This window comes from Rhodocaloribacter litoris (assembly GCF_011682235.2).
GTDB lineage: Bacteria > Bacteroidota > Rhodothermia > Rhodothermales > ISCAR-4553 > Rhodocaloribacter > Rhodocaloribacter litoris.
Genome location: NZ_CP076718.1, coordinates 1,575,141 through 1,690,483 on the forward strand (window position 1 = coordinate 1,575,141; position 115,343 = coordinate 1,690,483).

Below are 115,343 nucleotides of genomic sequence, written 5' to 3' on the forward strand. Positions count from 1 at the left end.
GACGCCGGCTGCGCTTCGCCTGCCGCCGCTCCACCTTCTGGCGCCGGCGCTCCACCTCCTCCCTGAACCCCTCCAGTTCGGCCCGGGCGGCGCGGGTGGCTTCGCGGGCGGCCTCGGCCTCCTTGATCTCACGGATGGTGCGTTCGATGCGGGCGTTGGCCTCCTGCAGTAGCCGCTCGGCCTCCACGGCCGCCTGCCGCCGGATGTTGTCCGCCTCGGCTCGCAGCCGCTCCCGCAGCGCCTCGTACTGCTCCTTCTCCGCCCGTGCCCGGGCCAGCTCCGCCTCGGCCTCGGCCAGCCGCTCGGCCAGCGCCCGGCTGCGCGCCTCGAACGTGGCGATGAGCTCTTCCATCGACACTTTCTGCTCGCCCACCAGGGCCCGCGCCCGCGCCAGCACGTCGGCGTCGAGGCCGATGCGCTCGGCGATCTCGAAGGCATAGGACGAGCCCGGCACGCCGAGCTGGAAGCGGTAGGTGGGGCTGAGCGTGGCCCGGTCGAACGCCATCGACCCGTTCTCGACGCCCTCGGTGGCGTGGGCGAACGCTTTGAGCGTGCCGTGGTGCGTGGTGGCGATGGTGCGCGCGCCGATCTCCGTGAGGCGTTCGAGGACGGCCTGGGCCAGCGCCCCCCCTTCGGCCGGGTCGGTGCCGGTGCCCGCCTCGTCGATCAGGATGAGCGTGCGGTCGTCGGCATGGCGGAGCATGTACTTGAGGTTGGCTACGTGCGAGGTGAACGTGGAGAGGTCCTCCTCGATAGACTGCTCGTCCCCGATGTCGACGATCAACCGGCCGAAGAGGCCGAAGCGCGAGGCCGGGTCGAGCGGCAGCGGCAGGCCGCAGGCCAGCATCAGCGCGAACAGGCCCACGGTCTTCATCGCCACGGACTTGCCCCCGGCGTTGGGGCCGGTGATGATGAGCGTGCGGAAATCGCCGCCGAGGCGCAGGTCCAGCGGGACCACCTCACGCGCCGGGCCGCCCTCGGCCCGCTGCCGGGCGAAGTGGAGCTGGAGCACGGGATTGCGCCCGCCCCGGATGTCGATGACGCCGTCGTCGTTGAGCGTGGGCACCACGGCGTCGAGCTCGTTGGCCAGGCGGGCCTTGGCCTGCAGGAGGTCGAAGGTCGCCAGGACCCGCTGCCCCGCGTGGAGGGCGTCGAGGTGGGTGCGGACGGCGTCGGCGGCGGCCCGCAGGATACGCTCGATCTCGCGGCGCTCCTCACTCTCGAGCTCGCGCACCTCGTTGTTCAAATCCAGCGTGGCCGCCGGCTCGATGTAGACCGTCTGCCCGGTGGCCGACGTGTCGTGCACGAAGCCCTGCACCTTGCGCTTGGCCTCGGCGCGGACGGGGATGACCATGCGCCCGTTGCGGATGGTCGGCTGCTCTTCGGTGGCGTAGCCCTGCGCCACGGCGTCACGGAGGGCCTTCAGGACGGAGGCGCGGAGCTGCTCCCGCCGGCGGGCCAGCTCCCGGCGGACCCGCCGGAGCTCGGGCGAGGCGTCGTCGCGGAGCCGGCCCTCGTCGTCCACCACGGCGGCCAGGCGCTCCTCCAGGCCGGGCAACGGCACGAGCGCCGCCGCCACACGGGCCAGGTGCGGGTACTTGCCCGTGCGCCGGTCGAAGTACCCTTTCAGCCGCCGCACGGTGGTGAGCACCTGCCGCAGGGCCAGGAGGTCTTCCGGGTCGAGCGCCGCCCCTTCGAGGGCTGCCCGCCGCAGCACCTCGCCCAGATCGAGGACGTGGTCGAGCGGCACGGGGTCGTCGAAGCGGAGGGCCTGCTGGAGCTCGGCTACCCGTCCCAGTTCATCACGGACCCACGCCGGCTCGGCCGAGGGCTGCATCGCCGCCAGCCGCCGCTCGCCGAGGGTGCTGCGCACATAGGCCCCCAGCCGCGCCCGCAGCACGTCGAAGCCGAGCTTCGCTTCCACCGTGTCGGGATACACATGCATGGCGGGATGCGGGCATACCGGGGACGGAAGGCGGCTCAGCCGCGCGGCCCGACCTCCGAGTGGTCGCCGATGTTGAGCACGCGGGGCGCGTCGCGCACGACGGCGTGACGGCCCACGAGCGTGTCGGCGAGGACGGCCCCTTCCACGTGGGCCTCTCCGAAGACGATGCTCTCGCGGAGGACGCTTTGCTCCACGTGCGCGCCGGCCTCAATGGACACGTTCGGCCCGACGACCGCGTTCCGCACCACCGCCCCCGGCCCCACATAGACCGGGTCGATCACCACGCTGTTTTCGATGGTGCCCTGGCGGAGGTCGTCCCGCTCGCGGTCCAGGATGACCTTCGTCGTTTCGAGCAGCGCCGGGATGGTGCCGCAGTCGAGCCAGTCGGTGACGGTGGCCGTCTTGAAGACGCGTCCGGCCTGGAGCATACGGTCGAGGGCGTCGGTGAGCTGGTACTCGCCGTGTCCTTTGATGTCGAGGCCGATCAGCTCGGCAATGGCGGCGCGGAGGGTCGTGAGATCCTTCACGTAATAGATGCCGATGAGGGCCTCGTGCGAGATGGGCTCCTTCGGCTTCTCCACGAGCGCCTTGATGCGGTCGCCCTCGCGCACGGCCACGCCGAAGCGGCGGGGGTCTTCCACCCACTTGACCCACGCCACCACGTCGGCCTCCTCCAGGTGCTCGACGGGCTCCATGTAGAAAAGCGTGTCGGCAAAGACCACGATGCCTTCGCCGTCGAGGTGTGCCTCGGCGGCATAGACGGCATGGGCGGTGCCGAGTGCCTGCTCCTGCACGGCGAAGTGGGCCTCCATGTCGTGTCGCCGGCAGATGTCGGCGAGCTGGGCGCGCACCTCGTCGCCGAAGTCGGGGCCGAGCACAAAGACGCCGGCGTCGAGCGCGCGCGGCAGCACCTGGTTGAACGTGTCGACGATGCGCTCGACCATGCTCTTGCCCTTGACGGGAAGGAGCGGTTTCGGGGTGACGTGGGAGTGGGGCCGCACGCGCGTCCCGCGCCCGGCCATGGGGATGATCAGTTTCATGAATCGTACGGATGGGTCGGTTGATACGTGCCAGCCACCCGGAAGAGACGACGGTGACGCCGCCAAAGATAGAAAGCAGACGGCAGGAATGGAGGATGCAATGGACCCGAATTGTCCACCATCCGATACATTTCCGGGGATCTCGGCGATTTTTCAAACGGAGCGCTCCCCGGGCACCCCGGCAGGTGCTTTTCCCGCCTTTCCCGTGCTCCTCTGCGACCCGGATCCGAGCCGCTCCATGCGGCCGTACGTTCTGGCATCAAGCTTGTCGGATCGCCGGCCAGAGACGACATGGCCGGGCGACACCGCATGCACCTGCCGCCGGCCTGATCATAAAACCAACCGTCAACGACCATGAAACGCAGTTTACCATTTTCCCTTTTCGCCGCTTCCTTCGTACTCATCGTGGCCGGCGCCCTTCTCCTTTCCGGCTGCGCCGGCCTGAACAACACGGGCAAGGGCGCGGCCATCGGCGCCGGTGCCGGGGCCGTCATCGGCGGGGTCATCGGCAAGACACAGGACAAGACGGCCGAGGGCGCCATCATCGGCGCTGCCGTAGGCGGTGCAGCCGGCGCCATCATCGGGCGGCAGATGGACAAGCAGGCCGAGGAACTCGAAAAAGAGCTGGAAGGTGCCCGGGTAGAGCGCGTCGGCGAGGGCATCGAGATCACCTTCGACGCAGCCATCCTGTTCGACTTCGACTCGGCGGCCCTGCGTCCCGAGGCCCGGGCCAACCTGCGGGACCTGGCCGAGAGCCTGCTCAAGTACCCGAACACCGAGGTGAGCATCATCGGGCACACGGACGCCATCGGGTCGGAGGAGTACAACCAGCGCCTTTCCGAACGCCGGGCCAACGCCGCGGCGACGTACCTGATCGGTCTGGGCGTCCCGCCCGAGCGCATCCGCGCCTACGGCATGGGCGAGACGGCCCCGATCGCCTCGAACGACACCGAGGCCGGCCGCCAGCAGAACCGCCGCGTCGAGGTGGCCATCTACGCCTCGGAGGAATACCGCCGGCAACTCGAGGCGGAACACGGCAACTGAGCGGGGCGTCTGGTTATTTTCCGGGCCGGGCGAGACGTCGAACCGGCGTCTCGCCCGGCCCGTCGTCCTCCTCTCCTGCACACGTACCCATGTCCTTCTCCGACAAAAAGCTGAACACGGGTAACCATGCCCGCCTGCCGGCCTCCATGACCAAAGAAGAGATCGATGCCTGGCAGGAGCAGCGGATCAAGGACCTCTGGCGGGTTTTTCGCATCGTGGGTGAGTTCACCAAGGGCTTCGAGACGCTTTCGGCGCTGGGGCCCTGTGTATCGATCTATGGATCGGCCCGCACGCCGGCGGATCACCCCGACTATCACCTGGCGGAGACCGTCGCCCGCAAGCTGGTCGAGCGCGGCTTCGGGGTCATCACCGGAGGCGGGCCGGGCATCATGGAGGCCGCCAACAAAGGCGCTTTCGAAGCCGGCGGCCTCTCCGTCGGGCTCAATATCGTCATCCCCCACGAACAGCATCCCAACCCCTACGTCGCTCCCGACAAACTGCTCAACTTTGACTTCTTCTTCGTGCGCAAGGTGATGCTGCACAAGTACGCCCAGGGCTTCATCGTCCTGCCGGGCGGCTATGGCACGATGGACGAGCTGTTCGAAGCGCTGACGCTGATCCAGACCCGGAAAGCTACCCCGTTCCCCATCATCCTGATGGGCAAAGCCTACTGGCAGGGGCTGGTATCGTGGCTCCGGGACACCATGCTCGCAAGCGGCCGCGTCTCGCCCGAAGACCTGGAACTGTTCGCCCTCACGGACGACCCGGACGAGGCCGTCGACCGGATCGACACCTTTTACCGGCAGCACATGCTCTCGCCCAATTTCTGAGGCAGGCGGGCCGGGCTCCGCTTTTGCCTTTCATCATTATTCAATCTTGCGTATCTTCCTTTTTCACAGAAAAAATGAAACCTGGACACAGAAAACCGAAACCGTGCGCCTTGTGCGCTCATTAGTTATAGAGGCCCCGCAGCCTTGCGTTTGACCGTGCGGGTTGCTTCGAGAAGCCTCACGCGGTCGATGCCGTCAGCGCATGAGGGGCGACCTCCGGGCAGCCCCGTTTGACCGAAAACCCTCCCACGCAACAAGCCCATGACAGAGACCATGAAGCCGTATCATCCCAGATGGCTTGCCCGCATTTCCCGGTTGCTGGCACTGGCCCTGCTGATGGCCGCGTTCAGCGGCATCACGGCCTACGCCCAGGAATACAAGGAGGCCTTCAATGCGGGCCTGGAAGCCTTGAAAACCTACCAGAGCTCCAAAAAGGCCGCAGACCTGACCAAGGCTTACCAGCAGTTCGAAGCCTCGCGTAAGGGTGCCCAGGCCGCCAACGACCGAGAAGTGGCCGCCAAAGCCGCGCAGTACCTGGCCCGGATCGACTATACCCGCGGCGTGGCCTCCTACAAGGCCGAAAAGTTCGAAGAAGCCGTCACGTTCTTTGACCAGTCGATCAAGAACGACGCCGACTACGACAAGGCCTATTACATGAAAGGGCTGGCCCTGAAGAAACTCGACCGGCTCGACGAGGCCATGGCTTCCCTGCAGATCGCCATGGAAAAGGGCGAGGGCAAAGCAAAGCAGGCTGCCGCCGACGCCATTCGCGATCACTACATCTACCTGGCTTCCCGGGCCCTGAGCCGCGGCGGCGAACGCATCAGCGCGGCGGACGCCGAAGAAGCCCGCGGATACCTGCAAAAACTGATGGACCACGGCGTAGAACCCGACGCCGACTACTACTACTACATGGCCGTTGCCTTGAAAGCCACGGGACAGGCGCGCGAGTCGGTCGAGATGGCGGACAAGGCCCTGGAGCTGCACCGCGGCAGCCGCTCCGACAAGGCCAAGATCTACTTCGTCAAAGGGGAAGCCCTGATGGCGTTGCAGGACTACGAGGGGGCCAAGGAGGCCTTCCGTAATGCCGCCTACGGCAGCTACAAGGCCACCGCCGAACACTACCTCGAAACGATCGGCACCCGGTAAGGCCCCTGCCAGCTCCGGTATTGGACGAAGCCCGCGGTCCCGTCGACCGCGGGCTTTTTCCTGCCCGGGTGTCCCCGGCCTGTTCCCCGGCCAACCTCTTCATTCCTACCCGATGGCTTTCTCCGGTGCCCTGACCATCGACTTCTGGAACACGCTCGTCGAGGCGGGGGTGAACGGAGCGGCACGCCGGCAGCAACGGATGACCCACCTGCTGGCCACGGTGCACGCCTGCCGCCCCGGCATCCTGCCGGCTCACGTCGAGGCGGCCTTCAACGAAGCGGTACGTCGTTTCGACCAGGCGTGGAAACACCAGCACCGAACCCCGTGCACGGAAGAGCTGGTGCGTGACGTCTGGAACCTGCTCGACCTCCAGGTACCGCCCGACCGGCACGAAGACACGGTCCGCGTCTTTCAGGAAGGCGTACTCGAACACCCGCCCGCCCTCGTCGAAGGAGCGGCCGAAACACTCGACCGCCTGGCCGAACGCTACCGCCTGGCCCTGATCTCGGACACCATGTTCTCGCCGGGACGGGTCCTCCGCCGCCTGCTGGACCGGCACGGGTTGCTCCGCTACTTCGACGCCTTCGTCTTCTCCGACGAAACCAGTTTTTCCAAACCCGACGTTCGCGCCTTCCACCAGGCGGCCCGGCAATTGAACGTCTCCCCCGGAGCCCTGCTGCACATCGGCGACCTGCGTCGTACCGACGTGGCCGGAGCCCGGCAGGCAGGCGCCTGCGCCGTGCTTTTTACCGGCGTCCACACCGACGAAGAAGAAGGCCCGGAGCCACACCACATACTCACCTGCTGGCACGAGCTGCCGGACCTGCTGCGCACGCGCTTCGCTTAGTTTCGTACAACCGGGTTATCCCACCTGACCGCCTATGTCCACCTCCTACATCGCCGGCAGCGCCGTTCTGGGTGAAGGCACCACGGTCGGCCACTTCTGCGTCATCGGCGAAGGCGTCACCATCGGCGCAGGGTGCCAGATCGGGCACCACGTCGTCATTCACGACGGCACCACCATCGGCGACCACGTCCGCATCGACGACCATGCCACCCTCGGCAAACAGCCCATGCGGGCGGCCAACAGCGCCGTCACCCGGGACCGCCGGAAACCGCCGGCCCGGATCGGCAACCGGTGCCTCATCGGCGCGGGTGTGGTGCTCTACGCCGGCTGCACCCTGGGCGAGCACGTCCTCGTGGCCGACCTGGCCACGCTCCGCGAAGACGTTCGCGTCGGCGACTTCACCATCATCGGGCGCGGTGTGGCCGTCGAAAACCAGTGCACCATCGGGCGCTACTGCAAGCTGGAGACGAACGTCTACCTGACGGCCTACTCGGTCATCGAGGACCGTGCCTTCCTGGCGCCGGGGGTTCTCACGAGCAATGACAACTTCATCGGGCGCACCGAGGAACGGTTCAAGCATTTCAAGGGGATCACGGTGCGACGCGGCGGGCGCCTCGGCGTGGGTGCCGTCATCCTGCCGGGCAAGGAAGTGGGGCCGGACGCCGTCGTGGCCGCCGGCGCCGTCCTCACACGCGACGCGGAGGCCGAGATGATCTATGCCGGCCTCCCGGCCCGCCCCTTCCGCCCCGTCCCCGAGGAACAGAAGCTCGACAGGCAGGGATGGGAGGAATAAGATTGCGAATTGCAGGAGCAAGCGTGCCGGCCCCGCACAATCGACACGGCCCGGGCCACCATCCGGCAAGTGCTTCGCCCTTTCCTCGCGAAGCCGCATGCACGCTGCGTAACGCAGCCTGTTTGCATGGTTCACCGGTGTTTTTTTAGATTCGCCCCGTACCCGCCCTCCGAAACGTTTCCGGCCCCTCTCGTTCTTTTCAAACCAAGACGATGCCCACCCTTCAAGACGTAGCGCGGGAGGCCGGGGTCTCCTCGGCCACCGTCTCGCGGGTCCTGAACGACTCCGGCAAAGTGAACGTGGCCACACGCCGGCGCGTCGAAGAAGTCATTCGTCGTCTCGGCTATCATCCCAGCCGGGTGGCGCGCCGGCTCCGGGTTCAGCGGGGTCGCTCGCACATCCTCGGCCTGATGATCCCCGACCTGCAGAACCCCTTCTTTTCCGACGTAGCGCGCGGCGTTGAGGATTATGCCTACAACCACGAGTATGCCGTCATCCTGTGCAGCTCGGACGAGGACATCGACAAGCAAACCTTTTATCTCAACACCCTGTATGCCGAATCGGTGGATGGCATCATCCTGCCGCCGATCCCGGGTGAACACGGCCGGTTGGCCTGGCTGGCCCAGGAGCAGCGGCTGCCGATCGTCTGCCTGGACCGGCACCTGCCCGCGCTGACGCTCGACACGGTGGTCGTGGACAACCACCGGGGCGCGTTCGAAGCCGTCGAGTTGTTGATCCGGCTCGGACACCGTCGCATTGCCATCATCACCGGTCTGCCGGCCCTCTCGACCAGCCAGGAGCGTCTTGAAGGCTATCTGGAAGCGCTTTCTAAACACAACGTGCCGGTCCTTCCCCACCTGATTCGCCGGGGAGACTCCCGGTACGAAAGCGGGCGCCTGGAAGCGGGCCATCTGCTGGACGAACCCGTTCCTCCCACGGCCCTCTTCGTCGGCAACAACCTGATGACGCTCGGGGCCCTGGAGGCCATCCACAGCCGGGGGATCCGGGTACCCGAACAACTCTCCATCATCGGCTTCGACGACATGCTCTGGGCGGCTTCCCTGAACCCGCCCCTGACGACCGTCCGGCAGCCCGGCTACGAGATCGGCCGGCAGGCCGCCGAACTGCTGCTGCAACGCATCGCCGAACCGAGCCGCCCGCCCACCGTTGTGGTGTGCCAGCCGGAGCTTGTCCTCCGGGCCTCCTGTGGCCCGGCTCCCCTGAACCCGTGAGCCACCCTGCCCCCGACACGTCCCTCCGCCGGCCCGCGGCGACCATCCTGCCCGGCATCCGCTGCCGGAAAAGATCCATTATTTACGCCGGGCGGTGGGGGCAACCGCCCGGCTGCCCGCAAGGAGACGATTTATTCCCTTGCAAATAGTAATCGATTACATTTTCTTTAAGACTGTTGTTGACTTTGGAGAAGGGATTACGTTATTTTTTACGACGCCATATTCTCCACTGGCTTCTGGTTTTGCAAAGTGTGTAAGCGCTTTAGCAACACCAAAACCCGCTATCCTCACCCCCAAAATCACCTGGCATTTTCTGCCTCCCTCCCTTTATCCTACCCGGAAGGCCGGGTGCCCTGCGCCGGCTTTCCCTGTTTCATCCCGCCAACCTAACGCTCCAACGACATGGTCAAAAAAATACTGCTCCTGAGTACCCTGATGCTCTGCTGCGTGAGCCTGGCCTTCGCCCAGCGGACCATCACGGGTACGGTGACGGACGCCGACAGCGGTCTGCCCCTGCCGGGCGTCAACATCGCCATCAAGGGTACGATGACCGGTACGACGACCGACATCAACGGCCAGTACCGCATTCAAGCCAACCAGGGCGACGTGCTCGTCTTCTCCTTCGTCGGTTACCTGACGCAGGAAGTGCCCGTCGGTACACAGGATGTGATCGACGTGGCGCTGGCCGTCGATGAGGTGTTGCTCGACGAGGTGGTCGTCGTCGGGTACGGTACGCAGCGCCGGGCCAACGTGACGGGGTCGGCCGAACGCGTCAATGCCGACGAGGCCAACGTGGGGCTCGTCAGCGCGCCCGAACAGCTCATCCAGGGCCGTGTGGCCGGCGTCAACATCATCCAGAACGGTGGGGAGCCGGGTGCCCCGACGACCGTCCGCATCCGCGGCGGCACCTCCATCAGCGCCTCGAACGAGCCGCTCTACGTGATCGACGGCGTGCCGATCGACAACGCCGGCGGCACCCCGGGCCTGCTCAACGAAGGCGGCAACACCCCGTCCTCCGGGCGCAAGAACCCCCTCGTCTTCCTCAACCCGAACGACATCGAGTCCATCGACGTGCTCAAGGACGCCTCGGCCGCGGCCATCTACGGCAGCCGCGGCGCCAACGGCGTCATCCTGATCACCACCAAAAAGGGCCGCGCCGGGCAGGTGCAGGTGGACTACGACGGCTACGTCTCCACCTCCAACTTTGCCCGCAAGCTGGACCTGCTCACGGCCGAGGAATACTGGGCGGCGGTTCGTTTCTATGGCCTTCCGGAGGACAACCTGGGCAACGCCGACACCGACTGGCAGGAGGCCGTCACGCGCGATGCCGTCTCGCACCAGCACAACCTGGCCTTCGGGGGTGGCACCTCGGCCACGCAGTACCGCGCCTCGGTCAGCTACCTGAAGCAGGAGGGCATCATCATCGACTCCGGCCTGGAACGCGTCTCGGGCCGCATCAACGTCAACCACTCGGCCTTCGACGACCGCCTCCGGATCGACACCCGGCTGACGGGGTCGTTCTTCAACGACAACCGCGCCCCCTTCAACCAGACGGGCGGCTTCGAAGGCGGCCTGCTGACCAACGTGATGAAGTACAACCCGACGCTGCCCGTACGAAGGGCTGACGGGACGTTCTTCGAGATCCCCGGCCAGACCTCGGTCCGGAACCCGGTCGCCATGGCCGAACAGGTGGACGACATCGTCAAGACGACCCGCCTCCTCGGCAGCTTCAAGGCCGACTACGACTTCACCTTCATCACCGAGGGCCTCACCGGGACCGTCAACCTGGGGCTGGACCGCCAGCAGGCCAGCCGGCGCTATTTCATCCCCGGTGCCAACCCGCTGAAGCAGGCCGTCAACGGTGAGGCCCAGCAGTCGAACCGGGAGCAGAGCTCGCAACTGATCGAGCTCTACGGGACGTATGCCCGCCTCTTCGGCGACGCCCACAACGTCAGCCTCGTCGGCGGCTACTCCTTCCAGGAGTTCCTGCAAGAGGGGTTCCAGGCGATGGCGCAGGGCTTCGTGACGGACCTCTTCGAGTTCAACAACCTTGCGGCCGGTAACTCCGAAACGTTTAGTATCTCCTCCTTCAAGCAGAAGAACCGTCTGATCTCGTTCTTCGGCCGGCTCAACTACGACTACAGAGGCCGGTACATCCTCTCGGCCTCGCTCCGGCGGGACGGTTCTTCGCGCTTCGGGGCGGACGAAAAGTGGGGCTTCTTTCCGGCCTTCACGCTCGGCTGGCGCCTCTCGGACGAAAGCTTCCTCCAGGGCGTAGAGGCCATCAGCGACCTGAAGCTGCGCGTCGGCTGGGGGGTGACCGGCAGCCAGGAGATCGGGAACCTGCGCTCGCTGCCCATCTTCGGCTCGGCCGGCAACGCCGTCCTGGGTGAACAGGAGGTCTCGGGCGTGGCCCCGACCAACTTCCCCAACCCGGACCTGAAATGGGAAGAGACGACGCAGTTCAACGTCGGGCTCGACTTCGACCTGTGGGACAGCCGCGTCTACGGCTCGGTCGAGTACTACGTGAAGAACACCGACGACCTGTTGCTCGAGTTCGAGGTGCCGCAGCCGGCCGCCGTGCCGACGCGCCTGGCCAACGCCGGCGAGATGAAGAACACCGGTGTGGACGTGGCCCTGAACGCCGTCGTGCTCGACCGGGGCGACCTCTTCCTCGAGTTCGGTGCCACGTTCAACCGGAACAAGAACGAGATCGAGAACCTGGGTGGCCGGACCCAGATCTTCACGGGCCGCGCCAGCGGGGCCGGTCTGTCCCAGCTGAACACCCAGATCCTGACGCCCGGTGAACCGTTCGGCACGTTCTTCGGGCCCGAGTTCATCGGCTTCGACCCGCAGACAGGCATCCAGCTCTGCCGCGGAGCGCAGACCCAGTCGGCGCCCTGCTCGGACATCGGTCAGGCCGAGTGGCTCATCATCGGGAGCGCCCAGCCGGACTTCACCTACGGCCTGACGACCAACCTGACGTACAAGAACTGGGACTTCAGCTTCTTTATCCGGGGTGAGCAGGGCCGTGACGTGTTCAACAACACGGCGCTCGAATACTCCTCGAAAAACCTGCTCAACACCAACGTCAACTTCCTCCGCCAGGCCCTTGAGGATCCGACACCGCTGGCCGAGGCGCCGCAGTACAGCTCGCGCTGGATCCAGGATGCCTCGTTCCTGCGCATGGAGAACATCACGCTGGGCTATACCTTCCGGAACGTGACCTCGCTCAACGCACTCGTGGGCACGATCCGCCGGGCCCGCATCTACGTGTCGGCCAACAACCTCTTTGTGATCACGCCCTACGACGGCTTCGATCCCGAGGTGAACACGGAGGCCTCCTCCAGCGTGGGCAACATCCCGATCCTGAGCCTGGGGATCGACTACACCAACTACCCACGCCCGCGCACCTTCACGGCGGGCATCAGCCTGGGCTTCTGATGGTCACCCGGCACGCCTGAGGTACTTTACCGATAGCGTGCCCCTGCCTTCGCGAGACTTCACGTTTAACCCCAGACCGACTTTTCCCATGAAAGCCTTACATACCCCCAGAACCTGGGCGGCAATGCTCCTGGCGGTGGTGCTCCTGACCCCGCTGGCTGTCTCCCTCCAGGGTTGTACGGATCTGGACGAAGAAACCTTCGGGGTGATCACCCCGGACCAGTTCTTCCGCACCGAAGCCGAAATCGTGGCCGCGCTGGCGCCCGTCTACGCCCAGCTGCGTGCCATGATGTGGAACTACCACAACATCAGCGAGGTGACCTCGGACGAGGCCATCATCCCCACCCGCGGCACGGACTGGGACGACGGTGGCCACTGGCGCCAGCTCCACCAGCATAACTGGGACGCCCTGACGGTGGACTGGAACGGCGCCTGGGTGGACGCCTATACGGGCATCGCCCGCGCCAATGTGGTGCTGGAAAACCTGGCGGCTGCCGACGTCTCGCAGGAGACGAAGGATGCCGTCAGCGCCGAGTTGCGCTTCCTCCGGGCCTTCTACTACTACCAGCTCATGGACCTCTTCGGCGGCGTGCCGATCGTCGAAGCGGCCGCCGTGGACCCGGACAACCCACCGTCCCGAAACACCCGTGCCGAGGTCTTTCAGTTCGTCGAAAGCGAACTGAATGCCATCCGCGACGCCCTGCCGGAAACATGGGACACGGCCAACCTGGGGCGTGCCACCCGCGGCGCCGCCGACGCCCTGCTGGCCAAGATCTACCTGAACGCCCGGGAGTTCACCGGCGAAGTGACGACCGACGGCATCCAGCGCGGCCAGGCCCGCTGGCAAGACGCCATCGACGCCGCCGACCGGGTCATCAACTCGGGCGTCTACAGCCTCGCCGGCGACTACTTCGACAACTTCCGCGTCGACAACCACACCTCGCCGGAGATCATCTTCATGGTCGGCCACCTGGCCAGGCCGGGCCTCGGCCTGACCTTCATCATGCGCACGCTCCACTACAACCAGATCCCGGAGACGCCCTGGAACGGGTTCTCGACGCTGGCCGAGCGCTTCAACTCGTTCGACGACGATGACCGGCGCAAGCTGATGTTCCTCGTCGGCCTGCAACGCTCCGGCCCCAATGAGGGCTGTGTCGGGCAGGAATGCTTCTCCTCGGGCGACCCGCTCACCGACCGCGTCGGCAACCCCCTCGAATTCACGCCGGACTTCCGCCGACCCGACGGAACCCCGGTCACGGGGACCCCGATCAACGTCAATGAGACCTCGGGGGTGCGCGTCCTCAAGTGGGAGATCGACCCGAGCCGGGTCGGCGGCGACAACGGCAACAACTACGCCTTCTTCCGCCTGGCCGAGATGTACCTGATCAAGGCCGAGGCGCTCATCCGCCAGGGCGACGTCCAGGGCGGCATGGCCCTCATCAACCTGATCCGTGAACGCGTCTTCGAGCCGGACGAGCCGCTGACGGCCAGCAACCAGGCCGAAGCCCTCCAGCACGTGCTCGACGAGCGCGGCCGCGAGCTCTTCTGGGAGGCCACCCGCCGCCAGGACCTGATCCGCTTCGATCAGTTCACCCGGGCCTGGGAGTTCAAGCCGGAGAGCCAGCCGTACCGCGTCCTCGGCCCCATCCCGCAGGTGCAGATCGACGCCAACCCGAACCTGACGCAGAACCCGGGCTACTGATGAACCCCCACACGTTGCCCCTCGGGTAACGGCTACCTCAGAGCAGCCCCGCCTGTCCTCCCGAGGGCAGGCGGGGTTCGCTTTGAAGGGCCGATCCGGCAACTCCGGCACGCTGAGGCGTACTACCCCCGCCCGGTACGTATCCCGAACACCGCTTCCAGAACCCGACGAACCCATGCGCTACCCGACACGCCTCGTGCTCCTGATCGCGGCGCTCTCGCTCGCCCTCTCCGCCGGATGCGGCGGCAGCGGCGGCGCCCGCACCACGGAGCCCGCCGGCACCCTCACCGGCGACGACCTCACCCGTACCGCCCCCTCGGCCACGCGCCTGCAAGACCTCATCGAAGGCCGCATCCCGGGCCTGACCTTCACCGAAGGCGCCGGCGGCCGCGTCCTCATCCGCCTGCGCGGCATCAGCAGCTTCAGCGGGCACGACCAGCCCCTGATCGTCGTCGACGACATCCCCGTGGACCTGGCCGCCGACGGCTCCATCCCCGGCGTCGTCGTCTCCGAGATCGCCCGCATCCGCGTCCTCAAGGACCCTGCCGAGACAAGCCGCTACGGCATGCGCGGCGCCCACGGCGTCATCGTCATCACCACCAAACGAGGCACCGGCCGGTGATCGGGGGGAGATTGAAAATTGAAAATTGAAAATTGAAGATTAAAAATTGGAAGGTTGAAGATAGCTCGGCCTTCCCTTCGTGCCTTCGTGTCTTCGTGGCAAAAAAATCCATCCCGATCCTGACCTCGAAACCCGGAACCCGAACAGGTTGATGTCCCTGCGTTTCTCCCCGCTCTTTTTCCTTTCCCTGATGGTCCTGGCCGGGTGCGCGAAGGAGCGCGCCGGGGGTCCCCGCGCCGCGGCGCCGGCCGTCTCCCACCGCTTCACCCTGCTGCCGCCCGGCTTCACCCGCATCGACTTCGAGAACCGGCTCACCGACACGGACGACTTCAACGTCTTCACCTACCGCAACTACTACGACGGCGGGGGCGTCGGCCTGGGCGACTTCAACGGCGACGGCCTGCTCGACGTCTACCTCACCGCCAACCAGCTCCCCAACCGGCTCTACCTGAACCGCGGCGACTTCCTGTTCGAAGACGTCACCGACCGGGCCGGCGTGGGCGGGCGGCACCGGTGGTCCACCGGCGTGGCCGTGGCCGACGTCAACGGCGACGGATGGCTCGACCTCTACGTGCTCAACTCGGGCGACCTCGACGACCGCGCCAACGAGCTGTACCTCAACCGGGGACCGGACGCCGACGGCATCCCCCGCTTCGACGAACGCGCCGCCGAATACGGCCTCGACGACCGCGGATACGGTACCCACGCCGCCTTCTTCGACTACGACCGCGACGGCGACCTCGACGTCTACGTGATGAACAACTCGTCGCGGCCCATCTCCAGCTTCCGCGTCAAGACCGTCCGCCACGTGCGCCACGACCTCGGCGGCGACCGCCTCTACCGCAACGACGGCGGCCGCTTCACCGACGTCAGCGAGGAGGCCGGCATCCACGGCAGCGAGATCGGCTTCGGCCTGGCCGTCACCGCCGGCGACGTCGACGGCGACGGGTGGGTCGACCTCTACCTCTCGAACGACTTCTTCGAACGCGACTACCTCTACCTGAACAACCGCGACGGCACCTTCCGCGAGGTCATCAAAGACCGCATGCCCCACATCAGCCAGTCGTCGATGGGCGCGGACATGGCCGACCTCAACAACGACGGCCTGCCCGAGATCTACGTCACGGACATGCTCCCCGAGGACGACCTGCGCCTCAAGACCACCTCCACGTTCGATGACTGGCGGGCCTACGAGGGCGGCCTCGCCAGCGACTTCTACCACCAGCTCATGCGCAACATGCTCCACCGCAACAACGGCGACGGCACCTTCTCCGAGATCGGCCTCCTCGCCGGCGTCGCCGCAACCGACTGGAGCTGGAGTGCCCTCCTGCAGGACTTCGACCTCGACGGCCACAAGGACATCTTCGTCACCAACGGCGTCTACAAGGACCTGACCGACCAGGACTTCATCATGAACTTCAGCTCGGAGCAGAGCCTGCGCGACTTCGTGGCCGAGGAAGGGGTCAACTACCCGAAGCTCCTGGCGCAGATCTCCTCGTCGCGCCTGCCCAACTACCTCTTTCAGAACCGGGGCGACTGGTCGTTCGTCAACCGCGCCGACGACTGGGGCCTGGCCACACCGGGCTGGTCCAACGGCGCGGCCTACGGCGACCTCGACGGCGACGGCGACCTCGACCTCGTCGTCAACAACCTGAACATGCCGGCGTTCGTCTACCGGAACGAGACCGACTCGCTCGACGCCCACCGCTTCCTGCAGGTCGCCCTCGAGGGCGAGGGGATGAACCGCTTCGGCATCGGCGCGAAGGTGTTCGTCCGGCACGACGGGCAGACGTTCTACCTCGAGCAGATCCCGACGCGCGGCTTCCAGTCGTCCGTCGACCCCGTGCTCACCTTCGGCCTCGGGACGATCGAGACGGTGGATACGCTGCTGGTGGTCTGGCCTGACGGGCGCGGCGAGGTGCGCACGGGCATCCCCACGAACCAGCGCCTCACGCTCCGGCAGCGCGAGGCCCCCCTGCCGGCGGTGGACGACCTGCCGATCCCGCGCCCCACGCCCCGGCCGCGCTTCACCGACGTGACGGCCGCCTCCGGGCTCGACTTCGTCCACCGCGAGAACGACTTCATCGACTTCCGGCGCGAGCCGATGCTGCCGTGGAAGCTGTCCACGGAGGGGCCGGCGCTGGCCGTGGGGGACGTCGATGGCGACGGCCTCGACGACGTGTTCGTGGGCGGGGCGAAGGAGCAGGCGGGCGCGCTCTACCGGGGCCGCCCCGGCGGCACCTTTGCCCGCCTCGCCACGACGGCCTTCGACGCCGACGCCATCTCGGAGGACGTCGACGCCGCCTTCTTCGACGCCGACGGCGACGGCGACCTCGACCTCTACGTCGTCAGCGGCGGCAACGAGTACGGGCAGCGGGCCCCGGCCCTCCTCGACCGCCTCTACCTGAACGACGGGCACGGCGCCTTCACGAAGGCGTACGGCCGCCTCCCCGACCACTACGAGAGCGGCAGCGTCGTGGCCCCCGCCGACGTCGACGGCGACGGCGACCTCGACCTGTTTGTCGGCAGCCGCTCGGTGCCCTGGCGCTACGGCGAGACGCCCCGGAGCGCCCTCCTCGTCAACGACGGACGCGGCGGCTTCACCGACCGGACGGACGACCTCGCCCCGGACCTGGCCCGTGTGGGGATGGTCACGGACGCCGTCTGGGCCGACGTCGACGGCGACGGCCGCCCGGACCTCGTCGTCGCCGGTGAGTGGATGCCCGTCACCGTCTTCCGCAACACGGGCGGCCGCCTCGCGCGCCGCACCGGCGACGGCCTCGAGCGGACCCACGGCCTCTGGACGCGCCTCCTCGCCGCCGACCTCGACGGCGACGGCGACACGGACCTCGTCGCCGGCAACCACGGCCTCAACTCGAAGCTCCGTGCCACGCCGGACGCACCGCTGACGATGCACGTCCACGACTTCGACCGCAACGGCTGGGTCGAGCAGATCCTCTCCGTCTACCGGGACGGGCGGCCCCTGCCGCTGGTGCTGCGCCGCGACCTCGTCGCCCACATCCCGTTCCTGGCCGAGCGTTTCCCCACGCACCGGGACTACGCCGGCAAGACGGTCGAGGAGTTGTTCACCGAGGCGGAGCGGGCCGGGGCCCTCGTGCACACGGCCTACGAACTGCGCACGGTGGTCTTCGAGAACACCGGCGGCGCCTTCCGCCTGCATCCCCTGCCCTTCGAGGCCCAGCTCGCCCCCATGTACGGCCTGCTCGCCGGCGACTTCGACGACGACGGCCACACCGACCTCCTCCTCGGCGGCAACTTCTTCGGTTTCAAACCCGACCTCGGGCGTATGGACGCCAGCTATGGCGTCTTCCTCCGCGGCGACGGCGCCCTCCGCTTCGAGACGCGCCTGCCCCGTCAGAGCGGCTTCTTCGTGCCCGGCCAGACGCGCCGCCTCGCCCGCGCCAACGGCCGCGTCCTCGTGGCCCGAAACGACGACGCCGTGCAGGTGTTCGAGGTGCGATGAGCGTCGCTACGGCACACGGGTGGGACGGGTTGTTGCAAAAATGCTCTGCCACGAAGACACGAAGGCACAAAGATGTCGTACGAGCCGCTCTCCCCCGAAGAGGAACGGATGGCCCGGCACATCGTCGATGCCGCTTTCACGGTTCACCGGCATCTGGGTCCCGGCCTCCTGGAAAAAGTATACGAGGTATGTTTCTGCCACGAACTGGGTAAACGGGGCCTGCGCTATCTACGCCAGGTCGCCATCCCCATCGAATATGACGGCATTGTCTTCGACGAGGGATTACGGCTGGACGTGCTCGTGGAAAAGCGCATCATCTGCGAATTAAAGGCCGTGGACGAAATGCATCCGGTCTGGGAAGCCCAGATTCTGAGTCATCTCAAGCTGACCGGCCTCCGGCTGGGCTTCCTCATCAACTTCAACGTACCCCTGATCAAGCATGGCATCAAGCGCATCATCCTCTGACCTTCGTGTCTTTGTGGCCCATAGCAACGTCGCTACGGCACAGGGATGGGTCGGGTTGTTGACGGATGATCACGGATTTTTTCGTTCCAGGTGACACACAGGATCATGCTCCACGAGGATATCACGGGTCGGATAATCCGGGCTTTCTACCAGGTCTACAACACCCTCGGGTATGGATTCCTGGAGAAAGTGTATGAGAAGGCTATGGCGATCGAACTGGCCCGGAACGGCCTCGATGTGATTCGGCAGAAACCGATCGACGTGTATTATGGAGAAGAACGGGTTGGTGAATACTTTGCCGACCTGGTCGTCAACGACATGGTCATCATCGAACTGAAGGCCGTAGACCTGTTGCACCCGAACCACACCCATCAACTGGTGAACTACCTGAAGGCAACCGACATCGAAGTGGGCCTGTTGCTCAATTTTGGAGAAAAGCCCGAAGTGGTTCGGCGCATTTTCACCAACGACCGTAAGCGACACCGATCCGCGCCCCATCCGTAACCATCCGCGCCCATCCGTGTGCCCTTTCATGAAACGATTTCCTTTTCTCGCCCTGCTCCCGATCCTGTTTGCGACGGCCTGCTCCGAGCCGGAGGCGCCGGCGGCGGGGCCGCCGCTGTTTGCCCCGGTGCCGCCCGACTCGTCCGGGGTCACCTTCGCCAACGTGCTGGACGAGGACTCGACGTTCAACATCATCAACTACCTGTACTTCTACGACGGCGGCGGCGTGGCCGTGGGCGACGTCAACGGCGACGGCCTCGTCGACCTCTACTTCACCGCCAACCGCGGGCCCAACCGCCTCTACCTGAACCGGGGCGGCTTCACCTTCGAGGACGTCACCGAGGCCGCCGGGGTGGCCGGCCGGGGCACCTGGACCAAGGCCGCCACGATGGCCGACGTCAACGGCGACGGGTGGCTGGACCTCTACGTCTCGAACGTGGAGCACGGCCCCATGCACGGGCGGAACGAGCTGTACCTCAACCGGGGCCCCGGCGACGACGGCCTCCCCCGCTTCGAGGAACGCGCCGCCGAATACGGCCTCGACGTGGCCGGCCTCAACACCCAGGCCGTCTTCTTCGACTACGACCGCGACGGCGACCTGGACGTCTACCTCGTCCGCCACTCCGTCCACGACGTCGGGCAGATCGGCGGCATCGAGTTCCGCGCCAAACGTCACGAGGCCGCCGGCGACCTCCTGCTCCGCAACGACGGCGGCCGCTTCACCGACGTCACCGAGGCCGCCGGCATCTACGGCAGCGTCCTCGGCTACGGCCTCGCCGCCGCCGCCAGCGACCTGAATGCCGACGGCTGCCCGGACCTCTACGTCTCGAACGACTTCCACGAGAACGACTACCTCTACCTGAACAACTGCGACGGCACCTTCCGCGAGACCATCTACACGGCTACCGGCCATACCAGCCTGGCCTCGATGGGCAGCGACGCCGCCGACATCAACAACGACCTGCGGCCCGACGTCATCGTCACCGACATGCTGCCCTTCCGCGAGGACATCCGCCGCACCGCCGTCTCGGAGGAAGGCTACGACGTCTACCGCATCAAGCTGAACCGGGGCTACCACCACCAGTTCACCCGCAACACGCTCCTCGTCAACCTGGGGCAGGGGCGCTTCATCGACCTGGCCTTCTATGCCGGCGTGGCCGCCACCGACTGGAGCTGGGCCGCCCTCCTGGCCGACCTCGACCTCGACGCCTACAACGACCTGTTCGTCACCAACGGCGTCTATCGCCGCCCCAACGACCTGGACTACCTCCGCTTCGTCGTGCAGCCCCAGGTGCAGGCCGCCCTCCGCAACGAGGTCATCCCCCCCGCCGTGCTGGACTCGGTCCTGGCGTGGATGCCCTCCGTGCCCCTGCCCAACGCCGCCTTCCACAACCGGGGCGACCTGACCTTTGCCGAACGCGCCGCGGCCTGGGGCCTCGGCACGCCCGGCTTCTCCAACGGCGCCGCCTACGCCGACCTCGACAACGACGGCGACCTCGACCTCGTCGTCAACAACCTCAACGCGCCCGCCTCGATCTACCGCAACCGGGCCCGTGAGCACACCGGCCGCCACTACCTGACCGTAGTACTCGAAGGCGAAGGAATGAACCGCTTCGGCATCGGGGCGAAGGTGATCGTGCGGCACGGCGGCACGGCGCAGCTCCGCGAGCAGTTCCCCACACGCGGCTGGGCCTCCTCCGTCGACCTGCGCCTCCACTTCGGCCTGGGCGACGACGCCACCGTGGACACCCTCACGGTCGTCTGGCCCGACGGGCGATTCCAGACCCTCACCGGCCTCGCCGCCGACCGGACCCTCACGCTCCGGCAGGCCGATGCAGCCGGCGCGTACGCCTACCCGCCACAGGTGCCGGACAACCCGCTCTTCGCCGACGTGACGGACGAGGTGGACCTCGACGTCGTCCACCGCGAAAACGCCTTCATCGACTTCACGCGCGAGCCGCTGATGCCGCACCTGGTCTCCACCGAAGGGCCGGCGCTGGCCGTGGGCGACGTCAACGGCGACGGCCTCGACGACCTGTTCTTCGGCAACGCCAAATGGCAGCCGGCACGCCTCCTCGTACAGACCCCGGACGGCCGCTTTCGCCCGACCAACGAGGCCCTCTGGCAGGCCGACAGCCTCTACGAAGACGTCGCCGCCGCCTTCTTCGACGCCGACGGCGACGGCGACCTCGACCTCTACGTCGTCAGCGCCGGGAATGAGTTCTGGGGGCGGAACGAGGCCCTCCGCGACCGCCTCTATCGCAACGACGGCACCGGCCGCTTCACCCGCGACGCGGAGGCCCTCCCGCCGCTCTTCGAGCAGGGCAGCGTGGTGGCCCCCGCCGACGTCGACGGCGACGGCGACCTCGACCTGTTCGTCGGCAGCCGGGTGGTGGCCAAGGACTATGGCGCCCTCCCGCCCTCGTTCCTCCTGGAGAACGACGGCACCGGCCGCTTCACCGACGTGACGACCGGCCGTGCCGAAGGCCTGGCCTCCGCCGGCCTCGTCACCGGCGCCGCCTGGGCCGACGTGGACCGCGACGGCGACCCGGACCTCGTCGTCGTGGGCGAATGGATGCCGGTGCGTCTCTTCATGAACGAAGGCGGTCGCCTCGTCGAGCGGACCCGCGAAGCCGGTCTGGCGGATACGCACGGCTGGTGGTACGCCGTCCACCCCGCCGACGTGGACGGCGACGGTGACCCGGACCTTCTCCTGGGCAACCAGGGACTGAACGGCCTGCTGCGCCCGGAGCCCGGCCATCCCGTCCGCCTCTACCGCCACGACTTCGACGGCAACGGCACCATCGACCCGCTCCTGACCTTCTACCGCGACGGCGAAGAGCTCCCCTTCGCCTCGCGCGACGACCTCCTCCGCCAGATGCCGCGCCTGGCCGAGCGGCTGCCCACCTACGCCGCCTTCGCCACCGCCACGCTGGACGACCTCTTCCCCGACCGCCGCGATGCCGAGACGCTCGTGGCGACCACCTTCGCCTCGGCCTACGCCGAGAACCGGGGCGACGGCACCTTCGTGGTGCGCCCGCTCCCCCGCGAGGTCCAGTTTGCCCCGGTCCGCGCCATCGTCTCCGGCGACTTCGACGGGGACGGCCACCTGGACGCCCTCATGGCCGGCAACTCCGGCGGGGCCACTACGCGGCGCGGGCGGGAAGACGCCGCCTACGGCTGGCTCCTCCGGGGCGATGGACAGGGCGGCTTCACCGTGGTGCCCCCGGCCGAGAGCAACCTGTGGCTCGAAGGCGAGGTGCGTCGCCTGGCCCCGCTCCGCCGCGCCGACGGCACCCCCCTGATCGTGGCCGCCCGTAACAACGACCGGCCGCAGGTCATCCAACGGCTCGTGCCGGAAACCTCCCTCGCTCACGGAGAATAATCCACTGAAATGCGTATGGTTGTCCGGCCCGCCCTGTGTGCTTTCTGGGAAGGACCGGCTCCTTACCGTCCTCTCAACCCGTCGTAGCCATGCGATCCCTCGTTGTACGCCTCGCGTTTCCCCTGGCCGTCAGTCTCTTCCTCGCCGCGTGCGACTCCGGCTCCGGCATGGACGAGGACCCCAACTCGGTGGCCGGCACCTGGGTGGGCGAGGTGACGTCCGTGACGGCCCAGGGAGATACTATCGTCTTTCAGATCAACATGACGATCCAGCAGCAGGGCATCGAACTCTCGGGCGGCGGCACCGTCACCGGTCCGAACGGGCCCGATGCGTTCACCATCGTCGAGGGCGCCGCCTATTTCCACCCCATGATCAACATGGACCTGCTCTTCTCGGGCCCGCCCCTCGGTGAACTCAACGGCGTGGTGTCGGACGACCGGCGGACCATCACGGGCACCATCAGCGGCCCCGGCTTCTCGGGCCTGACGGTCCTGACCGTGGCCCTTTCCAAAACCGGCCCGCCGGTGTAGGAGGGTGACGTCCAGGGCATCGTACCTCGCGGCAGGCCCCTGCGTCTGCTCGACTATAGCGGAGGTCATGGTTCATGAGGGCATGGCGTCCCTTCGCCCGTCGAACCAACCGCTTAGCCGCGGATCTGAACGCGTTGCGCGTCCCGCTTTCCTGTGGGCCAGGGGGCGCACCCATAAAGGGTGCGGCTACATCGCGCTGCACAACGACACCTTCAATAGTATGGACCAACGCTATAGCGCGTCTCGCCACGGGCCAGTTTCTCGATGACCTCCTTCAGCTTCTGAACGTCCTTTCCCCGCTTTTTCGCACGCCTGACCTCTTTCTTGAACTGGTTCGTGCGACGGATGACTTTCATCACTGATGTTAGGCAGTAAGCGGCGAAGCCGCCACGTTTCTCCCCGTTCACTTCGTGATTGCTTCCGGCCAGGGAGAGAGCGACCCCCATCCCCCCTTCGGGGTACTTCCCCCTGCAGGGCCGCCGGGTGCGGCCAGGGGGAAGGGCTTGGCTTCACACGAAGCCGCCACCCACTTCCTCCCCATGCGAAGGGGAGGTGTCGCGAAGCGACGGAGGGGTAGCCCTGTCGCGGCACAGGTCTCAGCGGCGTAACTCCTGTTTCGTCAGATGTCCAGGTCCTCATACAGCGCCTCGGGCGACTCAAAACGCGGCAGGCGTTCGCGGTCACGCGCCTCTTCGAGTGCTTTGCGCGTCGTCTCATTCGGCAACTCGACCGGAAAAGGCAACCCCTTTCGCAGTGCCACCTGACGGTAGAAGAGCGTGATGGCCTGTGATGCCGTCAACCCGAGTTTCCTGAAAGTTTCTTCCGCCTTCCGCTTGGTTTCGGGGTCGATGCGGGCCGAGACGGTACTGGTCTTTCCCATGATGCCGGTCCGGTGATGTGACACAACGTACTACAATTGAAGTACATGGAACGGATCGCCGGGTTTCCACTTCAATCGCGCACGTCGAAGGCCAGCGAGCGCGCGACCGACTGGCCGGTGACCTCGTCGGTGACGCGGACGTGGACCTCGAAACGGCCCGGACCGCTGAGTTCGTTCAGGTCGAGGAAGACCGTCTCGCGGGCGGTGCGGTCGTCGCCGGTGTACGACGTGGTCGTGACGGTGCGGCGCTCGACGGTCTGCTTGCGGAGGCGGAGCAGCCCGCCCTCGTGCTCCTCCCGGGTCACCTCGTAGGCGACGGTGTAGTGCGTCCGGTCGTCCGGGCCATAGGCGAGGTGGTAGACCTCGAAGTAGAGGCCCAGGCGGACGTCCGGGGTGATGGCCGTATGTGGGAAGGGGTCGGCCTGGTCGAGCGGCTGCGTGTCGTCGCGCAGGCGGAGGGGCTTGAGGTCGCTCATCTCCAGGCGGCCGGGGTCGGCGTCGAGCGGCGTGAGGCCTTCGAGGCGGTAGGCGCCCGTGCGGAAGCGCGGCCCCCGGGCCACCTCCGCGCCGGCGGCGGCCCAGTAGGCGTCCCAGGCCAGGGCCACGTGCGCCGTCCCGGCGAGCCGATCTACGACGTACGTGCGTACGGGCAGCACACCGTCCGCCTCCGCACCCGGATCGTGGATCATCATCAGACTGCTGTCTCGGGCCAGGGTCCGGTAGTCGGGTGCCTGCCGGAGGGCATTCATCTGAAGGAGCACGCGGTCCGAGGGGGTGAAGCCCGCCTTCCGGAGCCGCCGGGCCGTCCCCTCCGTCGGCAGCAGGTCGGCCGTGCGGAGCGTCCAGTAGACCTCGGCGCGGGTGGTGCCGTCCGGCTCGAGGAACCGGGCCCAGCGGAGGTCGACGGGGAGCAAATCCACCCCCTCGAGCACGTTCGAGTAGGCACGCGGCACCCGCTCTTCGCGCGTGCGGATGGCATGCCGGTCCTCGGCCCGGCCCCGCGAGAGCATCGAGAAGATCGTGGCGCGCGGCGCCGGCGGGACGGCGCGGTACATGTTCGGCAGGACGCCCATCCGCCCGGCGATGGCGTAATCCTCGAGCAACCCGACGTAGTTCTCGATCTGTTCGTAGAGGGAGCCGTAATGCCCCTTCGGGTGGTAGAGGGCCAGCATCCGGTAGATGTCCATCATGGAGGTGATGTACCGGAGACTGCTGCGCTGCCCGCTGACCGAGGGCGGCACGAGGTCGGTGGGCGTGGCGAGTGCGTACGGCTTGCCGCGCTCGCGGGCGAAGAGGTACTGCGCGGCGTCGTCGATGTGGTCGTAGACCCAGAACTCCCCTTCGGGATAGAAGGGCACGAGGGGGTCGGAGAGCTGCGGCCGGAGGGGTTCGTTCTGGTCGATCTGCACACGCACCCGCCGCGTCGGCGGGCCGAGGCGGATGTAGATGCGGGCGCGGTCGTCGAAGCCCAGGGGGGCGAGGGGGTGGCGGTAGGCGTCGAGGGCGAACGTGACGCGCTCCAGGTGCTCGTAGAGGCGCTCGTTCGCGGGCGTGGCGGGCAGCAGGTCCACGCTGCGCCACCAGGCTGCGAGGCGGCTTCCGGCCCCCGGCGGCAGCCCGCGCGTGAGCACGGCGTCCAGGCTGTCGAGGCCCGTCGCGGCGCGGACGTCGTCGGGGAGGATGAAGGCAAGCGGGGCGAGGTGGCGTACCCGGACGGGGCGCAGCGCCTCGCCGGCCACGCCGTCGAGGTGGTCGAGCAGGGCGAGGTAGGCGGTGGCTGCCTCGGGGTAGTGGAGTGAGTCCCGGCGGGTAAACACGTCCCATACGAGCGCGTCGGCCAGACGCAGATCTACACGGCCTTCGGCAGCCAGCGCCTCGGCTCCCCGCCCCCACACGGCGACGGCGCTGTCCGGCCGGTCCGCATCGGCATAGGCGCGCCCGAGCCAGTAGGCCACCGTGCCCGCTTCGGCCATGCCGGCGGCCGGGTCGGCGTCAAACGCCGGGCGCAGCACCGCCAGGGCACGGACGGGGTCGCCAGCCTCCACAGCCGCCCGCCCCGCCGCCAGCGCCTCGGCGACCGGCTGCCCCTGGGCCACCGCGCCGGCCGGAGCCAGCAGCCCCAGCCCCGCCATCACCATCATAGCCCATCGAGCCGCCCGCATGACACCCTGTCCGGTTATGCTTCCATCGAACCCAGAAGGGTACCGGGCAGCCGGGCATAAGGTTCTGTGGTTCCTCGTTTTGCCCCGGCGCCCGGATCCCGCCGCCGGGCTGGCGGGTAGGAACGCTTGACGGCTTTCCTACCGGTTTCGCCCCTCCGTCCAGCTTCTCTGCACGATGCAGACGCCAGACACAACCAGCGTGAATCACGCTCGTGATGACCTGGTCCGCCAGATCGTGGCGCTGGTGCACCCGCTCCGGATCTACGTGTTTGGTTCCGCCGCCCGTGGACAGACCCACACCGGCAGCGACATCGACTTCCTGGTCGTCATGCCCGAAGGTACGCCCCGCCGCCGGACGGCCCAGTATCTGTACGAGCATCTCACCGGCCACGGCGTCCCCTTTGATGTGCTGGTCACCACGCCCGGGCACCTGCGCCGGTATGCCGACCACCCCGGGTTGATCTATCGCACCATCCTCCGCGAGGGGCACGAGGTGTATGCCGCCTGAGTCCCCCACACCCGGTAGCCCGGCCGACTGGCTTCGTCGTGCCCGGAGCGACCTGACCCTGGCCCGTCTTTCTCCCCCGGATGGCGTGCTGCGCGAAGACCTGTGCTTCCATGCTCAACAGGCGGCCGAAAAAGCCCTGAAGGCCCTGTGGGTGGCCCTGGAACAACCCGTGCCCCGCACCCACAACCTCAAGACATTGCTCGAAGGCTCAACGCCCCGCCTTGCGATACCCGACCCCGGTCCGGCGCGCTGCCTCGCTGACGGTCTATGCCGTCCTGACCCGCTATCCCGCCGACCTCGAACCCGTCACACCGGATGAGCACCGGGACGCCGTCGAGCGGGCCGAGGCGGTGGTGCGATGGGTGGAAACGACGCTGGCCTCCCCCGCATGACGCTCACTCCAGCGGCAGGCGAAAAATACGGCGAACATAGACGTGCGCCGGCCCCTCGAACGAGATGGCGAGGGCCGTGTCGCCGTTCGGGGCAGGCGTCACCGTCACGCCCTCGACCGGGCCGATGCGGTGGGGCGTACGGGCGTGGAGCGTGTACGTGCGCCCCCCGCGCCCCTCGACGACGAGCTCGAGCCGCCCCGGTGCCCCCTCCGGCTTCATGGCCCGGGACCGGAGGATCCGCAGGCCCTCGTTCCGCGCCCCCTCGGCCGGGATCGGGCGGTGGACGTACACGTCCGTGCCGGGCGTGTGGGTATAGACCACCTCCACCCGCGCCGGCGGGCTCGTCACCCGCACCCGGGCCCGCTGCACGTCGCCCGGCCCGTAGACCGCCTCATAGTTCGCCGGCCCGTCGTTCACCCGCACCTCCGCGAACGTCACGTCCATCGGGAAGGCCGGCGCCAGCTCCAGCGTCGCCGCGCCCGTCCCGGCGGTGCGCTCGACGACCAGGCGCGTCTCGCCGGCCGTACGCCGCATCGTGACCGTGTAGACGCCGTCTCCGGCGCGGACGCCCGTGAGCGTGAAGCCGTCCCAGTCCGCCGGCACCTGTGGGGCGAGGCGGAGGGTGCGCCCCGCGTCCCGGGCCTCCACGCCGAAGAGACCGCGCACGGCGGGCGTGATGACCATCGCCTCGGACCATACCTGGTGGTGCGACGACCGGCCGAACGCCGTGTTGAAGTCGCCCGAGAGCAGTTCGGTCACGTAGCCGAGGGCATCCTGGTACGTCAGCAGGGCGGTGGCCATCAGGGCCTGGTGGCCGACGTGGGGACGGTCGTACCGGTAGGCCGCCATCGAGGCCCAGCCGGTGAAGAGGGGCCAGACCGAGCCGTTGTGGTACGAGAGGGGGTCGTAGAGGTCGCTCGTGGCAGCGAGGATGCGGGTGCCCCAGTCGGTGGCCAGGGCGCCGGCCCCCAGGTGGTCGATGCTCGCCTGCGCCCGCTCGGCGTCGAGCACGCCCCACCACATCGGCACGGCGGGCAGGACGGTGTCCTCGTCGTACATGGCCTCGGCGCGCTCGGGCGTGGTGGCGCCCGGCGTGCGTGTGGCGAAGGCATAGTGGCCCGCCTCTTCGAGCCAGTAGTGTTCCTCGGTGGCCCGGCGGGTGCGCTCGGCGGCGGCGCGGGCCTCGGCGGCGATGTCCGTCTCGCCCAGCGCCTCGGCCAGCTCCGCCAGGCTCCGGGCCGCCTCGATCCACAGCCCCTGCATGTAGATCTCCTCGTGCGCCGGGTACAGCTCGCCCCCCTCCACCCAGCCGTGCCCGAACCGGGTATTCTCCACCAGCCCGTTGCCGTCCGTGTCCGTGGCGGCCGTGAAAGCGTAGGCCTTCTTCAGCGCCTCCCAGTTGGCCCGGAGGTAGTCCACATCCCCCGTGGCGCGGAAATGGTCGGCGTGGGCGATGATGAACAGGGGCGTCGCGTCGGCGCTGTTCCAGGGGTAAGAATAGTCCTCGAACCAGTCGAGCAGGGCGGCGCTCTGCGAGATCTCGTGCGGGATCTTGCCGTCGTCCCGCTGGAACTGCTTGAGGAAGTCGAGGGCGGTGCGGGCGGCCTCGACGTCGCCGTAGGCCAGCAGGGCGAAGGTGGTCCAGAGCGCGTCGCGGCCGAAGAACCAGGCGAAGCCGGGCCGTTCGCTGTTGCCGGCGGTGCGGAAGCCGGCCACGAAGCCGGTGCCCAGGTAGGGGTTCGTCGCCAGCCCCTTGTCCGTGCCGATCTTCGCCCAGGCAAAGGCCTCGTCGAGCCGGTCGTCCGGCGTGTCGATCTGCACGGTGCGGTCGAGCAGGTCGCGGTAGTAGCGGACCGTTTCGGCGTACCGCTCCGGCACGTGGTCGCGGAGGCGTTCGTAGGTGGCACGGGCCGCCTCGATCCCCTCCACGCTGCCGGCCACCACCACCGGGATCAGGTAGTCGCGGCCCATCTCCGGCGTCACCTCGAAGACCAGCCGGTTGGGCACGTCGCGCGGCTCCTCCTGGTAAGGCATGATCGACACGTCGCGGCCGACGGGCGCCCCGAGCACCCCGGCGAAGCGCCCGGTCTCCTCCACGATGCCGTAATAGCCGCCGGCCTCGTCCCAGAAGATGTTGCCCGTCATCAGCCCGGCGGGCCACATCAGGCGCAGGTCCGGGCGGAAGGAGACGGTGACGGTGAGCGGGCGGACGGTATCCACATCGAGCAGCATCACCACGCCCATCTCGTCGACCGGGGCGAAGAGGATCTGGCGGACGGTGAAGGCGGCGTGCGTGTACGTGAGGATCGTCGCCTCGGGCCTCACGTCGATGTGGGTGACGGTCTCGGTGCCGGCAAACGAGCCGGGGTAGTCTGCGATCTGGAAGAACAGCTCGACGTCTGATACGAGCTTGAGCGGGTAGGCCCACACCTCGAAGGGGCGGTTCTCGTAGCCGAAGACGGCGGCGCGGCGGCCGAGCACGTCGAAGAAGGCGCCGTTCTGGACGGGCCGTTCGAGGCGGAGGCCGCTCTCGGGCAGGGCGAAGCGGGGCACGAGGCCCGCCTGGGCACGGGCCTGCGGCGCCGCCGGGACGGCCAGGAGGAGGACGAACAGCAGGGGGGTAATCGTTTTCATACGCCGGGCACGAGGTGTCGAAGGTGAAACGAGAGGGGGCATCGCAACCACGCGCCTCCTCCGGAGAGAGGCGCCCTGCAATATGAAACGCCGAAGGGTGAGTTTCAAGGCAACGGCCGGCCCGCACGATACGGCCCCCTGCCCCTCACCGGTTTCCCACTCTGACCCTTTTGCCCGCAAAAAGAAAACGGGCGGTCCTTGCACGGGCTCGTTTTCGACCGGAGGCGCGGTGTTCCGGCTTGCATTTTTGATCTGTAAGCGCTTACCATGGCGCGATCCCAGGCCGTCTCCGGCTCCCCCGTCAACAAGCCTCGTCTGCGATGCCCGTCTTCGAACTGACCTGGATCGACCTGTTGATGGTCCTGCTCTACGTCGTCTTCATCGTGTGGGTCGGCTTTTACGTGGCCCGCAAGACCGAAACCACGGACGACTACTTCCTCGCCGGCCGCTCGCTGGTGTGGTGGCTCATCGGCTTCTCGCTCTTTGCCTCGAACGTCTCATCGAGCACGCTGGTGGGGCTTTCGTCGAGCGCGTTCAGCAGCGGCATCGCCGTCTACAACTACGAGTGGATGGCGGCGCTGGTGCTCATCTTCTTCGTCGTCTTCTTTCTGCCCTTCTACCTGAAGACGCAGGTCTACACGATGCCCGAGTTTCTGGAGCGGCGCTACGACGCCCGGTCGCGGTACTACTTCTCGGCGCTGCTCATCTTCATGAACATCGTCATCGACACGGCGGCGGCCCTGTATGCGGGGGCGCTGGTGGTGCAGATCATCTACCCTGCCATCCCGCTATGGCAATCGGTGGTCGTGCTCGGGGTGCTGGCGGGCCTCTACACGGTGGCGGGCGGCCTGAAAGCCGTCGTCTACACGGATGCCGTGCAGGCTGTGCTCCTGATCTTCGGCGCGTGCCTGGTGTCGTTCCTGGCTTTCGAGCAGGTGGGCTCCTGGGACGCCGTCACGGCCGTGGTGCCCGAGGCGGACCTGAGCGTCGTCCTCCCGGCCGACCACCCGGTGATGCCCTGGCCCGGTCTGGTCACGGGCGTCTTCCTCCTCGGCTTCTATTTCTGGGGGACGAACCAGTTCATGGTGCAGCGCACCCTCGGCGCGAAGGACCTCAACCACGGCCGATGGGGCGCCCTCTTCGCCGGCCTGCTGAAGCTGCCCATCATCTTCATCATGGTCCTCCCCGGCATCTTTGCCCGGCTCATCTATACCCCCGAGGCACGCCCCGAGATCGCCGCCCGCCTAGCCGAGAACGCCGACCTTCTTTTCCCCACCCTGATGTTCGACCTGCTGCCCGTGGGCATCCGGGGGCTGGTCATCACGGCCCTCATCGCCGCCATCATGTCCAGCGTCGACTCCACGCTCAACTCGGCCTCGACGCTCGTCACGATGGACTTCGTCAAGAAGCTCCGGCCCGACGCCTCGAACCACACGCTGGTCGTCGTCGGGCGCGTGGTGACCTTCACCTTCATGACGCTGGCGATCCTGTGGGCCCCGCAGATCCTGCGCTTCCAGGACCTGTGGACGTATCTCCAGCAGATGCTTGCCTACCTGGCCCCGCCGGTGCTGGCGTGCTTCCTGGTGGGCGTCTTCTGGAAACGGGCCAACCGGCACAGCGCCTTCGCCGGCCTGATCGTGGGGCACCTGGCCGCCGCCGCCATCTTCGCGCTGGCGCTGATGGACAAGCTCATCGTGCAGACCGGCCCGCTCGGCCCCCAGGAAGCCACCCTGGCCGCCGCCGGCGTCCCCGTCCTGCACTTCCTCTACCTGGCCCCGCTGCTGCTGGTCATCAGCGCCGTCACGATGGTGATCGTGAGCCTGACCGGCGAGGAGCCCGACCCGCAGGTGGTACGCGAACTGACGTGGTCGCCGGCCTTCTTCCGCGAGGAGTCGAAAGAGCTGGCCCACCTGCCCTGGTACAAGAACTACCGCTACCAGGTCGTCGGGATGCTCGGCCTCATCGCCCTGTTCGTCGGGATGTTCTGGTGAGGCCAGGAACCGATCGGTTCACGATCCGGGTGGCACGTTTCCGGTTCCAGGTTGGTGCCCCCTGATGCGAGGTAGAACCTGGAACGTGCAACCTGAAACCCCTGGCGAACGCCTATGCCTCCGGTCGGCATCTCAAAGAAACGATGGGAGGGTGCGGACGACCACGCGGCGTTGCTGGTGGCGGCCATGCGACGGCGCCACAAGAAGGCGCTGGCGGCGGAGCCGGAGCTGGCGGAACGCCTCGAACGGTACGTACCCGACTTCTGGGCGGCGTATGCGAGCGTCTATGGCACCGCGCACGCCCGCGCCGCCGAGGCCCTGCGGCTGCTCGACGCGGCCCTCGCCGGGTGGTGGGCACGCCCCGAACCCCTCCGCCGCCTCGACCGTGAGCGCGCGGCCCGGCCCGACTGGTACCAGCGGCCCGACCTCGTCGGCCTCTCGCTCTATGTGGACCTCTTTGCCGGCACCCTCGACGGGGTACGCCGGAAGCTGCCCTACCTGAAAGAGCTGGGCGTCAATTACCTCCACCTGATGCCGCTGCTCGCGACGCGGGAGGGCCCCAACGACGGCGGCTATGCCGTGGCCGACTACCGCCGCGTCGACCCGCGTCTGGGCACCATGGATGACCTCCGTGCCCTGGCCGAGGCCCTCCACGCCGACGGGATGCTCCTGGCCATCGACTTCGTGATGAACCACACCGCCCGCGAGCACCCGTGGGCACAGCGCGCGCTGGCCGGCGACCCGGACTATCAGGCCTACTACCTGATGTTCGACGACCGCACCCTGCCCGACGTCTACGAACGCACCCTCCCCGAAGTCTTCCCCGACTTCGCCCCGGGCAACTTCACCTTCGTCCCGGAGGTCGGCAAATGGGTGTGGACCTCGTTCTACGACTTCCAGTGGGACCTCGACTACCGCAACCCCGCTGTCTTCGCCGCCATGTTCGAGGAGATGCTGTTCCTCTTCCAGACCGGCGCGGACGTGCTCCGGCTCGATGCCGTCCCGTTCCTCTGGAAGGAACAGGGCACGGACTGCCGCAACCTGCCGGGGGCCCATGCCCTGCTGCGGGCCTACCGCGCCCTCATGCGGATCGCCGCGCCGGGGGTGCTGTTCAAGGCCGAGGCCATCGTCGCCCCGGACGAGATCATCCGCTACCTGGGCACGGGCGGCTATGAGGGGAAGGAATGCGAGCTGGCCTATAACGCCACGCTCATGTGCCACCTCTGGCACGCCCTGGCCTCCGAAAACACGCAGCTCCTGCGCACGGCCCTGACGGCCCTGCCCCCTACCCCCGAGACAGCCGTCTGGCTCAACTACATCCGCTGCCACGACGACATCGGCTGGGGGCTCGACGACGAGGACTGCGCCGCCGTGGGGCAGGACGGCCCCGCCACCCGGCGGTTCTGCAGCGACTTCTACGCCGGGCGCCTGCCCGGCAGCTATGCCGAGGGCTACCGCTTCCAGCTGGACCGCCGCACCGGCGAGGCCCGCACCTCCGGGACGGCCGCCGCCCTGACCGGTTTGCAGAAGGCGCTCGTAGAGGCCGGCCCGGAGGCCATCGAGGCCGCGCTGGGCCGCCTGCTGCTGCTCCACAGCCTCACCTTTACCATGCGCGGCGCCCCCCTGCTCTACGGCGGCGACGAGATCGGCCAGCTCAACGACTTCTCGTACCTCGACGACCCGCTCAAGGCCCGGGACAACCGCTGGGTCCATCGCCCGCCGATGGACTGGCAACGGGCGGCGATGCGGCACACGCCGGGCACCGTACCCCACCGCCTCTTCCATGCCCTCAAGCGCTTCGCCGCCGTCCGCAAAACCCTCCGCCCGCTCCACGGCCGGGCCGAAGAACACGTCTTCTTCTCCGAGAACGACCGGCTGTTCGTCGTCGAACGAGCCTTCGAAGGCGAGCGGCTGCTGGTCGTCGCCAATTTCGCCGGGCGGCCCGAGCGGCTGCGCCTGGGGGAGTTGCCGGCTCCCTGGCATCAGGCCGTCCTCCGGGACGTGCTGGCGGAGGAGATCCTGCTTTTCACCTCGGGCGACCTGGTGCTGCCCCCCTACGGCTTCCGGTGGCTGGTGCCGGCTCCGGAGACCCGCCCCGGTCCTCCCGTCGAGACGACGCTGCGCGTGCACGTGGAGACGTTCTGGGGGGAGACGGTGCACGTCTTCGGCACCCCGGAAGCCCTCGGCAGCGGGGATCCCCGGCAGGCCCTCCCCCTCGACGCCGCTGACTACCCCTGGTGGACCGCCACCGTGGTCCTGCCGGCCGGCACCTGCTTCACCTTCCGGTGGATCAAAAAACGCGGCCCGCACCTGGTCGCACGGTCCGAAAAAACGTACTGGATGAAGGCCGGCGAAAACCGGATCTTTGAGGTTTGAACCGGACGTCGCACGTTGCACGTTTGACGTTACACGTTGCCCTTTTTACGTCACTTCGAGATTAGATTATGACGCCGATGCTGCACGCGGACGGTGTTGTTAAGCCTGACGCTGTAGCCGCCCCCTTCACGGGTGCGCTCTGCCAGACGCCGGCATACCCGGGCTGAAGCCCGCGGCTACCTTCCGTCCCAGCGCCCGTTGTTGTCCCTCCGTCCACACGGCTTTACCGAACTTCGAGCGTAGATTATGACGCCCATTCAGCCTGATGCTGTAGCCGCCCCCTTCACGGGTGCGCTCTGCCAGACGCCGGCATACCCGGGCTGAAGCCCGCGGCTACATACCGCTCGTCTCCACACCCAAAACAGCAACCCATCCGAAACGGTTCATGTCCCAGTCCTGGAAAGTGCGTATCTCGCTGGCGTTGAACTTCTTCGTCTTCGCCATCCTGCTGAACACGGTCGGCATCGTCATCGCCCGGGTCATCGAGAGCTACGGGGTCGACGAGGCGGCGGCGGCGAGCCTGGAAGCGTTCAAGGACCTCTCCATTGCGGTGGCTTCCTTTCTGCTGGCCGCCTACATCCCCCGCTTCGGCTACCGGCGGTCGATGCTGGCGGGGCTGCTGGCCGTGACGCTGGCCTGCATGCTGGTAGCCCTGGTGAGCGGTTTCTGGGTGACGCCCGTGCTCTACATGGCCATCGGCGTCAGCTTCGCCCTGATGAAAGGCGCCGTCTACGCCACCGTGGGCCTGATCACGAAGAACCAGCGGGATCACACGAGCCTGATGAACGTGCTGGAGGGAATCTTTCAGGTGGGAGCCCTCACCGGCCCGCTCTTCTTTTCCCTGGTGATCGGGCTGGACTTCTCCTGGAACCAGACCTACTGGCTCATCGCCATCGTGAGCGCGCTGGCGTTCCTGCTGCTGCTCGCCACCCCGCTCGACGAAAGCGAGGTGGCCTCGCATCCGGAACAGGCCGGCATCCTGGAGATGCTCAAGCTGCTGCGCCTGCCGATGGTGTGGGTGTTCGTCCTCTGTGCCTGGCTCTACGTGATGATCGAGCAGAGCTTCGGCACGTGGCTGCCCACCTTCCACGAGCGCATCTTCGGCCTCGCCCCCGCCATCGCCGCCGGGCTGTTGAGCGTCTATGCCGGCTCGATCGCCTTCAGCCGTTTTCTGATGGGCTATCTCTCGAAGCGCCTGCCCTGGCTGCCCACCCAGCTCGCCCTGCTCGCCGGCGCGTTCGTGCTCACCCTGAGCATCCTGCTGGTCACCGCCAGCTGGCAGCCCGGCACCATTACGGCCTGGCGCCAGATCCCCCCGCTGGCCCTCGCCTTCTCGGTGATGGGCTTCTTCATCGGCCCCATCTACCCGACGATCATCTCCATCATCCTGAGCAAGCTGGAGAAACCCCGCCACGCCGCCATGACGGGCCTGATCATCATCTTCTCCGCCCTCGGCGGCACCACCGGCTCGTTCATCGTGGGCTTCATCTCGCGCAGCTTCAGCACCCACGACGCCTTCTATTACCCCCTGATCCCGATCACCCTCCTGGGCCTGCTCCTGATCCCCTACAAACGCCTGACCGACCGCGCCGCCACCCTCACCTGACCGTTTTTCGTTTCTCGTTTCACGTTGCATGTTCGGCAGACTCGACGGAGTCCCCCGACCTTTTGTTTATTGCCACGAAGACACGAAGTCACAAAGAGATGGTGGGTGCACGTCTCCCAGAACGTGCAACATGAAACACGCAACCTGAAACCCGAAAGTACGATGCGCCTGCACCTCCCCGTCGAAGACACGTTCCGTCGCCTGCTCGCGCAGGAGGACACGGACGGCGACCGGCAGATCACCGTCAAGGACACCGGGCCGAAGCGGTTCGTCATCGAGGGGGAGACGCCCTACGTGGTGGAGGGCACGTACGCGCTGTCGAACCTGCTGCAGGAGCTGGCGCTGGCGCGGGAGGCGGGCCGGGCCACGCTTGCGCTCGACGCCGAACGGCTCCACGAGAACCCCGTCCACCGCATCTCCCGCATGATCCGCGAGCTGTTCTGGGACGGGCTGACGCGCACCGTCGACGCCGAGGGGCTGGCCCGCACGGCCATCGATACGAAGGGCGAGGGCGCCGACCTCGACCGCCGCGCCCGCGTCTACGTGCCGGCCACCGACCCCGTGGCGCAGGACTACTTCGCCGGCGTGGCGCGGGAGCGGCCCGGGCTGGGGCTGGAGGTCATCACCCTGCCCGAACAGATCACGCCCGAGTACGTCCTGGGCCTCAACGAGCGGCCCGGCATCCTGAGCCTGAAGCTCGTCCGCGGCGACGACGGGCGGCTGCGCGGGCTGCCGTTCGTGGTGCCGGGCGGGCGCTTCAACGAGCTCTACGGGTGGGACAGCTACTTCGAGGCCCTGGGCCTGCTCCACGACGGGCGCGTCGACCTGGCACAGGCGATGGTCGAGCACTTCCTCTACGAGATCACCCATTACGGGCAGATCCTGAACGCCAACCGGAGCTATTACCTGACCCGTTCGCAGCCGCCGTTCCTGACGGCCATGGGGTGGGCCGTCTACGAGCACCTGCCCGCCGGCCCCGCCCGCGACGCCTGGCTCCGTGACGTGATGACGACGGCCCTCCGCGAGTACGAGACCGTGTGGACCGCCCCGCCCAAGCTGACCGAGACGGGCCTGAGCCGCTACTACGGGCGCGGCATCGGGATGCCGCCCGAGACGGAGGAGGGCCACTTCGACGCCGTGCTCCGCCCCTACGCCGAGGCCGCCGGCATGGAGCTGCGGGCCTTTGCCCGTGCCGTCCGCCGCCGCGAGATCGTCGTCCCCGAGCTCGATGCCTACTTCGTCCACGACCGGGCGCTGCGCGAGTCCGGCCACGACAACAGCTACCGCCTCGAAGGGCGCGCCGCCCACCTCTGCACCGTCGACCTGAACGCCCTCCTCTACCGCTATGAGGTGGACCTCGCCCGCGCCATCGAGGAGGTCTTCGGCGGGCGGCTGGTGACGCCGGACGGCCGCACGCACACACCGGACGCCTGGCGGGCCCGCGCCGCGGAGCGCCGGGAGCGGCTCAACGCCCTCTGCTGGGACGCCGGCCGCGGCTTCTTCTTCGACTACGACTTCGTGGAAGGGCGGCAGACCGGCTTCGAGAGCGCCACCACGTTCTACCCGCTGTGGGCGGGACTGGCGAGCGAGACCCAGGCCGAGGCGCTGGTCGCCCGCGCCCTGCCGCTGCTGGAGGCGCCCGGCGGGCTCGTCTCGACGACCGAAGCCTCGCGCGGGCCCGTCTCCGACGAGCGCCCGCAACGGCAGTGGGACTACCCCTTCGGCTGGCCACCCCACCAGATCCTCGCCTGGCACGGCCTCCTCCGCTACGGCTACGCCGACGAGGCCCGCCGTCTGGCCTACCGGTGGCTCCACATGATCACGCGCAACGCCGCCGACTACAACGGCACCATCCCCGAGAAGTACGACGTCGTCCGCCGCACGCACGACGTGTTCGTCGAATACGGCAACGTGGGCACCGAGTTCGACTACATCACCCGCGAGGGCTTCGGCTGGATGAACGCCTCGTACCAGCTCGGCCTGGACCTGCTGACGCCCCGCCTGCGCGAGGCGCTCGAAGCCGGCACGCCGGTGGAGCACCTGTTCGGCTAAGCTTTGTGCGGTGCATACTCGCCGGCATAGACCGGTGGGTCCGTATCGGCAGGCCGTGCTCCGTTAGCGTTCCGGCGGCGGGCCCGGAGCGCGTCCAGGCTGTACCGGCCGGGTCCGATGAAGAGCAGGCTGAAGAAGAGCACGGCGCCCTTGAGAGCGTGTGCGGCGCCGCCCCAGCCGTCGCCCCGGCCCAGATGAAAAGCCACGGCGACGGACATCGTACCCAGGAGCCACAGGCACGCCGGGCGGAAGAACAGGCCCAGTGCCAGCAACAGCCCGCCCACCGTCTCGGCACAGGCGGCCAGGAAGCCCCAGAACACGAAGCCGAACTCGATACCCAGGTGGCTCACGGCCTGCCCGACCTGCGCCCAGCGCTCCGGTCCACCGACGAGCTTTCCCCAGCCGTGCAGGGTGATATAGGTCAACCCGATGCCGACGCGTAGCACCAGCAGGCCCAGGTCGATCAGGCGGCCTTTTCCGGAAGCATCCACGATGTCGTCGATCCGTTTTTAGCGTTGGAGAAAGTCGAGCACCGCCTCCGCGAACGCCTCCGGGGCATCGGCGTGGACCCAGTGTCCCGCCTCCGGGATCGTCACCAGTTCGGCCCGGGGAAACAGGCGGCGGATCGCCGGCAGGTCATCCTCCGCGATATACGGCGAGTCTTCGCCGCGGACGAAAAGCACCGGCCCGTCGAACGTTCCCGTCGCCTCGACGGGAACGTTGATCTTGTCGTAGTTCCGGTAGAGCGCCTCCAGGTTAGGCAGCCAGGTGTAACCGCCCTGGCCGTCCGGCCGGAGGTTCTTGAGCAGAAACTGGCGAATGGGGAGGGAGGGCACCCGCAGCGCCAGGGCCGCATCCACCTCCGCCCGGGAGCGGTAGGCGCTCAGGTCGAGGTCACGCAGGGCGTCCAGGATGTCGAGCTGCCAGGGCGGATAGGCCTTCGGCGCCATGTCCACGACGACGAGGCGGTCGACGCGGTCCGGGTACGTGAGGGCGAACTGCATGGCCGTCTTGCCTCCCATCGAATGCCCCAGCACGTGGGCCCGGTCGAGGCCGTGCCGGTCCATGAAGCCGGCCAGGTCGGCGGCCATCGACGGGTAGTCGTGCACCGGATCGTGCGGCGAGCGACCGTGGTTGCGCTGGTCGAGGGCATAGACGTGAAAGTGCTTGCCGAAGGCGCGGCTGGAGAGGGTGTGCCAGTTACCTCCCGAGCCGAGCAGCCCGTGCAGGATGAGCAACGGTGGCCCTTCGCCATACTCCTTGTAGAACAGCTCCATGGAGGGCGTGGATGGCTAAACGAAACCGTACGTACAACGGCCGGCGGCCCCGGGGGTTCGTCCGGCTCGGCCGGGCCCCGGCCTCATCCCTGTGCCGCCTGCGCGCGTAGCAGGTCGCGGATCTCCGCCAGCAGCTTTTCCTCGTTCGACGGGGCCGGCGGGGCGGGGGGCGGGGCAGCCTCCTGTTGCCGCTTCAACCGGTTCATCCCCTTGACAACCACGAACAGCACGACCGCCACGATCAGGAACGAGATCAGCGCATTGATGAAGAGTCCCAGCCCGAGGGCCACCCCGCCCGCCTCACGCACCGCCTCGATGGACTCCATGTTGACCCCGGCCTGTTCCGGCGCCCGGAGCACGATGAACAGGTTGCTGAAGTCCGGAGCAGAGAAAACCGCCGCGATGATCGGCATCAGGATGTCGTCCACGATCGACTTGACGACGACGCCGAAGGCAGCTCCGATGATGATACCCACGGCCATATCGACCATGTTACCTTTGAGTGCAAATTCCTTGAACTCTTTGAGCATGGCCTACCTCCCTGTGAAGTTCTGGATGCGGCTGGACGAGAGGCCACGGCGGGGACCTGGCCGTCGACGTGGCCGACGACAAACTTATCACCTCGGGGCACCCTCCGCAAGCCGGTTCGCCAAAAGCCCGGCAAGGGTGCAAAAACCGCGCAAAGCTCACAAACCCGGGACCGCAAAGCTGTAACTTGCGTCGCCGGGGTCTCGTGTAGCCCGAAAGCGAATCACCGGAACACAGCCTTTGCCCGACATGCTGCGTTTTCTCTGCCCGCTCCTGCTGCTCCTGATCTTTCCCGCCGCTACCATGGCGCAGGGACTCGACCTGACCGCCGGCGGCGTCGGGCTCGGCCTCGGCGACGTGCCGCGGGTCACGGGGATCCGCCTCAACTACCGGGACCGCCATCTGGAGCGGGTCAACGGGCTCAACGTCACGCTGTGGTACCCGTACCATCCGGCCGGCGGCACGGTCAACGGCGTGGCGGTCGGCTTGCCGCTGACGGGGGCACGGCGCGTCCACGGCCTCACGCTCGGGCTGGCCGGTGCCAGCGCAGACGAGCGGCTGACCGGCGTCATGGTTGGCGGCATCGGCCTCGGCTCCGGCGAAGACATCACCGGCCTCGGCCTGGCAGCGGCCGTGATCGGCAGCGGGCGCGACATCACGGGGCTCATGGTCGGCGGCTTCGGCGTCGGCAGCGGACGCAACCTGAGCGGCGTCATGGCGGCCTCCTTCGGCGTGGGCGCCGGCGGCAACCTGACCGGACTCTTCGCGGGTGGCTTCGGCGTCGGTGCCGGCGGTGACGTGCAGGGTATCGTCCTGGGCGGCCTCGGCGTGGGCACCGGCGGCAACCTGACGGGCATCGCCCTGGGCGGCCTCGGCGTGGGCACCGGCGGCAACCTGACGGGCATCGCCCTGGGCGGCCTCGGCGTCGGCACCGGCGGCACCCTGCGCGGCCTCGGCGTGGGCGGCCTCGGCGTGGGGGCCTCTCGCGTCGAAGGGGCCCTCGTAGCCGGCGTGGCGGCCGGCGCCGGCGCGATGACGGGCCTGGCCCTGGCCCCCGGCTATTTCAACCTCGGACGCGACGGCCTCTTCCGGGGCCTTGCCGTCAGCGCCTTCAACCACATCCGGGGCGAGCAGCGCGGGCTGACGATCGGGCTGTTCAACTATGCCCGTCGCCTCTACGGCCTCCAGATCGGGCTGCTCAACTATGCCGGCAACAACCCGAAGGGGCTCCGGCTCCTGCCCCTCGTCAACCTGCACTTCGATTAGCCGGCCCCGCGTCGCCACAGGCACCCTTCGAGCGTAAGCCCCGGTCCGAAGGCCACGGCCAGGCCCGTCCGGTAGCCGGCCTCCCCCCGCGCCCGCGCCGCCTCATGCCGGTCGAGAAACCGCTTGAGAACGAAAAAGATGGTGGGCGAGCTCATGTTGCCGTGCAGGCGGAGAACCTCCAGGCTGTCGTGCACGGCCTCGTCGGACAGGCCCAGCACCTCCTGCGCCCGCTCGACGATGGCCCGGCCGCCGGGATGGATCGCCCAGAAGTCGACGTCGCCGGGGGTGAGGCCGTGCCGTCCCAGCAGGGCCTCGACGAAAGCCGGCAACTGCCGCGCCAGCACGTCGGGCACCCGGCTGGAAAGCCCCATGAGGAAACCATTGTCGCCCACGTCCCACGTCATGTCATCCAGCGAATCCCCGTCGAGGAGGCAATGATCGCCGGCATAGGTGAGCCGCCCTCCGGCGTCGGGACGGGCTGCCAGCACCGCCGCCGCCGCTCCATCGGAGAAAAGCGCGTTGATGACGGCACTTTCGAGCGTCTGGCTTGCCTGGAAATGCAGCGTGCAGAGTTCGACGCAGACGACGAGCACGCGGGCCGCCGGATCGCTCCGGCAGAACCCGTGCGCCAGGCGCAACGCGTTGAAGGCGGCATAGCAGCCCATGAAGCCGACGATCACGCGCCGGGTATCCGGGCGCATGCCCAGACGCCGGACCAGCTCGACATCCAGCCCCGGCGCGAAGAAGCCCGTGCAACTGACGGCAACGACGTGCGTCACCGCCTCCGGTGCCAGGCCCGCCTGCCGGAGCACCGCACGGGCCACCTGCTCGGCCAGCGGAACGGCTGCCTCCCGGTATTTCCGGTTCCGTGCCGCCGTCGTCGGCTCGGGGCGGAGCGACCAGTTCGGCGGGAAAAAGGTCCAGTCCGCCGGCTCGCGCACGTAATCCTCCACGCACGAATAGCGGTAGTCGATGCCGGAGCGCGCGTAGAGTTGCGGGATGCGCCGGCGGATACCCTCGGGCTGGCTGTCGACGCGCTGCATGAACGACGCCGCATAGGCCTGCGACCGCCGCAACGGCGGGTTAGCGGTAGCGATGGCTTCGAGCGTCGTCGGCATGGCGTATTACGTTGCGCGTTGCGCGTTTACACGTTCCACGTTGCGTGTTGGCATGTTCCACGTTGCGCGTTGGCATGTTCCACGTTGCGCGTTGGCATGTTCCACGTTGCACCTTGATGTGGAAAAGGGCCTTCGACGCGTCGCATCACATCCGGGCGTTCATACCAACGTGTAACTTTCCAACGTGTACCGTGCAACGCTATTCCCGTTCGGCGGCTTTCGCCTCGTCCCAGTACCGATCCATCTCGGCAAGGCCGGCCTCGGCGAGCGACCGGCCGGTTTCGGCCAGGCGCTGCTCGATGTGCCGGAAACGGCGGACGAACTTGTCGTTGGTGCGGCGGAGGGCGTTCTCCGGGTTGACGCCCACGAAGCGGGCATAGTTGACCAGGGCAAAGAGCAGGTCGCCGAACTCGTCTTCCAGGGTCCCGGGGTCGGTGCCCGCCTCGGCCCGGTTCCGGAACTCGCGGATCTCCTCCTCCACTTTGTCCCAGGCGCCCTCTTTTTCGGGAAAATCGAACCCGACACCGGCCGCTTTCTCCTGGATCCGGTAGGCCCGCAGCAGGGCCGGCAGCCGGCCGGGTACGCCGTCGAGCGTCGAGGTGCGGTCGCCTTCGGTGTTTTTGATCTGTTCCCAGTTGGCCAGCACCTCCTCGACACCGGCAACCTCCACCTCACCGAAGACGTGCGGATGACGGCGGATGAGCTTGGCCGTTTCCGCCTCGATGACGTCCTTCAACGTGAAGCGGCCGTCCTGCTCGGCGATGACGCTGTGGAAGACCACGTGGAGCAGCACGTCGCCCAGCTCTTTCATCAGGGCGTCATGGTTACCGGCGTCGATGGCCTCCACCGTCTCGTATGCTTCCTCGATGAGCAGGTGCTTGACGGATTCGTGGGTCTGCTCCCGGTCCCAGGGGCAGTCCCGGCGCAGCTGGCGTACGACGGCGACGAAGTCCGCATAGGCTTCGAGGGCTGCGGGCGCCTCGGCGAACTGGGGTTCGTAAACTTTCTTTTCAGGCATGGAGCGAGCGGTCTGGGGATAACGTGGGCCGGTGGGTGCGGCACCCTGATCAACCCGCCAGTTAAAAATTTGTTTTTTTCTTCGAGCCCTGTGACGCAGGGTTGACACCCGCCCCGTTTTACCTTAGCGTCGGACCTTCAGCAAGGTGCCCCGCTTGCGGGGACGCTCCTTGATTTTTTGAATCATTACATCTCCTGGTGGATTCGTGTAATGAGGTCGGGAAAGGCCGGGGCGGCGGAGCCGTCGCCGGTGGACTCATGTAGAATCGCCAGGGGCTCATGTAGGACCGGACGCAGGGTGCGTCCTAAAACAGCAGGAGGTGTAATCATGGCACGCGGAGTCAACAAAGTCATCCTCATCGGCAACCTGGGCCAGGACCCCGAACTGCGCTACACGGGCGGCGGCACGGCCGTCTGCAACATGCGCCTGGCCACGAACGAGTCCTACAAGGACGCCGACGGGCAGTGGGTCGAGCGCACCGAGTGGCACAACGTGGTGGCCTGGGGCCGCCTGGCCGAGATCTGCAACGAGTACCTGAAGAAGGGCTCGCAGGTCTACTTCGAGGGTTCGCTCCAGACCCGCTCGTGGGAGGACCGCGACGGCAACACCCGGTACACGACCGAGATCAAGGCACGCGAAATGATGATCCTCGGCAGCCGGGATGCCGGGCCGGAGGCGTTCGAGGGGACGTCCCAGAGCGCGCCCGCCCGTCCCCAGCAGCAGGCCCGCCCGAAACCGCAGACACAGCCCGACGACTACACGTTCGATCCGGACGACGAACTGCCGTTCTGAACGATCCGGACGCCGGGTACGGACGGGCACGCGCCCGCAAAGGCGCCGCTTCCCCCGGGGAGGCGGCGCCTTCTTTCATTGTGAAACGCCCGGCCAACCGGCCGGACCGTCCCGCGGCGCTTGAACTCGCCATCTCCCGGCCGATACCCTCCGATAAAGCACCCGCACCCCCCGCACCGGAATCGTACCACTTCCTGCTCCGACGACGCGCCCCCTCACAACCTCCGTCCCCCGGAGCAGGCCAGCCACACCCTGACGTAACATGATCGGGTCCAGACCGCCATCGGTTCATGGGCGGCTCCGGCCATTTTTCCTCCCGACGCTCCTGCTGGTGCTGGTGCCGCTGCTGTCGCTCCCGTCGTGCCGACCGGACCCGCAGGCCGTGCTCACCACGGTCCGCGACGTCGCCCTCGCCAACGCGGATACCACCCGGCACGGCCGGCCCGTTCAGCTCCACGGCATCGTGACGTACTACGACCCCGCCTGGCAGATGCTGTTCGTCCAGGACTCGACCGGCGGGCTCTACATCAACCCGCAGGGCACGGACTTTCCCCTCCGTTCCGGGCACTACGTCGAAGTCACGGGGCGGACCGGCACCGCCGACCTGGGACTCGTGAAGCCGCAGCTCCGGGTACTGGAGGAAACCTCCCTGCCGCCGGCCGTGGAAGTCTCCATCGCCCACCTGGCCGGCTTCAATGAAATCTCGCAGTGGGTCGAGGTGGCCGGCATCGTGCGCACCGCGACCATCACGGACAACCGCCTCGTCCTGGAAATCGACGACGGGAAAGACCGGCTCCTGATCCGGGTCCTGGACTTCTCCGGGATGGATCCGGCAACGCTGGTCGATGCCGAGGTGCGCGTGCGGGGCGTCTGTGCCCTCCTGTTCGATGCGGACTGGAACGTCGCCGGCGTGCAGGTCTTCAGTCCCTCCCTGGATCAGGTCACCATCGAAAAGCCGGCGCCGCCTCCGCGGGAAGGCCTGACCCTCGCCGACCTGCACACGACGCCCCCGGACGGCCACCGCATTCGTGTGCGCGGAACCGTGCGCGCCGTGGAAACCGAAACTGCCTTCATACTCGAAGACGACACGGGAACGATCCCCGTCGAGACCGTGGCCGCGTGGCTGGTCCGCCCCGGTGACCGGGTGGAAGTGCTCGGCTTCCCGGAGGGCCTGCCCGGGCAACGCACGCTGCAGGACGCCACCCTCGAGGTGCTCCGCGCCGCCCCCCTCGAGACGATGGCCCCGGCACGAGGCGACCTGCCCCTGCTGACCACCGTCGCGGCGGTACGGGCGCTTCCGGCCACCGAAGCCGAGCGCGGGTATCCGGGAAAAGCTGGAAGCCGAGGAAATCCTCCGCGAGCAGGCGCAGGCGGCCAGCCGGGCCAAGAGCGAGTTCCTGGCCAACATGAGCCACGAGATCCGCACGCCCATGAACGGTGTCCTCGGCATGACCGAGCTCGTCCTCGACACCGACCTGACTGCCGAACAGCGCGAATACCTTAAAATCGTGAAGACATCGGCCGAGTCGCTGCTGACCATCATCAACGACATCCTGGATTTCTCCAAGATCGAGGCGGGCAAGCTCGGCCTCGAGACGATCCCCTTCCGCCTGCGCGAACACGTCGGGCGCACCTTGAAGACGCTGGCGGCCCGGGCGCACGAGAAGGGGCTGGAGCTCATCTGCGACATTGCGCCCGACGTGCCGGATGCCCTGCGGGGCGACCCGGTGCGGCTGAGCCAGGTGCTGGTCAACCTCGTCAGCAACGCCGTCAAATTCACCGAGAAGGGCGAGGTGGTCGTCACCTTTCGCAAAGCCGAACCGGAAGACGAGACAGGGCAGGAGGTCACGTTGCACGTCACCGTGCGGGACACCGGCCTCGGCATCGCTCCCGAGCACCAGGCCCGCATCTTCGAGGCCTTCGAGCAGGCCGACATGTCCACCACGCGCCGTTACGGGGGCACCGGGCTGGGGCTGGTCATCTCCTCCCGCCTGGTCGACCTGATGCAGGGCCGGATCTGGCTCGAGAGCACCCCGGGGCAAGGCAGCACGTTCCACTTCACCGTGCGCCTGGCACGCGATCCCGAAACGGACCGGCTCGTCCAGCCCGGGCCGTCGCTCCCGCTGGCCGGGCAGCCGGTGCTCGTGGCCGACGACAATGCCACGAACCGGCGCCTCCTGCAAGAGATCCTGCAGCACTGGGGAACCACACCGGTGCTGGTCGAGGACGGGCCGGCCGCGCTGGCAGCCATGGACCGCGCCGCCGGCGGCGGATCGCCCTTCTCCCTCGTGCTGCTCGACCTGCAGATGCCGGAGCTGGACGGGCTGGCCGTCGCCGAGCGGATCCGGCAGCGGTGGGGCCCCGAGCAGGTCACGATCGTCCTGCTCACCTCGGCGATCCAGCAGGGCGTGGCCGAGGCGTGCAAGCGGCTCCGGGTGGATGGCCGCCTGATGAAGCCGTTCACGCAGGCGGAGCTCTACGAAACGATTGCAGCGGCCCGGCGGCATCACCGCCCCCGGGAGACCGGCGGCCGGCAACCCGTCCTCCGGACCCGGGAGGCCGAAACCGCCAGGGGGCACGCCGCACCCGCCCGCTCCCTCCACATTCTGCTGGCGGAGGATAACCCGGTCAACCAGAAGGTGGCAGTGCACATCCTGGAGAAAGAGGGGCACCGGGTCACCGTCGCCGCGAACGGGCACGAAGCCGTTGCCGCCTGGGAACGGGATACGTTCGACCTGGTGCTGATGGACGTGCAGATGCCGGAGATGAACGGCTTTGAAGCCGCCGCCGCCATCCGGGCCCGGGAGGATGGGCATGCCCGCCGTACCCCCATCATCGCCCTGACCGCCCGCGCCATGCAGGGCGACCGGGAAGCGTGCCTGGAGGCCGGCATGGACGGATACCTCTCCAAGCCCATCCAGCTCGGCGAGTTGCGTACAACCCTGGCACAGTGGACCGGGCAGCAGCCGGGTGCCGGCCCCGGGCAGCCCGTCGCCGGCCGAAGGTACCCCCGCAAAACAACCGCTCTTGATTTTTAACCCGGCACGCAGGTTATTTTGGGGCTTTGCCGGCACGGCCGCACCCGCCGCCACCTCCGGCAGCATCACCACGGCGAAGACGTGCAGGGCAAGGGGGGCAAGCCCGGCGCAGCACGTCCGACGCACGCCGTCCCCCACCCTGCGATGCCTCGCCCCGGCACCGTACAACCGAAGCGGTATCCTTCATCCTCCTGAACCAGACCCGGAGCCTTCCACCATGTCCGTCCCCTCACTAGATCGTGGTCAGTGGAGCGGTAAGCTCGGCTTCATCCTTGCCGCGGCCGGCTCGGCCATCGGCCTTGGCAACATATGGCGTTTCCCGTACACGGCGGGCGAAAACGGCGGGGGGGCGTTCGTGCTCATCTATCTGGTGTTCGTAGCCCTCATCGGGGTGCCGGTCCTCCTGGCCGAGCTCGCCATCGGCCGCAAGACGCAGCGCAACCCCGTCGGGGCGTTCAAAGCGCTCGTGCCCGCATCGTGGTGGCCGCTGGTGGGGGGGCTGGGGGTACTGACCGGCTTCGGCATCCTGGCCTTCTACAGCGTCGTGGCGGGCTGGACGCTCGGCTACCTGTTCATGGCCGTCACCGGGGCCCTGCACGAAGCGACCACGGCCGACGTCAGCGGCACGATCTTCACCGGTCTCGTCGCCGACCCCCTCTGGGCCATCGTGCTCTCGGGCCTTTTCCTGGTGCTGACCATCGTGATCGTGCGCGGCGGCGTCTCGGGCGGCATCGAACGGGCCACGAAGATCCTGATGCCGCTGCTGTTCCTGATCCTGCTCGCCCTTGCCGTGCGCGCCACGACCCTGCCCGGCGCCGTGGAGGGCATCGCCTACCTCTTCAAACCCGACTTCTCCCGGATCGATGCGGGGGTCGTCATGGCCGCGCTGGGGCAGGCCCTCTTCAGCCTGAGCCTGGGCATGGGCGCCATGATCACCTACGGCTCCTACCTGCCCGAGCGGGAGAACATGCCGTTTGCCGGGGTTTCGGTGGCGATCTTCGACACGCTCATCGCCGTGCTGGCCGGGCTGATCATCTTCCCGGCCCTCTTCGCCGCCGGCGGCGATCCCAGCGGCGGGCCCGGCCTGGTCTTCATCGTGCTCCCGACGATCTTCAACGCCCTGCCCGGCGGAACGGTCGTCGCCATCGCCTTCTATGCCCTGCTGGCCATTGCCGCGCTCACCTCGACGATCAGCCTGCTGGAGGTCGTCGTCTCCTATTTCGTGGACGAGCGTGGATGGAGCCGCGAGAAAGCCGCCTGGCTCATCGGCGGGCTGTGCTTCGTGCTGGCCGTCCCGTCCGCCCTCTCACAGGGCGCCGTCGCGGCCCTCAGCGGCGGCGATGAGGGTCTTATTGCCTGGGACTTCCTCACGCTCAACAACAACGTCTGGGGCAACTACTCCCTCAGCATCGGCGCCATCCTGATCTGCATCTTCGTGGGATGGAAGTGGGGCCTGCCGAACGCCATCGCCTCGCTCGAGGCCAGCGGCGACCGGCTGCCCGCCGCCGGGGCCTGGGGGGTGCTGGTCAAATACGTGTGCCCCGTCGTGATCCTGATCCTGCTCATCTTCATCGTCGCCACCGGAACGTACTTCTGAGCGGGACGGGCCACGCGCCGGCTTTTGCCCCGGCGCAAAGGAACCCGCCTCGTCCGGCAAACGTAGTTTTTGCACCGTTTCGGTGAGCAGACGGGCTCTTGCCTTTTGAACAAGCCGAGGGAGTTTCCCTCACCGGCCTTGGACCCTGACCTTCCACCGTTATCCGCCCTAGGTTCTCTTCTCCAGCAAACGCAGGCCTTCTCGCCGGGCACGCCGGGCGCCCTCGTGGCGGCACTCATCCTCCTCGTGCTCCTCTTGCTGGCCTCCGCCGTGTTCTCGGGCTCTGAGGTGGCGCTCTTTTCGCTCTCGGCCACAGACCGCGACCTGCTGGCCCGGCAGGGAGACAGCGCCAGCCGCCGCGTGCTCCGGCTGCTCGAACGGCCACGTTCGCTCTTGATCACGATCCTGATCCTCAACACCCTGGTCAACGTGGCGGCCGCCATCCTGGCGGCCCTCGTCACCCACGGCGTGGCGCAGTACTACGGCTGGCCGCCGGCGCTGACCGTCTTCCTCGAAGTCATCGCGTTGACCTTCGTACTGCTGGTCGTCAGCGAGATCACGCCGAAGCTGATCGCGGCCCGGCATGCCCAGACCTTCAGCCGCCGCATCTCGGGCCCGTTGTTCGTGCTGTATCACCTGCTGGCGCCCCTCTCCGGGGCCCTCTCACGCGCCATGCGCCGCGTGCAGGACCGCCTCAAGCCCACCGTCCGCCCCCTCTCCGGCGAAGACCTCAAGACGATGGCCGAGATCGGCGAGGCCCACGGCACGCTGGAAGAAGACGAAAAGGCCCTGATCCACTCCATCATCGAGTTCGGCGAAACCACCGTGCGCGAAATCATGGTCAGCCGCCTCGACATCGTGGCCCTGCCCGTGACCGCGACGCTCTCGGAAGCCCTGGAAACGATCCGCACCAGCGGCCACTCCCGCCTGCCCCTCTACGTCGAGCACCTGGACAACATCATCGGCATCGTCTACGCCAAAGACCTGTTGCCCTACACAAACGCCCACAACGGCAGCCGGCGGGTCGACTGGACCCGCCTGGCCCGCTCGCCCATGTTCGTTCCCCTGGGCAAAAAGCTCGACGACCTGCTGAAAGATTTCCAGCTTCGCAAAACCCACATCGCCATCGTGGTCGACGAGTACGGGGGAACGGCGGGCCTGGTCACCCTCGAAGACGTGCTCGAAGAGATCGTCGGCGACATCCGCGACGAACACGACGACGACGAGGAAGAACTCTGCGAGCCGATCGACGCGCACACCTACCGCTGCGACGCCCGCATCAACCTGGACGACCTCAACGAACTCCTCGGACTCCGGCTCGACACCGAGAACTTCGACTTCGAAACACTCGGCGGCCTCATCTTTCACCTCCTCGGCGCCATCCCCTCCGAAGGCACCGAGGTCACCTATGAAAACCTCCACCTGCGCGTCGAAACGATCGAGAACCACCGCATCGGCACGGTGCTCGTCCGCGTCGAACCCCCGGTGGAAAATGAAGAAGAAATTTCGGAGAAAGGCACGTCGGACACGTCCTGACGGCGGCACAGCCGGTCGGGCCCGGCGTTGGACGAACGCCCTTGCCGGGCACAACCGAAGCGCCGCCGTGTAAGGACACCCCCAGCGAGCAAGACAACGGCTTTCAGCGGCGTTCAACATCCCGGTTACCCATGCGACGCATCAAGGAGTACTGCGGTATCTTCGGCATCTACAACGCGGACAACGCCGCGCGCCACATCTACCTCGGCCTCCATGCCCTCCAGCACCGGGGACAGGAATCCGCCGGCATCGTCACCTCCACCTTCGACGAACACCGGCGACGATGGGTGATGCCGGCACACCGCGGACCGGGGCTCGTCCTCGACGTGTTCCAGGATGCGACCCTCTTCGAGACGAAGCTGCTCGGGCGCGCCGGCATCGGCCATAACCGCTACTCGACCAGCGGCGCCTCGGACAACCCCGCCAACATCCAGCCTTTCGTCGTCCACTACCGGGACGGCAACCTGGCGCTGGCACACAACGGCAACCTCTCCAACGCCCGCGAACTGCGCCGCAGCTTCAGCCAGCGCGGCACCCTCTTTCAGACCACCAGCGACAGCGAGCTCATCCTCCACCTGATCGCCCAAAGCCCGCGCCGCCGGCAGATTGACCAGATCCTGGACGCCCTGACCCAGGTGGAAGGCGCCTTCTCCCTCGTCATCCTGACCGACGACAGCCTCATCGCCGTCCGCGACCCGAACGGCTTCCGCCCGCTGGCCCTCGGTCGCCTCGGGGAACCGGAGCAGGAAGGCGGGCCGGCCTACTGCGTCGCCAGCGAAACCTGCGCCTTCGACCTGGTCGGGGCCGAATACGTCCGCGACATCGAACCGGGCGAGGTGCTCGTCATCAACCAGCAAGGCTGCGAAACCGGCCGGTTCGAACGCTACCACCTCGCCCAGAACCACGGCGTCAGCCCCTGCATCTTCGAATACGTCTACTTCTCCCGGCCCGACTCCCGCGTCTTCGGCGAAATGGTCGACAAGGTGCGGCGCAAGATCGGCAAACAGCTGGCCCACGACGCCCCCGTACCGAAGGTGCCCGACGACGAAAAACAACCCATCGTCATCTCCGTCCCGGACTCCTCCAACACCGCGGCCCTGGGTTACGTGACCGAATGCCAGAAGCTCGGCTACCGCTGCCGCTTCGAAATCGGGCTCATCCGCAACCACTACGTCGGGCGCACCTTCATCTCCCCGGGGCAGAACCGGCGCGAAACCAAGGTGCGGAGCAAGTTCAACACGGTCGCCGGCGTACTCAAAGACCGCATCGTCGTCATGGTGGACGATTCCATCGTCCGGGGGACCACGGCCAAGTTCCTCGTGCGGATGGTTCGGGAGGCCGGCGCCAAAGAGGTGCACTTTCGCGTGACCTCACCGCCGGTCATCAGCCCCTGCTATTACGGCATGGACTTCCCGAGCCACGAAGAACTCTTCGCCAACCAGTTCGACGGCAACATCGAGGCGATGCGGCAATGGCTGGGCGTCGACTCGCTGGCCTACCTCTCGGTCGAAGGACTCATGAAGGCCGTCCGCGCCGCCAACGAGCGCGAACAGAACTACTGCAACGCCTGCTTCACCGCCCGCTACCCGGTGCCCGTCGAGATGGGGGTCACCAAGGAAGAGAACGAATGGTAAGCAAGCCAGGAGCAGGATGCATGCCGGAAACGACAAGCGTTAATATCTTGTGAATAACTCACGGGCAACCCGCAAAACCACGGGCGTTTCTTGCATCTCGGCCGGTCTTTTTTACCTTTCGTTTCCCCTTCGGCCTGTTGTCTTTCCCCACCTACATGCTTTCGTACCCATGCACAACCGCATCGACCTGGCGATCCGGGCGATGACGGTCGGCGCTGGCGTCGTCGGTCTGATCCTGTTTGTGGTCTTTCAGATGCTCTGAGCGGCGACCTCGTCTGGTTCGTATCCCTTTCGCTCATGCCGGTTCGTGACCGGCCCCGACGCGACGCACAACCGTCCTTCCGGCACGGCTGTGCGTTTTTTCTGGTGCGTACGCCTCCCATACGAACCACGTCCCACGGCTTCACGCAAGAACCCTGAGGCCGGCTTCGGGGGCCGCGGGGGCTCCTCCGGGATGTGTGGCGGGGCATCCGTGGCGGCGAGACGGCCTTCCGCCACCCGATCAAAAAGTACGCCCCTCCCACGGGTCCCGATTCGAACTCCCCCGTGCCATACGGACCTCTTCAACTTTTCAAGCGAAATCGGTATGACCGGCCTGAGGCCGGGTAAAACATTCGGCTTCCCGGGCTGTTTTATAGCTCCGGCCGTATCTTCACGGCCGGTCCGGCCTGACAACACACAGAACCGATGAGCGCGTTGATCCTCGTAGGCGACCGGGTGCTGATCGCCCCCGATGACGGCGAACGCCAGACGAAAGCCGGGTTGTACCTGCCGGCCACGGTAGCGGAGCAGGAGCGGGTGCAGACGGGCCGTGTGGTGAGCGTCGGCCCCGGTTATCTGACGCCCAACCCGGAGTATGACGAGCGCGAGTCCTGGGCGGCGCGCAGTGCGGTGCGCTACCTGCCCCTGCAGGCACAGCCCGGCGACTATGCCTTCTTCCTGCGCAAGGAAGCCGTGGCCATCACCTACGAAGACCGGGCGTACCTGATCGTACCGCACGCGGCCATCCTGGCCCTCGTCCGCCCGGATCCCGAGGACGTGCTCGGCGGTCTCGGCGACGCGGACCTGAGCGACCTCGACGACCTGCTGCCCTGAATCGTTTTCAGCCCTGCCACCAGGGGCGTTCGGGCGCCGGTGGCGACGTCACCGAGACCGCCGGGCGCCGGCCGGGCGGAGGCGCCGGAGGCGGCGAAGGCACCTCTTTCCGGACGGGCAGCGGGCGCAGCCGCAACAGATACCGAAGGTACGCCCCGTAGCCGACCTGCGGGCACGACGCCGCCCGCCGCGCGAGGGCGGCCCGTTCCTCCTCCTGCAAGGTCATCTTCTCCCGCAGGCGCGCCATCCCGGCGTCGAGCGCGGCCAGGCGATGTTCCACGTACCGGTCGATGCGCCGCCGCTCGGCCGGGGAAAGCGCCTCCGGCAGGTCTTTTTCGTAGGTGGCGACCAGGGCGGCCCGCCACATCGCCACACGGGCACGGCTGGCCTCGCTGAGACCGGTGACGCGCTGCATGCGCTCCGGCGTCACGTGCACGGCCGTCCGGATCCCCGCGGCCTTCAGCCGCACGACCACCTTGTGACTGAGCCCTTCGATCTGCCGCACCTCGTCGATGAAATGGTACTTGAGGCGGTCGTGCAGGGCCTGTTCCTGCAACGCGCGCAGGTGTTCTTCCTTGAGCCGTTCCCGCCTTGCCAGCAGGGCCTGCCGGGCTTCGGCCTGCTCTGCCGCCTGCCGCCGGAGCCGTGCAAGGACCTGGTCGAGATAGGCCGCTTCCTGCCGCAGGCGTTTGCGTCGCCGCACCCCGGGCAACCGCCCATACCGGTACAGGCTCAGCCCGACCGCCGCGGCCACCACCAGGACCAGCACGGCCAGCCCGGCCGGAGCTCCGGCCACGATCCCGGTGCCGCCTGCCAGCAGCATCCCCCCGCCGAGTCCCGGCAGGAACCACCGCTCGAGGCCCCGGCGGGCCACCCGTTCCATGGAACGCCGCCGGGCGGCCCGCCGCCTCGGCGAAGCGACGGGCCGCCCGGCCAGCACCTCCTCCAGTGCCGGGACAGCGGCGGGCTCCAGCAGGCAGGCGCGCTGCAGCGCCCCGGCCAGCGGAGCAACGGCCTCCACGGAGGCCAGCTCGGCCAGCAGCGCCGAGGTGGCCGGCTCATAGAAGTCGGCGGCGCGAAAGAGCAGGTTCTCGCCCGAGTCGTACACCGCCCAGAGTTCGGGCCGTGCGGCACAGGCCCGGAGGGCCGTGTAGATCACCAGGCCGGGGAAACGATCGAGGTACGGCCCGAAGTCGTCCTCATGCCGGTCGGGATGCTGGTAGTTCCGGTGCCCGATCTCCGGGCTTTTGCGCCCTTTGAGCGCCGGCACGTACATCGTATCGTAGTCGACGAGCTTCAGGTGGAAATCGTGCTTCGCTTCGACCACGAGCACGTTGCCGTGCTGCAGGTCGCCGTGGGCGACGCCGGCGCCGGCGAGGTCGCGCAGCAGCACCCGCCACTTTTCGGCCAGCGTTTCCAGCACCCCGGGCCGATCCAGGTTTCGCTGAACGAACGTATTCAGTGGCGTCCCCTCCACCCAGGCCATCTTCAGCACGGGAAAGATGGCCGTGCCGACGCGGATGCCCTCGGGCTGGTAGTCGAAGTCGACGGTGCAGGAGAGCGGGTGAGCAGCCAGGTGGCGGGCGACGGCGCGGTAGCGCCGGGCCTGCTCGGGCACATCCGTGAGAAAGCACTTCACGGCCCAGCGCCCGGTGCGGCCCTGCATCGGAAAGACCGCCGCAAACGTCCCGGTCACGACCCGGGGTAACCCCCAGGCCTGCTCTTCGGGCCGGGCCTGTTGCAGGGCGGGATCGAGAAAGGCGGTTGCCGGATGCTGAACGGCTTCCTGATAGGCACCGGGTGTAGGGTATTTCGCCATGGTTGTGCAGCCAGGTCGGCCTCAGTCGATACGTGTCGCTTCGAGACCGGCATCGCTTGCGTCGAGGTCGATCACGACCAGGGTGACGTCGTCGTTACGCAGGCCCTGCCGGCGGGCCGCTTCGACGCGGTCCCGGAAGGCGGCGCCGCTCCACCCGGCGACGGCCTCCCCCTGCATCAGCCAGGCAGCCAGGGCGTCGGTAGCGAGCAGGAAGCGGTCGCCGGGTTGCCAGGTTCCGGCCCGAACCGTCACCGGGGTTTCGGTCCCGGGCCGGCTGTGCACGAGCACCGGGCGATGGTGGAACTGGCCGGGGGCGTCGAGGGGCCAGCACAGGTGCACCGCACCGCCGCGTACGACCAGCAGGCAGCAGTCGCCCACGGCCAGGGCGTGCCAGGTGCCGTCATGCCGGAGGCTCAGCCCCAGGAAGGCGGCGGCGGCCCCTTCACGGGCCTTCTCGGCGGCATACCAGGGCAGCTCCGGCAGGCGGGCCGCCACCGCAGCCGCCCACACGCTGCGCTGCACGTCGACGAAGGCGGTGAACGCCTGGGGGTCGGCGACGTCCGACGCCACAAAGCCTTCGACGAGGGCCTGCGCCCACCGCGCCGCAAAGGCCGTCTCCGTGGCCCCGTCGGCAATGGCCACCCGGTACGGCCAGGTGCCGGGCTCCGGCACGGCAAAGGCGTCCTCGTATTCGTCCGGGGCATGCCCGTCCTTCGGCAACCAGGCTACTTGCGGCCGTATGCGAACCGTCCGATTCAACGTTCAACCTCAAATCCAGTCAGAGCACGCGGACCGGTACGGGCGCGGGCCCGCAATCCGTAAGGCCTGCCCGGTCGAGCGCCGGTTCATCGCAGCGTGCTCGGCCGGGTGCCGACTTCGAGGAACCGGACCAGCGCGACCGGGTCCGCATTGAAGACGAAGCCGCGGGCGTCCATGCTGACGGCATAGCCTTCCTGTTCGGCGGCGGCCCGCATCGAGAACGGCAACACGCTCGACATCTGGAAGAGCTGTTCGGCGTAGGCATCGGGCAGGCCGTTCATCCGATCCGGCAACTCCACCGGCATGGCTTCAACGCTGGAGAGGTGCACGTTGAAGAGCAGCACCTCGCCGTCGTCCGTGCCGAAGGAGCAGAGGGTGCGGGCATAGCGGAGTGGGTCGCCGTCGGTGGCTTCGCCGTCGGTGATGTTGAGTACGATGGGGGGAAAGCCGTGCGGATGCAGGTCGATCCAGCGGCGCACCATCTGCGTGGCCAGGTCCAGGGCCTGGCACATCGGTGTGCCGTTCCTGGCCTCGGGGTCGAACCACACGGGAAACCGAACGCGTTGTTCGACGAGGCCGCCGGCGCCGTCGGGCACCTGTTTGCGCCGCTCTTCGAGCCGGAGGGGGTGCTCGGCCAGGTGGCTGATCGGGATGAGGTCGAGGGCCGTACCCAGCGCCTCGGTCGGCCTTACCAGCGGTTGCACGCGGGCCCCGTACCCCACGACGCCGACGTAGAAATAGTCGCGCACGCCGTCTTCCTTGGCGCACCGCAGCACCAGGTTCTGGAGCAGGCGGTTCATCACGTCGGCCAGCACGCGGGCTTTGCTCGGGGCGGCATCGCCCTTCTCTTCGGCCCCGCCGAAGGGCTCCTGCATCGAGGCGGACTGGTCGAGCAGAAAGAGGAAGGCGGCGGGGCTGCTTCGGCTGATTTCGGCGGAATACGGCATGCCTGCGGGGGTTCGGCTTGCGAGGGTCGGTGCCGCAACGCGATCCGGCGGCCGCTGTGCGCCTCGGTATACAGACGAGGCCGGAGGATGATTCGCCCCGTGCAGGACGTTCAAGGAAAATGCAAGGGACGCAGGGGCGGCGTCCTCAATCGTCCCGTGAGGAGCCGTTCTTGCCGCGCCGACGCCCACGGCGGCGTTTCCCACGCCGGTTCGGGTCGTGGCGCTTCGAGCACGCCGTGTCGTCCTGTTCCCGGGGTACGAGCCATTCCTTCACCATCGCCAGCGGCTTGTCTTCCCAGGATCCGTCCTCATACTGAATCCACACAAGGTCTTTGAAAATGTCGACTTTTTGCACGCTGGCAGGGCCCTGTGCCGTCTGCACCTGCGTACCGACCGCAGGAAACGCCTCGAGCGCCTGCATGTATTGCTCGAGTTCGTAGTTGAGGCAGCACTTGAGCCGGCCGCACTGCCCGCTGAGCCGGACCGGGTTGAGGGGCAGGTTCTGCACCTTCGCCGACTGCGTGGTGACCGGTTTGAAGGATTGCAACCAGGTGGAGCAGCACAGCTCGCGCCCGCACGAGCCGATGCCGCCGATGCGGGCGGCCTCGTCGCGCGCGCCGATCTGGCGTAGTTCGACGCGCGTGCGGAAGCGCCGCGCCAGTTCCCGCACCAGCGCCCGGAAGTCCACCCGGTGCTCGGCGGTGAAGTAGAACGTGACCTTTTTGTGGTCGAACTGCCACTCCACATCGACGAGCTTCATGGGCAGGTTCATCCGTTCGATGGCCCGCCGCCCGATCAGAAACGTTTCGGCCTCCTCCTCCTTGTTGGTTTCCCACTGCTCGATGTCGTGGAGGTTGGCCATGCGCACCACGTTGGGGAATTCGGCCTGTTCGTCGAGTCCTTTGGATTTGAGACGCAGCCGGACGAGCTCGCCCACCATGTGAACCGCCCCGAAGTCGACCCCCCGGTCCGCCTCCACGATGACATAGTCCCCGGTGTGCAGGTCGAGGTTGTGCACGTTCCGGTAGAACCCCCTCCGATTGCCCTTGAAGGCGACCTCGACGACCTCGTAGACGACGGGGGCACCGCTGATTCCCAGGTCGGGCAGCCAGTCATAGACGTGCAGGGCCGGGCACGTACCACAGCCACTGCTTCCGCAGCTGCCGCTACATCCCCCGCCACCACATCCTCCGGAACCACAAGGCATAATCTATATCCATGAAAACTGAGAGGATTGCATGAACAGGCCGGGCGACCTTCGGACAGGCCGTCCCGTTCCGCTTCCGGTGTCGTCGCCCGGGGGAACGCTGCTTATAAGCCCGCGCCCGTCACAAGTTCATCAGGAACGTGTTTCGACGGTGCCGGCTCGGCGAGGGGGCGGTAGAGGCGCCCGTCGTGCCGCCCGCGCATGGCCCGTCCGAGCGCCAGCGCCAGCGACATCAGCACCAGCGTCAGGTGTACGTTCCGTTCCACCAGTTCGATGGCTTCCTCGACGAGGGCGGTCATGGCCTCCAGGTCGGCGCCGGGAACGTTTTCGCAGAACCGCTCGATGACCGGCCGCTGGTCGACGTTGACCAGGGGTGCGGCCTCGCCGAGGGTGCGGTAGAGCATCAGGTCGCGGATCCAGCTCAGCATCAGCCCGAGCACCCCTTTGACCCGTTCCCGTCCCAGGCCGCCGGCTTGTTCGACGAGGTCCGCCAGGCGGTCGATGTGGCGGGTGTAGGCGTGGCGGAAGAACGCCAGCACGAACGTGCGGTCCTCCAGCAGGGCCTCGTTCTCGGCCAGGTCGAGCGCGCGCGTGTAGGAGCCGTCGGCCATGCGGGCCAGCGTGCTTGCCGCCTCCGGCGCCGTGCCCTCCCGCCTGGCGAGCGCGTGTGCGATGGCCTCCGGCTCGAGCACATCGAAGCGCAGGCGCTGGCAACGCGAGACGATGGTTGGCAGGAGCAGGTCCGGCCGGCTGGTGGTGAGGATGAAGACGGTCTGCAGCCCCGGCTCTTCGAGCAGCTTGAGAAACGCATTGGCGGCCTCGACGCGCAGACGCTCGGCATCGGTCATGACGACCACCTTGTACCGCCCTTCGACGGGCTTGAAGCTCATTGCCCGGCGCAGCTCCTCGTTGATGCGAGCCACCGTGTAGAGGGCCTGTTTGTTCGAGGTCTTCGTCGGATCGGCGAGCGAGGGGCGGCGGACGAAGTCGATGGCGGCGTACGGGTTCTCGGCCAGACGAGCCAGACGGGCTGCGACCTCCCCGGTGTCGGCATCACTCGGATGCGGAAAAAGCACATGCACGTCCGGATGGATCAGGCGCCGGACCTTGTTGCAGGCGATGCAGCGACCACAGGGGGCTTCATCGCCGTGTGCACACTGCAACGTCTGGGCAAAGGCAAGCGCCACGGCCCGCTTCCCGACGCCATCCGGGCCGTGAAAAAGATAGGCGTGCGCCACCCGTCCGGCGGCGGCCGCCCGGCGCAGCGCTTCCACCACCCGCTCTTGCCCGATCACGATCTCCCACATCGACATAGGCCTGCTGATCCGTCTGGTTCACCAGTTGCGGATGATAGGGTCTGAGACGCCTGCAAGGCAAGAGACCCTTTTGAGCCGGGCATGGATGCCGCGTACGCTTCAGGCGACCGTGCCCCCCTCGAAGGCTCGGGGAAGAGCGGGGACTTGCAGTTCCGAGAGATACACCGGATCCTCCAGCCCTTTGAGCCGGTGCGGCCCCACGTCGATCAGAACCAGGCCGGTCGGCAGTTCCGCTTCGACCCGTTCGCACATGGTCCGGGAAAGGAGGATCTGCCCGCCCCGGGCGGCGGCACAGATCCGGGCCGCCACATGCACGTCCAGCCCCACGTACCCTGCTTCGAACCGTGCCGGCTCGCCGGTATGCACCCCCATCCGGATGCGCACCTGCACCCCTTCGGGCCAGGGATATGCCGCGAGGGCCTGCTGTGCGGCAACCGCCGCCATCACCGCCGAGGAAGCCCGCCGGAACACGTTGAAACACCCGTCGCCTACCACATCGACCTCCTGACCGCCCAGGGGCTGGAAGATGGTGCGCAACAGCCGGCGCTGCCCGCCGAGCACGCGCGCATAACCGGCGCTGCCGAGACGCCGCAGCAGCTGCGTCGACCCCTCGATATCACTGAAGAGCAGGGTGACGGTTCCGGCAGGCAAACGGCGAGACCCCGGGGAACAGGCCGCCGGCACCGCAAACCGGTGTGTCTCTGGACAGGGAGCATATGGAGACATCATGGTTCCGGATCGTCGTCGGGTGAAACGAGGCTTGCCACAGCGGTATATCCAAACTACGACATGGCCGTGCCACCCCCACGTCACAGGTTGTATACAGCAAAATCGCCTCAAAAAACCCTTTTAAGGCCACTTCACCCCGCCAGCCAGCTTCCTGTCATTCGCCCGAGCCGGTGCAAGGCAGCGTGCAGCCAGGCAGCGGTGCCGCCGCACGGCCTGATCCCGTACAGACAGGCTGGAAGGGATGCCGCACGAAGGGTTTCCCGGAAGGCAGCCGGCCCGTCCGGTACCATGAAGAAACAAAAGAAACCTTCCGGCGAAAAAGAAGAGCGTTGTGTTGCGGAGCCGGATGCCGTAGCTTTGAGGTTCCGCACGAGGCGCGGTAGCTCAGCCGGTTAGAGCGACGGATTCATAACCCGTAGGTCGGCGGTTCAAGTCCGCCCCGCGCCACACCCTTCTTACCCGCCCCGCTTCCCGGCGGGTTTTTTCGTTTTCAGCCCGCCGCCGCGACGTGCCGGGCTTCGAGTCGGCGGCGGACCGTCTCGGCGCGTTCCTGCAGGGTCGGGCTGAGTTCGACCGGATAGGGCGGCTCGGCTTCGTCGAGGGTGAGCAGGCGGGCAGGCAGGCGGGCCAGTTCGCGCTCGGCGTGCCGGCGGGCCTCGTCGAGGGTGCGCCGGCCGGCTTCGGTGCGTCGCCCGCCCCGCATGACGCACAAGAGCAGGGGCGTCCCTTCGTGCGCTTCTTCTGCGGTGGCGATGACGTCCCGCACGGCCGTGTCCCGTTCGAACAGGCGGTAGACCTGCTTGCGCCCCGGCAGGTTGGCCTTGTCGGTGGAGAGCTTCATGCGGGGCTTCCCGGCATAGCCGGCGAGCTTGTAGGCGCTGTCCAGGTAGGGCTGGTCGGCCATGGTGCCCATGCGGGTGCCGACGCCGAAGCCGTCGATGGGGGCCCCGGCCGCCACCAGGTCCGCGATGGCGTACTCGTCCAGGCTGCCGCTGGCGAAGATCTGCACGTGGTGCAGGCCGGCCTCGTCGAGGAGGCGGCGTGCGGCGCGGGCCAGGGCGGCCAGGTCGCCCGAGTCGAGGCGGATGGCCTTCACGCGGAACGCCTCGCCCTGCTCGCGGGCCAGCCGGATGACGCGCCGCACCCCTTCGAGCGTGTCGTAGGTGTCCACCAGCAGCGTGGTGCCGGGGTAGAGGCGGGCGAAGGCGCGGAAGGCATCGCCTTCGTCCCGGTGTGCCTCGATGTAGCTGTGCGCCATCGTGCCGGTGACGCGCAGGCCGTAGGCGTGCCCGGCCAGCACGTTCGACGTCGCCTGCACACCGGCGATGTGGTAGGCCCGCGCCGCCTTCAGGGCCGCATCCGCGCCGTGCATGCGCCGCATCCCGAAGTCGACCACGGTGCGGCCGGCCGCCGCCTGCACCACCCGCACCGCCTTCGACGCGACCCCCGTCTGGAAGGTGATCTGGTTGAGCAGGAACGTCTCGACGAGCTGGGCCTGCCCGATCGGCGCGACGACCTCCAGGAGGGGCTCGCCGGCAAAGACGGGCGTGCCCTCGGGCACGGCATACACGTCGCCCGTGAAGCGGAAGTCGGCCAGGTAGGTCAGGAAGTCGTTTCCGAACAGGCCGAGCGAGGCAAGGTAGTCGAGTGCCTCCGGCGTGAAGCGGAGTGTCTCCAGGTAGTGAAGCACCGTATCGAGCCCGCAGGCCAGCAGGAAGTTGCGGTGCCGGAGCCGGCGCACGAACAGGTCGAAGACGGCCTCCTCGTCCATGCCCTCCCGGAAGTAGGCCTGGAGCATGGTGAGCTGGTAGAGGTCGGTGAAGAGGGCCGCGCCGGCGTCGTCGACCCAGTGGGCGTTCGTCGTGGAATCATGCATGGGAGACGGATTCTTTTCCGAAAGCGGCGGGGAAGCCCGGCCAGGTGTCCGGCGGGTCGGTGGAACGGACGACGTGCATCCCGGCTTCGGCGAACCGGGCAAAGGCCGCATCGGCGGCCTCGGTGAAGTCGGCGCCGGGCGCCACGATGGGCGAGGTGCAGTCCTCGAGCAGGTACACCCTGTGCGCCAGCGACGGGTCGTGCGCCCGGAGGTCGTCGAGCAGGTCCTGCACCGTCCAGGCGACGCAGTGGCTCTTGGCCTGCCCGGCAATGACGACCGCGTCGAACGTGCGCACCATCTCGAAGAGCGCATCGTTCGGCTCGACGAGCCGGCGGCCGTCGGGGTCCGTGTTCACTTCGGGCCGCAGGGCGGAGTAGTGCTCCGTCAGCGGGTGCGTGCCCTTGACGAGCAGCTCCGGCGGGCTGTGCCGGGCAACGGTGTGGAAGAAGACGGCCTCCTCCACGGCCGGCACCAGGGCATGCCCGATGCCGCCGAGCATGGCATGGTACGGCCAGACCGTCAGCGCGTACTTGCCCCGCTCGGCCAGGGTGCGGACGTAATGCTCCAGGTGGCGCTGCCCGGCTTCGGGCGTCAGGCCAAGCCGGCCGGCCAGCGCCGCGTTGAACCGCCATCGCCCCGACGCCACCTCCTCGACGGTCACCACGGTGAACGGCGCCGGGTGCCGCCCTTCGTCATCGACCAGGAACACCGGGTGGAAGATCTGGGCGGCCCGGTGGGTGTCCAGCGTGGCCAGGACGGCGGTGATGCGGTGGAGGTTGCGATAGATGAACGCGCACAGCCGGCGGTTGTCCTCTACGGCGGCCTGGCCCGTGGCACCGCCCACATAGAGTTCGAAGCCGGGCAGGCAGAAGGTGTTCTGCACGTCGATCAGGACCAGCCCCAGGCGGAAGGCGTCCTCACGGGCCGGACGGATGCCGTGCTCCACGGCCCAGGCCCGTGCCTCGCCGGCCCGCTGCTGGTACGGCACCCGGTAGACCGTCCCGACGGCCTCCGGGTCGTAAAACGGCGGTAGGGGCAGGGATTCGATAGCCATGGCACGAAGGACGTTTTGTTGAGAGTCCAGGGCGCAAGGGGGGAGAAAAGCCTCCCGTTGTGCACAATGCACTACGCACGACGCCGCCCGGACGATCCGCCCCGGCCGTGATGCGCCCAACGCCGGTCGGCTTGCCGGAGACCAACGCCTCAGTTCAGGCGCGGGTCGTCCGGGAAGTTGGCCAGGATCGCATACTCGCCTCCCTTGCGGCGCAACACGGCGCGCCACAACCGTTCGGGAACCTCCGCGAAGACGACGTCGCCGGAGGCCGGGCTCAGGAACCATCCGCCCTGCTCGATCTCCTCTTCGAGCTGGCCGGGGGACCACCCGGCGTAGCCGAGAAAAAAGCGCAGGGCCTCGCCCGTGACGCGTTCCCCCGTCAACAGGTGTTTCAGCGCTTCGAAGTCACCGCCCCAGTAGACGTCCTCCAGGACCGGAACGGCTCCGGGAATGCGTTCGCCGAAGCGATGGAGAAAGTGCAGGGTGTTCGGCTGCACCGGCCCCCCGAGGGAAAGCGGGGTATCATAGTCCAGCACGTCGTCGAGGACGTCTTGCAGGTGCAGGGTCAGGGGCCGGTTCAGGATCAGCCCGAAGGAGCCTTCCTCGCCATGCTCGCACAGCAGGACCACCGTTCGCCGGAAGTTGGGATCTTCCATCAGGGGCGGCGCGATCAGGAGCGTACCGGTCGTGGGCCGGCTCTCGGGCTGGGTCATTTCGTGTTCTCTGTCCGGCGGAGCAGGGCACGGTAGGCCCCGCACCACCAGTCGGCGTTGCGGGTGATGGCGGCGATGGTGATGTGCTGAAAATGCGGCACCAGGGCCAGCAGGCGTGCGGGCACCTCGTTCCACCGGTCGGCCCGTATGAGCGTTTCCAGTTCGTCGGCCGCGGTGCGGCACCAGCGCCACTTCTCCCGGAGCGCCTCGGCTTTCTTCCAGTAGTTGCGCTCGTCCCAAGCCCCGGCGCTCTCGTCGATGGTCCGGTAAATGTCCCGCAGGTTGAAAACGAGGAACGCCGTCATGTCCCGGGCCTCGTCGTCGAAACGGGCGCGCTGGGCCAGCAGGCGCAGCACCTCGGCACACGAGCGCATGTGCGCGTGCCGTCGGCTGGCGGGGGTCTCCCCCGTCGTGATGATGCGGCTCATCCCGTCGCACGAAAAGGTTCGTTGCCCTGGCGGTGCCCGAGAAGTTAGGGGACGCGCCTTTTCTTTTGCAACGACCTTCCACCCGAAAACGGGCCGGCGGGGCTACCGGAGCAGCACCATCGTCCGGGTGAGCACCTGCGCCGGGGTTTCCAGCCGGTAGACGTAGAGCCCGCTGGCCCGCCCCGTGGCATCGAAGACCACCTCGTGCCGGCCGGCCGGCCGCAGCCCGTCGACGAGCGTGGCCACCCGGCGGCCCAGCACGTCGTAGACGGCCAGGCGCACCTCGGTCGGGCGGTCGAGCCGGTAGGCGATGGTCGTCACCGGGTTGAAGGGGTTGGGCCGGTTCGGCTCCAGCACCACCGCCGCGGGCACCTCCGCCATCTCCTCCACCGGCGTGGCCGTGTCCACCAGAAACTCGGCCCGGATCGGGATCGACGTGTTCCGTAGGCTGGCACCGCTAGAGAGACTGAGAACCCAGAGTTCAGCCCAGTTTCCATTCGAGAGCCGTACCCAGGAGACACTCTCGGCCGGATGACGTGACGGCACGATGACCATGTAGTTCGTATCGGTCCCTGTCTCTTTGTACCCAACCCAGATCACCTCGGGCAAATCGTTCAACTGGCTGTGATAGGCAGAGAGATCCACTTCCCAGAAGTTCGAAATGGGGCAGGGCGCCGTCGACGTTTGCAAGGTGAGGGCACAGGGCGTCTGGAAGTTGATGGGGAAATAGCTGGTGCCCAGGTTCTGGACGAGTGAGAACAGTTCGGCACCGGGACGACCGTTCGCGTCGGCCCATACGGTAACAGCCACATTCCGCGGGCCATCCGCCCCCCCGAACTGATCCTCGAAGAACGGGGCAATGAGAACGCGATCGAGCGCGACCGTCCCCGCCGGGACCTCCATCCGGTTGGCAACGGCCCCCTGCGCCTGTGCACCGGTGGTGAAGATCCAGCCATTGCCATTGTCATCGTAGACATACAAGTTTCCGTCATCCTGGACGATGCTCGCTGTCGTCAGCCCGGCGCCGGAGGGGGTCCACGAGGCGGCGTACCGGAAATTGACCGGGCCGGCGATCGCGCTGAGCTCGACGTGGGGCACGATGAGCGTCACGGCGGCAAACGGGCCGGTGAAGGCATGGGCTTCGGCCCGGGCGGCGATGGATTGTACCGTCACCGTCCCGTCCGTGCGCTCCAGGACGACCCGGGGCCGGAGCCACGTGCGCATCGTCTCCACGCTGAACGTCCCGTCGGAGACGGCGTCGAGGCTGAGCGTGAAGTCGCCCACGTCTTCCCATCGCAGGTAGCGCACCCCTCCCTGTCTCAGGTTGTTAAACGTAGTGGCGGGGGTTTCGAACGTCGAGCGCCCGTCCACCACGACGGCCGCCTTCGCCTTCACCCCCTGCAGCTTGTCTCGCGCATAGCCGTAGCGCGGGTCGATCGCCGTGTTGTTCAGAAAGTTGGCCGTGTGGAAGTCGGCCAGCAGCCGGCGCATCTCCTCGGCGCCGAGGACGTTGTTGTAGCCGGTCAGCCCGACGCCCGGGTCGCGCGTGAGGGCGCCGGTCGTGAGGGCGCCCACCTGCTCGGCCAGGTAGTTGTGGAACAGGCTGCCGCGCTGCCGGTCGCGCAGGGAGGAGGCGTCTTCGTACCGGAGAAACAGGATATTGTGCTCGTTGACGTCGTTCAGGTACGTGATGAAGCGTCCCTGATAGCCGTTCAGGTACTCGGCCCACTCGGACTGGGCCTCGTTGACGAACGTCGTCTCGAGCTGGTCGTAGTTGGCGTGGATCAGGTGCTGGTATTCGTGCGCGGCGGTCAGCTGGACGAAAGTCTCGTCCCGCCCGAAGCGTCCGGGGTCGGTGATGAGCGGGTTCGTATCCAGGTAGAGCACGTCGGCCTGGTTGCCCTGGCCGGCCGGGGCTCCGGGTGTGATGTCCGTGGGCGAGAAGAAGCCGAGCACGAACAGGCCGCTCTCGGCATCCGGTCCCTCGGTGATGTCATAGAGGAGCACGTCCACAACGCCGTCGCCGTCGTAGTTGGGCGGCAGGCCGAAGACCTGTTCGTCGTTGGCGATGATGCCCTGATTCGGGTTGAAGGAGCCTTCGGGGGTCCTGGAGAGGAGCGCCTCGGCCAGGGCGTCGAGATCCTGCTGTGCAACCACGGTATCCTGGCTGTTCTCCAGCCACACGCTCGCCAGGGTGTTCGACGCCTTGCACGTGAACGTTTTGGCGACCCACCGCCGGTTCGAGGAAATCACGTTTTCGAGCACATTGAAGCTGCGGGCCTGCCCGACCGTACAGGGGGCGGCGCCGGCTTTGGGACGGGGGAGGCGGCCCGCTGCCTTCGCCTCATGAAAGGCGCGCAGGGCGGCCTGTCCCTCCGGCGAGGTCACCAGGTCATCCGTGATGTGGACGGCCTGCGCCTGCGACCCGGACGGTTGCACCCCGGCCACCGGCCTCAGCCCCTGTACGGGTGTCTGGGCCAGGGCGGACAGCGCCAGCAGGAATACCAGAAGCAACGAACCGGCGTATTTCATGATCTTCGGAAAGATGAGACTGACGACGTGCGAGACCGGTAAAAACATGATTTACGGAAAACAGGCATACCGGCTTCCCGTTCCCGCTTCGTGCGTGTTTTTCACAATCGAACAGACCGGCCGGCGGGTACCGTGCGGTCCGGTACGGCGGTTGCCCGGAACGTTCTCCGGGACAGGCGTTCCACCCTGCAAACGCACCAACCCTCCGATGCCATGCTCCGCCTCTTCGTCCTGGGGGCCCTGCTGCTGCCGGCCGGCTGCGCCACCACCGCCCCGCCTTCTCCGGACCTCATCACCGTCGAAGGCAGCGTCAGCCGGCGCGGGAACGAACCCTTCTCGGCGCTGATGCTCGAGACCGACACGCGCAACCTGTACATCCTCACCATCGAGGACGGTCCGGCGCCCTCGTTTTCCGTTTCGTATCGTTACCGGGTCACCGGTTACGTCTACCGGGACACATGGAACGGCCGGCCGTTTGCGCACCTGCGGGTCGTCGAGGTGGAGCCCCTGCGCTAGGCTCCGGCGTGCCGCCGGTGCGGCCGGTGTCAGGCCCCCGCACGAAAGCCGGAGACGACCCGTTTCAAGGCGGCCGGCGAGACGATGCGCAGCCCGAGCAGCCCGAAGAGGTAGGCTCCGAGCAGCAGCCCCTCCCCCCACCACTGCTGGAGCGCCGGCACGGCGTCCCACAGGAAGAACAACGCCGCCGCCAGCCCGCCCATCCCGAGCACCGGGCGCCAGGCGTAGGGTACCGGATAGAAACGCCGCACGAGCCCGTAGAGCAGCAGCGCCATCAGGGCATAGGCGAGCGTCGTGGCCCAGGCGGCGGCAAGCATGCCGTACCGCGGCACCAGGGTCGCGTTCAGGACCAGCGCCAGCGCACTCCCGGCCAGCGTGCAATGAACGAAGTACTTCGTCTTCTTCTCGATATAGGCCCCCGCCGAAAAGTTGTAGTACCAGCCCTGGAAGAGGTAGCCGAGCAGGGCCGGCGGCACGATGAACAGGCCCATCCAGTAACGCTCGCTCACCAGGTGCCGCCCCCCCGGCAGCGGCAAGGCCACCAGCTCCTGCGCGTAGAATGAGACGGCCAGCACCACGAACAGGCCCGCCGCCGTGTAGAGGGTGAACACCCGGGCAAAGAGGGGGCGGGCGTCGGCGTCGCGGGCGTGCTGCAGAAAGAACGGCTGCCAGGCATAGCGAAACATCTGGGTGACGAGCATCATGAAGACGGCCAGCTTCAGGCAGCCGTTGAAGACCCCCACCACGTAGTCGCCGTAGGCCGAGCCGGAGGCGCCGGCGAGGGCGGCCTGCACCTCCGGCGTCATGGCCCGGCCGTAGAGCGCCAGCACCCGCTCGGGCGAGAGGCCTTCGAGAAAAAAGATATTGATCCGCTCGGTGACGGCATACCCCAGTCCACCCGGTACGAAGGGCAGGGCAAAGTGGAGCATCTGCCGCCACAGACCACCGTCGAACGACGGCCGGAAAGAAGCCGCCAGCGTGGGCAAGAGCAGCACCAGCGCCAACGCCGAGGAGATCACGTTCGCCAGAAAGACCGCCTCGACGCCCATCTTCACGACGAACAGGAGCACCACATTCATGCCCACGTTGACCAGCGCGGCGACCAGCCGGACGGCCGCGAAACGCCCCGCCCGGTTCTGCAACCGCAGCTCCGCCAGCGGCACCACGGCCAGCGTGTCGAGCAGGAGGATGGCCGCCGCATAGTAGAGCAGATGATGCCATGACGGCTCCAGCCCGATCACGGCCCCCACCGGCGCCCGCAACCCCACCATCAGCACCGAGAGCAACACCGAGGTGCCCAGCAACGAAACGACCGCCGTGCTGAACGTCGCATGCCGGGCCGCGGCATCCGGGCTGTCCGCCGCGTACTTCAGATAAGCCGACTCCATCCCGTGCTGGTACACCACGTTGAGAAAGACGAACGCCGTGTACACGATGGAAATGACGCCGTACTGGTCCGGCAGAAAGACGTGCGAGTAGATCGGGAAGAGCAGGTACCCGATCATCCGGCCCACAATGGACGCGATCCCGTAGACCGCCGTCTCCGAGGCCAGCTGTTTGATGCGGTCGAAAAAACCCGTTGCGGCCGCCATGGCTACCGGGCCACCCGGCGGCGGCGTTTGAAGGGGATGATGAGCCCGTCCATGAACAAGTGGCTGAAGTACCCGACGACGGCCGCTCCGTAGAAGGGCAACCCCGAGAGCGGCCGCTCCGGGAAGAAGAGATAGGGCAGCAACAGGAGCGGTGACGGAATCAGCAACATAGCCCACCACGTGTGCGTCCAGCCCCGATGCTTGCCCAGCACGGGCAAAATGGCGAAGAGCCCCAGGTAGGCCGCCTCCTCAAAGTTTTTCGTGGCAATCAGCACCACGTCGGCCAGGAAGAAAATGGTGTAGAAGAGGTTCTGCCCGACCGAGTTCGTGTCTACGTCGGGCCAGAGGCCGAACATGAGGCACAGCCCGAAGAGTGCCAGCGGGTAGGCCACCAGTTCGAGGGTGGAGAAGCGGGCATAGGCTGCATCCACCATGAAAACGAACACGAGCAGGCCCAGGTACAGCCCGTAGAAGACGGAAGCCCCGGCAATATGTCCGCGATAGGTTGCCACGCGTTGTCCCGTTTATTCCCCCACCGTTTCGTCACCCCCGGCTACAACCGAATCTCCACCGGGGTTTCCCCTTCGGGTGGTTCCCCGCTCGAAATGTAGTATTCGACATTCAGATTACGGATGTGGTGGAAAGGAAGCACAAAATAATGACCGTGAATCGGATAATAGGCTTCAGATTCCGAAGGCAACGTGCTTTCCTCTGCTCGATCCTGTGCGAGGGAACGCCGATGGGCCGATTGCAAGACGATTCGGTCCAGTTTTCCCGTCACGTCGAAGAAAAAATCAGACAGGATGCCCCAGTACAAAAACGCAGAACCGCCCTGTTCGACCACGGCCGCGATGAAAACACAGACCACCCGTTCCTTTTCCAGCAAGGCATGGAGACGCTCGGGGGTTCTGTCTTGTTGGACTAGATCAAAAACCCGTACCTCCCCGGTAAAGAGGTAATACCAGTCGTTATCAAAGCGCAAAGCATCCCATCGCAGATCCAGTCGAAGCCTTCGTACAAGCCAGTGTACCCCATACCCCAGCCCGAAACCTCCTATCAAGGATAGGGAAAGGAAATACAGAAGAATCGAATGAGCGTGCTCGGAAACGGCCCTCAACGCGTGCGCGCCCTCCCTGCTCTCGGGATTTGCCTGTCCGAGCAACAAGACCAGGATGGCGCTGTAGTCGATCGTCTTGCCGAAACACTTCTGGACGATCAAGATGCCGAACAGGTGCAAGAGGATGGCCAGCAATACTCCCCGAGCAATTTCACCGGGCAACGAGGAAAAGGAGACAGGACTTCTCCATGAAAACCCCTTGCGATAGGCATAGCTCAGCAATAACCCCGGCAAAATCAGCAAAAAGACCAGTAAAGCCGGAAAAGCAAGGTTCATTTCACCTTTCTTCTTCCCCAGCAGAACGCACGTTGGCCCATGTCCCCCTCGCACGTCTCAGATAAACCGTCTCCCCGTTAACCTTCAGGGTCACAGGCTTTCCCCTGCGGGCTGCCTCAACGAGTTGTCTGGCCTTGTCGACATCCGCCAGAATCCGGCGGACCTCATCGGACAAAGGTGCTTTCATGAGCTTTCTCACTCTGTTTAGCCGTGCCTGGCCGCATAACGCATCGGAGTCGCCAATAATACAAAACAGTTTTTGCAAAGATGCAACCCTGCGTGATTTTGCCAGCTCCCGGAACACCCGGTGCGTACGCACCAACCTGACCGGTTTCTGCCCTTTGAGTCCACCGCTTACAGCGCTTCATCGCCAGACAGGCGGGAGTGTGCCACGAAATACTGCACGGCCAGGTGGTAGCCCGCGGGGCCAAGGCCGCTGATCTGCCCGGCACACACCGGCGCCAGCATCGAGCGGTGACGAAAGTCCTCGCGTGCGTGGATGTTCGAAAGGTGCACTTCCAGGACCGGCACGTCGATGGCCGCCACGGCATCGCGGAGCGCGACGGACGTGTGCGTGTAGCCCCCCGGGTTGAACACGATGCCGTCGAGCCGCTCGTCCTGTGCGGCGTGGAGCCGGTCGATCAGGTCCCCCTCGTGGTTGCTTTGAAAGAACGCGAACGTCACCTCCGGGAAAGCCCGCCGGAGGCCGGCTTCCAGGTCGTCGAGCGTGGTGCGGCCGTAGGTGGCCGGCTCGCGCGTGCCCAGCAGGTTCAGGTTCGGCCCGTTGAGGATCAGGAGCTTCATACGTGCAACGATACGGCGTTCGGTTGACGGCCGGGCGGCTCAGGACATCGGCCCGCCGGCGACGTCGAAAGATAAGCCATCGTAGCCCAGGTTGACACCTTTCGGGAGGCGGGCATCCACCTCGGCGTGCAGGATGCTGTGCGTCATGTGGATCAGGTAGGTCTGCCGGGCCCCGAGGTGCCGCGCCACGGCAACGGCCTCGTCGATGGTGAAGTGGGTCGGGTGGGGTTCGTAGCGCAGGGCGTCGAGCACCAGCACATCCAGGCCGTGCAGCCGGGCGAGGCTCTCGTCCGGGATGCGGCTGGTGTCGGTGAGGTAGGCGAAGCGGCCGATGCGGTAGCCATAGAGGGGCAACGCGCCGTGAAAGACCTCGACGGGCTCGACGTGCACCGACCTACCCGTGCCATACCGGCTTGCCACCTCGAACGGCCCTTCGACCGCTCGCAGGTGGAGCTTCGGCACACCGGGGTAGGAGCCGTCGCAGAAGATGTACCGAAACATGCTGCGGAGCACGTCGGCGGTGTTGGGCCGGGCAAAACAGGGGATCGGAGCCCGGTTGTCGAAAAAGAAGGGACGCAGGTCGTCCAGGCCGACGACGTGATCGAAGTGGTGGTGGGTGAAGAGGACGGCATCGACACGACGAAAGCCCTCGCGGAGGGCCTGCCGGCGGAAATCCGGCCCCGTGTCGATGACGAGGTGCAGGTCGCCGCAGGTGACCAGGCAGGCGCAGCGGGTCCGGTGGTCGCGCGGGTCGTCGGAGCGGCAGACGCGGCAGTCGCAGCCGATGACGGGCACCCCGGTGGAGGTGCCGGTTCCCAGGAGGGTCACCTTGAGCGGCGGGGCGTCAGCCATCCTCCTCCTCCATCGCGTCCGGCACCGGTCGCGCCACGGTCTCGCGCTGCGTCCAGGCCGCTTCGAGCGCCGCCCGAACGGCGGGCTTGAGAAAGACCGTCTCGACGGGCAGCTCGCGCAGGGCGTCGGCCAGCACGGCCAGGTGTACCTCGGGCGGGTGCCGCTTGTTGAGCACCACGACCTCCTCCTCGCCCACCTTGCAATACCCGCCCCGGAAGTGCCCCTGCTCGCAGCGCACCTGCACCCCCATCCGGCGGACGGCGTCCTCCAGCTCCCGGACGATCTGCTGCAACTTCATGACGACCAGCCGAACCTGTGGCGTTTTACGCTATGCCGGCCTGCTCCGACGGCCGGCACCAACCCAACCCCGGAAACGCCACCCATGTTTCAGCCCGCCTCGCCGCGGCACGGCCGGGCGACCCGGCACCGTCTCTTCGCCACGCAGCAGGTACGCGCTCACCAGTTCGCCCCGATCCGGAAAAACTGCTGGCTCCCCCGGTAGTCGAAGAAGTCGTTCGCCAGAAAGCCGGAGCCGCCGGCGTTCCAGGTCTGGCGGCGGTAGCCGGCGCCGGCGGTGAGGCCGAAGCGCCCCGCGAGCCTTGCCAGGTGCACCTGTACGTCGGTGTCGACAAACGTCGAGAGGCCCGTCGTATCCCCGAAAGAGCGCAGGGCCAGCCCGACGGCCGGCAGGGCACGGGCCTCGAGCACGACCCGTGGACCGGCGAGACGGAAGCCCACCCCACCGCCGAGACCGATCACACTGAACTCGAAGGCGTCGAGCAGGCCGTCGTCCGTCCCGGGCCGCGACACCCGGCGGAACCCGCTGTGCAGGGCCACCGGCACGAAGAAGCGGACCCGGCTGCCCTCCTCGAACACGAACGGCTCGACCTCCCCCCAGAGCATCAGGTTCACGTCGAGCAGGCGGCGGTCCTCCCCTTCCGTTCGCTGTTCGCCGAAAGCCAGCGCGGCGAAAAAGTTGGGCCGTGCGTAGCTGATCCCGGCGACGGGCCCGTCAAAGTCGAAGGTGGGGTCGGGGCGCACGGTGCCGTCGAAGGAGAAGCGGACCCCGTAGTAACCGACGGTCAGGGCCTGGGACGGCCCGTTGGTCCCGCCGAAGGTGGGGCGCTGGGCGACGACCTGCAACAGGCCGATCGTTGCCCACCCGGCTCCCACGAGCAGCAGGATGCCGGCCCGCCGCATCACGTCACCTCCTTGCCGGTCTCGGCGTCGAAGAGGCGGAAGCCCAGCGGGTCGAGGGCGGCATCGGTCTCCAGGCGGACCCGGACGTGGTGCTTCATGCGCCAGCGCCCGACGCAGTTGATCAGCCCGCGCCGCAGATAGGCCGCCGTGAAGGGGTGCACCCGCAGCCGGAGCAGGCCCCGCCGCCCCTGTTCCTTGTAGGCGACGATCCCCCGCTCGATTTCCTCGACCAGTGCTTCCGGTGCCCGCACCGGCATGCCGTTTCGCTCGGCCGGCACGGCGGCTTCCGGCTTCGGCGCTTCTGCGCCCCCCGTATCCTCGTCGTCCGTCGTGCCGTTCGGGCCGCTGAAGGCCGTGGTGATGCTCGGTCGCAGGCGTTGCCGGGTGATCTGCATCAGCCCGAAATCACTCATCGGCAGGATCTTGGTCACGGCCCGGTCCCGCCGGAAGGCTTTCCGCATCTCGTCGAACACCTTGCGGCGGTTGCGTTCATCCCGCATGTCGATGAAGTCGACCACGATGATGCCGCCGAGGTCGCGCAGGCGCACCTGCCGGGCGATGGCCCGGGCCGCCTCCAGGTTGACCTTGAGCGAGTTCTGTTCCTGGGTCAGCCCCTTGCCCGCTCTTCCCGAGTTGACGTCGATGACGTGCATGGCCTCGGTCTGTTCGATGAAGAGGTAGCCGCCCGAGGGCAGGTTGACCCGGCTCTCGAAGGCTTCGGCCACGGCCCCGGCGATGCCGGTCGCCTCGAAGATCGGCTTGCGGCCCTTGTAGTGCTGCACAGCCGGGGCCATCTGCGGCGCCACGGCCTGCACATACCCCTTGATGTTGCGGTAGACGCGGGGATTGTCGATCAGGATGCGGTCATAGTCTTCCGAGAACAGGTCGCGGATGACCGAAGAGACCATGTTCACGTCTTCGTGGACGACGAGCGGCGGGTTCGGCTTGCCGGCCAGCTTTTGCTCGATCTTACGCCACTTTTCGAGGAGCAGGCGCAGGTCGGTGTCCAGGTCCTTGGCACTGCGTCCCTCGGCCACGGTGCGTACGATGACGCCGAAGCCGTCCGGCACGAGGCTTTTGGCCAGGGCCCGCAGGCGACGGCGCTCCTTGTACGAATAGATTTTTTTCGAGACGGCCACGTAGTCGGCCAGGGGAACGAGCACGAGGAAGCGCCCGGCCAGCGAGATGTCGGTCGTGACGCGGCTGCCCTTGGTCGAGATCGGCTCCTTGCTGATCTTGACCAGGATGCGCTGGTCCCGCCGGAGGTAGGATTCGAGGGGCCGGTCGCGGGGGGTGTCTTCGTCCGGAGGTGCCGGGCGGCCAGTGGACGTTTCCTGCTTTTCCGCGCCGTTCTTGTCTTTGCGGCCGCGGGATCGTCGCTGCGCGGAGCGGCGCCGGCTGCGCGTCCGGGCATCGGCCACGGCATGATGGGCCTTCTGCTCCGGCTCGGCCTCGCCGTCCGGGGGGGAAGACGCCTCTTCGTCCGGCCCGGCGCGGTGGGGGTGCCGGCTGCCTTTCGGGCGGCGGCGCTGCGGCCGGGCGCGGTGATGCTCCGACCGGAGCGGCACCTTCTCTACCGAAGGCTCGGTCTGTTCGAGAAATTCGAGCCAGGCGGGCAGGTTTTCGGCCAGGTCGGAAAAGTGAAGGAAGGCATCCTGTTTCTGCCCGATGTCGATAAACGCCGCCTGGATGCTTGGCATGATACGCCGGACGCGCCCCAGGAAGATGTTCCCGATCGTGCGCTCGTTCTCGGGGTTCTCGATGAACAGTTCCACCAGCTCACCCTCTTCGAGGATGGCGATACGGGTCTGTTCTTTCTCTGCGTTGATGATGATTTCCTTGCCCATACAAAAAGCTCGTGCGTGCCATCCCGGGGCTGGTCCTCACGTGGCGGGTCCCCGGTGGGGGGTAGCCCGGCCGTTGCGCGTCGGGGTGCCGTTCCCCACGAGCCGAAGCAATCCGGCCCGCTTACCGGGCCTCCGGCAGCAGCAGGCGCCGGCGCATACACGCCGGAAGGCAAAAGAGGAGCCGAAACGGGAGGTGTCGCCGTACGCGTGTGCACACAGGCGGTCCCGGCCGGTATGGCGAGATGCTTCGCGGTGTGAGATCGGACCGTAAAAGACCAGCCCCAGGAGTGCCTGACGCACTCCTTGAGAAAACGAAGTAGCAGTGAGAGGAAAAACAGCGTCGCTTTTATCAAGCGATCTATCAACAGATCGTCACGCAAAATAAACCACGAAATGGCAGGTGGTGGTCGGCGGGTCGTTCTGCAAACGACCCGGGTGGGCGGCCGGCGCAAGACCGGGTCACAGGGTATGAACGCGCCCGGAACCCGGTCTCCCGGCGGCAAGCCGGGGTTTCGCAAGGCCGCACACGACTCATGAGGATAATGATTTTTACACTTCCCCGCCTCAAGGCGGAAGGTTCCTGCTTCGCAGACGGTAGCTCGACGACAGGCCGATTGGACGCGTGACGCGGAACGCATCCAATCCGTCTTACACCGTCTCCACAGGCTTTTTGCCCCGAAGGGCTCGGGTATGCCCTACCCTATAGCGTTGGTCCATGCTATTGAAGGCGTCGTTGTGCAGCGCGATGTAGCCGCACCCTTCACGGGTGCGCTCCCCTCTCCGCCGGCGCGCCCGGGCTAACGGGACGCGCAACGCGTCCAGATCCGCGGCTACACGTGCGCCGTTCGCTAAGGGCAGCCATGCCCTCAATAACCATGACCTCCGCTATACCGAAAATCAAGGGGACCGCTTTTGGTTATCAAGCAGCATAAGTACGACTCCGCCTTGCCTGCAGGGTTCCCGTTCGGTCGTATGCGCACCTGCTTACGGGAAGCGAAGGGAGTCTGCGTATCCCGCTGGCTGAAGCCAGGGGTTTCAGGCCGGGCCAAGCGGCCTCTGCCCCCCTCCGAACCTCCCCTTTTTCTTCGAAAAATTGTCGATTCCGGCAAATGATCCCGCCGGTCCGGGTATCTTTGATCCTGCGGGCCGTACCCTGCCCTATCCTCCCGGCAGCGGCCCCGGAGCCCCTGCCTTTAACATAAATTCTCCTTGTCGCCAGAGCCGCTGCTGTATATTCGATGCAGATCGGCCACGGTTTTCTCCCGGTCGCTCTTGCTCCTCTCCAAACCGGCAGGCTGCCATGGCAACACAAGAGACGCCCCTCATCCAGGCACGCGGTCTCGAAGGCGTCGTAGCGCTGGATTCCGAGCTTTGCTTCATCGACGGGCAACAGGGGACGCTGATCTACCGGGGCTATGACATCTTCGACCTGGCCCGTCACACCTCGTTCGAGGAGGTTGCCTACCTGCTCTGGAACGGTCACCTCCCCAACCGGTCGGAACGGGACGAGCTGCTGGCCCGGCTCCAGGCCGAACGTACCCTGCCCCCGATGGTGGCCGAGCTGCTGGGCATGACCCCTGAGGACGCCAGCCCCATGGCGGTGCTCCGCTCGGCCGTCTCGGCGCTGGCCCTTTTCGATGCCGAGGCCGACGACCCGTCCCCCGAAGCCAACTACCGCAAAGCCATTCGCCTGACGGCCCGCATCCCGGTCCTGCTGGCCGCCTTCGACCGGCGGCGCAAGGGCCTGCCGCCCGTCCCCCCGCGCAAGCACGGCAGCACCGCCTTCGACTTCCTCCACATGCTGACCGGCGAAGAACCCGGCGAGGCGGCCGAACGCACCTTCGACACGTGCCTCGTCCTGCATGCCGAGCACGGCCTGAACGCCTCCACCTTTGCCGCCCGCGTCATCGGCGCCACGCTGTCGGACATCTACTCGGCCGTCACCGGAGCCATCGGCGCCCTCAAAGGCCCCCTCCACGGCGGCGCCAACATCGAGGTCATGCGCATGCTTCTCGAGATCGACCGCACCGGCCGCGACCCGGTCCAGTACGTCAAGGAGAAGCTCGCCCGGAAAGAACGCGTCATGGGGTTCGGCCACCGGGTCTACAAAACCCTGGACCCCCGGGCCGCCATCCTCCGCGACATGGTCGAGGCGCTGAGCGAAGAACGCGGCCAGCGCAAGTGGTACGACTACAGCATGAAAATCATGGAGACCATGGAACGGGAGAAAGGACTCTACCCGAACGTGGACTTCTTCAGCGCCCCGGTCTACTACATGCTCGGCATCGCCCCCGACCTCTTCACGCCCATCTTTGCCATGAGCCGCATCACCGGCTGGACGGCCCACCTGCTCGAACAGTGGAAAGACAACCGCCTCATCCGCCCCCGTGCCGCTTACGTCGGCCCCCGCAACCTGGCCGTCAGGCCTCTCGACGAGCGCTGACGCAAGCCGCGATCCCCGCGACCAGGCTTTTTCGGCGACGCGGGAGCCGGAGGCTTCCCTACGGCCACGGGGGCAGGGATCGTCCTGCCGGTCTCATCGTATGAGGTTTTCACCGGCCCGACACCCATGCCGGGCGGCACGGGCTTTGCTGAACAGACGCCACGCCGTCCACGTGTTCCGCGACGCCTGCTCCCTTCATGGTCATCCCCCGTCCCTGCCTCGCCTACCTCGGCCTGCTGTTGATGCTGGTCGCCGGCCTGCCGGCGGCCCGGGCGCAGATCTTCAAGCTCCCGCCGCCCGACACGACCGCCGGCAACTTCTTCGGCGTGGCCGTAGCCCTCGACGGCGACCGGGCCCTCGTGGGAGCCAGCGGGGCAGGCAGTTGCGGGGAGAATGCGGGCGCGGCCTACCTGTATGAGCGCGACCCGGCCCGCAACGAATGGAGGCTCCAGGCCCGGCTGCTCCCGAGCGACTGCAAGGCCGGGCAGTTCTTCGGGCGGGCCGTAGCCCTCAGCGGCGACCGGGCCGTCGTCGCGGCCTTCCGTCCTTTCTTCAGCACGGCCCTCTCGAATGCCGTCTACGTTTTCGAGCACAACCCGGTCACGGGCCTCTGGGAAGAGACGGCCCGGCTCACGTCGAACCGGACCGAGGAGGAAGGCGCCTTCGCGGCCTCCGTGGCCCTCGACGGCGACCGCCTGCTCGTGACCGCCGCCGGCGACCCCGCCGGCCGCCGCTACGGCGGTGCCGCCTATCTCTTCGAACGCGAGCCCGGCGGGCGATGGAAACAGCAGGCCCGCCTCACCGGCGACGACGACCTCCGCTACGGCCTCTTCGGCACCGACGGCGACCTCGACGGCGACCGGGTCGTCGTCGCGGCCTCCACCTACTTCGCCAACCGGCCCGGCTCCATCTACCTCTTCGAACGCAACCCCGCCTCCGGTGCCTGGGAAAAGGTCGCCCGCTTCGGCCACATCGACGACTTCTTCATCTCGGTCGACCTCTCCGGGGACCGGGTGATCGTCGGAGAGAGCCGGGACGGGCCGCACGGCTCGGGACGGGCGACGCTCTTCGAACGCAACGCGGAAGGCCGGTGGCAGCAAACCGCCACGCTTGCCCCCACCCAGCCCTACAAACAGGGGGGGTTCGGCACCGAGGTGGCCCTCGACGGCGACCGGGCCCTCGTCGTCGGCTACGACGAGCAGCTCAGCTTCGAATTCAACATCGACCGGGTCGTCTATGTCTTTGCCTATGACCCCGAAAGCCGGTCCTGGGAGCAGAAACGCATCCTCGACGTCGGGGAAGTCGCCTTCGGTTCGGCCATCGACCTCGACGGCCCGTGGGCCCTCATCGGGCAGGCTTCCGAACAAAAGCCCGGGCAGGTCTACCTGGCCCGCCTTCCCTGACGCACCACCCGGAGCCGTCCCGCTACCATTGACCGGCCCGTACCGACCACCGGGCCTCATACGGGCAACCCCGCCCGCCCGGCCACGTATACGCCATGCTGTATCAATAAAAACAACATCATAGTGTAATATTTTTTGGCCCAAATACGTAACCCTCCCGCCTCCACGTCGTAAGGTTGGGACACGTCATTTCTATCATCATAGCCTGACAAGGGGGAGGGTTCAGCTATGAGAAAACATATGACACGCGCGACGCTGGCCGTCGCCGTGCTCCTGCTCGGCTGGGCGGGCGTCGCACAGGCGGCCCCCCCGGACGACGACCCGCAGCACCTCTACGACGCGGCCCGCGAAGCAGTCGAAAAGGCCCGGTGGGACGTCTTCAGCAAACGCCTCGTCGAGGCCCTGCACACGAAGCACGACGGCCTTCGCGAGGCCGCCATGCGCCTGATCATCCAGTATGGCGACCGGGTGGACGTGAAGGATGCCGTCTTCGACGTGATGCGCCTCTACCGGGATCACGACGACGAAAACCTGCGCCGCATGGCCATCGTCACCCTGGGCAGCATGAAGAGCAACTGGGCCATCAGCTTCCTTCGCCTGTCGGAGGAATACGAGAAATCGCCTGCCCTGAAACAGACGATCCGGGCCGTCGTGGCACGGCATCACAACGGAGGCTGAGCCGCATCCGGGCGTATCCAAAGCAAAAAACCTGCATGCAAGCATGCAGGTTTTTTTGTCTTCACGATAGGTGCGAGACGGATCACACGGGCCGGATCGGGATGCTGACGCGGGTATGGTCCCACGTCATGACCAGGTTGACCCCGTTTTCCGCCTCCTCGAACTCGATCGTGAAGGCCTCGTACAGCTCCGGCGTCCGGGTCACCGGCACGGTGAAACGCAGCACGTCCTCGTCCGGATTATAGCGGAACGCGCCCCACTGGCCGAGAACGCCATTGAGGATGACGGTCCACTGATTCTCTTCCGGGATGGTGAAGAGCGCATAGGTACCGGCCGGCAACCGGTGACCGGCGATCTCGATGTCTCCGGTCGTGGTCAGCTCGGTGGCCTCGTTGGCACCGGTGCGCCAGACTTCCCCGTAGGGGACGAGGCCGCCGAAGATCTCGCGATCCCGCTTGCGGGGCGAGGAGTAGGTAACCTTCAGATAGGTATCGCCGAGCATGGTGCGGGCGATCATGGTCGGGCTGGCCCGGGGCTCGGGTGGGGGAATCACCTCGGCTTCCTGCGCGCGTAAGGACGTCGCGGTGAAGGCCGCCAGCAGCAGGGCCAGCGCCGGCAAGAGGGAGCATCGTGTCGGGTATCGCATAGGTCAGAGCGGGTTGGGAAACGGGCTTGAGCCGGGAGAACGCGTTCCGGCCTCCTCAGCGTTCGAGCGGGCGCACCGTGACGTTCTCGAGCACGATCTCGGAAACCGGCCGCAGCCGCCCTTCCTCGAACAGCGTGTCGTAGTGCTCGATGTCGCCGGGGCCGAGCGTGTCGGCCGTATAGTTGCGGTAGTCGGCAAAGCGCACCCCGCCGACGTACCGGACGTTGAACGCCTCCCGAAAGCGAGAGCCGGTCTCGTTCGTGTAATAGTAATAGGCAAGATAGTCCATGGTGGCACGGTCCTGATGGAACCAGTACACGAACCGGTCCTGGTAGTCGCGCCCGCCGCCTTCCTTCCGGAACGTGATCTCGACCTCGTGATACGGCTCGCCCCGGAGGGTGTCGAGGCCGAGATAGCGTTTCTGCACGGCCGGGTCGTTCAACGGGAAAGGCAGCAGGGCAAAGTATACGACCGAGTTGACGTCTTCCTCCACCTTCAGCCGCTCTTTCTCATTCAGCGCCACCACCTCTCCGTCGACCGCGCGGAAGAGCGTATCATTGGCGAGCACCTCGCGCACGGTGCCGGTGGTGTCGGTATAACGACGCTCATACCGAAAGAGCCCGTCCTCCCGGGTGACGGTGAAATGCGCACCGCGAAAGTCGAACTCGACGACGGCCCGGCGGAGCACCTCGCCGCCGTGCGCGGCCATGGCAGCGTCGACGATAGCCTGGGGATCGGGCGGGGCATCGCTGCAGGCGAGTGCGACAAAAAGCACCGGCAGGAGCACGAAACGGACAGGAAACGTAGCAGGCATGGCGTACGGGTGGCCGTGGGGTTTCAACCGGACCGGCCGGGGGGGGCCGCATCGTCCCGGTAACGTCGACGGTGGTGCAGTTTCTGGAGCTGCCGTTCGATGACCAGGTCGGCCAGGAGGGCCGGCAGATCCGCCGGGGCCGCGTCGGTGAGCGCACGGGTCACCTTCGCCTCGGCCACGTCGATGCGGTAAAGGATGCTCATGAGCAACCCCGGGTTCCGGTCGAGCAGGAAACCAATGCGTTCGATCAGAAACCGACGGACGTCGTCGAGCGTGATCGTCCCGGCCGGCACGGACAGGGCCGGGTCCACCGGGAAGGTCGCCGCCAGCAACCGCAGCGTCTCCGAGGGCAGGTGTGGATCGTCGGGCATGAATGCCGCTGAATCGATTCGCGCAGGGTCGTGTGACGCGGTGGGCAGGGATACGTCTTCCCTACGGCACTACAAAGAAACCGCCTTTCGGATCCTGCCCCGGGAGCATGCGTTTAGGGAAACGCCGGCATCGGGCAAATCTTCTGGCTCATCTCCCCGCTCATCACCGTGACGAAAAGCGACATCATCGACCGCGTGGCGACCGGAACCGGTCTGACCAAAATCGAGACGGAGGCCGTCATCAACGGCTTCATTGCCGTCGTCAAAGCCGCCCTGCGACAGGGAGAGCGCGTCGACCTCCGGGGGTTCGGCGCGTTCAAAGTGCAGCACCGGGCCGCCCGGACGGCACGCAATCCGCGCACGCGCGAAGAGATCGAAGTGCCACCACAGTACGTTCCGGTCTTCAAGGCATCCCGGGAGCTCCGACAGGACGTCGACGAGGCCATGAAGACGGGCAAGAGCGAAAAACCTGCGTGACGACAAACCGGATACCATGAAGGAGCTGGTCTGCGAAGGATGCGGGGCACGACTGCCCGGGGAAGCCTCCCGTTGCGATCTCTGTGGCACGCCGGTGGAGACGCCCGGCGCCGGGGACGCAGCGGAAGCCATCGGCGCCGCCGGAACGGAGCCCGGTGCAACCCCGGAAGCCGTGCCCGCCGGGATTTTCTGCAACGCCTGCGGCTGGTCGAACCCGCCGGCGGCCCGTTTCTGCAGCCGGTGCGGCGCCCGCCTGGATGAGCGGGTGGCGGCCCTCCACGGGGTCGCTGCTCCGCCCCCCTCCTCCCCCGGCACACCGGCCCCGCATGCGCACGCGGCGCATGCCGGACCCACTTCCTCCCGGGCTTCGTCGCCGGCCGGCGTGGGACGGCAGGTCGGTATCCTGATCGGTGCGGGCGTCCTGCTCGTGCTGGGGCTTTACCTGATCACCCTCGTCAGCAAGGGGGTCGAACGCGGTCCGGCCCCGGCGCAGCCCGCCGCCCAGGCCGCCCCGGCGCCGGCGACCGGCCCGCTCCCGGAAGACGTCGCCGCCCGGGCCGAAGCGCTGGCGGAGGAGATCAACCGCCTCACCGGCGAAGCCGCCCTCGAAAAACGCCGCGAACTCGTCCGGCTCTACGCACAGGCCGGGCGGTACGACCTGGCCGCCGCCGAGCAGAAAAGCCTGGCCGAGCGTGAAAACACCGAGGAAGCCTGGGTCCTGGCCGGCAACCTTTACTACGACTGGATGGAACGGCAGACCGGCACCGCACGCACCCTCTTCGCCCGCCAGGCCATCGCCGCCTACCGGAAAGCCCTCGAGATCAACCCGGACAACCTGGACGTGCGCACCGACATGGCCATCGCCTACCTGTACGACCCGGAACAGCCCATGAAGGCCATCGAGGAGACGAACGCCGTGCTGGCACGCGACCCGAACCACGTCCAGGCCAACTTCAACCGGGGCCTCATGTTGCTGCAGATCAACCGGGTCGATCAGGCGCTGGAACAGTTCGAAAAGGTCAAAACCATCGTGGGCAACCCGAACGACCCGGTCTACCAGCGCGCCGAGCAGGTGATCGCGACCCTGCGCAACCAGCAGACGGGCGCCGGCGCCGGATCCTGAGACGCACCGGTCATCCGCCGTGCAGGAACGCTCTTGCCGCCCGCCCCCTCAATGAGAACACCGGGACCAACGCTTCCCTTGCCGACAAGGTTTATCGACCCGGAACCTCCTTCGCCCCCACCGCTAATCGCCGACTGGTACAAGGAGCATGGAAAAGCTGTTTACCGAATCCGACCGTGCACGCATCCGGGAGGCCGTGCAGGCCGCCGAGGCACGAACCGCGGGCGAGATCGTCCCCTACGTGATGCCGGAAAGCGGGCGGTATGAGGTGGCGGTATGGCGAGGCGCCTCCCTGGCGGCCCTGCTGGCCCTGTCGGCGACGGTGCTCGCCTCGACGCTCTACGAGGGGTGGGGGCTGGCCTGGCTCTACACCGGCTGGGGGACGGCCGCCGTCGCCGTGGCGGCCGGCATGCTGGGGGCGCTGCTGGCCGCGTACGTGCCGCCGCTCAAGCGGCTGCTCACCGGCCCGCGCCTGCTCGACGAGACGGTCCACCGGCGGGCCATGCAGGCCTTCGTCGAGGAGGAGGTCTTCAACACGCGCGACCGCACGGGTATCCTGCTGTTCATCTCGCTCTTCGAACATCGCATCGAGGTGCTGGGCGATGCCGGTATCAACGCCCTCGTCTCCCCGGACGACTGGGCGGAGGTGGTGCTGCGCATCCGGGACGGCATCAAGACCGGCCGGCCGGCCGACGGCCTCATCGAAGCCATCGACCTGTGCGGCCGGCTGCTGGAACGCAAGGGCGTCCAGCTCCGCGCCGATGACGAGAACGAGCTGCCCGACGCGCTCCGGATGCGACGGGACCCGTCCTGAACCGCCGCGTCCGGTCAGCCCCCCACCAGCACCCCGGCGATGGTCGCCGTCATCATGTTGGCCAGCGTGCCGGCCAGCACCGCACGCAGGCCGAGCTGGGCCAGCTCCGACTTGCGCGAGGGCGCCAGCGGGCCGATACCGCCGATCTGGATGGCGATGGAGGAGAAGTTGGCAAAACCGCAGAGTGCAAAGGTGGCCATGGTGATCGTCTTCGGCGAGAGCGCGCCCGCGCCGATGAGGTCCGCCAGCTGGGTGTAGGCCACGAACTCGTTGGCGACGATCTTCGTCCCGATGAGAGCGCCCAGGTTCATGGCGTCGGCCCAGGGGGTGCCGATGAGCCAGGCCAGCGGCGCCAGCACCCAGCCGAAGAGCTGCTCCAGCGTGAGCGTGCCGCCGAAGAGGCCGGCGCCCCAGCCCAGCGCCCAGTTGATCATGGCGATCAGGGCCAGGAAGGCGATGAGCATGGCGCCCACGTTGAGGGCCAGCTTGAGGCCATCGCCGGCCCCGGCGGCCGCCGCATCGATCACGTTCTTCGTCGACTGCTCCACCCGGGCCCTGACCGTGCCGCGCGTGACCGGCTCGTCCACCTCGGGCACCAGGATCTTCGCCAGCAACAGGGCCGCCGGGGCTGCCATCAGGCTCGCCCCCAGCAGTTGCTCGGCAAAGAGCAGTTGGGCCGCCTCCAGCTCCAGTCCCCGTGCCTGTGCAAAGGCATTCCCCAGGATCGAGATGTAGGCGACCATCACCCCGCCGGCAATCGTCGCCATGCCGCCCGTCATCACCGCCATCAGCTCCGAATACGTCATCTTCTCCAGATACGGCTTCACGACCAGCGGCGCCTCGGTCTGCCCGACGAAAATGTTGGCCGTCACCGAGAGCGATTCGGCCCCGCTGGTGCGCAGCAGCCGCGTCACGAGCCAGGCCATCGCTTCCACCACCCGCTGCATGACGCCCAGGTGGTAGAGCACTGCCATCAGCGAGCCGAAGAAGATGATCGTCGGGAGCACCTGAAAGGCGAAGAAGCTGCCCATGCTGCCCTCCATGCCCGGGCTGATTGCCAGCCGGCCGAAGACGAACTCGGCCCCGGCCGTGGTAAAGTTGAGCACGAGCACAAAGAAGGAGCTCACCCAGGAAAAGAACGCCTTCGGCCAGCCCAGCGGGGCGAAAACCGCCCCCATCTCCTCCCCCTTCAGGATGAAGATCGCCAGGACGAGCTGGAGCCCGAGCCCCGCTCCCACCGTGCGCCAGTTGATGTGCCGGCGGTTGTTCGACAGAAGAAAGGCAAGTCCCAGAATGACCACCAGCCCGAGCAGGCCGCGCAACAACGCTACGAAGTCCATAGGGCGCACAGGAAGGGAAAACGAACGGGAACACGGGTGGGCCGCATCGCCGGAACGGAGCCGCTCCGGGAGGGCAAAAATGCAAAGCCGCGGCAATATACGGGATCCACACCATAATTGAACGGATATCACGCAGGCCGGCAGGGCGCCGTTCAACCAGACACGCGAAGGGATGCAAGGACACGATGCGAAACGACGCCGGCGACGTACGGCCGGGCGGGTTGTCGCCGGCGGGCTGTGCCTGGCGTTGCTCTGGGCCGGATGCGACAGCGGCGGAACCGGGGAGGAACCCGAACCCACAGGTCCCGGCAGCCTCGTCGAGACGGCGCTGCTGGAGACGGTCGACACCGGGCGGATCGCCGCCATGAACCTGCCCGTGTCCCCCCGTTACGACGTGGAGATCCACCGCATCCTCTACCGGACGGTGGATCCCCACGGGCGGGAGACGACCGCCTCGGGCGCCCTGATGCGGCCGCGGGGGACCACCGGGGCCCTCCCGCTGGTAAGCTACCAGCACGGCACGGTCGTCCGGAAGGACGACGTCGCCTCCGCCCGCGGCCTGGACGTACCGGAGGCGCTCGTGGGGGTGCTCTTCGCCACGAGCGGCTACCTCGCCGTCATGCCCGACTACCTGGGCCTGGGCGCTTCGGAAGGGCTGCATCCCTACGTACACGCCGCCTCCCTCGCCACGAGCGTCGTGGACATGCTGCGGGCCGCCCGCCATTTCGCCGAACGCGAGGGCATCCCGCTCGACGAGGCTGCCACCGGCCGGCCGGCCGTGTTCCTGACCGGCTATTCCGAGGGCGGCTTCGCCACCGTGGCGGCCCAGCGCCTCCTCGAAGGCGAACAGGCCACCGCCTTCCACCTGGTCGCCTCGGCCCCGATGGCGGGCAACTACGACATGTCCGGCACGATGGCCGACCTGATGCTCCGGCGTGAACCCTATCCCGCCCCCTTCTTTCTCCCCTACACCCTCCTGGCCTACGATGCCGTCTACGACCTTTTCGACGACCTCTCCGAGGCCTTCGTCGCCCCCTACGACCAGCGCCTGCCGGCCCTCTTCGACGGCACCCGCTCCGGCAGCGAGATCGACGCCGAGTTGCCGGCGATACCCATCGAGATGGTCCGGTCCGACTACCTGACGGGCTTCCTGAACGACACCAACCACCCGCTCCGGCAAGCCCTCCGCGACAACGACCTCTACGCCTGGGCGCCCCGCACACCCACCCGGCTGTACCATTGCGAGGCGGACGAACTGGTGCCGTTCGCCAACACAGAGGTGGCGGCGGCGAACTTCATCGCCCGCGGCGCCCCCGCCGTAGAGGTGGTCCGGCTCGATGTAGGCGGGCACGTCGCCTGTGCCGGGCCGGCGCTGTTCCTGGCCTGGCTCTGGTTCGAAACGTTCCGCACGGCCAAAGACGGGCTGCCGGCGACGCGCCCGCCCACGGCACAGGGGCAACCGACCCGCCTTCCGGTACGCTGACGCACAACCGGCGGGCGCCCGGCCGTGGTGCCTCCCGAGGACCGCCTCCCCGAGACCATGCTCCTTTTCTCCATCGAAACCGACGCCGTGCGGCTGATCTGGAGCCGGAGCCACGAGGCCGCCCCTGCCGTAGCGCCCGGTCCCGCTCGCCCTCCCTTCGGGCTCGACGTGCGGGCCCTGGCACCGGGCGTCCAGCCACGGGTCACCGTACCCGACGGTGCCACCGGCTACCTCTTTGAACAGACCGACTACACCCTGCTCGTGCGTAGCCGTGCCGCAGACCCCGTGGGCGTCCGGCATCGTGATCCGGTGATCGTGAACCGGCTCCACACCTCGGAAGACGGGCACGTGGTGCACGGCACGATCAACTTCGGAACGCAGGTGGGCCAGAGCCGCTTCCTCATCGAAGCCGGCGGTCGACCGCATCTGCTCGTCACGGTCGAGGTCTTTCCGTCGAAGCTCGACTACCGTAGCGACTACGTCGCCCTGCGGGAAGACGTGCAGGAGCTGGCGGCCGGGCTGGCCTTCGAGTACCTGCGCGCCACGTATCGCCCGGCCGAAGCCGTCCCGGACGAACCGCCCGGCCCGGTGGCCTGGCTCACGTTGCTCCGGAACCTCCTGTCCGACCTCGAGCAGGCACTCGGCCAGGTGACCCGGCATCCCCGGTGGGAGACGACCCGCCGCGTCGAACCGGTGCGGGTGGAGCGCATCCGCCGGCCGGACGCGGCCCTCCGCCGGGCGCTGGCCCGCCGGCCGCCCGGCGAGGCGACGGGGGACGGCCTCCCCGGCGCGCAGGTACTGCCGTCCCGCCGGGCCGTCTACACCCTCGACACCCCCGAACACCGGTGGCTGGCAGCCCAGCTCCGGCACGTCCGGGCAAACCTGACGCGGCTCCAGGCCATCGAGCGACGCCGTTCCGGCACCGCCCGGCAACACCGGGTGCGCGCCGAGCTCGACCGCCTCCATGCCCGGCTGACCCGGCTCATGGCGATCCCTCCGCTCTGCGTGACCGGTCCCCCGCCCCCCACCCCCCCGTTGCCCCTCCTCACGGCTCCCGGCTACCGCGAAGCCTACCGCGCATGCCTGGCCCTGCGGCGCGGCCTCCGGCTCGGCGGCGGCCCGCTGGCGCTCAGCCTCAAGGACCTGCACCTGCTGTATGAATACTGGTGCTTCCTCACGCTCGTCCGCCTGGCTGCCGCCGCCGTGGGCCACCGGGTACCGGCAGACCGGCTCGTCGCCGTGGAGCGGCACGGGCTGCGCCTCCGCCTGCACCGGGGCCCTGCACAGACCCTCCGGTTCACCCTGGAGGACGGCCGCCGCCTCACGATCACCTACAACCCGCGCTTCGGCGGCCGGCGCTATCTCGTCCCCCAGCAGCCCGACATCGTCCTGACCCTCGCCCGCCCGCGCGAACGCCCCACCCGGTTCGTCCTCGACGCCAAATACCGCCTCGACGCCACCCCCGGCTACGTGCAGCGGTATGGCATGCCCGGCCCTCCCGTCGACGCCCTGAACACCCTCCATCGCTACCGGGACGCCATCCTCGACCGTGCCGGGAGCGGGCGCACCGTCGCCCAGGCCGTGGCCCTGTTCCCCTACCGCGAGACGCGGCCGGGCGAATACACCGCCAGCCGCCATGCCCGCGCCCTGAACGAGATCGGCGTCGGCGCCATCCCTCTGCTACCCGGCGCCACCACCCACCTGGCAACCTGGCTCGACGGCGTGCTTGCCCCATGACACACACCGGTGAAGATGTGGGAACGGCTTTCCTGTATCGAATTCCAGAACACCTTCTCTCACATTGCCGCGGCGGGTGCGCTGGATGCCGGCGTCTACACACCTCACCTCCGGTAGCCGCGCTCTTCACGGGTACGCGCGTCAACCGCCGCACAAGCCCGCGGCTACGGAGCTGTTCCCGGGGGCTCCTCAACCATCATGCCCCCGCCATACCGCTATCCACTCCCCTTGGCCCCCTTCAGACCGGCGAGGCTCCGCTCGGAGAGCAGGTTGACGTCGTAGGTGTGGATGCGGCTACCGGCGTCCCGGTGCCGTTTCAGGGCGAGTTCGATCAGCCGGTGCGTCAGCACCTCGAAGGACACGCCGGAGGGTTCCCACAGGTAGAACGAGAACGAGCCGGGGATGGTGTTGATCTCGTTGAAGAAAACCTGACCGGTTTCCACGTCGAGCAGGAAGTCGATGCGGGCGACGCCGGCGCACTCGAACAGGCGAAAGACGCGCACGGCGAGTTCCTGCATGAGGCGGGTCTGTTCGTCCGACAGCGGGGCGGGAATGATGCGGTCGAGGGAGGCCATGCCGCCCGGCCCGCCGCCCTGCTTGGCGCCGCGCCGCTGGGGCGTGCCTTTGCCTCCCCCGCCTTCGCCCCGCATGTACTTCTCCTGGAAGGTAAGCAGTTCCTGGCGCGTGACCGGCTCTTCGAGCACGCTCGGCACGGCCTCGTCCGGGTCGCCGAGGACCGAGCAGTTGACCTCCCGGAGCCGGGTGACGGCCCGCTCGACGATCACCTTGTCGTCATACCGGAAAGCCTCCTCGATGGCGGCATCGAGGGCGGTGCGGTCCTTGGCCTTCGTGATGCCGATGGAGGAGCCGAGCCGGGCCGGCTTGACGACGACGGGATAGCCGAGGCCGGCCTCGCAGCGGTCGAGCCAGGCCTCCTCCCGGTAGCTCCATTCGGATTCCCGGAACGCCACGAAGTCGACGACGGGGATGCCCGCCTCGCGGCAGAGCCGTTTCGAGAGCACCTTGTCCATGCCGAGGGCCGAGCCGAGGATGCCGCTGCCGGTGTAGGGCACGTTGAACGTCTCGCAGAGCCCCTGCAGGCCGCCGTTCTCACCCGATCCGCCGTGCAGCCCGAGGAACATCACGTCGATGCGGTGGCGCCGGGGCCGGCGCAGGTGAAAACGTCGCCCGTCGTCCTCCACCAGCTCGAGCACGCCGGCACCGCGCGGGTCGAGGCGGACGGGGATGGCCCGGGCCCGGACGCGGTCGAGGTCCCGGTACGCCTCCACGTCGAGCAGGTGCGCGCCGGTGTACCACGTGCCATCCTTCGCGATGTAGACCGGCACCGGCCGGTAGCGGTTGCGGTCGAGCGCTGCGGCGGCCTGCAGCGTCGAGATGACCGACACCTCGTGCTCGGGCGAGACACCCCCGAAGACGAGACCGACGTTGAGGATAGACAAGGGGATTTCTGCGGTCTGATGGAGTGAAAAGGGCCTTTCCCGGCGGAAGCCGGTACCGGGCGGTTCCGGCGGGAAGTTAAGCAAATCAGGCGATATGCGGTCGCCCGTTCGCTTTCTGCACACGTCGTTCCGAAATGGCCGGCGCCGCACCGTCCCTTCCCCGAAGGATCGGCCGGGGACCTGTCCGGACCTGCGGTGCGGGATCCACCGACACGCGGTGCCAGGGCGGACTTCGACCCCGTTTTCACAGCTCGCAGCTTGCCGGCGACGACATCCCGTCCGATTTTCCCCACCGCCGAGGTAACCATCCTGCTCCATTACCTTGAAACTCGCCCTCATCTCCGACATCCATTCGAACCTGCCTGCCCTGGAGACGGCCCTGGCCTGCATCGATGAATACGGGGCCGATGCCATCTACTGCCTGGGCGACGTGGTCGGCTATGGTGCGGATGCGGCGGGTTGTGTGGCCCTCGTCCGGGAGCGTTGTGCGGGCGTGGTGCTGGGCAACCACGACGAGGCCGTGGCGCTCGAGCGCGGCCTCGAATACCTGCCGAAGGAGGCACAGATCGCCGCCCTGCACAACCGCGCTCAGCTTTCTGAAGAGCAGCGGCAATACCTGGCCGGCCTGCCGCTCCGGCTGGAGGTCCACGGCTGCACGTTCGTGCATGCCACCCCCTTTCAGCCCGAGGCCTGGATCCGTCTGGACACGTACCAGACCGCCCAGCTCCAGTTCGAGCACTTCACTACCGACGTGTGTTTCCTGGGCCACACCCACATTCCGGCGGTGATGTCGAACCGGCTCGGCGTGCTCCGGGTGCGCCGGGGTCACCGCTTCCTGATCAACGTCGGCAGCGTCGGCCAGCCCCGCGACGGCAACCCGCGCCTGTGCGTGGCCTTTTTCGACACCGAGACGTTCGCCTACGAGCTCCTCCGCCTGCCCTACGACGTGGAACGGGCCGCCGCCCGCATCGAAGCCGAGGGCCTGCCCACGAGCCTGGCCCGCCGCCTCAAGCTCGGCCGCTGAAGCCGCTCCTCACCGCCCGAGCCAGGCCGCTCGCAGGGCCGCCTGCCCCGGCGCCGGCGCCGCGACCGGGACGATGGCGTAGGCGTCCGGCAGCCGGGCGTCGAGGCGGACGCGGAACGTCTGCTCCTCTCCCCACCGCCGCACGGTCACCGTCACCGCGTCGCCCGGCTGGAAGGGGCGAAGGAGGTCGTCGAGCGCGCCGGCCGATACGTCGTTCCCCTCGACGGCGAGCAGCACGTCGTCGAGGTCGAGGCCGGCCTCGAAGGCGCCGGAGCCGGGCCACACGTCGGTGATCCGCCCGTCGGCGTCAGTGCGCACGCCCAGCCAGGCCGCCGGCCGGGCGGGGTCGGTGCGGCGTTCGAGCCGGAGGCCGGCGTGCGCCAGGTAGCGGTCGTAGTCCACGTCCTCGGTGCCGTAGATGTGCGCGTCGAAGAAAGCCTGAAAGCTCGTGCCCGTGACGTGTTCGAGGGCCTGCCGGAAGCCGTCTTCGGGGACGCCGCGCCCCTGCTTCGCGTAGGTCTCGTTGAGGTAGCGGATCACGTCGTCGAGCGAGCGGGTGCCGCCGGTGCGGGCCCGCACCTCCAGGTCGAGCAGCATCCCCATCACCTTGCCCGCCGTGTAGAACGAATAGAAGGTGTGGGGCGGGGCCTGCCCCTGCTTGGCCCAGCTGTCGAAGCTCGTCATGGCGATGCTCGTCACCTTCCGGCCCGGCTCTAGGTCGAACCGGCGGATCGTGGCGGCCATCTCGTCGAGAAACCCTTCCTCGCTCATCAGCCCGGCCCGCAGGAGGAAGACGTCAGCGTAGTAGTCCGTGATGCCCTCGAAGATCCACATCTGGGTGGTGTACTGCGGCTGCGCATAATCCGTCGGCAGGAGGGGGGCCGGGCGGATGCGCTCGACGTGCCAGGCGTGGAAGAACTCGTGCGAAGCCACCCCGAGGAGCGCGTTGTACCGGCCCGGCGTGGCGGCGGGGTCGTCCGGGCGGGTAAACGCCTCCGAGGGGCCGAGGACGATGGAGGTGCTGTTCTTGTGCTCGACGCCGTGCCCGAAGCGGTAGGGCAGCAGGTGGTACATGAACAGGTAGCGCCGGAACGGCACGTCCCGCATCATCGCCATCTGCGCGGCGACGATCCGGCGGTGGTCCTCGATGAGCGCCGCGTCATTGACCGGCAAAGTCCCCTGGATGGCGATCTCGAAGGTGGCCCCGCCCTCCTCGAAGGTGAGCAGCTTGAAGTCCGGGCTCATGAGAATGGGCGAATCGACCAGCTCGTGGTAGTCGGCGGCCACGTAGGCGCCGAGGGCCGCGTCGTAGTCGAGCGCGGTGGCGACGCGCCAGTCCTCGGGGTGATGGAGCACGACGGCCACCGGCTCGGTCATGCGCCCGCGCACGTTCATCAGCGCGGTGATGGGGTTGAGGTAGGCCTCCCGGGCGTCGAGGTAGCTGGCACCGGCGTCGAGCTGGCGGGCGTAGCTCCGGTACGTGGCCACCACCTTCGCCGCGTCGCCCCGTTCGACCCGCCAGGTGTTCTTGTCGATTTTCTCGAACGGGAGCGGCCGCCCCTCGCCGTCCTCGGCGGCAAACCCCACCACGTCCTTCGCGTAGTTCTGCAGGATGTACCGGCCGGGCCGCCACTCCGGGATGCGAAAGTCGACGTGCGGGGCGTCGTGCCCCGTCACCTCGAGGCGGATGTGGAAATAGTGGGCGTTCGGCGTGCCCCAGCCGACGTGGTACGTGAGGGCGGGTTGCCGGGCGGATGCAGTCATCGCAAACAGGAAGATGGACAGGGTAAGAAGCAGGGCTTTCATCAGAGCGGCACGGGCGGATAAAGGGAAAACGCCGGGCCTTACGCCGCGGCGCTTACCCCGGATCCCGCCCGCGGGGAACGCCCGGCGCCGGCCCGCGTGTTTCCGTGGCGTATGGGAGCCCGGCTTCCAGTTCACATGGGGCGTACGCGCACGGCTCGTCGGCCTGTCCCGCCGGCTACCCCGCCGTGCCGGAACTCGCCGGGGCCAGCGTACGGGGGCTTCGGCTTCGCATGAGGAAGGGCCGGAGAAACCCGATACGAGCCCATCCTCCTCACAGGGTACTTCGAAGGAGGATGGGGGGCAAAAACCCGGGCAGGGGGAAGCATCCGGAGGGATGGGCTTGTATATTTTCCCACGCATCACGCCATAACACCGTGACGGGTAGCCGCACCCGGCCCTCTCGCAACCAACCCGACTTCGCCATGAAGACGCGCTTCCTGATCTGCCTGCTCCTGCTGGTCCTGCCGGCTCCTGTGCTTGCCCTCACCCCGTCGTCGCCCGTGCCCCGGGCTGCTTTCGGCGCGGCGGTGGCCCTCACGGGGGACCTCCTGTTCGTCGGAGAGCCCCAGAGCTTCAAAGACCCGGGGACGGTGCACGTCTACCGGCGCAACGGGGATGCCTGGACGCTCGTGACCCGGCTCACGGCCTCGGACGCCGAGGTGGGCGACGGCTTCGGACAGGCCCTGGCAACCGACGGCGAACGGCTGGCCGTGGCGGGCGGTGCGGCGGTCTACGTCTTCGAGCGCTCCGGCGACACCTGGACCGAAGCGGTCCGCCTGGCGGCTCCCGGCGAAGGGGACGCCTTCGGACAGGCCCTTGCCCTCGGCGGCGACCACCTGCTCGTCGCTGCTCCCGGGCACGACGCACGGCGGGGCACCGTCTACGTCTTCGCACGGGGCACGGAGGGCGCCTGGACCGCCGCGGACACCCTGCACGTCGACGACCTCCGGCCCGGCGATGCACTCGGCAGCGCCCTGGCCCTCGGCGGCGACCGCCTGCTCGTTGCCGCCCCCGGGCGCAACGAGGGCGCCGGGGCCGCTTTCGCCTTCCGCCGCGAGGGCGACAGGTGGGTTCGGGAAGCCGTGCTCGTCCCGGCCGGGGCCGGGCCGGGTAGCCGCGCAGGCAGCGCCCTGGCCCTCGACGGCGACTACGCCTTCCTCGGAGCCCCCCGCCACAACGGCTTCACCGGAGCCGTCTTCACCTTCCACCGCCATGCGGACGGGACGTGGACCGAGTGGGCATCGCTCGCGCCCGAAAAGCCCGGGGAACGCGACTTCTTCGGCGCGGCGCTGGCCGCCGGCGGCGGCCTCCTGTGGGTCGGCGCCCCCGGCACGGGCGGCTTCGCGGGACAACTCACCGCCTTCCTTCCCACCGGCGAAGGGTGGACCCCCGACCGGACCGTACAGGCCGGCACGGTACGCCCCGGTGACGCCTTTGGCAGCACCTTCGCCGTGTCCGCCGACCTGCTGGCCGTGGCCGCCCCCCGCGACGACTACGGCGAGGGCAGCGTCCACCTCTTCGCCCGTATCGGCCGCAGCTGGCACCCACAGGCCTTCCTGATCCACGAAGCCGAACCGTTCCCCGCCCTCACCGGCGAACGGGAGCCCTGTGCCGGCGGTTCGGCGGCCGGCTTCGACTGCCGCGACGTCGACCTGCTCGCTTTCATCCCGAACCGGGACATGGACATCGGGCGGGGCGTCCGCCTGAACGACGTCTGGGGCTGGACCGACCCCGAGACGGGCCGCGAGTACGCCCTCGTCGGGCACATGGAAGGCACTGTCTTCCTCGACGTCTCCGACCCCACCCGCCCCGTCTACCTGGGCACGCTCCCGATGCACGAAGGCGCCACGGGCAACACCTGGCGGGACATGAAGGTCTACCGGAACCACGCCTTCATCGTGGCCGACGGCGCCGGGCCGCACGGCATGCAGGTCTTCGACCTGACCCGCCTCCGCCGCGTCGAGAACCCGCCCGTCACCTTCACCGAGGACGCCCACTACGACCGCATCGCGAGTGCCCACAACATCGTCATCAACGAGGAGACGGGCTTCGCCTACGCCGTCGGGGCCGGCATGGGCGGCGAGACGTGCGGCGGCGGCCTGCACATGATCGACCTCCGCGAGCCGAAAAAGCCCCGCTTTGCCGGCTGCTTCGGGCACGAAGGGACGGGCCGCCAGGGCACCGGCTACATCCACGACGCGCAGTGCGTCGTCTACCGGGGGCCGGACGCCGACTACCGGGGCAAGGAGCTCTGCTTCAGCGCCAACGAGACGGCCATCAGCATCGTCGACGTGACGGACAAGGCCAACCCGAAGGCCATCGCCTCCGGGGCCTATCCCAACTTCGGCTACGTCCACCAGGGCTGGCTCAGCGAGGACCACCGCTTCTTCTTCCAGAACGACGAAACGGACGAACTCAACGGTAACGTGGACCGCACGCGCACGCTCGTCTGGGACCTCGCCGACCTCGACGATCCCATCCTCGTGAAAGAATACTTCGGCCCCACCTCGGCCACAGACCACAACCTGTACGTCCGCGGCCACCTGATGTACCAGACGAACAACGCCAGCGGCCTGCGCATCCTGGACGTGAGCGACCCGCTCAACCCCGTGGAGGTGGCCCACTTCGACACGACCCCGTACGGGAAAGACGTGGCGGGCTTCAACGGCACCTGGAGCAGCTACCCGTACTTCGAGAGCGGAACGATCGTGGTCACCAGCCGGCGCGAAGGCGTCTTCCTGCTGAAAAAGAAAGACATCGACCTCTGATGACGGACCCCGGTCCGGAAGCGGGGATACCCACCCACGCGAAACGGAAGCAACGGGCGCTTTCGAACGTCTATTCCGGACGGACCTTCGTGCCCGGGACGGACAAACGACCCGCCCGATGAACGGTCCATGGAGCGCGTAACAAATGGCGCTTCCGCTCGTTTACTGCCACCGTGAAATGCATCCCCCGCACCACCATGTCCGTTTCTCCCTCGATGTATTCCACCCCGTCGTCTTTCCCGGGGCCAGCGCTCCGGTATGCCTTCCTGCTCGTTCTCCTCACGATCCTCGGCCACGGGACGACCCACGCACAGCAAGCGCGGACCATCACCTTCGAGGAAGCCGTACAGATCGCCCTGGAGCGCAACGCCGCGATCCGGCGTAGCCGCAACAACGTCGGCCTGCAGGCGACGGTCGTCTCCAGCGAGCGTGCGGACTTCTTCCCCAACCTCAACCTGTCCTCCAGCACGAGCCGCACCTACGGGCTCACCTTCGACCAGACCACCGGCCAGCTCGTCTCGGAATCGACGGACGCCTTCAATGCCAGCGCGAGCTCGTCGATCAACCTGTTCAACGGTTTCGGGGACGTGGCCTCCTACAACCAGGCCAGACATGCCCTCGAAGCCGAGGAATACACCCTGAACCGCACGCAACAGACGGTCCTCTTCGACCTCATCACCAGCTACCTGCAGGTGATCCTGGACCGCGAGCAGATCCAGATCCGGCAGGAGGACCTCGAGGCCCAGCGCCAGCAACTGGCACGGATCGAGGAGTTCGTGCGCGTGGGGTCGCGGCCCGTCTCCGACCTGTACCAGCAGCAGGCCACGGTCGCCTCCAGTGAGCTGGCCCTGCTCGAAGCCGAACGCGCCGCCCAGCTCAGCGAAAGCCGGCTGATCCAGGTGCTTCAGCTCGATCCCTTCCAGGAATACGAGTTCGTGGCCCCCTCGGCCGAAGAGATTCCCCTCCTGCCCCGGGAATACGACGCCGAATCGCTGCTTCGCACCGCCTTCGCGAACCGCCCGGACCTGCAGGCCCAGGAAGCCAGCATCGAGGCCGCCCTCGAAGGCATCCGGTTCGCCCGGTCCGGCATGTACCCGTCGCTGAGCCTTTTCGGCAGCATCCGCACCAGCTATTCGAGCCGGAACGAGCTCACCTCCTTCGCGGACCAGCTCTCGGACAACCGTGCCCAGTCGTTCGGGATCAGCCTGAGCATTCCCATCTTCAACCGGTTCCAGACCCGGACGAACGTCGAGCGGGCGCGCGTGCAATACGAGAACGCCCGGCTGGCCGAGGAGACGCTCGAACTCCAGATCGCCGCCGAGGTGCGCCAGGCCTACCTGGACTACCAGACGGCCGTCAAGCGGCTCGACGTGACGGAGAAACAGCTGCAGGCCGCCGAGCAGGCCCTGGCCGTCGAACAGGAGCGGTACAACGTCGGCGCCTCGACGCTCGTGGAGCTGACGCAGGCCCGCGCCACCTACGTGCAGGCCGCCAGCAACCGCATCCAGGCCATCTACCGGTTCTATTTCCAGGACCGGCTGCTCGAGTATTACCAGGGCACGCTGAACCCGACCCGGCCGTTGTTCTGACCGGTTCCGGAAGAAACCCGAAAGGCCCCATCCCGCACACTGAGAATCCACCGAGCGTATGGCTCCCCCGAAGAAAAACGCCACACGTCGCCTGCTTTTCCTCATCATCGGCCTGATCGTGCTGCTGGTCATCCTGGCGGCCGTCGGGCGGGCCACCGGCCTCTTCGGCACCGGTAACGACGCCGTCGAGGTGGAGACCGCGAGGGCCGAACGGCGCACGCTGACCCAGGTCGTGACGGCCTCCGGGAAGGTCCAGCCGGAGGTGGAGGTCAAGCTCAGCCCCGACGTCTCCGGCGAGATCATCGAACTGCGGGTGCGAGAAGGGGATCAGGTCGAGAAAGGGGACCTGCTCGTGCGCATCCGCCCGGACTTCTACGTGGCCCAGGTGGAACAGGCCGAAGCCGGGGTCCTGCAGGCCAAGGCCAACATGGCCCAGCGCCGTGCGGACATGCTCACGGCCGAGGTCGAGCTGAACCGGCAGAAGGCCCTCTTCGAAAAGAACGCCATCGCCGAAAGTGACTATGTGCGGGCGCAGAACCAGTATGAGGTGGCGAAGGCGGCCTACGAAGCCGCCGAGTATGCGGTGCAAAGCGCCGAGGCCCGGCTCCGCGAGGCCCGCGAGCAACTCTCGAAGACGGCCATCTATGCCCCCATGAGCGGCACCGTCAGCAAGCTCGACGTCGAGCTCGGCGAGCGGGTCGTCGGCACCAGCCAGTTCACCGGCACCGAGATGATGCGCATCGCCCGGCTCGACCAGATGGAGCTGGAGGTCGATGTCAACGAGAACGACGTGGTCAACGTGGCCCTCGGAGACACGGCCCGCATCGAGATCGACGCCTACCCGGAGCAGACCTTCCGGGGCGTCGTCACCGAAATCGCCAACACGGCACGCACCACCGCGGCGGGCACGCAGGAGCAGGTGACCAACTTCCCCGTCAAGATCCGCATCCTGGACCCGCACAACCTCAACCTGGCCGTCCCGGGTACAGGCCAGGCCCTGCAGACGAGTGAGACCCCCCTCGCCGACGCCTCGCCCCAGTTCCGCCCGGGTATGAGCGGCACCGTGGACATCTACACCAAGACCGTCTTCGACGTGGTGGCCGTGCCCATCCAGGCCGTCACCGTGCGCGACTTCGCCCGCCTCCAGCCGGCCGCCGACACGACCCGAAGGGCACGCACCGGGGAAACCGGCCGGGACGACACGGTCTCGACCCGCTTCCCCAAAGAGGACCTTCGCAAGGTGGTCTTTCTCGTCGAAAACGGCAAGGCAAAGATGGTGGAGGTGACCACCGGCATCACGGACGACACCCACATCGAGATCAAATCCGGCCTCTCCGGTGGGGAGGAGGTCATCATCGGCCCGTACCGTGCCGTCAGCCGCACGCTGGAGCCCGGCACTCCGGTGCGGGTGAAGCCGCCCGAGCAGCCCGGACGCCGACCGCTGGCGGCCGCCAACTGACCGGGCGAGGCCCTGCGCCGCGCAGGTTGCGCCGGGCCCTACGAGAACCCCCACCCTGCGCCTCCGATGGCCGAGAACCCGAAGGATCCCATGAGCACCCCCTCGCACGGCAACACCCCGCTGATCCGGCTGATCGACATCACCAAGGTCTACCCGATGGGTATGCAGGAGGTGCGGGCCCTGGCGGGCGTCTCGCTGGAGATCCATCCAAACGAATACGTCGCCATCATGGGCCCCTCGGGCTCGGGCAAGTCCACCCTGATGAACATCATCGGCTGCCTGGACGTGCCCACCAGCGGGGCCTATTACCTCAACGGCCAGCGGGTGAGCGAGATGACCGACGACGAGCTGGCCGAGGTGCGCAACCGCGAGATCGGCTTCGTCTTCCAGACGTTCAACCTGCTCCCGCGCGTGAACTGCCTGCAGAACGTGGAGCTGCCGTTGATCTACGCCGGCATCCGGCGCCAGACCCGCCGGAGCATGGCCGAGCAGGCCCTTCGCAACGTGGGCCTGGGCGACCGCCTCCACCACAAACCGAACGAGCTCTCGGGCGGGCAGCGCCAGCGCGTGGCCGTGGCCCGCGCCCTGGTCAACAATCCGTCCCTCATCCTGGCCGACGAGCCGACGGGCAACCTGGACTCGAAGACGGGCGAGGAAATCATGCGCCTGTTCGAGACGCTCTACCGGCGGGGCAACACGCTGCTGGTGGTCACGCACGAGGAAGAGATTGCCCGGCATGCCCGCCGCATCATCCGCCTCCGCGACGGCCACATCGAATCCGACACCCCCGTCGAACAACCCATCCTGGCCGAACTCGATCCGGCTGCCCTCGAAACGAGCGCGCATTGACGGATCATCGCCCTGGATCCGGACGGACACCCGGCCTCCCGCCGGAAGGCCGGCCTACCCGACGGTGCAGGGCAACGGCTCGCGCCGGTGGATGAAGCGGGCCTCCCCCGTGGCCCGGCGGGCCTTGACGGCCTGGTAGGGCACCGCCGGTCCTTCCACCGTGATACACCCGCGCTCGGGCGTGTAAAGCACGTAATGCACTTCGATGACGTCTTCCTTCTTCTCTATCGCCTCCACCTCCACCCCGTAACCGCCCGACGGCACCGGCACCGCCACCAGCACGATCATTTCCTGGGTGAAATCGACCGGCTTGAACGGTCCCGCCGCGTGGAGACGGGTCCGGTAGGCCTCCCAGGCCTCCGGAGTGTAGAGCACGACCCCCGTCGTGTCCGACAGCCGGGCGTTCGGCCCCACCCCGACGTTCTCGAACGGCAGCAGCTCCACGTCCTCGACGATCACCTCGGCGTCGTCACGCCGGCACCCGGCCGCCAGCACAAGGAGCACCAGCCCGACCACCACAACCTTTGTCATCAATAGCCCGTTTGCGGATGGGAGGAATCCTGTGGCCGAACATACGGCAAACCGGGCATATTTGCTCCGGGCGTTCCGGGCCGGCGGCCTTCCGCCCACGGGGGTAGCGTATGGGCGGCAGATGCCGTATCATTCCGGGCGCGTTTCGTCGTCATCCGTTGCCTTCGCCATGCCGTTCTGCCGCCGTCCCGTACCGGTCGTCGCGCTGCTCCTCGTCCTGGCCGGATGCCGGAACGAGGGGACGGAACCTCCCCTTCGCGCCCCCGCCTGGGAGGTGCGACCCACCGACACGACGGCGCGGCTACAGGCCGTGAGCATCGCGGCAGACGGAACGGTGTGGGCCAGCGGAACGGGCGGCACCTATGCCGTCACCACCGACGGCGGGGTCACCTGGCGCACGGGCACCGTCCCGGAGGCGGACACGCTCGAGTTTCGCGACGTGCACGGCGTCGACGCCCGGACGGCCTACCTCCTCTCCGCCGGACCGGGCGCCGCCTCCCGCATCTACAAAACCACCGACGGCGGCACCTCCTGGACCCGCCAGTTCACCAACCCCGAGCCCGACGGCTTCTTCGACTGCTTCGACTTCTGGGACGAGACGCACGGCCTGGCCTTCTCGGACAGCATCGAAGGGCAACTCTACCTGCTCATCACCGAAGACGGCACCACGTGGCGCCGCCTGCCCCCCGAAACCCTGCCGCCGGCCCTCCCGGGTGAAGGCGCCTTTGCCGCCAGCGGCACGTGCGTCGTCACCCGCCCCGGCGGGCACGTGTGGATCGGCACCGGCGCCTCGGCCGTGGCGGCCCGCGTCCTCCACAGCCCCGACTACGGGCGCACGTGGACCGTCGCCGAGACGCCGCTCGTGAGCGACACGCCCTCCTCGGGCATCTACACGCTCGCCTTCCTCGACGACCGGCGCGGCGCGGCCCTCGGCGGCGACTATGCCCGGAGGGACTCGGTGCCGGCCCGCACCGTCGCCACCACGGCCGACGGCGGCACCACGTGGACCCTCGCCGGGGCGGCCCCCCTGCGCGGCGCCGTCTTCGGCGCCACATACGTGCCCGGCGCTCCCACCCCCACCCTCGTGGCCGTGGGACCGGACGGCTCCGCCCTCTCCACGGACAACGGCCGCACCTGGACCCGCTTCGACGACGCCTCGTACTGGAGCGTCGCCGCCGGGCCCCGGGCCGTGTGGGCCGTCGGCCCCGAAGGTCGCATCGCGCGGCTACGCACCCGCTGACCCACCCCCCGCACGAAGCCGTACCGCCGGTCCGCGAACCACCCCGGAAACAGGATGGACCCGAAACAGATCGCCGAACAGCTCCGTTGTCCTCATGGCGCACAGGCCGCACGGACGGCGCAGCGGATGAACGAGGCCAACGCCGGCCTCTATCACGCCACCATCACCTGGCTCGACCTGAGACCGGAGAGCCACGTCCTGGAAATCGGCCCCGGAAACGGTGCCTTCGCCGCCGAGGTTCTCCGCACCGCACACCACTACACCGGCCTCGACTGGTCCCCCGCGATGGTCGGCGAAGCCAAAAAACACAACCGCGCGCTCGTAGCCTCGGGCCGTGCCACCTTCCTACGGGGCAGTTCCGACCACATGCCCTTCCCGGACGACACCTTCGACCGGGCCTTTTCCATCAACACCCTCTATTTCTGGGAAGAGCCCCGCCGACATGCCGCAGAAATCGCCCGGGTGCTCCGGCCGGGCGGCCTGTTCGTTCTGGTCTTCGGCGAAGAGGCGTTCATGCGCACGTTGCCCTTTGCCGCACACGGGTTTAAGCTGTACGACGAAGCCGGCGCCTGCACCCTCATGCGGGCAGCCGGGCTGCACGTCTGCGACCTTCACCGCTACCGGGAGACCGGCCGGAGCAACAGCGGCCGGGTCGTCGACAAGCGGTTTCTCCTCCTCCGGTGTGAAAAACGCCCGGAACAGACGGATTCGGCATGAACGAGAAGAGCTGCATCGAGATCCACTACTGCACCCGGTGCCGCTGGCTCCTGCGGGCAACGTGGATGGCCCAGGAGCTGCTCACCACGTTCGAACAGGAGATCGGCCGGCTGGTGCTGGTCCCGGGCACCGGCGGGATCTTCGAGATCTATGCCGACGGCGAACGGGTGTGGTCCCGCAAAGCGCAGGGCCGCTTCCCCGAGATCGCGGAGCTCAAACGGCTCGTCCGCGACCGGATCGCCCCCGAAAAGGACCTGGGCCACACGGACCGGCACGGTACCTGATTGCCGGCACAAGCCCGCCGCTACCGGGGTTCCGGCACCCGGGGACGAACGAGGTCGGCATAGGAGCGGATCTCGCCCCGGCGGTAGCGCTCGATCAATTCGCCGATGGGCTGAAGCAGTTGCGTGCTGGCGTAGCCCGGCACCGTCTCGGGATGCTGCTGATCGAAGCGGTTGAAATAGCTGCGGATGATGACGGCCCCGGGGTGAAGCGGCAGCGTCTCCAGGTTCGCCACGAAGCGGCCGAAGGTGCCCGCCCGCATCAGATAGAATGCCACGTTCGACGTGTAGAAGACCGACACCTGCAGACCCTCGGCGTGGAGGTAAGCCCCGATGGACCGGAGGGCGTGCGGCCCCGCCAGATCGCCGACGACCGGGATAACACGGTTCTCCGCCTGCATCGTCTTCAGCAGGCGAAAGGCGTCTTCCCGTGCCAGAAAGTTCGCCTGGTGCCCTTCGCGGTCGCGTTCGAGCAGAAGCCGGCGCAGGGTGGGATAATACGGCCGGGGCGGGCGGTTATGGCTGGTGAAGCGCAGGTCGAGCCCTTCCCGAAAGAAGGCCTCCTGTATGGCGGCGATGCGGTTCAGATCCTGCCGGGAAAGCGACACCCCGAAGCGGGGTACGAGATCACGCACGGCATCGCGGGCAGCGGCGGCCACCTCCGGCGAGAAGGGGGTGGCATCGACATAGGCGACGAGGTCGTCCGGTCCGGCGGCCTCGGGCGGGCCGGCAGGCAGGGCACCGCCGGGCGGCAACGGCCGGCCCGTGAGCAGGCACAGGTACTCGAGGCGGTTCCGGGCCAGCGTGAAGAGGGCCTTGAAGAAGAGGTGCTGGAGCAGGTTGTCCCGCCGGATATCCACGATGAACGCCAAGCGTGGCCGCACGAGGGCGATGTAGGAAAAGTTCTGGTCGGGTCCGACGCCGAGATAGACCCCGCCTTCGAGGTTGCGTGCCCGGAGCGCCCCGGCGACGTGGAGATAGGAGGCTTCGTTGGAAATGAGGTTGTCCGTGTCGAAATAGCCGCCGGGCTCCGACAGCCGCGCCACCAGTCCTGCAAAGGCCGTGTCCGGCGTGACGGCGGGACGTTCGGGAAAGACCGGTCCCTCCGGCCGGGCCTGTCCCCGGCATCCCGTGGCCGGGAGCACCAGCACGGCCAGCAGCACCATCCAGGCGGTTCGCCGTCGGACGCCCATGTTCCCCTCGCTCGATGGTGGATGGAGACGTTGTTGCAGGTGGCACGTTGAACGTTACGGTTCGGGGGTTCCGGGTCCACGAGCACCGCAGCCCCGGTCGCCTCATGCCGGGTCTCCGGTGTCGTCCCCCGGGAGGTGCGGGAAGCGCCGTCCGGTGGGCAGGCTGATGTTGTGCGCCATCGCCCAGAAGCGCAGGCCGGTGGTGACGACTGCTGCCGTCGTCATCGCCACCGCCTCGCCCAGGCCGAGGGCCGCCGTGCCGGTGAAGGCGACCCCGCCGAGCAGGGCCGCCGTCGCATAGAAACCGCCCTTGATGACGGCAGGCACCTCGCGCACGAGCAGATCGCGCACGACCCCGCCGCCGGTGGCCGTCAGGGCCGCCATCAGGACGATGCCGATCGGGCCGAGACCGGCGGCGGCAGCCCTGGCCGCTCCCATGGCCGCAAAGACACCGAGCCCGACGGCATCCGCCACGAGCACCCGGTTCCAGCGCCGGGCGATCGGCGGAGCGGCCCAGAAGACCGCCATCCCGCCGGCCAGGCACACGAGCAGGTACCACTCGTCCTGCAGGGCGGCGGGCGGGGTAGCCCCGAGCAGGACGTCCCGGATCATCCCGCCGCCGACGCCCGTGGCCACGGCCAGCACCATGAAGCCGAGGAAATCCAGCCCGTGCCGGTTGGCCTGGAACGCCCCCGAGAGGGCAAAGACGAACGTCCCCAGCAGGTCGACGGCGTAGAGCATCCAGGGGCTCCGGGCTCAAACGTCGCAGATGGCGAGGGCTTCCCGCAACGAGGTGAGCGGGTCGCGTGTGGGAATGAACTCCTGCGCGATGTAGCCGGTAAAGCCGGTGTCCGCGATGGCCTGCGCGATGGCCCTGTAGTTGAGTTCCTGCGTCTCGTTGATCTCGTGGCGCCCCGGATTGCCGCCCGTGTGATAATGGGCGATGTAATCGTGGTAGGTGCGGATGGTCCGGATGATGTCGCCCTCCATGATCTGCATGTGATAGATATCGTAGAGCAACTTGAAGCGGTCCGACCCGAGGCGGTCGACCAGGGCAACACCCCAGGCCGTATGATCACACTGATAGTCGGGGTGATCGACCTTGCTGTTGAGCAGCTCCATGCAGACGGTCACGCCGAGGCGTTCGGCCGCCGGGAGGATTTTCTTGAGGCCCGTGACACAGTTTTCGAGCCCTTCCTCGTCGTCCAGGCCGGCACGGTTGCCGGAGAAGCAGATCAGGTTGGGGAAACCGGCCTCGGCCACCTCTTCGAGCCGTTTCAGGTAACCCGGCACCAGCCATTCGTGGTGTTCGAGGCGGTTGAAGCCGTGGGTGAGGAAGTGCATCCCGTCGGGTGCCGCCGGCGGGTTGGCCATCGCGCAGATGAGCCCGTGCCGTTTGACGGCGGGCCAGTCCGGCGGGTCGAGCAACTCGACCGAGCGCAGGCCCATGGCCGCTCCGGCAGCCGCCAGTTCGTCGACCGTCAGGTTCGGGTAGCACCACTTACAGGCCGAGTGGTTGAGACGCCCCCGGCGGGCGGGACGCGCCTCGATGCACGCGGTGGACGCAGGCAGGGCCGCAGCGGCAACCGTCGCCAGCCCGGCCCGCACAAAGGTTCGGCGTTTCATGACAGGGTCCGAAAAGCAAAAGGGAGGAAGCACGCAAGTAATGTAATGCATGGCCTTTCCCGGGACAAACCCCGCGAGACCCTGCCGCCCTCGTCCCGAACCTGCCACGAAACGGCGCCCCGGCGTATCTTGTGCCCGCTCCGCCCGTAACGGGGACGATCCTTCCTCCTTCCCTCCCGGACGCCATGCGACACCTGGGCAACGTGCTGTGGATCTTCCTCGGCGGCGGCTTCTTCATCTTCCTCGAATACCTGCTCGGCGGCCTCGTGCTGTGCCTGACCGTCATCGGGATCCCGTTCGGACTGCAATGCATCCGGCTGTCGGTACTGGGGCTGCTCCCCTTCGGACGAGACGTGCGGGAGCACCCGGCGGCTTCCGGATGCCTGCCGCTGGCGATGAACGTGATCTGGATCCTCGCCGGAGGGGTCTGGCTGGCACTCACCCACCTTCTCTTCGGGCTACTCTGTGCCCTGACCGTCATCGGAATCCCCTTTGCCCGGCAGCACATGAAACTGGCCCGGCTCGCGCTGGCCCCCTTCGGCAAAGAGATCGTCCCCGTGCCCTGATCCTTCCGTTTCCTCGGCCGTACAACGGAGCAGGCGCCGTTTCCTTCGCCGAATCTTTACCCGAATCCGGCCGCTGCCGGTAGTCATCCCGGATCGCTGGCGGACTATCAGAACACCTTCCCGCACGATACCGGATGACCTTCACCAGCCCACGCATGCCGGACAACCCATCGCTACGACCCGATCCATGCCATCCGGACCGCCGCCTGAGGAACTCTGCCGGCGCCTGAAAGCCTCCGACCGCGAGGCATTCGAGGCCATCTTCCGGCTTTTCCGGGGGGATCTGCTCCGGTTCGCAACCGCCATCGTGGAAGACGCGACGGTGGCGCACGACCTGGTACAGGATGTGTTCGTGTCGCTGTGGGGCCTGCGGGAAACGCTCGACCCCTCGAAATCGCTCCGGGCCTACCTCTTCCGGATGACGCGCAACCGGGCCTACCGTCATCTGCGGGACGAGCGTACCCATGCCCGCAAGCACACGCAACTCGGCGACGAGGCCGCCGCCCGTCCCCCTGCCGAGGTGACCAACGGCCATGACGCCGCGCTGCTGGCGGACCGGCTGCAGGCGTGGATCGCGGCCCTGCCGGCCCGGCAACGGGAGGCCCTGCTGCTGAGCCGCTTCCACGAACTGAGCCATCGCGAGATCGCCGCCGTCATGGACATCTCGCCGCGCACGGTGAACAACCACATCGTGCGGGCCCTGGAGCACCTGCAGCGGTGTCTTGAGGCTTTCGAACCGTCCTTGCTTGAACGATGAAAGAAGAACGATCCCGGTCGATCCCACCGGAGGTGCAGGCGACGCTGGAGGCCACGGCCCCGGAAGCGCGGCAACGCCTGGAGAAGATGTGGCACCTGCTCACGCCCCGGGAAATCCCCGCCGGAAGCGTGCCGGACGACGAGGCGGCCTGGGCCGACCTGCAGGCACGGCTCGACGCCGCCGGCGCCGGAACGCCGGACGCACCCACCTCCGATCCACGCCGCCGGGCCGCCGGCCGCCCACCCGTACGGCGACGACGCCCGCACCCACACCGTCACCTCCTTCCCGTTTCCGTCCTCCTCGTGCTGGCGCTCGGCCTGGGGCTGTGGTGGTGGCACCGGCCGGTCACCGTGACGGTCCCGCCGGGCCGCCAGCTGACCGTCACCCTGCCCGACGGCTCGACGGTCCACCTCAACAGCGACACGCGCCTGTCGTATGCCCGGGGCTTCCGGACCTGGCCGCTCGTCGACACGCCGCAGCGCCGCGTACGGCTCGACGGGGAAGCCTTCTTCGACGTGAAGCCGGGCAGGCGTACGTTCGTCGTCGAAACGTTCAATGCCCGGGTGGAGGTGCTTGGCACCCGGTTCAACGTATGGGCCCGCGCGGAGGCCCCGGCCCGCGAGACCCGTGTGACCCTGGCCGAGGGGCACGTGCGCGTCCTGGACGCCGGTGCACCGGAACAGGCCGTCGAACTCCGTGAGACGGGCCACGCCGCCCGTGTGACGGACGCGGCCCCGTCGCCGCTCCCCCAGCGGGCCGGGCCGGACGCCCTCGAAGCCGCCACCGCCTGGCGACGGCAGGGCTTCACCGCCGTCAACCAGCCGCTCTCGGCCATCCTGGCGGAGCTGCAACGCCGGTATGCCCGCGACCTCGGCGCCGAACCCGGCATCGCGCTCACCGATTCCCTGACCCTCCTTTACCTCCGGCCCGTGCCGCTCGAAGCCATCCTCAAGGACCTCTGCCTGGTGCAGGGTTGCCGCTACCGCCCCACAAGCCGGGGCTTCGTCCTGATCCCCGGCACACCGGCCGCGTCGTCGCCCTCCCCGTAGGCCGTGTGACACGTCCCATACGCCGGATGTCCCCGCCAGCCATGCTTCCCCGAATCCGCCCCTTCGCCCGGCTCATCGTCCTGCTGATGGTGCTGTGCCCGGTGACGGCCCGGCCCGGCGACACCATGGGACAGCCGCGTGAAGGCGAGGCGTACAGCCTGGTGTTCCGGGGCACCCCGCTCGACCAGGCGCTCGAAGCACTCGTGCGCCTCACGCGGATCGACCTGGTCTATTCCACGGAGCAGGTTGCGGGACGCCGCGTGTACTGCACGGGCCGGGAACTGCCGGCCGAAGCCCTCCTGCGGTGCGTGCTTGCCGGCTCCGGGCTCGACTATGTTCGCTCCTCCTCCGGCGCCTATGTGCTGATCGAGGCCCGCAACGCCCCGGCCCTCTTCGGAGACCTTGCCGGCCAGGTCATCGACGGGGAAACCGGGGTGCCGCTGCCGGCGGCCAACGTGCTGCTGGCCGAAGCCGCCACCGGCACCACGACCAACGACGCCGGCTTCTTCAGCTTTGCCGGGCTGGTCTCCGGCCCCTACCGCGTGGTGGTCACCTACGTCGGCTATGAGACGGCCCGGGACAGCGTCTGGGTGGCCCCCGGCGCCCGCGCCCGCCTGCAGGTCCGCCTCCGGCCACGTACCGTGCCGATGCACCCCATCGTGATCGACGGCCTCAGCCAGCGGCTCCCCTCCCGGATGCTGGGCTCCGGAGAGGCCGGGCCACAGGCGCTGGCCTCGGTCACCTTCGCCGGCACCCCCGACGTGGCACGCGGCGCCGGCCGCCTGCCCGGCGTGGCGGCCACCCAGCCCCTGGCCGACCTGCACATCCAGGGTGGCGGCGGCGGGGAACACCTCACCCGCCTTGACGGCATCCCCGTGCGACACCCGGTGAGCCTGGGACGACATCTCGGTGCCTTCAGCCCCCTGGCCCTGCGGCGCCTCGTCGTCCACAAGGCCGGCTTCGGCGTGGAACACGGCAGCCACCTCGCCGGCCTCGTCGCCGCCGAACACCACGTGAACGGCGAACACCGGCTGGCCGTGAGCCTGGACCCGATCAGCGCGAACGCCCGAACCCACGCCCGCCTCACCCTGCCCGGCAAACGGCCGATGGACCTGATGTTCGCCGGACGCACCGGCCTGTGGGCCCAGTACCAGGACCCCGGCGTCGCCGCCCTGCTGCGCCGCTGGAACAGCGTAGACCCGCAACTGGCCGGCCGCTGGCTGGGCCAGCCGGTGACCACCCGCTCCTTCGCCGTGTTGCACCCACTCCCCGACGTAGCCTTCTCCGACCTCCACGCCGCCCTCCGCCTCACCCCCGCCGCGTTCCACCTCATCGACGCCTCCGCCTATCATGCACGCAACCGCATCCGGGCCGACCTGACAGGACTGAACCGGCTGGAAAACACCACGGAAGACCGCCTCATCCTCACCCGCGACGATTACGACTGGTCGAACTGGATGGGCCAGGCCCGGTACAGCCGCCTGCTCGGCGCCCACGCGGTGCTGACCGTGCAGGCCGGCGGCAGCCGCCACACATCACGCTACAGCTACCGCGCCCTGCAGACGAACGTCCTCCGGGGCACCTACACGGACGACAACCTGGAACAGGCACGCAACCGGTTCGAAGAGGCGTTACAAACCAGCTACGTCACCTACGAACACAACGCCATCCGGGAGGTGACCGTACGGGCCGTCCTCAGCCACAGCCTCGCCCCCTCCCGGCAGTTCGAAGCCGGCCTGTTCGCCAGCCACACCGACAGCGAGTTCAACCTGAACAACCAGTTCATCCCCGCCTTCTGGTACCACGGCTCGGCCTGGACCGGCGGCACCTACCTGAAGGGAACGCTGGCTCCGGGATGGCACCTGACCCTGGAGCCCGGCCTCCGCCTGACGTATGCCGCCCGCCGCCGCACGGTCTATGCCGAACCCCGCCTGGCCCTGCGCTATGACCGCGAAACCGGACCGCTCGGCCCGTACGCCCTGCGCCTGGCCGCCGGCCTCTACCGGCAGTTCGTCAACCAGTTCGAGCTGACCAGCTCCGGCCCAACCGCCGCCGTACCGTCCGTCCCCTTCTGGCTTCCCATCGACCGCACCCTCGCCCCGCCCCGCACCTATCACCTGGCCGCCGAAGCCCTGCTGATGCCGTCCACGGCCTGGACGATCCGGGTGGAAGGCTACTACAAAGCCCAGCCGCGCCTGCTCACCATCGACTATGCGACGCTGGTCAAACTGCTCGAGGCCGGCCCCCGCACCCCCCTGCCGCAGGCCACCTTCATCGCCTCAACCCACGGCCGTGCCTTCGGGGGCAGCCTGCGCGTCGTATACACGACGCCCCGCCTCACCGCCGGCCTCGACTACGCCTTCAGCCGCGCCGTCCGCCGCTACCCCGGCCGTTTCGACGACCGCCTCGTCCCGGTTCCCTGGAATGTCCCCCACCGCCTCACCGCCGACCTGAAAGTATCCCTCTCCGATCATCTCTCCCTCCACCTCACCGGCGAAGGGGCCCGGGGACGCCGCTGGGCCCTGCGCCAGGCCTACTACGACTACCTCGCCCTCGGAGGCCTGCTGCCGGACGCCGGCCCCTTCGACCTCGACCGACCCGACGACCACCGGCTGCCCGCCTACCTCCGCCTCGACGCCGGCCTGGCCTACACCCACACCCTGGGTCCCGTCAGCCTGCAGGCGCAGTTCTACCTCGTCAACCTGACGAACCACCGCAACGTCTACGACCAGAGCCTCGAAACAACCGGCACCACCGTACGCACGGTCGACCGCCTCCTGCCCGGCCGCTACCCCGTCTTCGCCATCCACCTCGACTACTGAACCGGCGCCTCCGGCACTCCGCGTAGTCATCCCCCCGGCTTCGCGTACTTCCCGGAAAACCATCGCCCGGCCTACCCGGCAGACGGCGTGAAGCGTATGAGAGGTTGAAGTAGACGGCAACGCGCATCACGCCTCCGGCGAACCACCCCGCCCCCGAACGGCACCAACGCGCCCGCGGCCGGGCTCCTGTACCATCAACTCCGGAGAATACCTATGCGCCCCCGTTCCCTTCTCATCGCGCTGCTGCTTTCCCTCGCCCTGCTGCCCGGCACGGCCCTGGCCCAGACCTTCCTCACCGGCACTTTTTCGGCGGCCCAGGAGACGCACGACGTCACGAGCGAGGCCACCGGCACCGCCGCCCTCGCCGTCACCGACGAAGGCGTGCGGTTCCTGATTACCGTCGAAGGACTCAGCGGTCCGATCTCCGCCGCCCACTTCCACAACGCCCCCGCCGGGGAAAACGGCCCCGTCGTCCGAACCATCACCGGCGACTTCTCCGGCAACACCGCCTCCGGCCTCTGGACCAGCGCCGACACCGAACCCCTCACCGGTGAACTCCTCCGCGAACTCCTCGCCGGAAACCTCTACCTCAACGTCCACACCGCCAACAACCCCGCCGGCGAAATCCGGGCCCAGCTACATCCCACCTCCGGGGCCGGGCTTTCGGCCCGGCTGACGACCGCCCAGGAGACGCACGACGTCACGAGCGAGGCTACCGGCACCGCCACGGTCCTGGCGACGAAAGCGGGAGTTCTTTTCTTCGCCACGGTGGACGGGCTGAGCGGCCCGATCTCCGCCGCCCACTTCCACAACGCCCCCGCCGGGGAAAACGGATCCGTCGTCCGAACCATCACCGGCGACTTCTCCGGCAACACCGCCTTCGGCCTCTGGACCAGCACCGACACCGAGCCCCTCACCGGTGAACTCCTCCGCGAACTCCTCGCCGGAAACCTCTACCTCAACGTCCACACCGCCAACAACCCCGCCGGCGAAATCCGCGGGCAGGTCCTCCTCAGCAGCGGCTGGGGCTTCAACGCCACGCTCGATCCGGAGCAGGAGACGCACGACGTCACGAGCGAGGCCACCGGCACCGCCACGCTGACGCTCACCAGCGAAGGCCTCGCCTTCAACCTCACCGTCGAAGGACTCAGCGGTCCGATCTCCGCCGCCCACTTCCACAACGCCCCCGCCGGGGAAAACGGCCCCGTCGTCCGAACCATCACCGGCGACTTCTCCGGCAACACCGCCTCCGGCCTCTGGACCAGCACCGACACCGAACCCCTCACCGGTGAACTCCTCCGCGAACTCCTCGCCGGAAACCTCTATCTCAACGTCCACACCGCCAACAACCCCGCCGGCGAAATCCGCGGGCAGATCCTCCCCAGCGGTGGGACGCCGCTCTCGGCCCGGCTGACGACCGCCCAGGAGACGCACGACGTCACGGGCGAGGCCACCGGCACCGCCGCCCTCGCCGTCACCGACGAAGGCGTGCGGTTCCTGATTACCGTCGAAGGACTCAGCGGCCCGATCTCCGCCGCCCACTTCCACAACGCCCCCGCCGGGGAAAACGGATCCGTCGTCCGAACCATCACCGGCGACTTCTCCGGCAACACCGCCTCCGGCCTCTGGACCAGCACCGACACCGAGCCCCTCACCGGTGAACTCCTCCGCGAACTCCTCGCCGGAAACCTCTACCTCAACGTCCACACCGCCAACAACCCCGCCGGTGAAATCCGCGGGCAGGTCCTCCTCAGCGGGGGAACGCCGCTCTCGGCCCGGCTGACGACCGCCCAGGAGACGCACGACGTCACGAGCGAGGCCACCGGCACCGCCACGATGACGCTCACCAGCGAAGGCCTCGCCTTCAACCTCACCGTCGAAGGACTCAGCGACCCGATCTCCGCCGCCCACTTCCACAACGCCCCCGCCGGGGAAAACGGCCCCGTCGTCCGAACCATCACCGGCGACTTCTCCGGCAACACCGCCTCCGGCCTCTGGACCAGCACCGACACCGAACCCCTCACCGGTGAACTCCTCCGCGAACTCCTCGCCGGAAACCTCTACCTCAACGTCCACACCGCCAACAACCCCGCCGGCGAAATCCGCGGGCAGGTCCTCCTCAGCGGCGGCATCGGAGCAGCCACCAGCCTTGACCCGGAGCAGGAGACGCACGACGTCATGAGTGAAGCGGCGGGTACGGCGGCCCTGACGCTTGCAGATGCCGGGCTCGTCTATCGCATGACCGTGGACGGGCTGAGCGGCCCGATCTCCGCCGCCCACTTCCACAACGCCCCCGCCGGGGAAAACGGCCCCGTCGTCCGAACCATCACCGGCGACTTCTCCGGCAACACCGCCTCCGGCCTCTGGACCAGCGCCGACACCGAACCCCTCACCGGTGAACTCCTCCGCGAACTCCTCGCCGGAAACCTCTACCTCAACGTCCACACCGCCGCCTACCCCGCCGGCGAAATCCGCGGGCAGGTCCTGCCGGACGGGGTGGTCGTCACGGCCGTCGAGCGGGTGGACGATGTGCCTCCGGTCACCTACCGGCTCGAACCGAACTACCCGAACCCTTTCAAGGGCACCACCACCATCACCTTCGCGCTCCCCCGTACCACCCGGGCCCGCCTCGACATCTTCAACGTCCTCGGGAAACGGGTGGCAACCCCGGTGGACGGAACCCTGACGCCGGGCACCTACGCGGTCACGTTCGACGCGTCACGGCTTCCGTCGGGCGTCTATCTCTATCGCCTGACGGCCGACGGCATCACCCGAGCACACCGGATGACCGTGATCCGGTAGGAGCCCTCACATGGTCAGCAGCGCGGCAAACAGGTCGACGCCATACCACAGGTTTGCCAGGCGCAGGTTCTCGTTCGGAGCGTGCTCGTTGTTGTCATGGTTGACGATGGGCACGATGACGGCCGGTTTTTCGAGCACATCGGTGAAGAGATACAGCGGCAACGAGCCGCCGAAGGTGGGCACCAGCAGGGGGGGCTCGCCGGTCGCCGCCTCGACCGCCTTCGCCAGGGTGCCTACGATCGGCAGGTCGACGGGCGTACGGGCGGCCGGATAACCCTTCTCACGCACCACCCGCGCAATCTTCGGATGCCGGAGGCGGGTGTCGTGGTTGGGCGTCACCCGGACGATGTGGTAGCCCTGTCGCCGGATGTGCTCCTCGACACGCTCCATGATCGTCTCGGGGTCGTTTCCGGGGGCGAGCCGGATGTCGATGGAGGCGGAGGCATGGGAGGGGACGACGTTGCGCACGGTCTCCCCCACACTGCCGCTCTCGAGGCCGCGCACCGTGAGCGAGGGTAGCATGAGGCTCTCCACGAGGGGCACCCCCTGGAGTCCCGTGCCGAGCAGCCCGAGTTCCTGGCGCAGGTCGTCGTCGTAGTCCGGCATGGCGTCGAGCAGGGCCCGCTCCGCCTCGCCGACCGGCTCGACGCCGTCGTAGAAGCCGTCGATCAGCACATGCCCCTCCTCGTCCACCATCGAGGCGAGCAGATGGGCGAGCAGGGTTCCGGGGACCGGCGCCCAGTTGCCGTAATGACCGCTGTGCAGCGGCCGCACGGCCCCGTAGACGGTCACCTCCAGGCTGGCCGTCCCCCGCGCCCCGAAGACGAGCTGCGGGCGACGGCTCGGATGCACCGGCCCGTCCAGGAAGAGCCAGGCGTCGACATCGTGATATGACTCCCCGTAATGCTTCAGGTAGCGCGGCAGGTTGGGCGAGCCGCTTTCCTCCTCGCCGTCGAAGAGGAACTTGAGGTTGGCCGTCGGCGCGATGTCGGCGGCGTAGAGCGCATCGAGTGCGGCCAGCAGGGCGGCAAACGGCGCCTTGCCGTCGCTGGCGCTGCGGGCGTAGAGCCGCCATTCCGGGTCAATGGGTTCCCCCTCCTCGGGCAACGGGCGCGGCTGCCCGCCCTCCTCGAGGGGCCGGTGATAGAGCGTGGGCTCCCACGGCGGATGCGCCCACCGATCGGCCCCCGCCGGCTGGCCGTCATAGTGCATATAGATACCCAGCGTGCGTGTGGCACCGGGCGTACGCAGCTCGCCGAACACGATCGGCGGCGCACTGGCAACCCGCAACAGCTCCATGCGGGCCCGGCGCTTCGCGAACGCCTCCTGCAGAAAATGGGCGTTGCGCACGAGCCCTTCGGCCTCCGCACTGGTGTTCGGGATCGAGAGGAACGTGCAAAACTCGCGCAGGATGGACGGCCCGTGGGCCCGGCGATAGACCCGGGCCGCTTTGACGGCCCGCTCGAGCGGCGTCCCCTCCCGGACGAATGGCGACGTGGCGATACTCACGGTTCTGGCTCTGGTCTGCAGGGGCGGCTTCTACCCCGGGTTGAAAACGTCGAAACTTTTTTAGTGTTGAAACATTAAACGTCTGGACATGATTCCTTCAACCCCTCCGGCATCGTCAGTATCGGTTCTTTCCATGCGGATTGAAGAGGCCATCAAGCAAAAACGGTTCAAGAGCGAATATCACAAGCTGGCGCTGAACCTTATGTATACCGGCAGCTGGCTGCAGACCTTAAGCCTGCGCGGGCTGAAGCCCCATGGCCTGAGCCCGCAACAGTACAACATTTTGCGGATTCTTCGGGGGCAGCACCCCGATCCGGTCACCGTGCAGGCCATCAAGGAACGCATGCTCGACCGGATGTCGAACGTCTCGCGGCTGGTCGAAAAGCTCCGGCAGAAAGGGTTGCTGGTGCGGCGGACCTGCCCGCATGACCGCCGCGCCGTCGATGTGGTGATCACGCAGGCCGGGCTGGACCTGCTCGAACGGATCGACCGCGAAGAGGCCGTCTGGCTCGAAGCCCTCCATACCCTCTCTCCGGAGGAAGCCCGCCGGCTCAACGAGCTGCTCGACAAGGTGCGCGGCTGATTTTTCTTGCCCGAATATTCGTTCAAACAAAAAAGGTGGTGACATGGAAAAACCAACCCTCCTCGTGACCGGTGCCTCGGGCCACCTTGGCCGCCGCGTCGTGGAACGGCTCCTGGAGCGCGGGGCCGGGCCCGTCATCGCGACGACCCGCCACCCCGAGAAGCTGGCGGACCTGGCCGCCCGGGGCGTGGACGTGCGCCCGGCCGACTTCGACCGGCCCGAGACGCTGCCGCCGGCCTTCGACGGCGCCGACCGCCTGCTGCTCATCAGCACCGATGCCGTGGATCGCCCGGGGCGGCGCTTCGAGCAGCACCGGAACGCCATCGACGCGGCGGTGCGGGTGGGCGTCCGGCACATCGTCTATACGTCCCTCTTCGGCGTCGCGCCCGGCTCGCCCATCACGATCGCCGACGATCACCTGCGGACGGAGCAGGCCCTCGAGGCCGGCGGCGTGGGCTTCACGGCCCTGCGCAACAACCTGTACACGGACCTGCTGCTGATGAGCCTGCCGCCGGCCGTCGCCTCGGGCAAGCTCTACGCGGCCGCCGGCGACGGAGGCGCGGCCTACGTGACCCGCGAGGATTGCGCCCGGGCGGCCGCCGCGGCCCTGGCCTCGGACTTCGAGGGGACACGCCGCCTGGAGATCAGCGGGCCGGCCGTCGTCACCTACCACGAACTGGCTGCGCTGGCCTCGGAGCTCTCCGGCCGCCCGGTCGAATACGTCCCGGTGGACGTCGAGGCCTATGTGGCCGGAGCGGTGGCCGCCGGCCTGCCCGAGCCCGTGGCCCGGATGATGGCCTCCTTCGACGTGGCCATGCAGCGCGGCCTGCTCGGCCCGGCCACCGACGCCGTCCGCGAGTTGACGGGCCACCCGCCGACGAGCGTGCGCGCCTTCCTCGAAGCCCATCGCGCGGCGCTCGTCCCGTCGCCCAGAGCCTGAAACCGTTCATCCATCCCATTCAACCCGACCCGTTCAACCAACCCGATTGCGAACCATGATGAACCGCAAGACCATCACAGCGGCCCGCTATGTGCTGGGGCTGCTGCTCGTCGTCTTCGGGCTCAACGGATTCTTTCGGTTCCTGCCCATGCCCACGCCGCCGGAAGCCGCCGGCCGCTTTCTGGGCGCGATGATGGAGACGGGCTACCTGCTGCCGCTGGTGAAGCTCGTCGAACTGACCGTGGGCGTGCTGTTGCTGGCGAACCGCTTCGTGCCGCTGGCGCTGGTACTCCTCGCCCCGGTTTCGGTCAACATCATCGCGTTCCACCTCTTCCTGGACCCG

The 115,343-nt window shown here is 67.7% G+C and carries 93 protein-coding genes, 1 tRNA gene and 2 pseudogenes (2 of these 96 cut by a window edge); 55 read left to right on the top strand and 41 right to left on the bottom strand.

Features of this window, described 5'->3' with window-relative positions:
* A pseudogene (locus GQ464_RS06445) lies at nt 1-1,945 on the bottom strand (endonuclease MutS2) (it extends 491 nt beyond the left edge of the window).
* Nucleotides 1,946-1,980: 35 nt separating this feature from the next.
* The gene (locus GQ464_RS06450; protein ID WP_166980384.1) at nt 1,981-2,985 is read right to left on the bottom strand and encodes a sugar phosphate nucleotidyltransferase; all 1,005 of its coding nucleotides are present in this window, start codon (nt 2,983-2,985) and stop codon (nt 1,981-1,983) included.
* Between the two features lie 354 nt (nt 2,986-3,339).
* Here GQ464_RS06450 and GQ464_RS06455 point away from each other — a divergent pair, with 354 nt between their 5' ends.
* The 14 genes from GQ464_RS06455 (at nt 3,340) to GQ464_RS06520 (ending at nt 23,016) form a co-directional block, all read left to right on the top strand.
* On the top strand, nt 3,340-4,029 hold the full coding sequence (locus GQ464_RS06455; RefSeq protein ID WP_166980382.1) for a YiaD family glycine zipper/OmpA-like lipoprotein: 690 nt from the start codon (nt 3,340-3,342) through the stop codon (nt 4,027-4,029).
* Nucleotides 4,030-4,118: 89 nt separating this feature from the next.
* Nucleotides 4,119-4,859 carry an LOG family protein gene (locus tag GQ464_RS06460; protein ID WP_228350678.1) on the top strand — a complete coding sequence of 247 codons (741 nt, stop codon included), beginning with the start codon at nt 4,119-4,121 and terminating at the stop codon, nt 4,857-4,859.
* Between the two features lie 261 nt (nt 4,860-5,120).
* Entirely contained in the window at nt 5,121-6,008 is an 888-nt protein-coding gene (locus GQ464_RS06465; protein ID WP_166980380.1) for a tetratricopeptide repeat protein, read from the top strand.
* 112 nt (nt 6,009-6,120) lie between these two features.
* Nucleotides 6,121-6,855: an HAD family hydrolase gene (locus tag GQ464_RS06470; RefSeq protein ID WP_166980378.1), complete on the top strand. Its 735-nt coding sequence runs from the start codon at nt 6,121-6,123 to the stop codon at nt 6,853-6,855.
* A gap of 34 nt (nt 6,856-6,889) precedes the next feature.
* Nucleotides 6,890-7,648 (top strand): acyltransferase, encoded by a 759-nt coding sequence (locus GQ464_RS06475; protein ID WP_166980376.1) that lies wholly within the window; start codon nt 6,890-6,892, stop codon nt 7,646-7,648.
* A gap of 212 nt (nt 7,649-7,860) precedes the next feature.
* Nucleotides 7,861-8,880 (top strand): LacI family DNA-binding transcriptional regulator, encoded by a 1,020-nt coding sequence (locus tag GQ464_RS06480; RefSeq protein ID WP_166980374.1) that lies wholly within the window; start codon nt 7,861-7,863, stop codon nt 8,878-8,880.
* A gap of 402 nt (nt 8,881-9,282) precedes the next feature.
* A complete protein-coding gene (locus GQ464_RS06485; RefSeq protein WP_166980372.1) occupies nt 9,283-12,324 on the top strand; it encodes a SusC/RagA family TonB-linked outer membrane protein in 3,042 nt (1,013 codons plus the stop codon).
* Nucleotides 12,325-12,412: 88 nt separating this feature from the next.
* Nucleotides 12,413-14,026, top strand: coding sequence for a RagB/SusD family nutrient uptake outer membrane protein (locus GQ464_RS06490; RefSeq protein ID WP_166980370.1), 1,614 nt, complete (start codon nt 12,413-12,415; stop codon nt 14,024-14,026).
* 175 nt (nt 14,027-14,201) lie between these two features.
* Nucleotides 14,202-14,648, top strand: a complete 447-nt coding sequence (locus GQ464_RS06495; RefSeq protein ID WP_166980368.1) for a TonB-dependent receptor plug domain-containing protein — start codon at nt 14,202-14,204, stop codon at nt 14,646-14,648.
* A 151-nt stretch (nt 14,649-14,799) separates the two neighbouring features.
* Nucleotides 14,800-18,132, top strand: coding sequence for a VCBS repeat-containing protein (locus tag GQ464_RS06500; protein ID WP_228350679.1), 3,333 nt, complete (start codon nt 14,800-14,802; stop codon nt 18,130-18,132).
* A 72-nt stretch (nt 18,133-18,204) separates the two neighbouring features.
* Entirely contained in the window at nt 18,205-18,597 is a 393-nt protein-coding gene (locus GQ464_RS06505; RefSeq protein WP_166980366.1) for a GxxExxY protein, read from the top strand.
* Nucleotides 18,598-18,702: 105 nt separating this feature from the next.
* Nucleotides 18,703-19,101, top strand: a complete 399-nt coding sequence (locus GQ464_RS06510; RefSeq protein ID WP_166980364.1) for a GxxExxY protein — start codon at nt 18,703-18,705, stop codon at nt 19,099-19,101.
* 28 nt (nt 19,102-19,129) lie between these two features.
* Nucleotides 19,130-22,486, top strand: coding sequence for a VCBS repeat-containing protein (locus GQ464_RS06515; RefSeq protein WP_166980362.1), 3,357 nt, complete (start codon nt 19,130-19,132; stop codon nt 22,484-22,486).
* A gap of 89 nt (nt 22,487-22,575) precedes the next feature.
* On the top strand, nt 22,576-23,016 hold the full coding sequence (locus GQ464_RS06520; protein WP_166980360.1) for a hypothetical protein: 441 nt from the start codon (nt 22,576-22,578) through the stop codon (nt 23,014-23,016).
* Nucleotides 23,017-23,228: 212 nt separating this feature from the next.
* Here GQ464_RS06520 and GQ464_RS06525 read toward each other — a convergent pair whose 3' ends face one another.
* The 3 genes from GQ464_RS06525 to GQ464_RS06535 form a co-directional block, all read right to left on the bottom strand.
* Nucleotides 23,229-23,462, bottom strand: coding sequence for a type II toxin-antitoxin system RelE/ParE family toxin (locus tag GQ464_RS06525; RefSeq protein WP_166980358.1), 234 nt, complete (start codon nt 23,460-23,462; stop codon nt 23,229-23,231).
* 173 nt (nt 23,463-23,635) lie between these two features.
* Complete coding sequence (locus GQ464_RS06530; protein WP_166980357.1) at nt 23,636-23,896, bottom strand: type II toxin-antitoxin system RelB/DinJ family antitoxin; 261 nt, start codon at nt 23,894-23,896, stop codon at nt 23,636-23,638.
* 71 nt (nt 23,897-23,967) lie between these two features.
* Nucleotides 23,968-26,058: a GWxTD domain-containing protein gene (locus GQ464_RS06535; RefSeq protein ID WP_228350680.1), complete on the bottom strand. Its 2,091-nt coding sequence runs from the start codon at nt 26,056-26,058 to the stop codon at nt 23,968-23,970.
* 199 nt (nt 26,059-26,257) lie between these two features.
* Here GQ464_RS06535 and GQ464_RS06540 point away from each other — a divergent pair, with 199 nt between their 5' ends.
* From GQ464_RS06540 to GQ464_RS06550, 3 genes and pseudogenes are all read left to right on the top strand, one after another.
* On the top strand, nt 26,258-26,566 hold the full coding sequence (locus GQ464_RS06540; RefSeq protein ID WP_228350681.1) for a nucleotidyltransferase domain-containing protein: 309 nt from the start codon (nt 26,258-26,260) through the stop codon (nt 26,564-26,566).
* Nucleotides 26,556-26,711 (top strand): annotated as a pseudogene (locus GQ464_RS19085) (HEPN domain-containing protein); the annotation flags it as partial. The gene GQ464_RS06540 and the pseudogene GQ464_RS19085, both read left to right, overlap by 11 nt.
* 76 nt (nt 26,712-26,787) lie before the next feature.
* On the top strand, nt 26,788-26,958 hold the full coding sequence (locus tag GQ464_RS06550) for a HEPN domain-containing protein (RefSeq protein WP_228350793.1): 171 nt from the start codon (nt 26,788-26,790) through the stop codon (nt 26,956-26,958).
* Between the two features lie 3 nt (nt 26,959-26,961).
* Here GQ464_RS06550 and GQ464_RS06555 read toward each other — a convergent pair whose 3' ends face one another.
* Nucleotides 26,962-29,592 (bottom strand): amylo-alpha-1,6-glucosidase, encoded by a 2,631-nt coding sequence (locus GQ464_RS06555; protein WP_166981118.1) that lies wholly within the window; start codon nt 29,590-29,592, stop codon nt 26,962-26,964.
* 320 nt (nt 29,593-29,912) lie between these two features.
* Between GQ464_RS06555 and GQ464_RS06560 the strand changes: the two genes are divergently transcribed.
* The 4 genes from GQ464_RS06560 (at nt 29,913) to GQ464_RS06575 (ending at nt 37,617) form a co-directional block, all read left to right on the top strand.
* Complete coding sequence (locus GQ464_RS06560) at nt 29,913-31,583, top strand: sodium:solute symporter (RefSeq protein WP_166981116.1); 1,671 nt, start codon at nt 29,913-29,915, stop codon at nt 31,581-31,583.
* Nucleotides 31,584-31,697: 114 nt separating this feature from the next.
* Nucleotides 31,698-33,959: an alpha-amylase family glycosyl hydrolase gene (locus GQ464_RS06565; RefSeq protein WP_166981114.1), complete on the top strand. Its 2,262-nt coding sequence runs from the start codon at nt 31,698-31,700 to the stop codon at nt 33,957-33,959.
* Between the two features lie 385 nt (nt 33,960-34,344).
* A complete protein-coding gene (locus GQ464_RS06570; protein WP_166981112.1) occupies nt 34,345-35,565 on the top strand; it encodes an MFS transporter in 1,221 nt (406 codons plus the stop codon).
* Between the two features lie 162 nt (nt 35,566-35,727).
* Nucleotides 35,728-37,617, top strand: coding sequence for a trehalase family glycosidase (locus GQ464_RS06575; protein ID WP_166981110.1), 1,890 nt, complete (start codon nt 35,728-35,730; stop codon nt 37,615-37,617).
* Here GQ464_RS06575 and GQ464_RS06580 read toward each other — a convergent pair.
* From GQ464_RS06580 to mscL, 3 genes are all read right to left on the bottom strand, one after another.
* Nucleotides 37,614-38,108: a DoxX family protein gene (locus GQ464_RS06580; protein ID WP_228350682.1), complete on the bottom strand. Its 495-nt coding sequence runs from the start codon at nt 38,106-38,108 to the stop codon at nt 37,614-37,616. The genes GQ464_RS06575 and GQ464_RS06580 overlap by 4 nt on opposite strands.
* Nucleotides 38,109-38,126: 18 nt before the next feature.
* Entirely contained in the window at nt 38,127-38,894 is a 768-nt protein-coding gene (locus tag GQ464_RS06585) for an alpha/beta fold hydrolase (RefSeq protein ID WP_166981108.1), read from the bottom strand.
* Between the two features lie 83 nt (nt 38,895-38,977).
* Nucleotides 38,978-39,424: a large conductance mechanosensitive channel protein MscL gene (gene mscL, locus GQ464_RS06590; protein WP_166981106.1), complete on the bottom strand. Its 447-nt coding sequence runs from the start codon at nt 39,422-39,424 to the stop codon at nt 38,978-38,980.
* Between the two features lie 247 nt (nt 39,425-39,671).
* On the opposite strand from mscL, the gene GQ464_RS06595 reads away from it, so the two are divergent.
* Nucleotides 39,672-40,688 carry an LA_2272 family surface repeat-containing protein gene (locus GQ464_RS06595; RefSeq protein WP_228350683.1) on the top strand — a complete coding sequence of 339 codons (1,017 nt, stop codon included), beginning with the start codon at nt 39,672-39,674 and terminating at the stop codon, nt 40,686-40,688.
* Here GQ464_RS06595 and GQ464_RS06600 read toward each other — a convergent pair.
* Together GQ464_RS06600 and mazG are read right to left on the bottom strand one after the other, a co-directional pair.
* Nucleotides 40,685-41,806, bottom strand: coding sequence for a type III polyketide synthase (locus GQ464_RS06600; protein ID WP_166976810.1), 1,122 nt, complete (start codon nt 41,804-41,806; stop codon nt 40,685-40,687). The two genes, GQ464_RS06595 and GQ464_RS06600, sit on opposite strands and share 4 nt — an antisense overlap.
* Before the next feature lie 199 nt (nt 41,807-42,005).
* Nucleotides 42,006-42,824 carry a nucleoside triphosphate pyrophosphohydrolase gene (mazG, locus tag GQ464_RS06605; RefSeq protein ID WP_166976811.1) on the bottom strand — a complete coding sequence of 273 codons (819 nt, stop codon included), beginning with the start codon at nt 42,822-42,824 and terminating at the stop codon, nt 42,006-42,008.
* 327 nt (nt 42,825-43,151) lie between these two features.
* Here mazG and GQ464_RS06610 point away from each other — a divergent pair, with 327 nt between their 5' ends.
* From GQ464_RS06610 to GQ464_RS06640, 7 genes are all read left to right on the top strand, one after another.
* The gene (locus GQ464_RS06610) at nt 43,152-43,616 is read left to right on the top strand and encodes a single-stranded DNA-binding protein (RefSeq protein WP_166976812.1); all 465 of its coding nucleotides are present in this window, start codon (nt 43,152-43,154) and stop codon (nt 43,614-43,616) included.
* A gap of 262 nt (nt 43,617-43,878) precedes the next feature.
* Nucleotides 43,879-45,120, top strand: coding sequence for a hypothetical protein (locus tag GQ464_RS06615; RefSeq protein WP_166976813.1), 1,242 nt, complete (start codon nt 43,879-43,881; stop codon nt 45,118-45,120).
* Entirely contained in the window at nt 45,047-46,654 is a 1,608-nt protein-coding gene (locus tag GQ464_RS06620; RefSeq protein ID WP_262899687.1) for a response regulator, read from the top strand. The genes GQ464_RS06615 and GQ464_RS06620 overlap by 74 nt, the downstream gene beginning before the upstream one ends.
* Nucleotides 46,655-46,871: 217 nt before the next feature.
* Complete coding sequence (locus tag GQ464_RS06625) at nt 46,872-48,251, top strand: sodium-dependent transporter (protein ID WP_166976815.1); 1,380 nt, start codon at nt 46,872-46,874, stop codon at nt 48,249-48,251.
* Between the two features lie 225 nt (nt 48,252-48,476).
* Nucleotides 48,477-49,787 (top strand): hemolysin family protein, encoded by a 1,311-nt coding sequence (locus GQ464_RS06630; protein WP_228350684.1) that lies wholly within the window; start codon nt 48,477-48,479, stop codon nt 49,785-49,787.
* Nucleotides 49,788-49,918: 131 nt separating this feature from the next.
* Complete coding sequence (gene purF, locus GQ464_RS06635; protein ID WP_166976816.1) at nt 49,919-51,421, top strand: amidophosphoribosyltransferase; 1,503 nt, start codon at nt 49,919-49,921, stop codon at nt 51,419-51,421.
* A 687-nt stretch (nt 51,422-52,108) separates the two neighbouring features.
* On the top strand, nt 52,109-52,516 hold the full coding sequence (locus tag GQ464_RS06640) for a co-chaperone GroES (protein ID WP_166976817.1): 408 nt from the start codon (nt 52,109-52,111) through the stop codon (nt 52,514-52,516).
* A 7-nt stretch (nt 52,517-52,523) separates the two neighbouring features.
* Here the strand turns inward: GQ464_RS06640 and GQ464_RS06645 are convergent, their stop codons facing one another.
* The 6 genes from GQ464_RS06645 to GQ464_RS06670 all read right to left on the bottom strand — a co-directional run bounded on the left by GQ464_RS06645 (nt 52,524) and on the right by GQ464_RS06670 (nt 59,215).
* Complete coding sequence (locus GQ464_RS06645; protein WP_166976818.1) at nt 52,524-54,335, bottom strand: hypothetical protein; 1,812 nt, start codon at nt 54,333-54,335, stop codon at nt 52,524-52,526.
* A 21-nt stretch (nt 54,336-54,356) separates the two neighbouring features.
* Nucleotides 54,357-55,055 (bottom strand): protein phosphatase 2C domain-containing protein, encoded by a 699-nt coding sequence (locus GQ464_RS06650; RefSeq protein ID WP_228350685.1) that lies wholly within the window; start codon nt 55,053-55,055, stop codon nt 54,357-54,359.
* A 125-nt stretch (nt 55,056-55,180) separates the two neighbouring features.
* Nucleotides 55,181-56,041, bottom strand: coding sequence for a vWA domain-containing protein (locus GQ464_RS06655; RefSeq protein WP_166976819.1), 861 nt, complete (start codon nt 56,039-56,041; stop codon nt 55,181-55,183).
* Between the two features lie 145 nt (nt 56,042-56,186).
* A complete protein-coding gene (locus GQ464_RS06660; protein WP_166976820.1) occupies nt 56,187-57,248 on the bottom strand; it encodes a PSP1 domain-containing protein in 1,062 nt (353 codons plus the stop codon).
* Nucleotides 57,249-57,352: 104 nt separating this feature from the next.
* A complete protein-coding gene (gene holB, locus GQ464_RS06665) occupies nt 57,353-58,561 on the bottom strand; it encodes a DNA polymerase III subunit delta' (RefSeq protein ID WP_228350686.1) in 1,209 nt (402 codons plus the stop codon).
* 102 nt (nt 58,562-58,663) lie between these two features.
* A complete protein-coding gene (locus GQ464_RS06670; RefSeq protein WP_166976821.1) occupies nt 58,664-59,215 on the bottom strand; it encodes an adenylate/guanylate cyclase domain-containing protein in 552 nt (183 codons plus the stop codon).
* Nucleotides 59,216-59,666: 451 nt separating this feature from the next.
* Here GQ464_RS06670 and GQ464_RS06675 point away from each other — a divergent pair.
* A tRNA-Met gene (locus tag GQ464_RS06675) sits at nt 59,667-59,740 on the top strand.
* 43 nt (nt 59,741-59,783) lie between these two features.
* Here GQ464_RS06675 and GQ464_RS06680 read toward each other — a convergent pair.
* The 5 genes from GQ464_RS06680 to GQ464_RS06700 all read right to left on the bottom strand — a co-directional run bounded on the left by GQ464_RS06680 (nt 59,784) and on the right by GQ464_RS06700 (nt 65,896).
* Nucleotides 59,784-61,169 (bottom strand): nicotinate phosphoribosyltransferase, encoded by a 1,386-nt coding sequence (locus GQ464_RS06680; RefSeq protein ID WP_166976822.1) that lies wholly within the window; start codon nt 61,167-61,169, stop codon nt 59,784-59,786.
* Nucleotides 61,162-62,223, bottom strand: a complete 1,062-nt coding sequence (locus tag GQ464_RS06685) for a cysteine hydrolase family protein (protein ID WP_166976823.1) — start codon at nt 62,221-62,223, stop codon at nt 61,162-61,164. Before GQ464_RS06685 ends, GQ464_RS06680 begins: the two co-directional genes overlap by 8 nt.
* A 149-nt stretch (nt 62,224-62,372) precedes the next feature.
* Complete coding sequence (locus tag GQ464_RS06690) at nt 62,373-62,936, bottom strand: YqgE/AlgH family protein (RefSeq protein WP_166976824.1); 564 nt, start codon at nt 62,934-62,936, stop codon at nt 62,373-62,375.
* Nucleotides 62,933-63,364 (bottom strand): hypothetical protein, encoded by a 432-nt coding sequence (locus tag GQ464_RS06695; protein WP_228350687.1) that lies wholly within the window; start codon nt 63,362-63,364, stop codon nt 62,933-62,935. Before GQ464_RS06695 ends, GQ464_RS06690 begins: the two co-directional genes overlap by 4 nt.
* Nucleotides 63,365-63,466: 102 nt before the next feature.
* Nucleotides 63,467-65,896, bottom strand: coding sequence for a T9SS type A sorting domain-containing protein (locus tag GQ464_RS06700; RefSeq protein ID WP_228350688.1), 2,430 nt, complete (start codon nt 65,894-65,896; stop codon nt 63,467-63,469).
* Nucleotides 65,897-66,109: 213 nt separating this feature from the next.
* Here GQ464_RS06700 and GQ464_RS06705 point away from each other — a divergent pair, with 213 nt between their 5' ends.
* Entirely contained in the window at nt 66,110-66,412 is a 303-nt protein-coding gene (locus GQ464_RS06705) for a hypothetical protein (protein WP_166976826.1), read from the top strand.
* 29 nt (nt 66,413-66,441) lie between these two features.
* Here the strand turns inward: GQ464_RS06705 and GQ464_RS06710 are convergent, their stop codons facing one another.
* The 8 genes from GQ464_RS06710 to GQ464_RS06745 all read right to left on the bottom strand — a co-directional run bounded on the left by GQ464_RS06710 (nt 66,442) and on the right by GQ464_RS06745 (nt 74,100).
* Nucleotides 66,442-68,004 (bottom strand): lipopolysaccharide biosynthesis protein, encoded by a 1,563-nt coding sequence (locus GQ464_RS06710; RefSeq protein ID WP_166976827.1) that lies wholly within the window; start codon nt 68,002-68,004, stop codon nt 66,442-66,444.
* A gap of 2 nt (nt 68,005-68,006) precedes the next feature.
* On the bottom strand, nt 68,007-68,516 hold the full coding sequence (locus GQ464_RS06715; RefSeq protein WP_166976828.1) for a metal-dependent hydrolase: 510 nt from the start codon (nt 68,514-68,516) through the stop codon (nt 68,007-68,009).
* Between the two features lie 41 nt (nt 68,517-68,557).
* Nucleotides 68,558-69,397 carry a hypothetical protein gene (locus tag GQ464_RS06720; protein WP_166976829.1) on the bottom strand — a complete coding sequence of 280 codons (840 nt, stop codon included), beginning with the start codon at nt 69,395-69,397 and terminating at the stop codon, nt 68,558-68,560.
* 354 nt (nt 69,398-69,751) lie between these two features.
* Nucleotides 69,752-70,201 carry a type II 3-dehydroquinate dehydratase gene (aroQ, locus tag GQ464_RS06725; RefSeq protein WP_166976830.1) on the bottom strand — a complete coding sequence of 150 codons (450 nt, stop codon included), beginning with the start codon at nt 70,199-70,201 and terminating at the stop codon, nt 69,752-69,754.
* 39 nt (nt 70,202-70,240) lie between these two features.
* On the bottom strand, nt 70,241-71,053 hold the full coding sequence (locus tag GQ464_RS06730; protein WP_166976831.1) for an MBL fold metallo-hydrolase: 813 nt from the start codon (nt 71,051-71,053) through the stop codon (nt 70,241-70,243).
* On the bottom strand, nt 71,046-71,351 hold the full coding sequence (locus GQ464_RS06735) for a hypothetical protein (protein ID WP_166976832.1): 306 nt from the start codon (nt 71,349-71,351) through the stop codon (nt 71,046-71,048). Before GQ464_RS06735 ends, GQ464_RS06730 begins: the two co-directional genes overlap by 8 nt.
* Before the next feature lie 158 nt (nt 71,352-71,509).
* Entirely contained in the window at nt 71,510-72,253 is a 744-nt protein-coding gene (locus GQ464_RS06740; protein ID WP_228350689.1) for a hypothetical protein, read from the bottom strand.
* Nucleotides 72,253-74,100, bottom strand: coding sequence for an Rne/Rng family ribonuclease (locus GQ464_RS06745; RefSeq protein WP_166976834.1), 1,848 nt, complete (start codon nt 74,098-74,100; stop codon nt 72,253-72,255). The genes GQ464_RS06740 and GQ464_RS06745 overlap by 1 nt, the downstream gene beginning before the upstream one ends.
* Nucleotides 74,101-75,400: 1,300 nt before the next feature.
* Here GQ464_RS06745 and GQ464_RS06750 point away from each other — a divergent pair.
* The 3 genes from GQ464_RS06750 to GQ464_RS06760 all read left to right on the top strand — a co-directional run bounded on the left by GQ464_RS06750 (nt 75,401) and on the right by GQ464_RS06760 (nt 78,624).
* On the top strand, nt 75,401-76,543 hold the full coding sequence (locus GQ464_RS06750; RefSeq protein ID WP_166976835.1) for a citrate synthase: 1,143 nt from the start codon (nt 75,401-75,403) through the stop codon (nt 76,541-76,543).
* Nucleotides 76,544-76,740: 197 nt separating this feature from the next.
* A complete protein-coding gene (locus GQ464_RS06755; RefSeq protein WP_166976836.1) occupies nt 76,741-77,946 on the top strand; it encodes an FG-GAP repeat protein in 1,206 nt (401 codons plus the stop codon).
* Nucleotides 77,947-78,186: 240 nt separating this feature from the next.
* On the top strand, nt 78,187-78,624 hold the full coding sequence (locus GQ464_RS06760) for a hypothetical protein (RefSeq protein WP_166976837.1): 438 nt from the start codon (nt 78,187-78,189) through the stop codon (nt 78,622-78,624).
* A gap of 82 nt (nt 78,625-78,706) precedes the next feature.
* On the opposite strand, the gene GQ464_RS06765 is transcribed toward GQ464_RS06760, so the two are convergent.
* The 3 genes from GQ464_RS06765 to GQ464_RS06775 are packed head-to-tail and all read right to left on the bottom strand — an operon-like array spanning nt 78,707 to nt 80,455.
* A complete protein-coding gene (locus GQ464_RS06765; RefSeq protein WP_166976838.1) occupies nt 78,707-79,270 on the bottom strand; it encodes a DUF2911 domain-containing protein in 564 nt (187 codons plus the stop codon).
* A gap of 55 nt (nt 79,271-79,325) precedes the next feature.
* Nucleotides 79,326-80,084 (bottom strand): DUF6503 family protein, encoded by a 759-nt coding sequence (locus tag GQ464_RS06770; protein ID WP_228350690.1) that lies wholly within the window; start codon nt 80,082-80,084, stop codon nt 79,326-79,328.
* A gap of 23 nt (nt 80,085-80,107) precedes the next feature.
* The gene (locus GQ464_RS06775) at nt 80,108-80,455 is read right to left on the bottom strand and encodes a hypothetical protein (RefSeq protein ID WP_166976839.1); all 348 of its coding nucleotides are present in this window, start codon (nt 80,453-80,455) and stop codon (nt 80,108-80,110) included.
* 168 nt (nt 80,456-80,623) lie between these two features.
* On the opposite strand from GQ464_RS06775, the gene GQ464_RS06780 reads away from it, so the two are divergent.
* From GQ464_RS06780 to GQ464_RS06790, 3 genes are all read left to right on the top strand, one after another.
* Nucleotides 80,624-80,932: an HU family DNA-binding protein gene (locus GQ464_RS06780; RefSeq protein ID WP_228350691.1), complete on the top strand. Its 309-nt coding sequence runs from the start codon at nt 80,624-80,626 to the stop codon at nt 80,930-80,932.
* Nucleotides 80,933-80,948: 16 nt separating this feature from the next.
* Nucleotides 80,949-82,055 (top strand): double zinc ribbon domain-containing protein, encoded by a 1,107-nt coding sequence (locus GQ464_RS06785; protein ID WP_166976840.1) that lies wholly within the window; start codon nt 80,949-80,951, stop codon nt 82,053-82,055.
* A gap of 148 nt (nt 82,056-82,203) precedes the next feature.
* On the top strand, nt 82,204-82,869 hold the full coding sequence (locus GQ464_RS06790; RefSeq protein ID WP_166976841.1) for a TPM domain-containing protein: 666 nt from the start codon (nt 82,204-82,206) through the stop codon (nt 82,867-82,869).
* A 14-nt stretch (nt 82,870-82,883) separates the two neighbouring features.
* Here the strand turns inward: GQ464_RS06790 and GQ464_RS06795 are convergent, their stop codons facing one another.
* Nucleotides 82,884-84,209, bottom strand: coding sequence for a NupC/NupG family nucleoside CNT transporter (locus GQ464_RS06795; protein ID WP_166976842.1), 1,326 nt, complete (start codon nt 84,207-84,209; stop codon nt 82,884-82,886).
* A 172-nt stretch (nt 84,210-84,381) separates the two neighbouring features.
* On the opposite strand from GQ464_RS06795, the gene GQ464_RS06800 reads away from it, so the two are divergent.
* Both GQ464_RS06800 and GQ464_RS06805 read left to right on the top strand, forming a co-directional pair.
* Nucleotides 84,382-85,692, top strand: coding sequence for a lipase family protein (locus GQ464_RS06800; RefSeq protein ID WP_166976843.1), 1,311 nt, complete (start codon nt 84,382-84,384; stop codon nt 85,690-85,692).
* 57 nt (nt 85,693-85,749) lie between these two features.
* Nucleotides 85,750-87,429: a DUF2357 domain-containing protein gene (locus GQ464_RS06805; RefSeq protein ID WP_228350692.1), complete on the top strand. Its 1,680-nt coding sequence runs from the start codon at nt 85,750-85,752 to the stop codon at nt 87,427-87,429.
* 215 nt (nt 87,430-87,644) lie between these two features.
* On the opposite strand, the gene GQ464_RS06810 is transcribed toward GQ464_RS06805, so the two are convergent.
* The gene (locus tag GQ464_RS06810) at nt 87,645-88,889 is read right to left on the bottom strand and encodes a D-alanine--D-alanine ligase family protein (protein ID WP_228350693.1); all 1,245 of its coding nucleotides are present in this window, start codon (nt 88,887-88,889) and stop codon (nt 87,645-87,647) included.
* A 322-nt stretch (nt 88,890-89,211) separates the two neighbouring features.
* Here GQ464_RS06810 and GQ464_RS06815 point away from each other — a divergent pair, with 322 nt between their 5' ends.
* Nucleotides 89,212-89,913, top strand: a complete 702-nt coding sequence (locus GQ464_RS06815) for a metallophosphoesterase family protein (RefSeq protein ID WP_166976845.1) — start codon at nt 89,212-89,214, stop codon at nt 89,911-89,913.
* A gap of 9 nt (nt 89,914-89,922) precedes the next feature.
* Here the strand turns inward: GQ464_RS06815 and GQ464_RS06820 are convergent, their stop codons facing one another.
* Nucleotides 89,923-91,719, bottom strand: a complete 1,797-nt coding sequence (locus tag GQ464_RS06820) for a M61 family metallopeptidase (RefSeq protein ID WP_166976846.1) — start codon at nt 91,717-91,719, stop codon at nt 89,923-89,925.
* Between the two features lie 422 nt (nt 91,720-92,141).
* Between GQ464_RS06820 and GQ464_RS06825 the strand changes: the two genes are divergently transcribed.
* From GQ464_RS06825 to GQ464_RS06840, 4 genes are all read left to right on the top strand, one after another.
* On the top strand, nt 92,142-94,487 hold the full coding sequence (locus GQ464_RS06825; RefSeq protein WP_166976847.1) for a choice-of-anchor B family protein: 2,346 nt from the start codon (nt 92,142-92,144) through the stop codon (nt 94,485-94,487).
* Between the two features lie 197 nt (nt 94,488-94,684).
* Nucleotides 94,685-96,076, top strand: a complete 1,392-nt coding sequence (locus tag GQ464_RS06830; protein ID WP_228350694.1) for a TolC family protein — start codon at nt 94,685-94,687, stop codon at nt 96,074-96,076.
* Between the two features lie 58 nt (nt 96,077-96,134).
* Nucleotides 96,135-97,535 carry an efflux RND transporter periplasmic adaptor subunit gene (locus GQ464_RS06835; RefSeq protein WP_166976848.1) on the top strand — a complete coding sequence of 467 codons (1,401 nt, stop codon included), beginning with the start codon at nt 96,135-96,137 and terminating at the stop codon, nt 97,533-97,535.
* Nucleotides 97,536-97,625: 90 nt separating this feature from the next.
* Nucleotides 97,626-98,384: an ABC transporter ATP-binding protein gene (locus tag GQ464_RS06840; RefSeq protein ID WP_166976849.1), complete on the top strand. Its 759-nt coding sequence runs from the start codon at nt 97,626-97,628 to the stop codon at nt 98,382-98,384.
* A 54-nt stretch (nt 98,385-98,438) separates the two neighbouring features.
* On the opposite strand, the gene GQ464_RS06845 is transcribed toward GQ464_RS06840, so the two are convergent.
* A complete protein-coding gene (locus GQ464_RS06845) occupies nt 98,439-98,915 on the bottom strand; it encodes a protease complex subunit PrcB family protein (RefSeq protein ID WP_166976850.1) in 477 nt (158 codons plus the stop codon).
* 169 nt (nt 98,916-99,084) lie between these two features.
* Here GQ464_RS06845 and GQ464_RS06850 point away from each other — a divergent pair, with 169 nt between their 5' ends.
* The 3 genes from GQ464_RS06850 to GQ464_RS06860 are packed head-to-tail and all read left to right on the top strand — an operon-like array spanning nt 99,085 to nt 101,156.
* Entirely contained in the window at nt 99,085-100,155 is a 1,071-nt protein-coding gene (locus tag GQ464_RS06850) for a WD40/YVTN/BNR-like repeat-containing protein (protein ID WP_166976851.1), read from the top strand.
* Nucleotides 100,156-100,209: 54 nt separating this feature from the next.
* On the top strand, nt 100,210-100,872 hold the full coding sequence (locus tag GQ464_RS06855) for a class I SAM-dependent methyltransferase (RefSeq protein WP_166976852.1): 663 nt from the start codon (nt 100,210-100,212) through the stop codon (nt 100,870-100,872).
* Entirely contained in the window at nt 100,869-101,156 is a 288-nt protein-coding gene (locus GQ464_RS06860; RefSeq protein ID WP_166976853.1) for an Rdx family protein, read from the top strand. Before GQ464_RS06855 ends, GQ464_RS06860 begins: the two co-directional genes overlap by 4 nt.
* A gap of 20 nt (nt 101,157-101,176) precedes the next feature.
* Here the strand turns inward: GQ464_RS06860 and GQ464_RS06865 are convergent, their stop codons facing one another.
* The 3 genes from GQ464_RS06865 to GQ464_RS06875 all read right to left on the bottom strand — a co-directional run bounded on the left by GQ464_RS06865 (nt 101,177) and on the right by GQ464_RS06875 (nt 103,972).
* Nucleotides 101,177-102,346, bottom strand: coding sequence for an LIC_10091 family protein (locus GQ464_RS06865; protein ID WP_166976854.1), 1,170 nt, complete (start codon nt 102,344-102,346; stop codon nt 101,177-101,179).
* A 102-nt stretch (nt 102,347-102,448) separates the two neighbouring features.
* On the bottom strand, nt 102,449-103,087 hold the full coding sequence (locus GQ464_RS06870) for a trimeric intracellular cation channel family protein (RefSeq protein WP_166976855.1): 639 nt from the start codon (nt 103,085-103,087) through the stop codon (nt 102,449-102,451).
* Nucleotides 103,088-103,102: 15 nt separating this feature from the next.
* On the bottom strand, nt 103,103-103,972 hold the full coding sequence (locus GQ464_RS06875; protein ID WP_166976856.1) for a hydroxypyruvate isomerase family protein: 870 nt from the start codon (nt 103,970-103,972) through the stop codon (nt 103,103-103,105).
* A gap of 185 nt (nt 103,973-104,157) precedes the next feature.
* On the opposite strand from GQ464_RS06875, the gene GQ464_RS06880 reads away from it, so the two are divergent.
* The 5 genes from GQ464_RS06880 (at nt 104,158) to GQ464_RS06900 (ending at nt 111,968) form a co-directional block, all read left to right on the top strand.
* A complete protein-coding gene (locus GQ464_RS06880) occupies nt 104,158-104,538 on the top strand; it encodes a YccF domain-containing protein (RefSeq protein WP_166976857.1) in 381 nt (126 codons plus the stop codon).
* Between the two features lie 187 nt (nt 104,539-104,725).
* Nucleotides 104,726-105,295, top strand: coding sequence for an RNA polymerase sigma factor (locus GQ464_RS06885; protein ID WP_166976858.1), 570 nt, complete (start codon nt 104,726-104,728; stop codon nt 105,293-105,295).
* The gene (locus GQ464_RS06890; RefSeq protein WP_166976859.1) at nt 105,292-106,344 is read left to right on the top strand and encodes a FecR family protein; all 1,053 of its coding nucleotides are present in this window, start codon (nt 105,292-105,294) and stop codon (nt 106,342-106,344) included. Before GQ464_RS06885 ends, GQ464_RS06890 begins: the two co-directional genes overlap by 4 nt.
* Before the next feature lie 41 nt (nt 106,345-106,385).
* Nucleotides 106,386-109,166 (top strand): carboxypeptidase regulatory-like domain-containing protein, encoded by a 2,781-nt coding sequence (locus GQ464_RS06895; protein WP_166976860.1) that lies wholly within the window; start codon nt 106,386-106,388, stop codon nt 109,164-109,166.
* A gap of 213 nt (nt 109,167-109,379) precedes the next feature.
* Complete coding sequence (locus GQ464_RS06900) at nt 109,380-111,968, top strand: CHRD domain-containing protein (protein ID WP_166976861.1); 2,589 nt, start codon at nt 109,380-109,382, stop codon at nt 111,966-111,968.
* 6 nt (nt 111,969-111,974) lie between these two features.
* On the opposite strand, the gene GQ464_RS06905 is transcribed toward GQ464_RS06900, so the two are convergent.
* Nucleotides 111,975-113,477, bottom strand: a complete 1,503-nt coding sequence (locus GQ464_RS06905; protein ID WP_166976862.1) for a M20/M25/M40 family metallo-hydrolase — start codon at nt 113,475-113,477, stop codon at nt 111,975-111,977.
* Between the two features lie 133 nt (nt 113,478-113,610).
* Between GQ464_RS06905 and GQ464_RS06910 the strand changes: the two genes are divergently transcribed.
* The 3 genes in view from GQ464_RS06910 to GQ464_RS06920 are tightly spaced (at most 55 nt apart) and all read left to right on the top strand, a layout consistent with a single transcriptional unit that may run on beyond the window.
* The gene (locus GQ464_RS06910) at nt 113,611-114,060 is read left to right on the top strand and encodes a MarR family winged helix-turn-helix transcriptional regulator (protein WP_166976863.1); all 450 of its coding nucleotides are present in this window, start codon (nt 113,611-113,613) and stop codon (nt 114,058-114,060) included.
* Nucleotides 114,061-114,103: 43 nt separating this feature from the next.
* Nucleotides 114,104-115,000: an SDR family oxidoreductase gene (locus GQ464_RS06915; protein WP_166976864.1), complete on the top strand. Its 897-nt coding sequence runs from the start codon at nt 114,104-114,106 to the stop codon at nt 114,998-115,000.
* A 55-nt stretch (nt 115,001-115,055) separates the two neighbouring features.
* Nucleotides 115,056-115,343, top strand: partial view of a DoxX family membrane protein gene (locus tag GQ464_RS06920; protein ID WP_166976865.1) — the 5' portion only. Its footprint extends 135 nt past the window's final position; only the first 288 of its 423 coding nucleotides appear in the window; its start codon is at nt 115,056-115,058; its stop codon lies beyond the right edge, outside the window.

What these genes read in the sequence shown, in the direction of transcription:
- GQ464_RS06450 (WP_166980384.1), bottom strand. Translation starts at nt 2,985, where the DNA reads ATGAAACTGATCATCCCCATGGCCGGGCGCGGGACGCGCGTGCGGCCC.
- GQ464_RS06455 (WP_166980382.1), top strand. Translation starts at nt 3,340, where the DNA reads ATGAAACGCAGTTTACCATTTTCCCTTTTCGCCGCTTCCTTCGTACTC.
- GQ464_RS06460 (WP_228350678.1), top strand. Translation starts at nt 4,119, where the DNA reads ATGTCCTTCTCCGACAAAAAGCTGAACACGGGTAACCATGCCCGCCTG.
- GQ464_RS06465 (WP_166980380.1), top strand. Translation starts at nt 5,121, where the DNA reads ATGACAGAGACCATGAAGCCGTATCATCCCAGATGGCTTGCCCGCATT.
- GQ464_RS06470 (WP_166980378.1), top strand. Translation starts at nt 6,121, where the DNA reads ATGGCTTTCTCCGGTGCCCTGACCATCGACTTCTGGAACACGCTCGTC.
- GQ464_RS06475 (WP_166980376.1), top strand. Translation starts at nt 6,890, where the DNA reads ATGTCCACCTCCTACATCGCCGGCAGCGCCGTTCTGGGTGAAGGCACC.
- GQ464_RS06480 (WP_166980374.1), top strand. Translation starts at nt 7,861, where the DNA reads ATGCCCACCCTTCAAGACGTAGCGCGGGAGGCCGGGGTCTCCTCGGCC.
- GQ464_RS06485 (WP_166980372.1), top strand. Translation starts at nt 9,283, where the DNA reads ATGGTCAAAAAAATACTGCTCCTGAGTACCCTGATGCTCTGCTGCGTG.
- GQ464_RS06490 (WP_166980370.1), top strand. Translation starts at nt 12,413, where the DNA reads ATGAAAGCCTTACATACCCCCAGAACCTGGGCGGCAATGCTCCTGGCG.
- GQ464_RS06495 (WP_166980368.1), top strand. Translation starts at nt 14,202, where the DNA reads ATGCGCTACCCGACACGCCTCGTGCTCCTGATCGCGGCGCTCTCGCTC.
- GQ464_RS06500 (WP_228350679.1), top strand. Translation starts at nt 14,800, where the DNA reads ATGTCCCTGCGTTTCTCCCCGCTCTTTTTCCTTTCCCTGATGGTCCTG.
- GQ464_RS06505 (WP_166980366.1), top strand. Translation starts at nt 18,205, where the DNA reads ATGTCGTACGAGCCGCTCTCCCCCGAAGAGGAACGGATGGCCCGGCAC.
- GQ464_RS06510 (WP_166980364.1), top strand. Translation starts at nt 18,703, where the DNA reads ATGCTCCACGAGGATATCACGGGTCGGATAATCCGGGCTTTCTACCAG.
- GQ464_RS06515 (WP_166980362.1), top strand. Translation starts at nt 19,130, where the DNA reads ATGAAACGATTTCCTTTTCTCGCCCTGCTCCCGATCCTGTTTGCGACG.
- GQ464_RS06520 (WP_166980360.1), top strand. Translation starts at nt 22,576, where the DNA reads ATGCGATCCCTCGTTGTACGCCTCGCGTTTCCCCTGGCCGTCAGTCTC.
- GQ464_RS06525 (WP_166980358.1), bottom strand. Translation starts at nt 23,462, where the DNA reads ATGGGGGTCGCTCTCTCCCTGGCCGGAAGCAATCACGAAGTGAACGGG.
- GQ464_RS06530 (WP_166980357.1), bottom strand. Translation starts at nt 23,896, where the DNA reads ATGGGAAAGACCAGTACCGTCTCGGCCCGCATCGACCCCGAAACCAAG.
- GQ464_RS06535 (WP_228350680.1), bottom strand. Translation starts at nt 26,058, where the DNA reads ATGCGGGCGGCTCGATGGGCTATGATGGTGATGGCGGGGCTGGGGCTG.
- GQ464_RS06555 (WP_166981118.1), bottom strand. Translation starts at nt 29,592, where the DNA reads ATGAAAACGATTACCCCCCTGCTGTTCGTCCTCCTCCTGGCCGTCCCG.
- GQ464_RS06560 (WP_166981116.1), top strand. Translation starts at nt 29,913, where the DNA reads ATGCCCGTCTTCGAACTGACCTGGATCGACCTGTTGATGGTCCTGCTC.
- GQ464_RS06565 (WP_166981114.1), top strand. Translation starts at nt 31,698, where the DNA reads ATGCCTCCGGTCGGCATCTCAAAGAAACGATGGGAGGGTGCGGACGAC.
- GQ464_RS06570 (WP_166981112.1), top strand. Translation starts at nt 34,345, where the DNA reads ATGTCCCAGTCCTGGAAAGTGCGTATCTCGCTGGCGTTGAACTTCTTC.
- GQ464_RS06575 (WP_166981110.1), top strand. Translation starts at nt 35,728, where the DNA reads ATGCGCCTGCACCTCCCCGTCGAAGACACGTTCCGTCGCCTGCTCGCG.
- GQ464_RS06585 (WP_166981108.1), bottom strand. Translation starts at nt 38,894, where the DNA reads ATGGAGCTGTTCTACAAGGAGTATGGCGAAGGGCCACCGTTGCTCATC.
- mscL (WP_166981106.1), bottom strand. Translation starts at nt 39,424, where the DNA reads ATGCTCAAAGAGTTCAAGGAATTTGCACTCAAAGGTAACATGGTCGAT.
- GQ464_RS06595 (WP_228350683.1), top strand. Translation starts at nt 39,672, where the DNA reads ATGCTGCGTTTTCTCTGCCCGCTCCTGCTGCTCCTGATCTTTCCCGCC.
- GQ464_RS06600 (WP_166976810.1), bottom strand. Translation starts at nt 41,806, where the DNA reads ATGCCGACGACGCTCGAAGCCATCGCTACCGCTAACCCGCCGTTGCGG.
- mazG (WP_166976811.1), bottom strand. Translation starts at nt 42,824, where the DNA reads ATGCCTGAAAAGAAAGTTTACGAACCCCAGTTCGCCGAGGCGCCCGCA.
- GQ464_RS06610 (WP_166976812.1), top strand. Translation starts at nt 43,152, where the DNA reads ATGGCACGCGGAGTCAACAAAGTCATCCTCATCGGCAACCTGGGCCAG.
- GQ464_RS06615 (WP_166976813.1), top strand. Translation starts at nt 43,879, where the DNA reads ATGATCGGGTCCAGACCGCCATCGGTTCATGGGCGGCTCCGGCCATTT.
- GQ464_RS06620 (WP_262899687.1), top strand. Translation starts at nt 45,047, where the DNA reads ATGAACGGTGTCCTCGGCATGACCGAGCTCGTCCTCGACACCGACCTG.
- GQ464_RS06625 (WP_166976815.1), top strand. Translation starts at nt 46,872, where the DNA reads ATGTCCGTCCCCTCACTAGATCGTGGTCAGTGGAGCGGTAAGCTCGGC.
- purF (WP_166976816.1), top strand. Translation starts at nt 49,919, where the DNA reads ATGCGACGCATCAAGGAGTACTGCGGTATCTTCGGCATCTACAACGCG.
- GQ464_RS06640 (WP_166976817.1), top strand. Translation starts at nt 52,109, where the DNA reads ATGAGCGCGTTGATCCTCGTAGGCGACCGGGTGCTGATCGCCCCCGAT.
- GQ464_RS06645 (WP_166976818.1), bottom strand. Translation starts at nt 54,335, where the DNA reads ATGGCGAAATACCCTACACCCGGTGCCTATCAGGAAGCCGTTCAGCAT.
- GQ464_RS06655 (WP_166976819.1), bottom strand. Translation starts at nt 56,041, where the DNA reads ATGCCGTATTCCGCCGAAATCAGCCGAAGCAGCCCCGCCGCCTTCCTC.
- GQ464_RS06660 (WP_166976820.1), bottom strand. Translation starts at nt 57,248, where the DNA reads ATGCCTTGTGGTTCCGGAGGATGTGGTGGCGGGGGATGTAGCGGCAGC.
- holB (WP_228350686.1), bottom strand. Translation starts at nt 58,561, where the DNA reads ATGTCGATGTGGGAGATCGTGATCGGGCAAGAGCGGGTGGTGGAAGCG.
- GQ464_RS06680 (WP_166976822.1), bottom strand. Translation starts at nt 61,169, where the DNA reads ATGCATGATTCCACGACGAACGCCCACTGGGTCGACGACGCCGGCGCG.
- GQ464_RS06685 (WP_166976823.1), bottom strand. Translation starts at nt 62,223, where the DNA reads ATGGCTATCGAATCCCTGCCCCTACCGCCGTTTTACGACCCGGAGGCC.
- GQ464_RS06690 (WP_166976824.1), bottom strand. Translation starts at nt 62,936, where the DNA reads ATGACCCAGCCCGAGAGCCGGCCCACGACCGGTACGCTCCTGATCGCG.
- GQ464_RS06695 (WP_228350687.1), bottom strand. Translation starts at nt 63,364, where the DNA reads ATGAGCCGCATCATCACGACGGGGGAGACCCCCGCCAGCCGACGGCAC.
- GQ464_RS06700 (WP_228350688.1), bottom strand. Translation starts at nt 65,896, where the DNA reads ATGAAATACGCCGGTTCGTTGCTTCTGGTATTCCTGCTGGCGCTGTCC.
- GQ464_RS06705 (WP_166976826.1), top strand. Translation starts at nt 66,110, where the DNA reads ATGCTCCGCCTCTTCGTCCTGGGGGCCCTGCTGCTGCCGGCCGGCTGC.
- GQ464_RS06710 (WP_166976827.1), bottom strand. Translation starts at nt 68,004, where the DNA reads ATGGCGGCCGCAACGGGTTTTTTCGACCGCATCAAACAGCTGGCCTCG.
- GQ464_RS06720 (WP_166976829.1), bottom strand. Translation starts at nt 69,397, where the DNA reads ATGAACCTTGCTTTTCCGGCTTTACTGGTCTTTTTGCTGATTTTGCCG.
- aroQ (WP_166976830.1), bottom strand. Translation starts at nt 70,201, where the DNA reads ATGAAGCTCCTGATCCTCAACGGGCCGAACCTGAACCTGCTGGGCACG.
- GQ464_RS06730 (WP_166976831.1), bottom strand. Translation starts at nt 71,053, where the DNA reads ATGGCTGACGCCCCGCCGCTCAAGGTGACCCTCCTGGGAACCGGCACC.
- GQ464_RS06735 (WP_166976832.1), bottom strand. Translation starts at nt 71,351, where the DNA reads ATGAAGTTGCAGCAGATCGTCCGGGAGCTGGAGGACGCCGTCCGCCGG.
- GQ464_RS06740 (WP_228350689.1), bottom strand. Translation starts at nt 72,253, where the DNA reads ATGCGGCGGGCCGGCATCCTGCTGCTCGTGGGAGCCGGGTGGGCAACG.
- GQ464_RS06745 (WP_166976834.1), bottom strand. Translation starts at nt 74,100, where the DNA reads ATGGGCAAGGAAATCATCATCAACGCAGAGAAAGAACAGACCCGTATC.
- GQ464_RS06750 (WP_166976835.1), top strand. Translation starts at nt 75,401, where the DNA reads ATGGCAACACAAGAGACGCCCCTCATCCAGGCACGCGGTCTCGAAGGC.
- GQ464_RS06755 (WP_166976836.1), top strand. Translation starts at nt 76,741, where the DNA reads ATGGTCATCCCCCGTCCCTGCCTCGCCTACCTCGGCCTGCTGTTGATG.
- GQ464_RS06760 (WP_166976837.1), top strand. Translation starts at nt 78,187, where the DNA reads ATGACACGCGCGACGCTGGCCGTCGCCGTGCTCCTGCTCGGCTGGGCG.
- GQ464_RS06765 (WP_166976838.1), bottom strand. Translation starts at nt 79,270, where the DNA reads ATGCGATACCCGACACGATGCTCCCTCTTGCCGGCGCTGGCCCTGCTG.
- GQ464_RS06770 (WP_228350690.1), bottom strand. Translation starts at nt 80,084, where the DNA reads ATGCCTGCTACGTTTCCTGTCCGTTTCGTGCTCCTGCCGGTGCTTTTT.
- GQ464_RS06775 (WP_166976839.1), bottom strand. Translation starts at nt 80,455, where the DNA reads ATGCCCGACGATCCACACCTGCCCTCGGAGACGCTGCGGTTGCTGGCG.
- GQ464_RS06785 (WP_166976840.1), top strand. Translation starts at nt 80,949, where the DNA reads ATGAAGGAGCTGGTCTGCGAAGGATGCGGGGCACGACTGCCCGGGGAA.
- GQ464_RS06790 (WP_166976841.1), top strand. Translation starts at nt 82,204, where the DNA reads ATGGAAAAGCTGTTTACCGAATCCGACCGTGCACGCATCCGGGAGGCC.
- GQ464_RS06795 (WP_166976842.1), bottom strand. Translation starts at nt 84,209, where the DNA reads ATGGACTTCGTAGCGTTGTTGCGCGGCCTGCTCGGGCTGGTGGTCATT.
- GQ464_RS06800 (WP_166976843.1), top strand. Translation starts at nt 84,382, where the DNA reads ATGCAAGGACACGATGCGAAACGACGCCGGCGACGTACGGCCGGGCGG.
- GQ464_RS06805 (WP_228350692.1), top strand. Translation starts at nt 85,750, where the DNA reads ATGCTCCTTTTCTCCATCGAAACCGACGCCGTGCGGCTGATCTGGAGC.
- GQ464_RS06820 (WP_166976846.1), bottom strand. Translation starts at nt 91,719, where the DNA reads ATGAAAGCCCTGCTTCTTACCCTGTCCATCTTCCTGTTTGCGATGACT.
- GQ464_RS06825 (WP_166976847.1), top strand. Translation starts at nt 92,142, where the DNA reads ATGAAGACGCGCTTCCTGATCTGCCTGCTCCTGCTGGTCCTGCCGGCT.
- GQ464_RS06830 (WP_228350694.1), top strand. Translation starts at nt 94,685, where the DNA reads ATGTCCGTTTCTCCCTCGATGTATTCCACCCCGTCGTCTTTCCCGGGG.
- GQ464_RS06835 (WP_166976848.1), top strand. Translation starts at nt 96,135, where the DNA reads ATGGCTCCCCCGAAGAAAAACGCCACACGTCGCCTGCTTTTCCTCATC.
- GQ464_RS06840 (WP_166976849.1), top strand. Translation starts at nt 97,626, where the DNA reads ATGAGCACCCCCTCGCACGGCAACACCCCGCTGATCCGGCTGATCGAC.
- GQ464_RS06845 (WP_166976850.1), bottom strand. Translation starts at nt 98,915, where the DNA reads ATGACAAAGGTTGTGGTGGTCGGGCTGGTGCTCCTTGTGCTGGCGGCC.
- GQ464_RS06850 (WP_166976851.1), top strand. Translation starts at nt 99,085, where the DNA reads ATGCCGTTCTGCCGCCGTCCCGTACCGGTCGTCGCGCTGCTCCTCGTC.
- GQ464_RS06855 (WP_166976852.1), top strand. Translation starts at nt 100,210, where the DNA reads ATGGACCCGAAACAGATCGCCGAACAGCTCCGTTGTCCTCATGGCGCA.
- GQ464_RS06860 (WP_166976853.1), top strand. Translation starts at nt 100,869, where the DNA reads ATGAACGAGAAGAGCTGCATCGAGATCCACTACTGCACCCGGTGCCGC.
- GQ464_RS06865 (WP_166976854.1), bottom strand. Translation starts at nt 102,346, where the DNA reads ATGGGCGTCCGACGGCGAACCGCCTGGATGGTGCTGCTGGCCGTGCTG.
- GQ464_RS06870 (WP_166976855.1), bottom strand. Translation starts at nt 103,087, where the DNA reads ATGCTCTACGCCGTCGACCTGCTGGGGACGTTCGTCTTTGCCCTCTCG.
- GQ464_RS06875 (WP_166976856.1), bottom strand. Translation starts at nt 103,972, where the DNA reads ATGAAACGCCGAACCTTTGTGCGGGCCGGGCTGGCGACGGTTGCCGCT.
- GQ464_RS06880 (WP_166976857.1), top strand. Translation starts at nt 104,158, where the DNA reads ATGCGACACCTGGGCAACGTGCTGTGGATCTTCCTCGGCGGCGGCTTC.
- GQ464_RS06885 (WP_166976858.1), top strand. Translation starts at nt 104,726, where the DNA reads ATGCCATCCGGACCGCCGCCTGAGGAACTCTGCCGGCGCCTGAAAGCC.
- GQ464_RS06890 (WP_166976859.1), top strand. Translation starts at nt 105,292, where the DNA reads ATGAAAGAAGAACGATCCCGGTCGATCCCACCGGAGGTGCAGGCGACG.
- GQ464_RS06895 (WP_166976860.1), top strand. Translation starts at nt 106,386, where the DNA reads ATGCTTCCCCGAATCCGCCCCTTCGCCCGGCTCATCGTCCTGCTGATG.
- GQ464_RS06900 (WP_166976861.1), top strand. Translation starts at nt 109,380, where the DNA reads ATGCGCCCCCGTTCCCTTCTCATCGCGCTGCTGCTTTCCCTCGCCCTG.
- GQ464_RS06910 (WP_166976863.1), top strand. Translation starts at nt 113,611, where the DNA reads ATGCGGATTGAAGAGGCCATCAAGCAAAAACGGTTCAAGAGCGAATAT.
- GQ464_RS06915 (WP_166976864.1), top strand. Translation starts at nt 114,104, where the DNA reads ATGGAAAAACCAACCCTCCTCGTGACCGGTGCCTCGGGCCACCTTGGC.